We start from the raw sequence: 115343 nt of genomic DNA, 5'->3' as shown, positions 1-115343 counted from the left end.
CCGATACAGGCGCCCTTGGCGTTGAGCCCCGAGCGGGTGGAGCGGACCGCGATCTTGGTGCGATGACCGGCCTCACGGGCGATCGCCGCGATCTCCACACTGCCGTCCGCGATCTCCGGGACCTCCAGCGCGAAGAGCTTCTTCACCAGGTTCGGATGGGTCCGCGAGAGGGTGACGGACGGACCGCGCACTCCCTTGGCCACCCGCACCACATAGGTGCGCAGCCGCAGCCCGTGGGTGTACTCCTCGCCGGGGACCTGCTCCTGCACCGGCAGGATGGCCTCCAACTTGTCGTCCAGCTTCACCAGGACGTTCTTCGGGTCCTTGCCCTGCTGGACCATGCCGGCGACGATGTCGCCCTCGCGGCGGGCGTACTCGCCGAAGGTGACGTCATTCTCGGCGTCCCGCAGCCGCTGCTGGATGACCTGCCGGGCCGTGGTCGCGGCGATCCGGCCAAAGTCCGACGGAGTGTCGTCGAACTCCTTGGGCTCCTGGCCCTCCTCCAGATCGGCCGCGTCCTCCTTGGCCCACACCGTCACATGACCGGTCTCCCGGCTCAGCACTACCCGAGCGTGACGGCGGCTGCCCTCGGTGCGGTGGTACGCGATGAGGAGGGCCGACTCGATCGCCTCGACCAGGAGGTCGAAGGGAATCTCCTTCTCCTGCGCCAGGCCCTTCAGGAGCTTTACGTCGATGTCCACGGCTACGCCTCCTCTTCCTGCTTCTTGTCCTTGCGGTTGAACTCGAGCTCGACGCGCGCCTTGGCGATCTCGTCGAAGGCGATGCGGCGGGCGGTGGGCTTGCGCCCCTTCACACCCGGTACTTCGAGGTCGAGCCCCTCGTCGTCCACGGTGAGGATCCGAGCCACCAGCTCACCGCTGTCGTGCAGTTGGAACCTGGCCAGCCGGCCGACGGCGCGCACGTAGTGGCGGTGCTCGGTCAGCGGGCGGTCCGCGCCGGGCGAGCTGACTTCGAGGACGTACTCCTCCTCGCCCATGGCGTCGCTCTCGTCGAGCTTCTCGGAGATGGCACGGCTCAACTCGGCACAGGCATCCAGAGTGGCCCCGTCATCAGAGTCCACGATGATCCGCAGTACCCGGCGACGCCCCGCGCGGGACAACTCGATCTCTTCCAGATCCAGGTCCGCGGCGCTGACGAGCGGCTCCAGCAGCCCGCGCAGCCTGTCGCTCTGGGTGGTGCTCATCCGGGTGACTCCTCGGCCGCGTGTGCTGTTGTGGGTGCGTGGCAAGTCTGCGTGTCAGATCAAAGGGTATCCGGTCCGGAAGGGTGTTGCTGTCCACGTACGGGGGACCCACAGGTACGCTCGCCTGCGGCGATGATCACCGAGAAGTAGGGAGACACGCGTGGGGCGCACGGGGACGACACGCAGACGTGCCCTCGTCGTGACGGCGGCGGCCACCGCGGGCTCGCTTGCGGGCTGCTCCGATGGCGGTTCCGAACCGGATACACGCGCCCGTGCGGAGCGCGCTGCGCAGCGTCGAGCCGAGGCCGACGCGACCTTGCGGAAACGGTTGGCCGCTGCCAGCGGAGCGCTGCGGGACCAGTACGACGCCACCGTGACGCGCCATCCGCAGTTGGCCGGGCGGTTGACGGCGCTGCGCGGGTCGGTGTCAGAGCACGTCACGGCGTTCGGCGGCACCGGTCGTACCGCGCCCCCGCCGACGGTGCCCGATGACCCGGCCGGTGCCCTGCGGGCCCTGGCGACGGCCGAACGGCACATCGCCGACGCCCACACCGCCGCGCTGGTGGACGCGGAGCCGGAACTGGCCAGATTGCTGGCGTCCGTCGCCGCGGCCGGTGCCGCGCACACCTATCTGCTGACTGCCCCGGCACCGAGCGGGGTGGTCACATGAGCACCCAGGCCCTGCTGACCGCGGTCCAGGCCGCGCTGGCCGCGGAACACGCTGCGGTCTACGGCTACGGAGTCGTCGGCGCCCGGATCGACGACGCCCGCAGGGCCGAGGCCGTCCAGGCCCACGACGCCCACCGTGCCCGGCGCGACTCACTGGGACGCACCGTGCGCGACCTGGGCGGCACCCCCGCCGCTGCGGCGCCCGGCTACGCCCTGCCCTTCCCGGTCCCTGACCCGGCCGCTGCCCTACGGCTCGCCAGCCATCTGGAGGACCGGGTCGCCGGTGTGTACTCCGATCTCGTACGGGCGGCGAACGGCCAGCTCAGACGGGAGGCGGCGGTATCGCTGCGGGAGGCGGCAGTCCGGTCGGTGCGGTGGCGGGGCAGCGGCGTAGCCTTTCCTGGGCTCGCCGAGCGTGCGGCCCGTCCGTGACGAACCGTCCCCGTCGGTCCCCGACGGCGGTGGAGCTACGGGAGGCAGCGGTGGGCGTGGACCGAACAGATGGATGTCGGCGCCGATGACCGTGTCGACATCGTTGGAGAGGGAAACACTCGCACATGGGTTTTGAAGCGCCCCGACGTCTGGTGCGGGCGCTCGGTGAGGGTGATGCCTGGCTCGCCCGGCTGCCGTCGATCGCCGAGGAAGCAGTGGATCGGCTGGAACTGGCGGTCGAGCGGACGGTGGTCCCGGGCGGCAGGAGCAGTTGCGTCCTGCTCGTCAGACGCTCGGACGGCACCTCAGCGGCGCTGAAGCTGGCGCCGCCGTCCGCGGCACCCGAGGCGGAGCGCGCGGCCCTCGCACACTGGGCCGGCTGGGGTGCGGCCCATCTGCTGCCCGCGGCCCCCGCGGAGGGCGCCTTCCTGCTGGAGCGGTTGCACCCGGAGGTGTCCCTGCGCTCGCTCCCCGACGGAAAGGCACTGCTGGAGGCGGCGGGGATCGTACGTCGGCTCTGGGTGGAGCCGGCCGCGGACCATGGCTTCGAGACGGTCGCCGAACGCACCGCCCGCCAGGCGAAGTCACTGCGTGACTCGGCGGAGCTGGCCGGGGAGCCCCTGGTGACGGCCGCCTTGGCGGCGCGGGACGAACTGGCTGCGAGTTCCCCGGAGTCCCTGCTGCTGCACGGCAGCTTCCGCCAGGGCAAGGTCCTGGCCGGGGACCGTACGCCCTGGGTTGCGGTGGGCCCCGACCCCGTGGTCGGGGAGCGCGCCTACGATCTGGGCCGGCTCGCCTGGGACCGGGTGGAGGACCTGGTGGCCGCGGCGGCGGGGGCTTCGGCGACCCGGCGTCGTATCAACAAGCTCGCGGATTCGCTGGAGGTGGATGCGGAGCGGCTGCGCGGGTGGGCGCTGTTCCGTGCGGTGGAGTCGGCCCGGCGGGTGTCCGTCCCGGAGGCGGAGCTCCGGTGGGAGTTCGCCTCCTGGTTGTGAGCACGGGCGGGGGCGTCGACGGCTGAGGAGCGGTGGACACGGCTGTGCCCCCCTCGGCCAGCGGGCCGAGGGGGGCACAGCCCGATATTCAGGCGCGCAGTCGGGCGACGGCCTCCGCGAGGGGCAGCTCCTCGCGCTCACCGGTACGGCGGTCCTTCAGTTCCAGGACCCCTTCGGCAGCGCGACGACCCGCGACCAGGATCTTGGGCACGCCGATCAGTTCGGCATCGGTGAACTTCACGCCGGGCGACACCCCCGGGCGCTCGTCCACCAGGACCCGCAGCCCCGCCGCGGCGAGCGCATCGGCCGCCTGGAGTGCCAGTTCGATCTGGAGCGCCTTGCCGGCCGCGACCACGTGGACGTCGGCGGGTGCGATCTCCGCGGGCCAGCACAGGCCCTTCTCGTCGGCGCTCTGCTCGGCAAGCGCCGCCACGGCACGGGAGACACCGACGCCGTACGAGCCCATGGTGACCCGAGTGGGCTTGCCGTTCTGCCCGAGGACGTCGAGCTGGAAGGCGTCGGCGTACTTGCGGCCCAGCTGGAAGATGTGGCCGATCTCGATGGCGCGGTCCAGCTTGAGGCCAGTGCCGCACTTCGGGCAGGGGTCGCCATCCTGGACGGTGACGACATCCACGTACTCGTCGACCTCGAAGTCACGGCCTGCGACGACGTGGCGCACATGGGCGCCGTCCTTGTTGGCTCCGGTGATCCAGGCCGTGCCCGCCGCGATGCGCGGGTCGGCGAGGTAGCGGACCTTCTCAAGGCCCTGCGGGCCGACGTAGCCGCGCACCAGGTCGGGGCGGTCGGCGAAGTCCTCGGCGGTGACCAGTTCGACCTCGGCGGGAGCCAGGTGGTCGGAGAGCTTGCCCAGGTCCACCTCGCGGTCACCGGGCACTCCGACGGCGACGATCTCGCCGTCCACCTTCACCAGGAGGTTCTTCAGCGTGGCGGCGGCCGGCACACCGAGGTGCGCGGCGAGCGACTCGATGGTCGGGGTGTCGGGGGTGTCCAGCTCCTCCATAGCGGGGTGCTGCTGGGGCGCCGGAGCCTCGACGGTGTAGGTCACGGCTTCCGTGTTCGCCGCGTAGTCACAGCCGGTGCAGTGGACGAAGGTGTCCTCGCCGGCCGCTGCGGGGGCCAGGAACTCCTCGGACGCGGAGCCGCCCATCGCGCCGGAGATGGCCGAGACGATGCGGTAGGTGAGCCCGAGCCGGTCGAAGATCCTGATGTACGTCTCGCGGTGGGCGCCGTACGAGTCGACGAGCCCCTCGTCGGTGGTGTCGAAGGAGTACGAGTCCTTCATCAGGAACTCGCGGCTGCGCAGGATGCCCGAGCGGGGGCGGGCCTCGTCCCGGTACTTGGACTGGATCTGGTAGAGCGTGACCGGCAGGTCCTTGTAGGACGTGCACTGGTCCTTGACGAGCAGGGTGAAGATCTCTTCGTGCGTGGGTCCGAGCAGGTAGTCGGCGCCCTTGCGGTCCTTGAGCCGGAACAGTTCGGGCCCGTACTCCTCCCAGCGCCCGGTCGCCTCGTAGGGCTCCTTGGGAAGCACGGCGGGGAGCAGGACCTCCTGGGCGCCCATGGCGTCCATCTCCTCGCGGACCACGCGGGTGACGTTCTCCAGGACCTTCTTGCCGAGCGGCAACCAGGACCAGATGCCCGCGGCGTTGCGGCGGACGTAGCCGGCGCGGACGAGCAGCTTGTGACTGAGCGTCTCGGCGTCTGCCGGGTCATCGCGCAGTGTCTTGACCATCAGACGGGACATGCGCTGGACCTGGGCTGCCATGAGGAATTCTCCTGCGTCAAGAAAGAGTGATGTGCAGGAGGTTAGCCGGGCCGCCGGTGAGGGTGGAAATCAGTTCCCCCTCAGCAGGGGCAGCGGGGCGCCCATCACGGCGTACGGACTGGGTGCGCTCGGGAAGTGGACCTGGAGCGCGAGGTCCTGGTAACCGAGGCTGCGGTAGAGCCCCCGGGCGGGCGATTCGATGTCCAGGGCGGACAGGATGGAGCGCGGCTGATCCACTCCGTCGGTGATGGAGGTGATCAGGGAGCGCCCGATGCCACGGCCCTGGAAGTCGGGGTGGACGTGGAGTTCGGTGATGACGAAGGAGTCGTCGAGCCAGTGATCGATGCCGGCGCTGCGGAGGTAGGGCTCCACGATGGTGGACCACCAGTGCCGGCGGTCGTTGGGCATGCCGTAGACGAAGCCGACGAGTCGGCCGGTGCCGGTCTGGGCGCCCAGGGCCCAGGCTCCCGGCTGGAGCATGTGGCGGTAGACGATGTGGCGGCGTACCGCGATCTCCTCGTCGCTGAGCCCGAAGGCAAGTGCCTGAACCGTCAGGGCTTCATCGATGCGCGAGGCAAGATCGAACGGCCCGATCAGGACATCGGAGAGTGCTGCCATGCGCGAACCCTACTGGTCGTGCCCACTAGTCAGAACGGCGCACTGCAACGTTGATGCGCGTGCACAGGATCCCGTCACGACTCGGCGACGTGTCCGACAACGCCCAGATCGGACACGGCCTAGAACAGGACGCTCATGAAGGCGCCGGTCTCCTCAAAGCCGACCCGACGGTACGCGGCCCGCGCAGCGGTGTTGTAGTCGTTGACGTACAGACTGACCACGGGGGCGATGTCGGCAAGGGCGTAGCGCAGTACGGCGGCCATGCCCGTCTCGGAGAGTCCTCGGCCGCGGTGTTCGGGGTCGACCCAGACGCCTTGGACCTGGCACACCTGGGAGGTGGCGGCGCCGATCTCGGCCTTGAAGACGACCCGGCCGTCGTCGATGCGGGCGAACGAGCGACCGGCGCCGACGAGCTCGGCCACCCGTGCCTGGTAGAGGAGACCGCCGTCGCCCGCCATCGGGGAGACTCCGACCTCCTCGGTGAACATGGCCACGCAGGCGGGCATGATCACTTCCATCTCGTCCTTGCGGATGCGGCGGACATAGGGGTCGGGCGCGATGTCGGCCGGCACGTGATCGGTGACCATGAGCGGCTGGTGGGGTCGTACGTCGCGGGCGGGGCCCCAGTTGGGTTCGAGCAGTCGCCACAGGAGCGCCGTGGGCTCGGCGGGGCCCACGATCGATGAGCAGCGGCGGCCGGCCCTGCGGGCCCGGTCCGCGAAGGCGCGGACGGCTTCGGGGGTGGCACAGATGGGGACGAGGTTGGCGCCGGAGTAGCACAGCGAGCGCAGTCGTCCGTCGGTGTACCAACCCCACATTTCGCCGCCCAGCCGCCATGGGTCGAGCCCGGCGACCTGGACCCGCGAGGTGACGAAGGCATTCGTCACGGGTTCGCTCTCCAGGACGGCGAGCGCCGCTTCGAGGTCGCTGGGTTCGAGGACCCGGGTGGTGGTCTGCGTCAACACGAGGGGGCCTCACCAAACGGTCTGCTGGTCTCCGCACTGTACCTGCCGGGTGGGCCGGGTGCCGAGCGGTGGGCGGCCCCGCATTCCGTCGCCGGACGGGTGCGGGGCCAGTACTGCCTGGTGCGGGGGGTAGTCGGTGCTTTCGGGCGGCCGGGTGGCTTTGCGGACTTGTGATCGGTCCGCGCTCACGTCTCCTGCCGGAGCGGGAGCGGTCCGGTCTGCTGGTCCCGGTCGGCTAGACGACAACGAGCCGGGCCGTGAACGTGCGGCGACCGGAGGGTCACCGGGAGATCTGACGGACGTCAGCCCGCGACGGAGACGGTCGGCTCGCCCGAGGGGATGCCGTTCTTCTCCATCTCCTCGGCGATCTTCATGGCCTCGTCAATGAGGGTCTCGACGATCTTCGACTCGGGGACGGTCTTGATGACCTCGCCCTTGACGAAGATCTGGCCCTTGCCGTTGCCCGACGCGACACCGAGGTCGGCCTCACGGGCTTCGCCGGGGCCGTTCACCACACAGCCCATAACCGCGACCCGCAGGGGCACCTCCATGCCCTCCAGACCGGCGGTGACCTCCTCGGCGAGCTTGTAGACGTCGACCTGGGCCCGACCGCACGAGGGGCAGGAGACGATCTCCAGCCGGCGCTGGCGGAGGTTGAGCGACTCCAGGATCTGGATGCCGACCTTGATCTCCTCCGCGGGCGGGGCGGAGAGGGAGACCCGGATGGTGTCGCCGATGCCCTCGCTCAGCAGTGCGCCGAAGGCGACGGCCGATTTGATGGTGCCCTGGAACGCAGGACCGGCTTCGGTGACGCCGAGGTGCAGCGGGTAGTCGCACTGGGCGGCCAGTTGGCGGTAGGCGTTGACCATCACGACGGGGTCGTTGTGCTTGACCGAGATCTTGATGTCGCGGAAGCCGTGCTCCTCGAAGAGGGACGCTTCCCACAGAGCGGACTCGACGAGCGCCTCGGGGGTGGCCTTGCCGTACTTCTTCAGCAGGCGCGCATCCAGCGAACCGGCGTTGACGCCGATGCGGATGGGGGTGTTCGAGGCGAGCGCCGCCGCGGCGATCTCCTTCACCTTGTCGTCGAACTGCTTGATGTTGCCCGGGTTGACCCGGACCGCGGCGCAGCCGGCGTCGATCGCGGCGAAGACGTACTTGGGCTGGAAGTGGATGTCCGCAATGACCGGGATCTGCGACTTGCGCGCGATGATGGACAGGGCGTCGGCGTCGTCCTGAGTGGGGCAGGCCACCCGGACGATCTGGCAGCCGGAGGCCGTCAACTCGGCGATCTGCTGGAGGGTCGCACCGATGTCGGAGGTGCGCGTCGTGGTCATCGACTGCACCGAGATCGGGGCGTCACCGCCCACCGCGACGGATCCGACCTGGATCTTCCGACTGACCCGTCGGTCGGCGAGCTTGATCGGAACGGTGGGAATACCGAGAGAAATCGCGGTCATCTGCTGTGCAACCCCAAGGTGTGGATCGAGGTCCCGAGAACGGCGGGCTCCAGGGCTCCGAGGTTACGGCACCACGGTTACGACAAGCACATCGCGCGAGGAAAACACCCCACATAGTGGGACGGCCGGGTGCAAAGTACACCCGGCCGTCCCACACTCAAGTGGTCAACTGATCTTCACCGGGTTGACGATGTCGGCGACGAGGACCAGCAGTGTGAAGCAGATGAAGACGCCCGCGACCACATAGGCCACCGGCATCAACTTGGCGACGTCGAACGGACCGGGGTCGGGGCGGCGGAAGACCTTCGCCACGTTGCGGCGTACGGACTCCCACAGGGCGCCCGCGATGTGCCCGCCGTCGAGCGGCAGCAGCGGCAGCATGTTGAACAGGAACAGCGACAGGTTGAAGCCGGCGAGGAGCATCATGAAGGTCGCGATGATGTTCTCGGTGGGAACGTCGAGGTTCATCACCTCGCCGCTGATGCGGGCAGCGCCGACGACACCGACCGGGGAGTCGTCCTTGCGCTCGCCGTCGCTGAAGGCCGCGTCCCACAGGTCGGGGACCTTGGCCGGCAGGGCGATGATCGATTCCACGCCGTTGGCCATCATGTCGCCCATGCGGTCGACGGACTGGGTGAAGTTCAGCGGCAGGATCTCGGTCTGTGCGGCGAAGCCGAGGTAGCCGGCCGGGACGAAGGCGTCGGGGACGACCTCCCCGTCCGAGTCCTTCTTGGCCACCATGTTCCTGATGAGGTTGGCCTCAAGGACCTGCTCGGTGCCGTCGCGCTCGACGGTGATGCTGGCGGGGCCGATCGTCTGGCGAATGCGGTCGGAGAGCTCGGGCCAGCCGGAGACCTTCTCCCCGTTGAAGGCGACGATCTTGTCGCCCGCACGGAGGCCGGCCTGCTTCGCGGGGGAGACCGGGTCGCCCGCCGCACAGGTGTTGCGGTCCTCGCTCTGCTTGATGACGCAGTTCTGGACTCCGGCGACCTGGGTGGTCTGGGTGGCGAAGCCGAAGGTCATCGCCACCCCGAGGAAGATCGCGACGGCGAGGATCAGGTTCATGAACGGCCCGGCGAACATCACGATGACGCGCTTCCACGGCTTGCGCGTGTAGAAGAGGCGCTTTTCGTCACCGGGCTGGAGCTCTTCGTAAGCAGCGGTCCTGGCGTCCTCGATCATGCCGCGCCAAGGGGAGGTGGAGCGGGCCTCGATCCGGCCGTCCTCCCCCGGCGGGAACATCCCGATCATGCGGATATAGCCGCCCATGGGGATGGCCTTGATGCCGTACTCAGTTTCGCCCCGGTGCCGGGAGAAGAGGGTGGGACCGAAGCCCACCATGTACTGCGGCACCCGGATGCCGAACAGCTTGGCCGTCGAGAGGTGGCCCAGCTCATGCCAGGCGATGGAGAACAACAGACCCACGGCGAACAGCGCAATGCCGAGAATGGTCAACAACATCGTCATGCGCGAGCCTCCGCTGTGGCCTTGACCGCGAGCTCCCGGGCCCTGGCTCGGGCCCAGCTCTCCGCTTGCAGGACGTCGGACACCGTCAGTGAAGTTCCCCGGGCGGGCACTCCGTGTTCGGTGACGACGTCAGTGACCGTATCCATGATGGCGTTGAAAGGCAGCCGACCGGCGAGGAACGCTTCGACGCACTCCTCGTTGGCCGCATTGAACACCGCCGGGGCGGTACCGCCCAGCTCGCCCACCTGGCGGGCGAGACCCACCGCGGGGAACGCGTCGGTGTCCAGGGGGAAGAACTCCCAGCTCGACGCCTTGGTCCAGTCGAAGGATGGGGCCGCGTCGGGCACCCGCTCGGGCCAGCCGATACCGAGGGCGATCGGGCCGCGCATATCGGGCGGTGTGGCCTGCGCCAGGGTTGACCCGTCAGTGAACTCCACCATGGAGTGCACATAGGACTGGGGGTGGACGACGACCTCGATGCGCTCGAAGGGGATGTCATAGAGCAGGTGCGCCTCGATGACCTCCAGGCCCTTGTTGACGAGGGTGGCGCTGTTGATGGTGATCACCGGGCCCATCGCCCAGGTGGGGTGCGCCAGCGCCTCGGCGCGGGTCACCTCGGCGAGCTCGGCCCGGGTACGGCCCCGGAACGGCCCGCCGGACGCGGTGACGACCAGTTTGCGGACTTCGGAGCGCTTGCCGGCGGCCAGGGCTTGGAAGAGCGCGGCATGCTCGGAGTCCACCGGGATGATCTGGCCGGGGCGGGCCAACTCCTTCACCAGGGGCCCGCCGACGATGAGCGACTCCTTGTTGGCGAGCGCGAGGGTGCGGCCCGCCTTGAGCGCAGCCAGGGTGGGTGCGAGACCGATGGAGCCGGTGATGCCGTTGAGCACGGTGTGGCATTCGGATGCGGCGAGTTCGGTGGCCGCGTCCGGGCCGGCCAGGATCTCGGGCTGCGGCGCGGTGCCGTAGCGGGCGGACAGCTCCGCGCGCAGGGCGGGCACGGCGTCCTCCCTGGCTACGGCGACGACGCGAACTCCCAACCGGTGGGCCTGCTCGGCCAGGAGGGCGACCCGGCCGCCCGCGGCGGAGAGCGCCGTGACCCGGAAGCGGTCCGGGTTGCGCAGGACGAGGTCGATGGCCTGGGTTCCGATCGATCCGGTACAGCCAAGGACCACGACATCTCTGCGCCCGGTGGCCGAGTCGAAGACGGTGTGCGGGTCGGCAAGGGGGGATGGGCTGTCGCTCATCCCCCCATTGTGTCCGCAATCGACGGCCCGGTTGACAGTGGTGTCCGAGAGCGTCAACGGATGGGGCGGTGGACGTTCTCCCGTTCGGATGGGCCGGGAGTGGCGTCCGCGATCCAGGGGCCGTCGCCACTGGGGTCGACGATCCCCTCTTCCAGCCACTCGTACCGTCCCGCGAGGACCCCGTCCACCACTCGACGGTCGATGTCGTCGGTGTTGGACCACAGCCGGGTGAAGAGTTCCTCGATCCGCAGCCGGGACTGGCGGCAGAAGGCGTCGGCCAGTTGGTACGCCTCGCGGCCGTGGTCACCGGAGACGCGCAGCATCTCCGCCCGTACGCAGGTGGCGGAGATCGCGAAGAGTTCCGCGCCGATGTCGACGATCCGGCCGAGGAAGCCCTGTTTGGTCTCCATCCGCCCCTGCCAGCGGGACATGGCGAGGAAGGTGGAGCGGGCGAGCTTGCGGGCACTGCGCTCGGCATAGCGCAGGTGTACGGCGAGGTCGGGGTGGCCCGCCGGGTGGAACTCACCGTAGGAGCGAGGGCTGTGCCCCGGTCCTGTGACGAGTTTGGGGAGCCAGCGGGCGTAGAACGCGGTGGCCTGTGCACCGGCTCTGGCCTTGTCGCCGAGCGACTTGTCCGGGTCGATGAGATCGCCCGCCACCTTGAGGTGGGCGTCGACCGCCTCACGGGCGATCAAGAGGTGCATGATCTCGGTGGAGCCTTCGAAGATCCGGTTGATCCGCAGATCGCGCAGCATCTGTTCGGCCGGCACCGCCCGCTCGCCGCGCGCCGCGAGCGAGTCCGCGGTCTCGAAGCCCCGGCCGCCGCGGATCTGGACCAGTTCGTCGGCGATCAGACAGCCCATCTCGGAGCCGAAGAGCTTGGCGAGCGCGGCCTCGATGCGGATGTCGTTCCGGTCCTCGTCGGCCAGTTGGGAGGCGAGGTCGACGACCGCTTCGAGGGCGAACGTGGTGGCGGCGATAAACGAGATCTTCGCTCCCACCGCCTCGTGCCGCGCCACGGGCTTGCCCCACTGCTCACGTGCGGCCGACCACTCGCGGGCGATCTTGAGGCACCACTTCCCGGCGCCCGCGCACATCGCGGGCAGGGAGAGCCGACCGGTGTTGAGCGTGGTCAGCGCGATCTTGAGGCCGGCGCCCTCGGGCCCGATGCGGTTGGCGGCGGGCACACGGACCTGGTGGAAGCGGGTGACGCCGTTCTCCAGACCGCGCAGGCCCATGAAGGCGTTGCGGTTCTCCACGGTGATGCCCGCACTGTCCGCCTCGACCACGAAGGCGGTGATGCCGCCGGGGTGGCCCTCCGACTTCGGCACCCGCGCCATCACCACCAGGAGGTCGGCGACGACACCGTTGGTGGTCCAGAGCTTGACGCCGTCGAGGACGTACTCGTCGCCGTCGGGGACCGCGGTCGTCGCCAGGCGCGCCGGGTCGGAGCCGACGTCGGGTTCGGTCAGCAGGAACGCCGAGATGTCGGTACGGGCGAGCCTCGGCAGGAAGGTGTCCTTCTGCTCCTCGGTGCCGAACGTCTTGAGCGGCTGCGGCACACCGATCGACTGGTGTGCGGAGAGCAGGGCGCCGATGGCGGGGCTCGCGGAGCCGACCAGGGCGAGGGCCCGGTTGTAGTAGAGCTGGGTGAGGCCCAGGCCGCCGTACTTGGTGTCGATCTTCATCCCCAGCGCACCGAGTTCCCGCAGACCGTTGATGACATCGTCGGGGATGCGGGCCTCGCGCTCGATCAGCGCACCGTCGATCCGGGTCTCGCAGAAGGTGCGCAGCCGGGCGAGGAACTCCTCGCCACGCCGGCTGGCCTCCCCCGAGGGCAAGGGATGGGGGTGGATCAGATCGAGCCGCAACCGGCCCAGAAACAGCTCCTTGGCAAAGCTGGGCTTGCGCCAGTCCTTTTCGCGTGCGGCCTCGGCGACCTGCCGGGCCTCACGCTCGGTGACCTTGGGGGTGCGGTCCTTCTCCAGTGGTGCGGTCATGAGGTCCACCTCGCCGCGAGTCGGGTTGGGGCGCCGGTCGGGGCGGGGCGCTCTACCAACCGGTACTACTCGTCCGTAATACCCGATTACTGTGCCGGTCACCATCCCCGTGCCGCACCCGGGGGAACGTCCGTTACGGAGGGTGACAACGGCAGCTTCGGAGACGTTCTCCATGGCTGACGTCGGCGTCCCCCGGCCCGGTTCGGGGTGTGCGGCCCGCGAAGGTCCGCACACCCCGAACCGGGGGCCGCTTCCTCGGTCCATCCCCCGGCTGAAGCGGCGAGGGACTTAGCGGAAGGCCGGGAAGGCGAAGCGCTGACCGACCGCGTGCCCCTGACCGTGCGCATCGGTCCCGGTCACCGAGTAGACGACCGTACGGGTGAGACCACGGGTGGCGGCGATCACCGTGTTGTAGCCGGGGCGGGCACCGGTCTTGCCCCAGACCTCCACCCCGTCGACCATGAACCGCTCAAGCCCGGCGCTCTTGTTGGCGCCGGCGATGTCCCGGGGAACGGTGAACATCTCCTTGAGCTGCTGTTGCGGCACGACCTTGCCCCGGAACAGCGCGGTCAGCAATCGCTCCAGATCGTCCAGGGTCGAGATCATGTCCCCCGCCGCCCAGCGGTCCGCCACATTCCACTCGGTGACGTCCACCCGCTGTCCGTCGACCAGTTGATAGCCCCTGTTGTGCGGCCCGTTGATACGGGAGTCGGTACCGGGAAAGGACGAGTTCCGCATGCCGGCAGGCCGAAAGACATGGCGAGCGGCACCCTCCTCGAACGACCGTCCGGTCACCTTCTCCACCAGCATGGCGAGGATGGTGTAGTTGATGTTCAGATAGTGCTGTTGGGTTCCGGGTGCGAACTCAGGGCCTCTGGCGATCCCCGCGGCCACCACCACTTCCGGCTCCACGATGTCGAGCCGGCGCGCGTACTGCTCCTCCCAGGACACATCGGCGACGGCTGCGGGCTGGATCCCGCTGGTGTGGTTGAGCAACTGCCGTACGGTGACGGGCTGGAACTCGGGCGTCAGCAGCCCCGGTAGATAGCGCTGTACGGGCCGGTCGAGGTTGATTTTGCCGTCGGCGACGAGCCTCAGCACCAGGGCCGCGGTCACCACCTTCGTCGTCGATCCGGCACGGAACCGGCCGTGGGTGAGGGCAGGGCTGTTGTGGCGCACCTCCCGCACTCCGGCGCTGCCCTCCCATCGACCGTCCCGCCCACCGGCGCGTACCACCGCACTGGTCGCCTCACCGTCCGGAAGTCCCCGCAGCGCGGCTTGGAGCGCCTGCGCCTGCGGATGTTCGGCCGCCCGGGCCTGCGAGACACCGGGCACCTGAGTGGTGGCCGGGCTCGCGAAGGCGGCCCCGGCCGTGACCCCTAGGGCAACGACGGTCGAAACGGCGGCGAGCAGGGCACGCCGATGCAACGGAGTGGGTTTCACAGAAAGGGCCCTTCCAGGAGAGGGATGGGGGATGCCTCCCATCCTGAAGACGGCCGTGTGACCCCGGATCCTCATCACGGAGGACACCGCCCCCGGCGTCGACTCGGGGTCAACCCCGTTGTTCCCAGGGTGAATCGGGCGCCGACACCGACACACCCGAACCCCATCACGGCCAGGCTCCTCGTCGCCGGTGGGGAGACCGCGAGGAACCACGCCCCGGTCAGCACGGCGTGATGGCGGCTGCTGTCGAGGACCGCGCCGGGCAAGGAGACCTGCACGGTCGTCGAGTGCCGCTGCCCTCTCCCCCTCCGGCTCACGCACCTGACAGCCGACCGCTGCCCGTGCCCACCGCACCCGGTCGACTCCATCTCACCAGTGCGCCATGGCCCCTACAGGGACCGTGCTGTCCGTGCGGCGCAGAACTCGGCAGCGGGGCGCCACAGCACCCGTACGCACAGTTCGAACGTACGGGGGCCACAGAACCGCGCGGGCCCACTGCGCCAGCGGAGCCAGGGGAATTGGTCATTGGCCGGTCAGGCTGTAGGCGAGAACAGCCATCCAGCCGGCGACCACGGCCACATAGAGGACTTGGCGTACGACTTCGGTCACCTCAGCGAGCCCGTCCCGCGCCTGTTCGAACCATCGGCTGCCTCAACCCGGGTGTGGGGCGCATGGACCCGTAGGGGAATGGCCACGGGCCACACCGCGAGGACATACCTGCCTGACCAGTCGGTCACGGCGAGTGTGAACGGCAGCCCGGCCCGCAGTCGCTCAAAGGCGGCTCGGCGTCCTTGCTCATCTCTGACCCATGTGCGCAAGGCAGTGGGTGCGTCTGTGAGATCGAAGGAGAGATGAGGGTCGGGCGTGACGCACAGCAGCGCGGCCGACCACGGCACATCGGGATCAGGATCCAACCCGTTCGCGATACGGACCGCCTGCACACAGAGCCATCGGATGGCTCGGGGAGCATAGGGGGTCGCGAAATTTCCGAGCACGATCCTGCGGGGCTCGAAAACACCCGGTGAATCGGATTCGGCAATGGCCTCGGCCCAGTAGCCGCATCGCCCGAGGCCGGGAGCCCGATCCCGATCCCGATCCCGACAAGATCGCGCAAGAGCAGCAGCTCCGGATAAGGTCACTGACCGCCTCCGCCAGCGAAGGCGCACCACCAGGTCGTACGCAGGCCATCCTCTGCGACCCCCCAGGCATCGGCATGGGCGTCCACCAGCATCAACCCCCGGCCACCCTCCTCAAGGAGATCCACCGCAATCGGAGGCATCGGCACGCGCTGGGGGCCGCTACTGCTCACCTCGATACAGAGCTGCGTCGTGGTGGACCACATCTGGACCCCGACGTTGCCGTCGCCGTGGACGAACCCGTTGGTGATCAGCTCGGAAAGGCACAGGCCGACTGCGTCCGCACAGGCACCGAATCCCCAAAGGTTCGCGTGGGCCCGCCCGACCCGACGGACCTCCCCTGGCCTCCGTCTGTCCTCGGGAGTCAGGGGACTGCCCGGTCCATTGGTGCGCCGCAGGTTCAAGCCGAGGCGAGGCACACCTTCGGGTGGACCAAGGTCGATGCAGCCCGCTGGCGTGGGTTGACTGCTGGTTGGGGGTGACATGGGGTATCTCCATCGGTCCGGGAACAGTCACCGTCAAGGAGTCGGGACGACGGCCTGCCCGTCCGTGGAGGGGACTGCCCACCGAAGGAGTCCCACGGGACTCTCTACCCGACGTCGTCCAGTGAACTAGTGGGCCCGGAACGGGAACCAGAGGGCTCAAGAGGGGAATCGGTTCAACGAGTTCACCCGTGTTCGACTCCGCGAGCGCTGGTCTAGCGTTGGGGTCTATGACCAGGTCGCCCAACAGCCGCCTCCGCGCCATCATTCATGAGTCAGGTCTGCGATACGAAGATTTGGCCCGCCTCGTGAGATCCGTGGCCGCCACATCCGGGACCACGATCCGCACTGGCAAATCTAACGTTTCCTGCTGGTTGGGTGGCACTCCGCCGAACCCCCAGACCGCCCGCTATCTCTGCGAAGCACTGTCCCGAACACTCAGTCGCCCAATCTCACTGGGCGACATCGGACTCTCAGCAATGCCCGGCGATACCGATACGGCCGATGTCGGGCTTACCGTTGAAGGCGATCCAGTGGAAACGCTGGGGCAATTGGGGAGCGCCGATATCGAACGCCGAACCTTCCTCACCGGGTCCGCCTACTCCGTCGCAGCCGCCGCCCTGCCTCTCGGCACCGCCGGTGAAGCCCATGCCCGTACCCGACGAGCATTGAACGGTGGCGTCGCCGGTGCCGGTGAAGTCCGTGCCGTCCGCGACATGGTGGCGATGTTCACGGCCATCGATGAACGTCATGGCGGCCAACACGGGCGCAGCGCCGTCGTGCAATACCTCCGGACCGACGTCCTCGGGCTGTGCCAAGCTCAATTCCGCACCGTCGAGCAACGCAACGACATGCTGACCTCCGCCGCGTCACTCGCCTACCTCTCTGGCTGGAAGGCGTACGACGCGGGGGAAATGGGGCTTGCACAGCGCTACTACTTGCAGGCGTACGCGCTCACAAAGGACGCCGGGAACATCGCGCACGAGGCGTTCACACTCCGCATCCTCGCCTATCACGGCCTGGACAACGGGCGGCACGAACACGTCCTCGGGCTGGCCGACGCCGCACTTGAACGCGCTCGGGGCAGGGTCGACCGGGTGACGGAGTCGCTGTTCGTGATCTGCCGGGCCCGAGCCCTGGCCAGCCTGGGCCAGGCCAGCCAATCCCTGACCGAGGCAGACCGCGCCCGCACCCTGGCGGGGTCCACGGGCACCGAGGGCATGACCGGCTGGGCCTCCATGTGGGGGGCGGCGTCTGCGAACGTCGCCAGTCAAACCGCGAAGATCCTGGACAGCATCGGCGACTTCCGTGGTGCGGAGCGCCATCACGCCGGCGCTCGCCGCCGATACAGCGGTACGGAACACCAGAGGATCGCTGCACTCTCCGCAGCAGCCGAGGGACACTCCCAGTACCAGCAAGGCCAGATCGAAAAGGCTTGCGCCACCTGGAGCCAGGCCCTGGACACCATGACCGGCATCCGCTCCACGCGAACGCTCAAAGCCGTGCACGCCATGCGATCGGCGGTCGCTCAGGTCAGGGACCGCACCGTACGCCCGGCACTCGACCTGGATGAACGCGCCTGCACCTGGCTTCGCGAAGCATCCTGACCAGCCCGCCGCCGAAGGGACAGTCCGCTGCTCGGAGCGAGAGGGACGCCGACCGTGACCGTCGATTTTCGCCAGGCCAACTCCGAGCATCTCCCCGCCATCCGCCAGTCGATGTCGTGGTGCGCAGGCCCTGGCGGGGGCAGGGTGTGTCCTGGCAACTCCATGAGGCTGGGCTGTCGATCCGGAGCGATGAGCGGGGCACCCTGCTGGTTGACCCGGCTGCGGGCGATGGAGCGGCGCAAGCTGCCTACGAAGCCTGGGGATACCGGAAGATCGGCGAACAACAGCCGTTCCCCGATTCACCTATTCAGGCGGTGGAAAGTCCACGGGTACTTGGGCGGCGGGTGCCCGGTGCCGATCACGCTCTGACTCGCGTCGGCGGAAACACCGACAGGGACAGCAGACCACCGGGGGGTCAACGCGGAGGAACCATTCGGACCACCGTGACTTGCAGAACGCTCTGTGCCACGTAGTACCGGATGAAGACCCCCGCGACGGTGGCCTCCCTCCGGTCCCTCTCGCGGCTTACCGGCCGCGATCCGTGGCCGTAGGGGTCTCGGCCCAACGTGCGCTCTATGGCCGCCCGAAACGCTGCTGCCGAGGGGGAGGACATCTGCTTCAGTGTTGCTTCTGCCACCGGCGCATACGCGATCTCATAGCGGCTCACGCAGCCCCACGCCCTTCGGCCTCCAGGCGTGCGAAGACCTCCTCGTCCTCGGAACCCGAGGCGACATTGAGAATCCAGTGCCGCAGCACATCGGCGACGCTCTCCACTGTTGCACCGCCCAGTGCCTCTTCGAAGCGCCGCCGCTGGTCCTCCGACAATGCGCCGCGGATGCCCTCGACTGTGGCCGGCACCTCCACTCGTTCTTCGTTGCGGATGGTCCATCTCGACGTGCTGTGCTCAGACATGGCGGGAACGGGTCCTCTCCTTTGACAAGTCCCCACAGGCTATTGCTGGGAGAAGGGCCTCAACGGAGGCTTCGCAGCACCAAGAACGGCGTGTTGGAGTACCAGTCCAGTCCGGGCGCACCTCGTGCGCCGGGATGTGGAGCCCCACCCCACGATCCGGCTGATTCCCGAGCCGGGGTATCGCCCTTCGGTCGGCCCATTCGCGTGGTTCGTGCTTATCGGCGCGCCCTGCGCTCCGCCACCGTGAATCGCATGGACCCGGCACAGTTCGATGGAGATGTCCGCTGAGGACCCGTGGACACCCTTTCCATCGCTGACGCATCCCGACAGCTCGACGCGATCACTCGTTATGTGAGCCAGGCCGGGGACGACCTGCTCAGCGGGAAAGGACGGCCTGGCATTGCTCCACAGTGAGCTCCATCGCCTGCGCGGCAACAACGCCACGGTGACCGCCGAGGAATTGCGGGACCAGCTGAACGGGAAAATGACCTAAGCCAGGTCTTTTCGGAAGGGGCGGCCAAGAACGCTCTGACCCAATACGCGCGTCGACCCAGCCGGCGTCGACCAAGTACTCGACAGCGTCAGCCTGCTGCCTGCCAACCTCCAACCCGCTGGTGCGCGAGACTACGGCGATAGCAGTACCGGATGCATGTCAGCCGCTATCGAGTCAGGTACACGATCAAACAGAACAAGCCGGTCGTGATCGCGATCGACCTCGTCGGTCGCATCCCGTAGCCGGACGCCGCCGACGCCGTGGCTGGATCAAGGCTCCTGTCCCAGAAGCAACCTAGGAACAAAAAACGGCTGGAGCCCCCGCACAGTGGGCTCCAGCCGTCGTTTGTTACGCGCGGAAAACTACAGCGTGAGGCCCGTCAGGACCAGTACGCGTTCGTAGGTGTAGTCATCCATCGCATAGGCGACGCCCTCGCGGCCGACGCCGGACTGCTTGGCTCCGCCGTACGGCATCTGGTCGGCGCGGTAGGAGGGGACGTCGCCGATGATCACGCCGCCGACCTCCAGCGCGCGGTGTGCGCGGAAGGCGGTCTGGACGTCGTGGGTGAAGACGCCCGCCTGGAGGCCGTACGGGGAGTCGTTGACGGCGGCGAACGCCTCGCCCTCGCCGTCGACCTTGCTGACGGTCAGTACCGGGCCGAAGACTTCCTCGCAGGCGATGGTGACGTGCGAGGGGACATCGGCCAGGACGGTCGGGGCGTAGGTGGCACCGTCGCGCTTGCCGCCCGCGAGGAGCTTGGCGCCGGCCTGGACCGCCTCGTCCACCCAGGACTCCACGCGCTTGGCCGCGTCCTCGCTGACCAGGGGGCCGACGTCCGTGGCGTCGTCGGCCGGGTCACCGGTGACCTGGGCCTCGACCGCGGCGACGAGCTTGGGCAGCAGCCGGTCGTAGACGGAGGCGTCGGCGATCACGCGCTGCACGGAGATGCAGGACTGGCCGCCCTGGTAGTTGGAGAAGGTGGCCATGCGGGTGGCGGCCCAGTCGAGGTCCTGCTCGGACGTCCAGTCGTCGAGTACGACCGCGGCGCCATTGCCGCCGAGTTCCAGCGTGCAGTGCTTGCGCGGTACGGAGTCCATGATCGCGTAGCCGACGGGGCCGGAGCCGGTGAAGGAGATCACGGGCAGTCGCTCGTCCTGGACCAGGGCGGGCATCCGGTCGTTGGGGACCGGCAGCACCGACCAGGAGCCGACCGGCAGTTCGGTCTCGGCGAGCAGTTCGCCGAGGACCAGCGAGGAGATCGGGGTGGCCGGGGCGGGCTTGAGGATGATGGGGGCGCCGACCGCGATGGCGGGGGCCACCTTGTGGGCGCTGAGGTTCAACGGGAAGTTGAAGGGCGCGATGCCGAGGACGACGCCCTTGGGGATGCGTCGGGTCAGGGCGAGACGGCCCGTGCCACCGGCGTCGGTATCGAGGCGCTGGGCCTGGCCGCCGTTGAAGCGGCGGGCTTCCTCGGCGGCGAGGCGGAAGACGGACACGGCACGGCCGACTTCACCGCGGGCCCACTTGATGGGCTTGCCGTTCTCGGCGGAGATCAGCTGGGCGATCTCCTCGGTGCGCTCGGCGAGACGCTTGGCGACGTGGTCGAGGGCGGCGGCGCGCACATGGGCCGGTGTGGCGGCGAACTCGTCACGTACCGCGTGAGCGGCGGCGACGGCTTCTTCAACCTGGGCCTCGGTGGGCACGGAGACCCGGCCGACGAGACGTCCGTCCCACGAGTTGGTGACGTCGAAGGAGGTCTCGCCGGTGGCCTCGCGGCCGGCGAGCCAGAAGGCGTGGGTGGAGGTCATGTCCCGGCCCTTCCGAGGTGAGGTGAGTGTGACTGTCGGGCGGTGCCCGCCCCACGGTAGGGCCGGAGGGCGGATTGTTGGTTTGTACGGGGTGGAGTGATCAACGGCGCCTTTCCTGCCGCTTTGGTGCATCGGCCAGGTCCGGGGGCGTTCGCAGGCGTGGGGCGCCCGGCACGGTCGGCTCAGCGGCGGCGCTCCGTGGTCACGATCAGACAGACGCCTGCGACGACGATGGCCCCGCCCACCGCGATCGACCAGGTCAGCTCCTCCTGGAGGAAGACGGCCCCCAGCAGCACGGCCACCACGGGATTGACGTATGCGTAGGTGGCCACCAGCGACAGGGGTGCGCTGTGCAGCAGCCAGGCGTAGGCAGTGAAGGCGACCAGCGAGCCGAAGACGACCAGATAGCCCAGGGCGATCCACGAGCTGGTAGAGACATCGTCGAAGGCGAAGCCCCGGTGCTCACCACGGCCGAAGCCGACCAGGGCACAGCCGATGCCGCCCGCGATCATCTCGTACGCGCTCGCCGCGAACGGGTTCGCCGGCATGGGGATGCGTGCCGAGGCGAAGGAGCCCACGGACCAGCTGATCGTGGCGCCCAGGACCGCGACGACGCCCCAGAGTCGGATGTCTCCGCTGAGCCCGGGCATGGTCAACACCACCAGGCCCACCAGTCCGAACAGGACCCCGCCGTAGGCGCCGAGGCCCGGGCGTTCGCCGGAGCAGCGGCGCAGCACGACCACCCAGGCCGGTACGACGGCGACCAGCAGGGCGGCCAGTCCCGAGGGGATGGCGGTCTCGGCCAGGACCACGAGGCCGTTGCCGCCGAGGAGCAGCATCAGCCCGAGGAGGGTGACGGAGCCGAGTTGGGCGCGGGTGAGCCTGAGCGCGGCGGGGCCCTGTCGCCAGGCCACCAGGGCGGCGAGGATCAGTCCGGCGAGGACGAAGCGTCCGCCGGCCGAGAGGAAGGCCGGCATGGTCTCGACGACCACGGCGATGCCGAGGTAGGTGGAGCCCCAGACGACGTAGACGATGGCGAGCGCGGCCCAGACCGCGCCGGATATGCGTCGTCGTCCGGGTGGCGGCGGTTCGGTCACCGGTGGGGCGGGGGCTTCGACAGGTCCGATCGGCGCCGCAGGCAGGAACGATTCGGCGGGCGGGGCGGACCGTATGGACTCTGCGGGTCCGTCCGAAGGCGTGCCGGCGGTAGGGAGGTCTCTCATCAATCCTTCTGGGGTCCCCGGACGGCGGTCCGGGCCACTCCCCTCCGCTGCGTCGACGCGACTTTAGGGAGTGCCGCCCCCGGCTGCCAATACTTTTGTCCGACTTCGGGCAGGAGGGCGGAAGGATCTTCTGCGGTGTCTACTCGCCGGTGGGGCCTGCGGTGGTCTTGAGCGCGAGCCAGAGCTCCATCCGGACGTCCGGGTCGTCCAGCGAACGGCCCAGGATCTCTTCGACCCGGCGCATCCGGTACCGCAGGGTGTGGCGGTGGACACCGAGGTCGGCTGCCGCCGCGTCCCACTGTCCGTGGCGTGAGAGCCAGGCCCGCAGCGAGGCCACGAGGTCGCCGCGGCCGGTGGCGTCGTGTGCGTACAGGGGGCGCAGCGTGCCGTCGGCGAAGGCGCGTACGGCGTCGTCGGCCAGCAGCGGGACGATGGAGCCCGCCGCCAGGTCCTCGTGTTCGACGAGCGCCCGGCCGCGTCTGCGGGCGACGGAGAGGGCTTGCTCCGACTGTTTGTACGCTCCGGCGGCGGCGATGGGACCGGTGGGCGCCGAGAGACCGATGACGACTCCGGCGTCGTCCGCGTCCTGGGCGGAGTACCGAGCGGTGCAGTCGGCGACGACCGCTCCCCCGTCGGCGGCGAGCACCACGAGGCGGCTGTCGCTGTCGGGCACGGTGATGAGCGTCTCGCCCGCGCGGGAGGCCACCGCGTCCAGTGCCTCGGCGAGCACAGGCAGCGGCGGCGGCTCGGCATCGTCGCCCGGGGACGAGGGTTCGGCGAGCAGCAGCCGGAAGGGGGCGTCCAGCAGGGTGCCGTAGAGGTCCGATGCGACCGCGCGTGCGTGGTCGGGTTCGCCGGAGAGCAGCATGCGCAGGACGGCGGCTCCCAGGCGTTGTTCCGCGTGCTGGAGCGAGCGGGAGCGTTCGGTGGAGAGGGTGAGGAGCGCGATGGCGGAGTGGACCGCATAGCGTTCGGCGGTGCCGAGGGCGGCTGCGGTGCCGACGGCGAGGGCTCCGCGGACCCGACGGCCGGTGCCCAGGGATTGGAGTTCGACCCGGTCGTCGCCGGTGTCGGCGGCGATGGTGCTGGCCGGTGCGGAGCGGTCGCGCAGCCGCTCCAGGTCGGCGGTGAGCCGGCCGGCCCTGCGCGCCGCCCACTCGGGGGAGGCGGCGACCACGGCGCCCGAGGCGTCGTAGAGGGCGGCCCAGCCGTTCACATGGGCGGCGAGACGGGCCACGACCGCGTTCGGTCCGTCGGCGAGCGCGGCCCGGGTCAGCTCCCGCTGGACCTCGAACCCGGCGGTCACCGCCCGGTACTGGTCGGCCGCGATGGCGGCCGAGACGGCTTTGCTGATCGCGAGGAACGGGGTGCGGCGCGGTACGGCCAGCAAGGGGAAGCCCTCGTCCCTGGCCGCGTCGAGGAGGGCGTCGGGGATGTCGTCGTAGAACACGCCGATGGCGAAGCCGAGGCCGACGACGCCCGCTGCGTCCAGCCTGCGCACATAGCGGCGCATGGTGTCGGGGTCCTGGGCGTCCAGGGTCATGGCGGTGACGAGGAGGAGTTCGCCGCCGTCGAGATAGGGGACCGGATCGGCCAGTTCGCTCACGTGCGCCCACCGCACGGGGGTGTCGAGCCGCTCCTCGCCGGCGCGCACGGTGAGTTTGAGCGCCGAGTGTTGGACGAGGGAGGCGAGCGTGGGCGGCATGGCACCTTCAGAACTGGTTCGTCAGGACTGTTCACGGGCCGGCGGGGACATCAGGGGATTTCGCCGCGCCGTATGAACTGATTACCTCGATTCTGCCAGCTCGTAGTAGTTCAGGGCGGTCAGGGGGACCAGGACGGGAAAGGTCCGCTATGTACGGAGATCCACCAGCAGGGGCGGGGTGTGCTCGCCGTTGACGTTCGCCAAGGAGAGCACCGCGTGTCCCGCGGGCACCGCGTGGGCGAGGTCGGACGCCGACCAGCGGGCCCGTTCCACCTCTCGTACGGTGATCGCCTCGGCCGTGGTCGCCTTGCCGGTGACCAGTCGGCGCATGGCGTGCATGGCCTTGGTGAGGGGCTCGTCCGAGATGATCTGGCGGTTGGTGACATCGCGGGTCTGCACCCATTCGGTGCCCCAGGTCTCCGCGAACCGACCGCCGTCCCACGGGGCGAGTCCCGCGAAGGCCATCCGACAGCCCACCGCGCCCAGCAGGGGCCCGCGCAGCGGATCGGGCACGTCCTCCAGGGTGCGCAGGGTCAGGACCACCCCGGCATTGGCGGAGCGCAGCCGCTGGATGGCCCGCACCGAGTCGGCGGTCACCGTGTAGGTCGCGTCGTCGAGGACGAGCGCGGCGAAGAGCGAGCGGTCCGAACGGCTGAGCGCTGCTTCGGTGAACTGGGCGAGGAGCAGCCGCGCGATGATCCTGGACGCCTCGGCGTGGCCGCGTTCCGGCAGGTCGACGCGGACCCGCAACGGATGCTCGATGGCCTGCAAGGAGAACTGCCGGCCGCCTCCGTCGGTGCGGAAGGAGGCGGCGAACGCGGGTCGGTCCAGGAAGGCGATCCGTTCGGCGAGGAGCACTCCGATGTCATCGCCGCCGCGGGCGGACTGGCGCTCGCGGGCGTCCAGCTCGCGCAGTTGCGCCGCCGCCGCGGTGCCGCCCTGGGCCTGGAGCGCCTGACGCAGGGCGTCGAGCGCGGCGGGGGCGCCGCTGAGGAGTTCCCGCAGTTCGGGAACGGCCGGGAAGTGGCCGTGGACCAACTGGTAGGGGCCGATCAGCTGGGCCAGTGCGGTGGCGGCGCGGCGGCCGTCGGTGCCGGGCAGGGTCGCGGCGAGGTCGCCGACCAGGGCTTCGGCGAGCATCCGGGCGGCTTCGTCGGGATCGCTGGAGCCTCCGTAGAGGTCCAGGTCGTGCCGGGAGTCGCTGCGCCCGACGGCGATGACCAGGTCGAAGGCGTCATCAGGGGCGAGCTGGGCGCCCTGGGCGGTGACGGCGACCACGGCGGCGCGGTTCGCGAGGGCCAGCAGTCCGAGGGATTCGACGACCGGGCGGATGAGCCGCACGCTCTTGCCGCAGCCGGACGGGCCGACGGCGAGGAGTGAGGTGCCGAGCAGCGACGGATCGAGTGCTACGCCGGTGGTGCGTCGCGCGTAGGGGTTGCGGCGGTCGTCGGCTGCGGTGCCGATCCGCACCTGTGCGGTGACGAGGTCATGGGTGGCGGTGCGTACGGGCAGGTCCCGCAGCCCGGAGGGATGGGCGCAGGACGCAGCACCCTGTCGTCGCACGGTGTCGGTGAAGGCGGGGAGCAGTTCGGGGCGGGCCTGGACGCCCTGCCACGCGCGGCGGATACGGGCGTAGTCCACATCACCGAGCACACCGGCCCGGCCGGCCTCGGTGAGGGTCTCCGCGGCGTCGATGAGCCCGGCGGTGCGCAGTTCGGGCCACTGGGTGGGGTCGGGTCCGACCGGTGGGGATGTCGTACGAGGCTTGTCGGCGCGGCGGGTGTAGCGGCGCCATATCTCCGGCACATGGCCGAGGCGGGCGAAGAACACCAGCAGCCCGCCGCCGACGAGCGTGTAGTACGTGTAGCTGGCGGTGGCCCACAGGGGTGGGTCGGCACGCCAGGAGTCGGGGGTGAGGACGAGCAGGGGCCAGATCCAGTACCGGCCGAGGTAGCCGTTCCACAGCAGGGACCAGAGCAGCCAGCCGGTGAGCAGGGCGATGAGTGCGCCGGCGAACAGTCGCCGCGCGGGCACTTCGTCCGGCTCCTCGTCGGGGCGGGCGCGGTGACCGAGTCGCCAGACGCCGGGGTCGGCCTCGGGGCGGGGGGTGCGCAGCCACTCGGTGACGGCCTGGCGTCTGCCGGGCGCATGGCTGGGGACGGCGGGGATGCCCGGGGTGGGTGGGAAGCTCGGTGGCCCACCGGGTCGGGGTACGGAAGGCGGGTGCGGCGGCGGCCCGGAAACCGGCGCAGGACCGCGCTCCGTGCCGCGCGCATCGAATGTGCCTTCGGAATCCATGAACTGCTGCCCCCTGACCAGCCAGGCCCGCTCTGTGCACGGTCAATCTAGTGCCCAGGCGCGGGGAGTTCACCGATTCACCCCGGCCGAGGGCGATCGGGCCGGTTGCCGGCGCGGTTCGTGCGGGTGCCGGTGGTGGGGCCGGTCGTGGGGTCCGGCTCCGCCCGGGTGGGTCGCCCCGGCCGGAAGCCTGCCGACCGGACGGCCCAGGCCGCTGGCGTACCGCAGGGAACCCGTCCGTCGGCGCCCGGGCCGGTGACGTACGAACGCCGCACCGTTCACGTCGGGGACCCGGACCGTGCGGTATGTCCGGTGCGGACAAGGACTCGGCCCCAACACTCCCGAACGGCACATGCCCCCTGCCCCGGCCCACCCCTAGCCTGCGGGGAAGAACTGAAGCGTCCACAGCACCCCCAGGAGCCCCTATGACCGCGATCCCGCAGGAGCGCCGCATCGTCACCGCCATTCCCGGACCCAAGTCGGTGGAGCTCCAGGCCCGCCGTACCGCAGTGGTCGCCGGTGGCGTGGGCTCGGTGCTGCCCGTCTTCACCGCTCGTGCGGGAGGCGGCATCATCGAGGACGTCGACGGCAACCGTCTGATCGACTTCGGTTCCGGCATCGCCGTCACGAGCGTCGGCGCCAGCGCCGAGGCCGTCGTACGCCGTGCATCGGCCCAGCTCGCGGACTTCACCCACACCTGTTTCATGGTCACCCCGTACGAGGGCTATGTGGCCGTGGCCGAGGCGCTGGCCGAGCTCACCCCCGGTGACCACGCCAAGAAGTCCGCGCTGTTCAACTCCGGCGCCGAAGCCGTCGAGAACGCGGTCAAGATCGCCCGCAGCTACACCAAGCGCCAGGCCGTCGTCGTCTTCGACCACGGCTACCACGGCCGCACCAATCTGACGATGGCGCTGACCGCGAAGAACATGCCGTACAAGCAGGGCTTCGGGCCGTTCGCCCCCGAGGTCTACCGGGTGCCGGTCGCGTACGGCTACCGCTGGCCCACCGGTGCCGAGAACGCAGGCGCGGAGGCGTCCGCGCAGGCCATCGACCAGATCAGCAAGCAGATCGGCGCGGAGAACGTCGCGGCGATCATCATCGAGCCCGTGCTGGGCGAGGGCGGGTTCATCGAGCCGGCCAAGGGCTTCCTGCCGGCGATCGCCGAGTTCGCCAAGGAGAACGGGATCGTCTTCGTCGCCGATGAGATCCAGTCGGGCTTCTGCCGCACCGGCCAGTGGTTCGCGTGTGAGGACGAGGGCATCGTCCCGGACCTGATCACCACCGCCAAGGGCATCGCGGGCGGTCTGCCGCTGGCCGCTGTGACCGGCCGCGCCGAGATCATGGACGCGGCCCACGCCGGTGGCCTCGGCGGCACCTACGGTGGCAACCCGGTGGCCTGTGCCGGTGCGCTCGGGTCGATCGAGACCATGAAGGAGCTGGACCTCAACGGCAAGGCTCGGCGCATCGAGGAGGTCATGAAGGGCCGTCTCGCCGCGATGCAGGAGAAGTTCGACATCATCGGCGAGATCCGTGGCCGTGGCGCGATGATCGCGATCGAGCTGGTCCAGGACCGGGAGACCAAGGAGCCGCACGCGGCGGCTGCCACCGCACTCTCCAAGGCGTGCCACGCCGAGGGTCTGCTGGTGCTGACCTGCGGTACGTACGGCAATGTGCTGCGCTTCCTGCCGCCGCTGGTGATCGGCGAGGACCTGTTGAACGAGGGCCTGGACATCATCGAGCAGGCTTTCACCCGTATCTGAGGAGTCTGTTTTCTGGGCTCTGAGGGGATCTCACAGCCCTGATCGGCGCCGACCGGTGCTGGTCAGCCCCAACGGGTGCACGGACGGGCTCGCCCGGCGGTGACCGCCGGTAACAACCCCGGGCTGACCAGGCGGAACGGTCGGACCCTGTGAAGAAGATGTGGGGGCCCGATGGCGGCATGGAGATGTGGCTGTCGGTCCCCCCTGTCACTGCCGTACGGTTTCTGCAGATGAGAGAAACACCCCGCCCGCAGGGGACTGCGGGCGAGTCCGACGCGGAGCCTCCCCAGCACCGCACGGGCCGTGCCTTCGCGCACACCACCGGAGCCTCAAGCTCCGGAACTCCTCACCGATCGGATGTCCGCTCGCCCCAAACCCCCCGGGGCGCGCGGCGGTCCGATCAGACCGGCTGCCTCGGAACTACCCCCCCTGTTCCGAGGCGGCCGGCTTTTCTGTTGCTGGCGCTCACCCTGCTGACGTTCGCGGTGGTGACCTGGCAGGTGGCGGTCGACGGCCCCCTGCGCGCCCTGGACGAGCGCATCTCGTCACGGATCGTGGGCCACGGTCCGCCCGCTTTCACCGAACTCCTCGCCGACCTCGGCAATCTCGCGGTGGCGCTGCCCGTGCTGGGTGCCTCACTGGCGTACGCGTTTTGGCGCGAGCGCCTGCGGCGGTGGCGGGAGACGGTCGGCGTCGTCCTCGCCATGGCGGCGGTTCCCGCCTTCGTCGTACCGCTGAAGGCGCTCCTGGACCGCCCCGGACCGCTGACCGACGCCACCGGCTACTACCCCTCGGGACATGCGGCGACCGCCCTGGTCGCGTACGGCGGCGGAGCCCTTCTTCTGTCCCCCCTCCTACGCCGACCATGGGCGATGCCCGTCGCCCTGGTGCTGACCCTGGCGACGGGCATCGGTCTGGTGCTAAGGGGCTATCACTGGCCGCTGGACGTGATCGGCAGTTGGGCCCTGTGCGGCGCGCTGCTGGTGGTGGTCACCATGTGTAGGCGTCGAAGTTCCGGCTGAACTGCCACTGGTTGTAGCGGTCCCAGTTGATCGACCAGGTCATCAGCCCGCGCAGGGCGGGCCAGGTGCCATGGGTCTGGTAGGAACCGCAGTTGGTCTTCTTGGTGAGGCAGTCGAGCGTCTTGTTCACATCGGCGGGCGCCGTGTGGCCGTTGCCCGCCTGGGTGGACGCCGGCATGCCGATGGCGATCTGGTCGGCCCGCAGCGGCGGGAAGATCCGCGACTGGTTGCCGGCCACCGGGAAGCCGGTGAGCATCATGTCGGCCATGGCGATGTGGAAGTCGGCGTTGCCCATGGTGTGGTACTGGTTGTCGAGGCCCATGATCGGACCCGAGTTGTAGTGCTGGACGTGCAGCAGGGTGAGGTCGTCGCGCAGCGCGTGGATCACCGGGAGGTACGAGCCCGCCCGCGGGTCCTGGCCGCCCCAGGGGCCCGAGCCGTAGAACTGGTAGCCCAACTGGACGAAGAAGGTCTCCGGAGCCATCGTCAGGATGAACTTGGCACCGTACTTCGCCTTCAGCGTCTTGACTGCCTGGATCAGATTGGTGACCACCGGAGTGGTCGGGGAGCGGAAGTCCGTGTCGCCGGTGTTCAGCGACAGGGAGTGCCCTTCGAAGTCGATGTCGAGCCCGTCGAGGCCGTACTCGTCGATGATCTTCGATACGGAGGTGACGAACGCGTCCCGCGCCCCGGTGGAGGAGAGTTGGACCTGACCGTTCTGGCCGCCGATGGAGATCAGCACCTTCTTGCCCGCCGCCTGCTTGGCCTGGATCGCGGCCTTGAACTCGGCGACCGACTCCACGTTCGGGCACTCGGTCACCGGGCAGAGACTGAACCGGATGTCACCCGAGGTCACCGAGGTCGGTTCGCCGAAGGCCAGGTTGATGACGTCCCAGGAGTCGGGCACGTCCGCCATCCGCGTGTAGCCGGAGCCGTTGGCGAAGCTGGAGTGCAGATAGCCCACCAGCGCGTGGGGGGGTAGTGCGGTGCCGGGAGTACCGCCGCTGGTGGTCTCGGCGGTCACCGCCGCCGACTTGGCCGACTCGCCGGCGCCGTTGGTGGCCGAGACCTGGAAGCTGTACGAGGTGGCGGCCGTCAGGCCGGTCACCACGGTGGAGGTGCCGGTCACCGGGATGACACGGGTGCCCTGGTAGACCTTGTAGCCGGTGGCCCCGGGCACGGCGCTCCAGTTCAACGGGACCGAGGTGGAGCCGGGTGAGCCCGCGGTGAGCCCCGTCGGGGTCGCCGGGATCTCGATCGGTGCGCCACCGGGCCCGAAGAGCGAGAGGTCATCGGCGTGGTAGGCGGCCGTGCCGTACCAGCCGTGGGTGTAGAGGGTGACCGAGGTGGTCGAGGCGCCGGTGCGGAAGGTCGTGGACAGCTTCTGCCAACTGCTGGCCGAAGGGGTCCAGTTGTAGGCGTCCGTGGTGCCGGTGCCCGATACGCCCAGATAGACGTAGCCGCCCTGCACCCACCCACTCACGGTGTAGGCGGAGTTCGGTTTGACGGTGACCGTCTGGGTGCACTTCGCGTTGTCGCCGCCCGAGGGGGTGGCCTTCAGGGCTGAGGTGCCACCGTGGACCGGGGTGGTCACGGCCGCGCCGCTGCCCGCGGAACAACTCCACCCGGTGAGCCCCGCCTCGAAGCCGCCGTTGACGGCGAGTTCCTGGTCGGCCGCTTGCGCGGTGGTCGCGGTGGCGACGAGTCCACCGACAGCGAGCACGGCCGCGGTCAGAGCGGCCGTGAGTCTGGTGCGCTTCACAACTACCTCCGGTACATGGGGGGTTGGGAGGTCAAGTCGCCGTCAATTTGGTCCAGACCAATAAGGTTGTCAAGAGTTCTCACAGACACCGGGACCCTCACTCACCCTCATGACGGGCCAGCACGGCCGCCGCCTCATGCATGGCCAACTCCAACAGCAGGGGGTCGTTGAGGTGCCCCGAACCGTCCGGAGCGATCAGCCACCGTGTGCCCCCGGTGCTCGCCCGGCCGGGGTAGGGCACCACGATCCACGTGCCCTGACCTGCACTGCGAATGCCCGTACCCAGCCAGCGACCGGCCGTGCCAGCGGGGACGAAGAAGCCCATCCGGGCATCGCCGAAGTCAGCCAGCACCGGTCCGGGCCGACTGACCAACCGCTGGAGGACGTCCAAGGTGGGATAGCCGAGTTCGGCCGGCAGGATCAATACGTCCCACCGGTGTCCCGCCGGCAGGAGCGTGATCCCGAGCGGGTTGCGCTCCCACTCCCATCGGCAGGCATCCGGATTCGGCGCCACCGACGCCAGCCACTCCACCGCTGTCTTGACCCCCGAGGCAGTCATCGCCCGGCCTCCAACTTTCGTTCCGTGTGTGGTGAACATCGACCTGCACACGGGGAGAGCGGGGTGGGCGCCGGGTATGACGCGACTTTGGCTACTCATTAGTAGTGAACTGCGTCACGCCAAGATCACGGTTGTGCGCCCCTGGCGCCCGGGTTCGGACCGGGGGTGGTACGGGCCGGAGCAATACGGGCCGGAGCAATACGGGCCGGAGCAATACGGCCCGGAGCAATACGGGTCGGTACGAGCCAGGGGTACGGGCCCTGCGGGAGGCACCGCACACAAGACCGCGGCCCCGGTGCCCGGACAGCGCGATCCGGGAATCAGGGCCGCGGCCCGTTCAATGAGCTGAGCCGGTCTTCACCAGTACTCAGCCGGTACTCAGCTGTCGAAGCCCAGCCCCAGTCGGTCCATCGTCTTCAGCCAGACGTTCCGACGGCCCCCGTTGGCGTCCGCCTGCGCCAGCGACCACTTGGTGATCCCGATGCCCGCCCAGGCCACCGGCTCGGGCGGGAAGGGCAGCGGCTTGCTGCGGACCATCTCCAACTCGGTGCGCTCGGTGCGCTCCCCCGCGAGCAGGTCGAGCATCACATCGCCGCCGAACCGGGTCGCCCCCACGCCCAGGCCCGTGTAGCCCGCCGCATAGGCGACCCGGCCGCCGTGCGCCGTACCGAAGAACGCCGAGAAGCGCGAGCAGGTGTCGATGGCACCGCCCCAGGCATGGCTGAAGCGCAGCCCCGCCAGCTGGGGGAAGTAGCGGAAGAAGTGCTCGGCGAGCTTGAGATAGGTCTCCGGACGATGGTCCAGCTCTGCGCTGACCTTGCCGCCGAACGGGTAGATCGCGTCATAGCCGCCCCACAGGATGCGGTGGTCGGCCGTGATCCGGAAGTAGTGGAACTGGTTGGCAACGTCGCCGAGCCCCTGCCGACCGCCCCAGCCGATCTCCGCGAGCTGGGCCGGACTGAGCGGCTCGGTCATCAGCGCGTAGTCGTAGACCGGAACGGTGTACGGCCGCACCCGCTTGACCAGGGAGGGGAACACATTGGTGCCCAGCGCGACCCGGCTCGCGAAGACCCGTCCGTAGGGGGTGCGCACGGCCATGCCCGCCCCGGCCGTGGCGAGGTCGAGGCCGGGGGTGTTCTCGTAGATCCGCACGCCGAGTTCCCGGCAGGCGCGCTTGAGGCCCCAGGCGAGCCGGGCGGGGTGCAGCATGGCCGTCCCCCGTTTGTCCCACAGCCCGCCGAGGAAGATCGGCGAGTTCACCTCGGCACGCACGGCGTCCTGGTCGAGGAGGGTGAGCCCCTCAATGCCGAGCCGCTGGGTCTCCTCGTACATCTCGGCCAACTCGGCCACCTGGTAGGGCTCGGTGGCGACGTCGAGACTGCCGGTGCGCTCGAAGTCGCAGTCGATCGAGTAGCGGGCGACCGTCTCCTCGATGCCGTCGAGGTTTCGGGCGCCGAGTTCCTCCAGTCGATCGATCTCCCCGGGCCAGCGCGCCAGCCCGTTGCTCAGGCCGTGGGTCAGCGATGCGGCGCAGAAGCCGCCGTTGCGGCCCGAGGCGGCCCAGCCCACCTCGCGGCCTTCGATCAGGACGACCTCGGTGGCCGGGTCGCGCTCCTTGGCGAGCAGTGCGGTCCACAGTCCGCTGTAGCCACCGCCGACGACCAGGAGATCGCAACGGTCGTCGCCGGTGAGCGCGGGCAGCGCCGCCGGCTTGTCCGGGTCGTCCAGCCAGTACGGCACGGGCTGGGCGTCGGACAGGGATGAGGCAAAGGTCATGGCAGCTGGGGCCATGGTTTCCACTCCTTCGAGGACCCGCGGGTGCGGGCCTTACTTGGATCGTGCGCTGTGCTTCCGCCGGCTGCTGATCAGCTGGGCGGCGACCACGATCAGTACGGCGATGACGAACATGGCCGTACCGATGACATTGATCTGAACGGGTGTGCCGCGCTGTGCCGAGCCCCATACGAACATGGGGAAGGTGACCGTGCTACCCGAGTTGAAATTGGTGATGATGAAATCGTCGAAGGACAGCGCGAACGCGAGCATCGCGCCCGCGGCGATTCCCGGTGCGGCAATGGGGAGAGTGACCCGCAAAAAGGTCTGCACCGGTCCCGCATAGAGATCCCGCGCGGCCTCTTCGAGCCGTGGGTCCATGGAAAGGACCCGCGCTTTGACGGCGACCACCACGAAGCTGAGGCAGAACATGGTGTGCGCTATGAGGATGGTCCAGAAACCCAGCTGGGCGCCGAGGTTCAGGAACAGCGTGAGCAGTGAGGCGGCCATCACGACTTCGGGCATCGCCATCGGCAGGAAGATGAGCGAATTGATCGTGCCGCGGGCTTTGAAGCGATATCGGACCAGGGCGAAGGCGATCATCGCACCGAGTACGGTCGCCCCGATCGTGGCGAAGAACGCGATCTGGAGCGAGAGCACCAGCGAGCCGCACATATCGGCGACACCGCAGGGGTCCTGCCATGCCTCCGTGGAGAATTCGCGCCAGGAGTAATTGAACTTTCCGGCCGGATTGTTGAAGGAGAACACCATGACGACGATGTTCGGCAGGATCAGATACGCGAGCGTCAGCAGACCCGCGATCACGATGATATTGCGCCGTAGCCAACGCATCAGACCAGGTCCTCCGTTCCAGCCCGGCGAATGTAGATCGTGACCACGATCAGGACGACCGCCATGAGGATGAATGAGAGCGCCGCCGCGGTCGGATAGTCGAGCACCCGTAGGAACTGCGACTGGATGACGTTGCCGACCATCTTGGTGTCGGTGGAGCCGAGCAGTTCGGCATTGATGTAGTCACCGCTGGCCGGGATGAAGGTCAGCATGGTCCCGGAGACCACACCCGGCATGGACAGCGGGAAGGTCACCTTGCGGAAGGCGGTCGACGGCTTCGCGTAGAGGTCTCCCGCTGCCTCGTGGAGCCTGGTGTCGATCCGTTCCAGGGAGGTGTAGAGCGGAAGGATCATGAACGGGAGGAAGTTGTACGTCAGACCGGTGACGACGGCGAGCGGAGTGGCGAGCACCCGGCTGCCGTCGGTCATCCCCAGCCAGTTGGTGACATCCAGGAAGCCGATGGTGTTGAGCGTCTCCACCACCGGGCCGCTGTCGGCGAGGATCGTCTTCCAGGCCAGGGTGCGGATCAGGAAGCTGGTGAAGAACGGCGCGATAACCAGGACCAGCAGCAGATTGCGCCAGCGGCCGGCCTTGAACGCGATCAGATACGCCAGCGGATAGCCGAGCAGCAGACACAGAATCGTGGCGGTGCCCGCGTAGAGCACCGAGCGCACGAAGTGCGGCCAGTACTCGGTGAGGGCGTCCCAGTAGGTCGGGAAGTGCCAGGTGACCTTGAAGCCCTCTTCCAGGGACCCGGTCTGGACCGAGGTCGACGCCTGGTAGACCAGGGGCAGCGCGAAGAAAACGAGCAGCCAGAGGATGCCGGGGAGCAGCAGCCAGTACGGCACCAGCTTGCGGCGCAGCGACGGCTTGTGGACCACTCCCGCTTCGGCCGCGGCGGCGGTGGCGGTTGCGGTCATGAGGTCTCCCCCACCGTCTCCACGCCCGCGTCGATGTCCTGGGCCGCGTCGAGCCCGAAGGTGTGGTCCGGGTTCCAGTGCAGGACCACCTGGGCGCCGGGCACCAGCCGGGGGTCCCGCTCGATGTTCTGGATGTACACCTCCAGCTCCGGGCAGACGGGGCTGTCGATGATGAACTGGGTGGAGACGCCGATGAAGCTGGAGTCGGCGATGGTGCCGGTGAGCCGGTTGCGGCCGGGGCCGATCCCGTCCGCTTCATCGGCGTGGGTCAGGGAGATCTTCTCGGGCCGGATGCCGACCAGGATCTTGCCGCCGGTGCTGGGCGTGGTGGCGCAGCGGTCGACGGGGAGCTTCAGGGTGGCGTCCGCGGCACTGACGGCCACCTCGCCGCCACCCGACGAGACCACCGTGGCCTCGATCAGGTTGGAGGTGCCGAGGAAGTTGGCGACGAAGGTGGTGTGCGGGTTCTCGTAGAGCTCCGCGGGGGCGCCGAGCTGCTCCACCCGTCCGCCGTTCATCACCGCGACGGTGTCGGCCATGGTCATGGCCTCTTCCTGGTCGTGGGTGACATGGACGAAGGTGATGCCGACCTCGGTCTGGATGCGCTTGAGTTCCAGCTGCATCTGGCGTCGAAGCTTGAGGTCGAGCGCGCCGAGCGGCTCGTCGAGCAGCAGGACCTGCGGGTGGTTGATCAGGGCCCGGGCCACGGCGACGCGCTGCTGCTGGCCGCCGGAGAGCTGGTGCGGCTTGCGCTGGGCGAAATCACCGAGCTGTACGAGGTCCAGCATCTCGCCGACCTGCTTCTTCACTGACTTGATACCGCGCCTGCGCAGGCCGAAGGCGACGTTCTCCGCGATCGACAGGTGAGGGAAGAGCGCATAGCTCTGGAACACCGTGTTCACGGGGCGTTTGTAGGGGGGCAGCCCGGTGACGTCGCGGTCGCCGAGGAACACGCTTCCGGTGCTGGGGTCCTCCAGGCCGGCGATCATCCGCAGGGTGGTGGTCTTTCCACAGCCGGAGGCGCCGAGCAGCGCGAAGAACGAGCCCTGGGGAACGGTCAGATCGAGGGGATGGACGGCTTGGAAGGAGCCGTAGTTCTTGCTGATCCCGGAGAGGCGGACATCTCCGCCCGCAGTTGTGTCAGTCATGGGTCGCGTTCCCAGGGGTTGCGGTCAGACGAGGACGGGGGCGCTGGGTGGTTCGGCGCATGGGCGGGGCGGGCTCAGGCACCGATGAGCTTGGCGAACTTCTCTTCGTACGCCTTCTCCTCCGCTGCGCTCAGCGAGCGGAAGGCGTGGGACTTGGCGGCCATCGCCCGGTCCGGAATGATCAGGGTGTTGCTGGCCAGAGCGGGATCGATCTTCGCCAGCTCGGGGGCCACACCCTCGACGGGGCACACATAATTGATGTACGCGGCGAGCTGGGCGGCCACCGGCGGCTCGTAGTAGTAGTCGATGAGCCGCGTGGCGTTCTTCTGGTGCCGGGCACCGGCCGGGACCAGCAGGTTGTCGCTGGAGGTGATGTATCCGGCGGCCGGGATCGCGTATTTGATGTCCGGATTGCCCGCTTGGAGTTGGATGACGTCCCCGGCCCAGGCGAGACAGGCGGCCAGGTCGCCCTTGTCCAGGTCGGAGGTGTAGTCGTTGCCCGTGAAGCGGCGGATCTGCTTCTTGTCGACGCCCTTCTGCAGCCGGCCGATCGCGGCGTCGAAGTCGGCGTCGGTGAACTTCCCGGGGTCTTTGCCAAGGTCGAGGAGGGCCATTCCGACGGTGTCGCGCATCTCGGTGAGGAAGCCGACGCGACCCTTCAGGGTGGGGTCGTCGAGGAGTTGGGCGACCGAGTCGACCTTCTTGCCACCGGTGGCCTTCGAGTTGTAGGCGATGACGGTGGAGATACCGGTCCAGGGGTACGAGTAGGCCCGGCCGGGGTCCCAGTCGGGACTGCGGAACTGCGCGGAGAGATTGGCGTACGCGTTCGGCAGCAGCGAGGCGTCCAGCTTCTGCGCCCAGCCGAGGCGGATCATCCGACCCGCGAGCCAGTCGGTGACGCTGATCAGATCGCGGCCCGTGGGCTGGCCGGCGGCGAGTTGCGGCTGGATCTTGCCGAAGAACTCGACGTTGTCGTTGATGTCCTCGGTGTACTTGACCTTGATACCGGTCCGCTTGGTGAACTCGACCAGCGTGGGACGGCTCTTCTCGTCCTCGCTGACGTCCATGTACTCGGTCCAGTTGGAGAAGCTGAGTGTCTTCTCCTTGTCCGAGTGGTCATCGGACGACTGCGCCCCGCCCTCCCGTTTGGCGGGTGGGATGCCACAGCCGCTCAGGGCGGCCATCGCACCCACGCCGAGCGCTCCGACACCGCCCGCGCGCAGCACCGAACGGCGGGTGAGGGCGCCCCGGCCGCTGGTGAGGGTGCGCCGCATCGCAGCGAGTTGGGCCCCGGAGAGGTCCTTGGGACCTTCGGACTCGTATCGGTCCATAAAGCTGTGCCCTTTCGGGATGGGGGCCGCCCCCGCGCACGGGGGCGGCGATCGGCTATCTGTCCCCGAAGATCGTGCGGTGCCAGTCCTTCGCGGCCACCGCGGTGTTGTCGTACATGACGTGCTTGACCTGCGTGTATTCCTCGAAGGAGTACGTGGACATGTCCTTGCCGTATCCCGATGCCTTGTATCCGCCGTGCGGCATCTCGCTGATGATCGGGATGTGGTCGTTCACCCAGACGCAGCCGGCCTTGATCTCACGGGTGGCGCGGCCGGCCCGATAGACGTCGCGTGTCCAGGCGGAGGCGGCGAGTCCGTACGGGGTGTCATTGGCGAGTGCGATGCCCTCGTCGTCGGAGTCGAACGGCAGGATGACCAGGACCGGGCCGAAGATCTCGGACTGGACGATCTCGCTGTCCTGGGCGGCGCCCGCGATCAGGGTCGGCAGGTAGAAGGCGCCCTCGGGGCGGTCCTTGGGAACGGCGCCGCCGGTGACGACCCTGGCGTAGGCGCGGGCCCGCTCCACGAAGCCGGCGACACGGTCGCGGTGGGCGTGCGAGACCAGGGGGCCGAGGTCGGTGGCCGGGTCGAAGGGGTCGCCCACCCGCACGCTCGCCATCACATCGGCGATGCCGGCGGTGAGCTGGTCGTAGAGGGGGCGCTGCACATAGACGCGCGTAGCAGCGGTGCAGTCCTGACCGGAGTTGATCAGCGATCCGGCGACAGCGCCCTGGATCGCGGCCTCGGGGTCGGCGTCGTCGAAGACGACGAAGGGGGCCTTGCCGCCGAGTTCGAGGTGCAGTCGCTTGACGGTGGACGTGGCGATCTCGGCGACGCGCTTGCCCACGGCGGTGGAGCCGGTGAAGGAGGTCATGGCCACGTCCGGGTGGCCCACCAGGTGCTCTCCGGCGCCGAGGCCGGCGCCGGAGACGATGTTGATGACACCGTCGGGGATACCGGCCTCGGTCGCGGCCTGGGCGAACATCAGCGAGGTCAGCGGGGTGATCTCAGCCGGCTTGAGGACGATGGTGTTGCCCGCGGCGATGGCCGGAAGGATCTTCCAGGCGGCCATCTGGAGTGGATAGTTCCAGGGGGCGATGGAGCCGATGACACCGATCGCCTCGCGGCGTACGTACGAGGTGTGGTCACCGCTGTACTCGCCGGCCGACTGGCCCTGGAGGTGGCGGGCCGCTCCTGCGAAGAAGGCGGTGTTGTCCACCGTGCCGGGAACGTCGAACTCGGTGCTGAGCTTGATGGGCTTGCCGCACTGGAGGGACTCGGCCCGGGCGAAGTCGTCGGCCTGGGCTGCGAGCACCGAGGCGAAGCTGTGCAGGGCGTCGGAGCGCTCACCGGGGGTGGCGCCCGCCCACTGGGGGAACGCCTCGCGGGCGGCGGCGACGGCAGCGTCCACATCGGCGGTTCCCGCCAGCTCGTAGCCGAGGACGGTCTCACCGGTGGCCGGGTCGACGATGTCCTGCGTACGCCCTGAGGTGCCGGGCCGTAGCTCTCCGGCGATGTACTGCGCGCCGCCGGCGAAACGGTCCTGCATCTGGTCGCGGTTGCCCATGACGTCTCCGTAGTCCCAGTTCGATGCACATCGCCCTGGATGTTGACTGATTGGTGCCCGGACCATGCCGGGCGGTGCCTTGGTCGTGCCGGAAGGATGGTGGGAGGCCGCAGGGCCACGGACAGCGAGATTCCGGCGCTCGACGTCGTTGTCCCAGCGTGAATGGAGTGCCGATCCTGACAGAGCACCCTTAAGCCAACAAGTGATTCCGTTGTTGCCTTTTGGTTACGCGACGGAATCGGTCGACCATCTGTCGCGTCTACGGGCAATTCCCCGTACGGAATGTCAGTGGTGGATGCAAGACTCGCGTGCATGGCGATGGATGAGCTGATGCAGCAGGTCAGCAGTGGTGAGCGCATCAAGTATCTGCACTTTTGGGGGCACCGAGCGCGTCCGGACGGAAAGATCGGCGCGGGCTGTCTCAGCCAGTGGTGGCCCTCACCATTCACGGTGGACAAAGTGCACTATGCGACGGCCGAGCACTGGATGATGGCGGAGAAGGCCAGGCTGTTCGATGACCCGGAGGCCGAGCGGCGGGCCCTCGAAGCCAACAGTCCGGCGGAGGCCAAGAAGGCCGGCCGGCTGGTGCGCGGCTTCGACGAGAGTGTGTGGAAGCGTGAGCGCTTCGACATCGTGCGCCGTGGCAGCGTCCACAAGTTCGGCCGGCTCCCGGAGCTCAGGGCCTTTCTCCTGGGCACCGGAGACCGGGTACTGGTGGAGGCGAGCCCACAGGACCGGATCTGGGGGATCGGAATGACGGCCGATGACGAGCGGGCGGCGGACCCGACCCGCTGGCGGGGGCTGAACCTCTTGGGATTCGCGCTGATGGAGGCCCGGGAGGAGCTGCGGGGCTCGCAGGGGGCGATAGACCCGCCCGGATAGGCACGCGTATGACCGGGGATGAGCGGGCTCCTGCCCTGCGCGCCACCTGGCATAGGTCAGAGGGAGCCGCTCCGGGCGCCGGCCCTGGTGCTCCTATCGCCTTCCGGGCAAGAGCGCCCGGCCCAGGCACCTTCGCCGAGTCCCACTGACGCGCGCTGAAATTCATGGGGGACGGGAAGCGCCGGGATGTAGAAGCACCCCGGCGCGGTCCGTACGAGCGTCCTCGTTCGAAGTCACTCCCCAAGCGCTGTCCCGCCGAGTATTGGCGGGACCGCCCTTAGATCTGCTCGCTGGCGATCCCCCACACGATCAACGCCACGTAGAGCCCGCCGAGCACAATGCCGATCACGCCCAGGATGATCCCGGACAGCGCCATCCCGCCGTTGTTCGCCTCGCCCTGCCGCACGCGCTTGCGGCCGATGGTGCCGAAGACGATGGCCATGATGCCCAGGACGATCGAGACCACGCCGTAGAGACAGAAGAGCAACGTGGCCACGATGCCGAGCACCATCGCGGTGGTGCCCAGCCCGTTCTGCTGTGGGAGCAGCGGCTGGTGGCCCGGCTGACCGTAGCCCGGGTAGCCCGGGAAGGGCGCATACCCCGCAGGCCCCTGCTGCGGCGCACCGGGAGCAGCCGGATATCCGTATGGGCCCGCCGGGGCTGCGGCCGGACCGCCGGGCGCCACCGGAGGCGGCGGCACCGAACCGGTGGACGGCGGGGGCACGGCACCGGGCATGGCGGCGATGGTGGGCTGGTCGTGGACGTGCGGTGAAGGATAGGGAGGCGTGGGCTGCCCTGATCCCCCGTACGGCGCGGCCGGAGCCGGTGGTGCCCACGGGTCGTGCGGTTCCTGTCCGCCCATCGGTTGGGACGGGTGATCAGTCATGGTTCTCCCCCCGATTGTCCTGCGGTCATGCTAAAGCCTCGACCGTACGGACGAACCGGCCGCCTACGATGATCCGTGCCCACTACGCCCGATCGCCCCGGAGGACCTCGATGACCGATCTGCACACCTTCATCGCGGGGCTGCCCAAGGCGGAACTGCATGTGCACCACGTCGGATCGGCGTCCCCCAGGATCGTCGCCGAACTCGCCGCCCAGCACCCGGACTCCAAGGTGCCGACGGACCCCGAGGCGCTGGCGGACTACTTCACCTTCACGGACTTCGCCCACTTCATCGACGTCTATCTGTCGGTGGTCGATCTGATCCGCACCCCCGAGGACGTCCGGCTGCTCACCTTCGAGGTGGCCCGTGACATGGCGCGCCAGAACATCCGCTACGCGGAGCTGACGATCACCCCCTTCAGTTCGACCCGTCGCGGCATCGACGAGCGGGCCTTCATGGACGCGATCGAGGACGCCCGCAAGGCGGCGGAGCGGGAGTTGGGCGTGGTGCTGCGGTGGTGCTTCGACATTCCCGGAGAAGCCGGGTTGGAAGCGGCCGACGAGACCACCCGGCTCGCGGTGGACCTGCGCCCCGAAGGGCTGGTCTCCTTCGGGCTGGGCGGCCCGGAGATCGGTGTGTCCCGGGCCCAGTTCACCTCGCACTTCGACCGGGCGATCGCGGCCGGTCTGCGATCGGTGCCGCACGCCGGTGAGACCACGGGACCGCAGACGATCTGGGACTCGATCCGTCATCTGGGGGCTGAGCGCATCGGGCACGGCACCAGCGCCGTCCAGGACCCGGCGCTGCTCGCCCATCTCGCCGAGCACCGCATTCCGCTGGAGGTGTGCCCCACCTCGAACATCGCCACGCGAGCGGTCCTCGACCTCGAACAGCACCCGATCAGGCAGATGGTCGAGGCCGGAGTGCTGGTCACCGTCAACAGCGACGACCCGCCGATGTTCGGTACCGACCTCAACACCGAGTACGCGGTCGCGGCGCGACTCCTGGACCTCGATGAGCACGGGGTGGCGGAACTCGCGAAGAACGCCGTGGAGGCTTCGTTCCTCGACCCCGCCGGCAAGTCCAGGATCAGCGGCGAGATCGACGCCTACACCACGGCCTGGCTGGTGCCCTGAGCAAGCCGACACTGCCGGGTGGGGCGGTTGCGCAGCATCCGGTCCACCCGGCAGCGGACGCCGTGAAGTGCGGTGACAATGGGGCCATGCCTACCGTCACCGCCGTGGGACACCGCGGCGATCCCTACCTCGCCCGTGAGAACACCCTCCCCTCGCTCCGCTCAGCCGTGGCCAGGGGAGCCGATGCGGTGGAGATCGATGTGCGGGTGACCCGGGACCACGTACCCGTCCTGCTGCACGACGCCACGCTGAAGCGCCTGTGGAACCACGACCGACGGCTCAAGGACCTCACGTACACCGAGGTGGCCCGGCTGACCGGGCAGGGCGTGCCCACCTTGGACGAGGCCCTGCGCACACTGTCGGACCATCGCGTGATGATCGATCTGCCGGGTGCCACACCGGAGTCGGTACGCACGGTCGTGGGCGCGGTCGGCGAAGGGGGAGCCGGGGACCGGGTGTACTACTGCGCGGGACCGGCCACCATGCTCGCGGTGCGCACGGCCGATCCGTCCGCGGAGATCGCCCTGACCTGGACCTCGCTGGCGCCGCCGCGCCCGGTCCTCCTGGCCGCCGTACGCCCCCGCACGCTCAACTACCGCTTTGGCCTGGTCAGCCGGGGGCTCGTGGATCGTGTCCACCGTGACGGCCTGTTGGTCTCCGCCTGGACCGCCGACACCCGTCACACCATGCGTCGACTGCTGGCAGCGGGCATCGACTCCATCACCAGCAACCGCATCGGCACCCTGCGTTCGGTGCTGTCCTCGGCCGCAACTCCGGAAGGCGTACCGAACTCCCCGCCGGCCACGACGACTTGATCATTTCGGGCATGATGGACCACCCGCCCCCCTCCGGCCGAGGAGCCGCCGATGAATGACCGAATCCGTACCGATGTCGCCCATAACGCCCGAGTTTGGAATCACTGGCTCGGCGGCAAGGACAACTACCCGGTCGATCGCGCCGTGGGTGACCACATCACCGCCCTCTATCCGAGCATCGGGGAAGTGGCCCGCGCGGACCGGTCGTTCCTACGGCGTGCGGTGACCCATCTGACCGCCGACCTCGGCGTACGGCAGTTCCTCGACATCGGGACGGGGCTGCCCACCGCGGAGAACACCCACGAGGTCGCCCAGCGCATCGCCCCCGACTCCCGGATCGTGTACGTCGACAACGACCCGATCGTGCTGGCCCACGCCCGGGCGCTGCTCACCAGTTCCCCGGAGGGCGCGACCTCGTACGTCGACGCGGACGCCCACGATCCGCAGGCGATCGTCCGTGCCGTCCGTACCGTGGATGGAGCACTGGATCTGACACGTCCGGTGGCCGTGATAATGCTGGGCATCCTGAACTTCGTGCTCGACACCGACCAGGCCCGTTCGATCGCCCGTTCCCTGATGTCCGCGATGCCTTCCGGCAGCCATCTGGTGGTCACCCATCCGACGCTGGAACTCGGCGGTGAGGGCAACACCGACGCGATGGCGTTCTGGAACGAGAACGCCACCCCGCCCATCACCGCTCGTACGGGGGCGGAGATCACCTCGTTCTTCGACGGCCTGGAGATCCTGGAGCCGGGCGTGGTGTGCTGTGCGCACTGGCGGGTGGAGGACGGCGTGGAGCTGCCTCCACGGGTGGCGCAGTACGGCGCGGTGGGCCGCAAGCCCTAGGCGTACGGGACATCACGGGGTCTCCCGGGCCCGGCGATGGAACCCGACTCGTCGACCGATGCGGCCCGGACGGAAGGCGGGGCAGGGGCGAAACTGAACCGCGGACGCCCCGGTGGCCCTTCGGTCATCCTGGGCACGACCCACGATCCAGCCCCCGGTCCGGCCAGGCCACGGTCCGGTCATAGACCCGCGATCGTGTTCCAGCGCTGTGCGAGCCGGACCCGTTCCGCGGAGGTGATGTCCCGGGCGATGGCGAGTCGGCGGCGCATCTCGTCGTCGGGGAAGATCAGTGGGTCTTCGGCGAGGGCCGCGGTCTCCTCGTCCTTGGCGGAGGCCAGGACGTCACGGGCCGCGGGCACCGGGCAGACGTAGTTGACCCAGCTCGCGAGTTCGGCGGCGACCTCCGGCTGGTAGTAGTGGTCGATCAGCGCCTCGGCGTTGCGCTTGTGATGGGCGAGGTTGGGGATCATCAGGCTCTCGGCCCAGAGTTCGCCGCCCTCCTCGGGCACGACGAAGGCGATGTCGGGGTTGTCCGCCTGAAGTTGGATGACGTCCCCCGAGTACGCCTGGCACGCCAGCACGTCCCCGCTGTCGAGGTCCTTGATGTAGTCGTTGCCGGTGAAGCGTCGGATGTGGCGGCGCTTCACCATGCGTTCCACCCGGTCGCACATGTCGTGGAAGTCGTCCTCGGTCCAGCGGGTGACGTCCACGCCCTCGCCCTGCATCAGGAGGGCGAAGGACTCGTCGAGCCCGGAGAGCAGGGTGACCCGCCCCCGCAGGTCGTCCGCCCACAGATCCGCGGTGCTCCGCAGTTCCCGGCCGAGCTTCTTGCGGTTGTAGGCGATGCCCGTGATCCCGGACTGCCAGGGGACGCTGTGCAGCCGGCCCTCGTCGAAAGCGGGCGAGCGCAGTTGGGGGTCCAGATACCGGGTGACGTTCGGCTGCCGGGCCCGGTCCATCTCCTGCACCCAGCCGAGCCGGACGAATCGGGCGGCCATCCAGTCGCTGATCACGATGAGGTCCCGGCCGGTCTCCTGGTGGTTCATCAGGGCCGGACTGACCTTGCCGAAGAACTCGTCGTTGTCGTTGATCTCCTCTGTGTAGCGGACCTTGATTCCGGTGCGCTCGGTGAAGGCGGCCAGCGTGGGCCGACGGGACTCGTTCTTCTCGTCGGTGTCGATGTACAGCGGCCAGTTCGCGAAGTGGACGCTGCGATCCTGCGCCGACCGGTCCCGGCCTGCGCGATCGCCGGGCTGCACATAGGCGGCCGGCACCCCGCAGCCGGTGAGGGCAGCACCGCCGGCGAGGGCGGCGCCCGCACCGAGCGCGCGCAGCAGGGACCGCCGTGACATGGGATTCATCCGTAGCGCTGACACCTGCGCAGGATGTCCGGTGTGACCGGCTGTGGACAATGGACGGTCCGTCGACCCCTGACGGCGGGGCGGGACACCTTGTCGATCATTCGACGGGGTGCAGCGGGGGTAGGGAACCACCCCGCGTCCTCCCGCGTCCGACCCGGACATGCCCGTGTCGACGGGGTGCAGCGGGGGTAGGGGACCACCCCGCGTCCTCCCGCGTCCGACCCGCTGTCGCCCCGGACATGCCCGTGCCCCGCACCGGAGGGACCGGGCGGGGCACGAAGCTGGGGTCAGCCGTCGAGGGACGTCATCACGTGCTTGATCCGCGTGTAGTCCTCGAAGCCGTAGGCGGACAGGTCCTTGCCGTACCCGGACTTCTTGTAGCCGCCGTGCGGCATCTCGGCCACGAGCGGGATGTGGGTGTTGATCCAGACGCAACCGAAGTCGAGCGCCTTCGACATCCGCATGGCACGCGCGTGGTCCTTGGTCCACACGGAGGACGCCAACGCGTACTCGACGTCGTTGGCCCACCCGAGCGCCTGCGCCTCGTCGGTGAAGGACTGGACGGTGATGACCGGACCGAAGACCTCGTTCTGGATGATCTCGTCGTCCTGCTTGAGGCCGGAGACCACGGTGGGGGCGTAGAAGTACCCCTTGTCCCCTACGCGCTTGCCGCCCGCCTCCACCTTGGCGTGCGCCGGCAGCCGGTCGATGAACCCGGAGACCTGGGCGAGCTGGTTGGCGTTGTTCAGGGGGCCGTAGAGCACGTCCTCGTCGGGCGCACCCGTCTTGGTCTCGGACGCGGTCTTGGCGAGGGCGGCCACGAACTCGTCGTGGATGGACTCGTGGACGAGGACGCGGGTCGCAGCCGTACAGTCCTGGCCGGCGTTGAAGTATCCGGCGACCGCGATGTCCTCGACGGCCTTGGCGATGTCGGTGTCCTCGAAGACCACGACGGGGGCCTTGCCGCCCAGCTCCAGGTGAACGCGCTTGACGTCCTTGGCTGCGGACTCGGCCACCTGCATGCCCGCACGTACCGAACCGGTGATGGAGGCCATCGCCGGGGTGGGGTGCTCGACCATTGCGCGGCCGGTGTCACGGTCGCCGCAGATGACGTTGAAGACGCCCTTGGGGACGATGGCACCGATGATCTCGGCCAGCAGCACCGTGGACGCGGGGGTGGTGTCCGACGGCTTGAGGACGACGGTGTTGCCCGCGGCGAGCGCCGGGGCGAACTTCCAGACGGCCATCATCATCGGGTAGTTCCAGGGGGCGACCTGCGCGCAGACGCCGACCGGCTCCCGGCGGATGATGGAGGTGAAACCCTCCATGTACTCACCGGCGGAGCGGCCTTCCAGCATTCGCGCGGCACCGGCGAAGAAGCGGATCTGGTCCACCATGGGCGGGATCTCTTCGGTGCGGACGAGTTCCAGCGGCTTGCCGGTGTTCTCGGACTCGATGGCGATCAGGTCCTCGGCCCGCTCCTCCACCGCGTCCGCGATCTTGAGCAGTACGCGCTGCCGCTCGGCCGGGGTCGCATCGCGCCAGGCGGGGAAGGCTGCCTCCGCGGCGTCCATGGCGGCATCGACGTCAGCCTGCCCGGAGAGCGGGGAGGCAGCGTAGACATCTCCGGTGGCGGGGTTGATGACATCAATCGTCCGGCCGTCGGCGGCGTCCCGGAACTCCCCGTTGATGTAGTTGCGCAGACGTCGCAGCTCGGTGGTCATTGTTGCCACCCCTCCTGTCAGATCTCCGATGGGTGAGTCGCGGCCAGCCTAAGCGCACCAGCGACGTTTTCAATAGCCCCAGCACCCCCAATCTACGGATTCAGTGAGATCGGCAGCACATATCAACGAATTTCATCGGTCGGGGCTTGCGAGAGCGACGACTCCCGGTGCATGGTGAGCTGGTGGCCAGTCGAAGCGCAGACTCCAGGAGCGGCAGCGGATCGTCCCCGACGATCGATGCCGTCTCCCTCGCGATCATCGAGCAGCTCCAAGAGGACGGGCGTCGACCGTACGCCGCGATCGGCAAGGCCGTGGGCCTTTCCGAAGCGGCCGTGCGACAGCGCGTCCAGAAGCTCCTCGATCAGGGCGTGATGCAGATCGTCGCCGTGACGGACCCGCTCACCGTGGGCTTCCGTCGTCAGGCGATGATCGGCATCCGGGTCGAGGGCGACCTCGACCCGGTGGCAGAAGCGCTGACCGGCATGGACGAATGCGAGTACGTGGTGATGACCGCGGGCTCCTTCGATCTGATGGTGGAGGTCGTCTGCGAGGACGACGACCACTTGCTCGAAGTGATCAACAAGCGGATTCGTGCCCTCCCCGGTGTGCGGTCCACCGAGAGCTTCGTCTACCTCAAGCTCAAGAAGCAGACCTACACGTGGGGAACCCGATAGCCGTGAGCAACCGCAGCGACCTCTCCAAGACCGCCTACGACCACCTGTGGATGCACTTCACCCGCATGTCGTCGTACGAGCACAACCCCGTCCCCACCATCGTTCGCGGTGAGGGCACCTACATCTACGACGACCAGGGCAAGCGCTATATCGACGGGCTCGCCGGACTCTTCGTCGTCAACGCCGGACACGGCCGCATAGAGCTGGCCGAGACCGCGTACAAGCAGGCCCAGGAACTGGCCTTCTTCCCGGTGTGGTCCTACGCCCACCCGAAGGCCATCGAGCTAGCCGAGCGCCTCGCCCACGAGGCCCCGGGCGACCTCAACAAGGTCTTCTTCACCACCGGTGGCGGCGAAGCGGTCGAGACCGCGTGGAAGCTCGCCAAGCAGTACTGGAAGCTGCGCGGTCACCACACCAAGTACAAGGTCATCTCGCGTGCGGTCGCCTACCACGGCACCCCGCAGGGCGCCCTGTCCATCACCGGTCTGCCCGCGCTGAAGGCCCCCTTCGAGCCGCTGGTGCCCGGCGCGCACAAGGTGCCCAACACCAACATCTACCGTGCCTCGATCTACGGCGACGACCCCGAGGCGTTCGGCCGCTGGGCCGCCGACCAGATCGAGCAGGAGATCCTCTTCGAGGGCGCCGACACCGTGGCCGCGGTGTTCCTGGAGCCCGTACAGAACGCGGGCGGTTGCTTCCCGCCCCCGCCCGGCTACTTCCAGCGGGTGCGCGAGATCTGCGACCAGTACGACGTGCTGCTCGTATCGGACGAGGTCATCTGCGCCTTCGGCCGGCTCGGCACCACCTTCGCCTGTGACAAGTTCGGCTACATCCCGGACATGATCACCTGTGCCAAGGGCATGACCTCGGGCTACTCCCCGATCGGTGCCTGCATCATCTCGGACAAGCTCGCCGAGCCGTTCTACAAGGGCGACAACACCTTCCTGCACGGCTACACCTTCGGCGGCCACCCGGTCTCCGCGGCCGTCGGCATCGCCAACCTCGACATCTTCGAGCGCGAGGGCCTCAACCAGCACGTCCTCGACAACGAGGGCAACTTCAAGGCCACGCTGGAGAAGCTCTACGACCTGCCGATCGTCGGTGACGTACGCGGAAACGGCTTCTTCTACGGCATCGAACTGGTGAAGGACAAGGCCACCAAGGAGACCTTCACCGACGAGGAGACCGAGCGCGTCCTGTACGGCTTCCTCTCGAAGGCGCTGTACGACAACGGCCTGTACTGCCGGGCCGACGACCGCGGCGACCCGGTCATCCAGCTCGCGCCGCCGCTGATCGCGGACCAGACGACGTTCGACGAGATCGAGCAGGTGCTGCGGACCGTCCTCACCGAGGCGTGGACCAAGCTCTGATCACGACCGCCACGGTCTGATCTCGGCCCCGCAACACGGCCCGGGTACGCCCATCCGAGTGGATGGCGCGCACCCGGGCCGTGTGCTTCCCGGCAGCCCGCATCCGGCTGCCTAGCGTGCGAGTGACCGATCGGCCTGGCTTCGTTCCGTCGTACGAGGGACGACGAATCTGATCAGAACCGAGGTGTACGCCATGGTGGCCCCGCCGGACAACGATGTGATCTGGGCACGCGCCCTCCACCACGCCCACAACGGATCACCCGCGCTCGCCGGTGTCTCGCTCGGGGTGCGCAAGGGAGAGGTCCTCGCCGTATGCGGGCCCCGCGGCAGCGGAAAGACCACACTGCTGCGCTGCCTGTCCGGGCAGACCCTCGCGGACGAGGGGGAGGTCTGGTTCGACGGCTCCCCCGTCCACACCCTGCCCCCGCTCCAGCGCGAACGGCTGCGCCGCGACCACTTCGCCTGGATCGGCCCCGAGCCCGGTCTCGTCCCGGAACTCACCGCCTGGGAGAACACGGCGCTCCCCCTGCTGCTGCGCGGCACCTCACGCCGCAGCGCCAAGGCGACCGCTCTGGAGTGGCTCGAACGCCTCGACATCGGACATCTCGCCCGACACCGCCCCCACGCGCTCAACCAGGCACAACGGCAACGCACCACGGCCGCCCGCGCGCTGGCGGCCACCCCGGGCGTCCTCTTCGCCGACGAACCCACCGCGTCCCTGCACCGCTCGGACCACGCCCACCTCCTGCGGACGGTGCTGGCAGCCGCCCGCTCCCACCGTGTCACCGTGGTGCTCGCCACCCACGACCCCGAGGTGGCGGCGCTCGCCGACCGGACCGCCGTCCTCGTCGACGGCCGTCGGGTGACCTCGCTGACCGACACCGCACCGGAAGGTCGGGCCGAGTGCTCGCTCTCCGTCTAGCCCGCGGCGCCCACCCCCTGGTACTCCTGCGGCGACTGCTGGTGGCCGCGGCGTCCGCGGGAGTCGGCTTTCTGCTCTTGTGCGCGCTGACCCATGCGCTGGCTCACCCCGGGGACTCGGCGGCTTCCCTGCTGCGCCTGTCCTGGTGCGCGATCCCGCTCGCCGCCACCGTCCAGTTCGCGGTGGCGGTGGCCCGTACCGACCCCGGTACCCGACCGCGCACCGGCCTGTCCGCCATCGGTCTGGGACCGGGGCGGATGGCGCTGCTCTCCGCGTCGTCCACCGCCGTTGCGGGGACCCTCGGCAGCGCGCTCGCCCTCCTGCTCTTCCTCCATCTACGGGGTGATCTCACCGGTCTGCCCTTCGATGGTGCCGCAGCCGAATTGCTCGCCGCCGAGCAGCCGTTGCCCTTCGCGGCCACCCTGACCCTCCTGACGCTCGCCCCGCTGGGCGCCACGGCCGCGGCGGCCCTCGCCCTGCGTCCGCGGGAGGGCGACCCTGCTCCCGATGCCCGCCCGGCGCCTCCCGCCGCGCCGGGCGGACTGCCCTGGGGGTGCACCTTGACGGCGGTGGGCCTCGCGGTCGGCACGTACGCGGCCCACACGGACGGCGGCGCATCGGTCCAGCTGCCCGGGGAGCTCGACAGCAACCCGGTGGGGGTCCTCGTCGGCTGGGCGCTGACCGCCGTGGGCCTGGCGATCGCCGGCCCGGCGCTGACCCACTTCTGCGGACGACTGCTGCAAACCTTCCGACCGGGTGCGGTACGGCTGCTCGCGGGCCGGGTCCTGATGGCCGAGTCACATCGGATCGGACGCCCCCTGGGAGTGGTGTGTGCCGTGGCTTCGGCGATGATCGCGGCCTGGACGCTCGCGGGTGAGGGGCCACGGCCCTTCGGTCCCCTGACCGGCCTCGGGGCCGCACTGGTGATCGCCTGTACATCGGCGACACTGCTGATCACCGCCGTCGACGTGCGTCGCACCCGTACCGAGACCATGGGCGAACTGCGGGGGTTGGGGGCTCCGGCAGGCTCCCTGCGCATGGCCGCCGCACTGCGGGGGGCGGCCCTCCTGCTGGTCTTCGCTCCCCTGACGTGGGCGGTGGCGACGCTCGCCGCGGCCCCGCTGACCGGCTGACCGGCTGTTCTTGCAGTTCTCGCTGTTCTTGCAGTTCTTGCAGGGGTGCGCCGGGCCGGGTGGTGGTTGCCGGTCGGCCTCGGCGCGGAGCGGCTCCGGGAGTCCAAGGCTGCCCCGGGGCCAGGTGCCAGGGCTCGGCATTACCTCAGAGGTCATCGACCTTTCGCGACGGCCGCAGCAGGATTTCTGTCGTAGCCGCCCCCGTGGAAGGACCCAACCCGCCATGACCACCGCAGCAGCCACCGCACACATCGCGACCCGACCCTCCGGTGCCGACGAAGCCACCGGGGCCGTCGTGTCGGCGTTCCTGACCCGCCTCCAGGAAGGGTCGCCGGAGCGGATCGCCGAACTGTTCGCTCCGGACGTCGACTGGCTGATCGCAGAGAACCCGGCGGTGCCCTGGATCCGACCGCGACGAACGCGCGCCGATGTCGCCGCTCACTTCCGGGAGTTGGCCGAGGGCCAGCAGCCCGAGCCTGCGGGCACCTCCATCGGCGCGATCACCGTCACGGGCGACCGAGCGCTGATCAGCGGACGGCTCGCGGGAACCGTCCGGGCTACGGGGAAGACGTTCCGTTCACCGTTCACGCTGGGGCTGACCGTTCGCAATGGACTGATCGTCGGCTATCGCGTGGTGGAGGACGCCCTCGCCATCGCGGAAGCCTGCACTCCGTCCCCGGACACACGGCCCGCACCACCAACCCCCGCCGCCTGACCAGCTGTCCGACCCGCCGTCCGACAACCAGAGGTCCGACCTGCCATTTGGCAACCAGATGTCTGACCTGCCCTGTGACGATCCCTCACCGTCCGACATATCCGAAGCGGCAGCGGAGCCTGCTGACAGCCCTCACCCCAGCACCACCACCTCGTCGACCTCGAAGGTGACCCCCACCTCGGCCCCTTCATCCGGTACGTCCCGCAACAGCACCTCCGCCTCCAACGGCGGGCCTTCCAGGGGGCGCAGTCGTACCGCCACCCGGCTGCCACGGAACGTGCGGCCCTCCACCAGACAGCGCAGACCGTCCTCGGGCGGCCCCAGCCGCACCCCCGCGGGCCGCACCAGAAGTCGTTGCTCACCCTGTGCGGACCCGTCAGGGACGGGGACCTTCCCCCAGGCCGTACGGGCCGCTGTGCCGCTGACCGTGGCGGAGACGACGTTGTCGAAGCCGAGGAACCGGGCCACGAACTCATCGGCGGGGCGCTGCCAGACCTCCAGCGGCGCGCCCGTCTGGGCGATGCGTCCCTCGTGCATGACCACCACCCGGTCGGCGAGTGCGAACGCCTCGCCCTGGTCATGGGTGACGGCGAGCACGGTGGTGCCCAGTCGACCGAAGAGCTCACGCAGTTCGATGACGAGCCGCTCCCGCAGCCCCCGGTCCAACTGTCCAAGGGGTTCGTCGAGCATCAACAGCCGCGGCTCGGGGGCCAGCGCCCTGGCCAGGGCGACCCGCTGCTGCTCACCCCCCGACAAGGAGGAGACGGCCCGCTTCTGGGCGTCCGGCAGACCCACCAGCTCCAGCAACTCGGCGATGCGCCGCTGCTGTTCGGCCTTTGCCGTGCCGTGCATCCGCAGTCCGAAGGCGAGGTTGCCTGCGACATCGCGTTGGGGGAAGAGCTGGTGGTCCTGGAACATCATTCCCACGCCCCGGCGGTGTACGGGGACGCCGCTCTGGTCGACTCCCGACAGCAGCACCCGCCCCGCATCGGCGCGCTGGAGTCCGGCGACCACCCTCAGCAGGGTCGACTTTCCACTGCCGCTGGGTCCGAGGACGCAGACGATCTCATGCTCGACGACGTCCAGACGCACCGCGTCCAGCACGGCCCGCGGGCCGAAGCGGACGGTCACCTCGTCGAGGCGCAGCAGCGGTTCGGGCAGGGCCATCAGAACTCTCCGGAGGTGTTGCGGACCCTGGTCCGCTCCAGCAGTAGCAGTGCGGTGGCGCACACGGCCATCAGGATCGTGCTCAGTGCCATGGCCTGGCCGTAGTTCAGCTCACCGGGCCGTCCGATCAGCCGCGCCACCGCGACGGGCAGCGTGGGGTGGTCCGGTCGGGCGATGAAGACGGTGGCGCCGAACTCGCCCAGGGAGACGGCGAAGGCGAATCCGGCGGCGATCAGCACCGCCCGCCGCACCATCGGCAGATCGACCTCCCGCCACACCCGTAGCGGGGAGGCGCCCAGCACCGCAGCCGCCTCGCGCAGCCGTCCGTCGACGGCCCGCAGGACCGGCAGCATGGTCCGTACGACAAAGGGGACCCCGACCAGCGCCTGCGCCAACGGCACCAGGATCCAGGAGGCCCGCAGATCCAGCGGGGGCTCGTCCAAGGTGATCAGGAAGCCGAACCCGACGGTCACCGCGGAGACCCCGAGCGGCAGCATCAACAGCGCGTCGAAGCCGCGGACCAGCCGACCCGCCCGCCGTGTGAGTGCGGCAGCGGCCAGCCCTCCGACCAGTACGGCGATGGCGGTTGCCGCCAGTGCGTACTGGAGCGAGTTCCAGACCGCCTCGATCGGCGGGACGAGGAACGCGGACCCGCTGTCGTCGAGGTCGCCGAGCGCCCGGTAGTAGTCGAGTCCATAGCCACCGGGGGTATCGAGAGAACGTTCCACCAGTACGGCGAGCGGGGCGAGAAGCAACAGGACGATGGTGGTGAGCACCACGCCGAGCAGGGTCCACTGTCCCGGGCCGCGCGGTGGCCGCGCGGTGCGGGCCGGATCCACCAACCGCAAGGTGCTCTCCCTGCGGCGCAGGGTCCAGGCGTGCACGGCGAGGACGGCCCCGACCGCCACGAACTGCACCATCGTGAGCACGGCTGCCGTCCTCAGGTCCAGCAGCTGGGCGGTCTGTCGATAGATCTCCACTTCCAAGGTGGCGTACGAGGGTCCGCCGAGGATCTGTACGACGCCGAAGGAGGTGAAGGTGAAGAGGAAGACCATCAGGGCAGCGGCTGCCAGGGCGGGGGTCAGGGCGGGCAGGGTCACCTGCCGCCAGGCTGCGATGCGACCGGCGCCCAGCACTCGGGCGGCCTCCTCCTGCCGCGGGTCGAGCTGGGCCCAGAGCCCACCGACGGTCCTGACGACGACGGCGTAGTTGAAGAAGACATGGGCGAGCAGGATGGCCCAGACCGTGGCATCCAGCCGGATGCCCCACAGCTCGTCGAGCGGTCCGCCCCGGCCCACCAGGGCGAGGAAGGCGGTGCCCACGACGACCGTCGGCAGCACGAACGGAATGGTCACGGCCGCTCTCAGCAGTCGTTTGCCGGGGAAGTCGAGTCGGGCGAAGACATAGGCCCCGGGCAGGGCGACGAGCAGCGTGAGCGCGGTGGAGGCAAGCGCCTGCCAGGTGGTGAACCAGAGCACTCGTTGAAGGTCGTCACGACCTATGACCTCACCGATCCGGGCGAACTGCCACATTCCGCCGTCCCTCAACCCCCGGCCGACGATGGCGGCGACCGGGTAGGCGAAGAAGACGGCGAGGAAGGTGACGGGCAGGGCCATCAGACCGAGCCGCGCCGCGGTTGCCCGCAGCTCGGCCCGACGGCCTGTCCGTGCTACTTCACGACGAGCGAGGACCACGTCTGGACCCACTGCTCCCGGTTCTTGGCGATGGTGTCGGGTGCGACGGTGCCCGGCTTGTCGACGGTCACCCCGAACTTGGTGAACAGTTCCGGCAGCTTGGTGTCCTTGACGACCGGGTTGACGAACATGTTCAGCGGCATGTCCTCCTGGAACGTCTTGGAGACCATGAAGTCCAGCAGCGCCCTGCCGCCGGCCTCGTTCTTGGCGCCGTCCAGCAGGCCGGCGAACTCGATCTGACGGAAGCACGTGCCGGTGGCGACGCCGGTCGGGGCCGTGGTGGGCTGGGGCTTGGAGTAGAGGACCTCCACCGGCGGGCTGGATGCGTAGGAGACGACGAGCGGGCGATCCGCCTTCGCCTTCTTGCCACCTGCCGAGCCGGAGAACTCCTCGTTGTACGCCTGGTCCCAACCGTCGACGACCTTGACCCCGTTGGCCTTGAGCTTCTTCCAGTAACCGGTCCACTGGTCCTCGCCGTACTGGGCGACCGTTCCGAGGAGGAAGCCGAGGCCGGGCGACGAGGTGGCCGCGTTCTCGACGACCAGCAGGTTCTTGTACTCGGGCTTGATCAGATCGTCGAAGGTGGCCGGAGGCGCGAGCTTCTTGTCGGCGAAGAACTTCTTGTCGTAGTTGACGCAGATGTCTCCGGTGTCGACCGGGGTGACACGGTGCTCGCCCTTGTCGAGTTGGACCTCGTCGCTCACCTGGTCCAGGCCCTTGGCCTCGTATCCGGTGAACAGTCCCTTGTCGAGGGCCCGGGAGAGCAGCGTGTTGTCGACGCCGAAGAAGACGTCGCCCTGGGGGGAGCCCTTGGTGAGGATCTCCTTGTTGAGTGCGGTGCCGGCGTCCCCGCTCTTGAGAATCTTCACCTTGTATCCGGACTGCTTGGTGAAGTCGGCCAGAACGGAGTCGGACACGGCGAAGGAGTCATGCGTGACCAGGGTGACTGTCTTGGACGAGCTGCCCGACCCGCCGTCCTTGGCGTCCCCGTCGCTCCCACAGGCGGCGAGCGTGGTGACACCCAGCGCCGCGGCCAGCGCGGTGACGGTGACCTTCTTGATGGTGCTCACTGACAATTCCTCCTGGGGGTGGCCAGGAAGAGACGCGGCCCCGCCCGGTCCTCGCGCACGAGGATTCCGGGCAGGGCGCAACAGCTTGAGTGGTGTCCGAACTCCCTACCCAGAATGACCTGGGCGAGGTTCAGAGGGTCTGCGGTCTTCTCAAACCGCACTCTCAGCGCTGTGGCGCTCCCCTGTCGGATATATGCAGATGTACGAGGCACACCCTACAAGGTCCACACCCCTCGGCGGCAGGGGTCCCACGGCCGAGGAAGGATGCCGACGGACGGAGCCGGTGAAAGGAGCCGACGAAGGGAGCGACCTCCCGCAGGGTTGTTCAGCGCTCGGAGGCGGCGAGCTGGCCGCACGCGCCGTCGATCTCCTGCCCCCGGGTGTCACGCACGGTCACGGGGACTCCGTGTGCGGCGATCGCATTGACGAAGGCCCTCTCGTCCTCGGGCCGCGACGCGGTCCACTTGGAGCCGGGGGTCGGATTCAGCGGGATGAGATTGACGTGGACCCGCTTGTTCTTCAGCAGCCGCCCCAGGAGGTCACCGCGCCACGCCTGATCGTTAATGTCACGGATCAGCGCGTACTCAATGGACACCCGGCGGCCGGACTTCTCGGCGTACTCCCACGCTGCGTCGAGGACCTCGCGGACGTTCCAGCGGGTGTTGACGGGGACGAGGGTGTCGCGCAGTTCGTCATCGGGTGCGTGCAGTGATACCGCGAGGCGGCATTTGAAGCCCTCGTCGGCGAAGCGCAGCATGGCAGGCACCAGGCCGACGGTCGACACGGTGATCCCGCGCTGGGAGATGCCCAGCCCGTCGGGCTCCGGGTCGGTGAGACGGCGGATGGCACCGACGACCCGCTTGTAGTTGGCGAGCGGCTCGCCCATCCCCATGAACACGATGTTGGACAGCCGTGCGGGACCACCGGGGACTTCCCCGTCCCGCAGGGCGCGCATGCCGTCGACGATCTGATGGACGATCTCGGCGGTGGACAGATTGCGGTCCAGACCGGCCTGCCCGGTGGCACAGAACGGACAGTTCATCCCGCAGCCGGCCTGTGACGAGATGCACATGGTCACCCGGTCCGGGTAGCGCATCAGGACGGACTCCACCAAGGTCCCGTCGTGCAGCCGCCACAGGGTCTTGCGGGTGGTGTCCTCGTCGCAGGAGATGTGCCGCACCACGGACATCAGATCGGGCAACAGCTCGGCGGCGAGCTTCTCCCGCGCGGCGGCGGGGATGTCGGTCCACTGGGCCGGGTCGTGCGTATACCGGGCGAAGTAGTGCTGCGAGAGCTGCTTGGCACGGAACGGCTTCTCACCGATGGCCGCGACGGCTTCCTTCCGCTCGGCGGGCGAGAGGTCGGCGAGGTGCCGCGGGGGCTTCTTGGCTCCGCGAGGTGCGACGAAAGTGAGCTCTCCCGGGGCGGGGGCCATGAGCGGTAACTCCTCAGTGAGACGAGACCGGGCAGCCTCCGCTGGGGGCGGAGCCGACGACGGTGTGGTGCCGGTGGGCCGTGGGGCCACGGCAGGGCGCCCCGGGGCTGCGGGGCCGAAAGGGCGTGCCGCTACTTGAGCGACACGCCCTTCCAGGGTAACGGGTACACCGACGACCGCTTCGCCGTCAGGAATCGGACCTCTCCATCCCCCGTTCTTGCCGCTCCCGATCGAGGAACGGTCCGGAGGGTGGAGGCGTACGTGTACCGAATACAGGCTGGCCACGGACCTACGGCCACTGTCAGCAGCTGCGGTCAGCGACAGCGGATATGACCGCCATCACCGCGAACCACCCGCTGACCCCACCAGCCCCGTGAAACACAGTGGCCACGAGCCGAGGCCGTCGGCGTTGCCGTACGACCCGTCCCGTGGCCTGGGGCGCTCACCGAACCCCAAAAAAACTCAGCCGCAGCTCAGCCCGAGCCGACGAACAGGACCAGCAGCAGCCACACCACCGGAGCCGTCGGCAACAAGGAATCGAGCCGGTCCATGATCCCGCCGTGCCCCGGCAGGAGCGTGCCCATGTCCTTGATGCCGAGGTCCCTCTTGATCATTGACTCACCGAGATCGCCGAGGGTGGCACTGACCGCAACCGCGAGCCCCAGCAGCAGCCCCTGCCACCAGGCACCGCCGTCGACCAGGAACTGCATGCACAGCGCACCGGCCACCATCGCGAAGCCGACCGCACCCAACAGGCCCTCGCGGGTCTTGCCGGGACTGATGCGCGGTGCGAGCTTGTTCTTGCCGAACCGCCAGCCCACGGCGTACGCCCCGGTGTCGCTGACGATGGTGAGCACCAGAAAGGTCAGCACCCGCTTGGCACCGTCGTCGGCAGTGAGCATCAGGGCGACGAACGTCGCCAGGAAGGGAACGTAGAAGGCGGCGAACACACCCGCCGTCACGTCCTTGAGGTAGCCATCGGGCGGCTCGGTCATCCGCCAGACGAGGACGGCGAGCGCCGTGAGCGCCATGGCGACCCAGGCACCCTCCGCGCCGCGCACATAGCCGGCCACGACCATCGCCGCCCCGCCGATCGCGAGCGGCACGAGCGGCGCCTTGATCTGCTTGCGCTCGTCCAGGCGGGTGGTCAGCTCCCAGAGCCCGACCACCACGGCGACCACGACCACCCCGACGAACACTGCCTTGACGACGAAGAGCGAAGCCACGATCACACCGCCGAGCGCAAGCCCGACCCCTATGGCCGCCCGTAGGTCACGGCCGGCCCGCTTCTTCTCCCGAGCGGCCTGACGACCCGCCCGCTGTGCGCGCGGTCCCTCGGGCACCGACTCGGACGGCGGAATGGGCATGGGCTCCTGCGGCTTCTCCTCGCGGAACAGAGGGCCACTCAGCCGAGCGGCCCTCTGGTCGCGCTCATCGCGGGATGCGTGATCGTCGGATTCGTCGGGGTTTTCGGCGTCTCTACCTGCATCGGGAAAGTCCGGCACGATGGGCATGGGCCGAGTCTGCTGTGCGTCACGCTCATCGTATGTAGGACCCGCCGAGGCAGGACCCTGGTCGGACGGCGGCCACTGCCCGACGTAACTGGCCCCCGCCGGGGCCCCCCAGGAAGAGTCATTCATCAGACTTCGAGCAGCTCGGCTTCCTTGTGCTTCAGCAGCTCGTCCACCTGGGCCACGTGCTTGGCGGTGGTGTCGTCGAGCTCCTTCTCCCCGCGGCGCCCCTCGTCCTCGCCGACCTCGCCGTCCTTGACGAGCTTGTCGATGGCTTCCTTGGCCTTGCGGCGCACGGAGCGGATCGAGATCTTCGAGTCCTCGGCCTTGCTCTTGGCAACCTTGATGTAGTCGCGGCGGCGCTCCTCGGTCAGCTCCGGGAACACCACACGGATGATGTTGCCGTCGTTGCTCGGGTTGACCCCGAGGTCCGAGTCACGGATCGCCTGCTCGATGTTGCGCAGCGCGCTCTTGTCGAACGGGGTCACCACCGCCATGCGCGGCTCCGGCACCGAGAACGAGGCCAGTTGGTTGATCGGGGTCAGTGCACCGTAGTAGTCGGCCACGATCTTGTTGAACATCGCCGGGTGCGCCCGGCCAGTACGGATCGCCGCGAAGTCCTCCTTGGCGACCACGACGGCCTTCTCCATCTTCTCCTCGGCTTCGAGGAGGGTCTCTTCGATCACCACGTGCTCCTGCGTGTCTTGAGTAGGCCCGGCGTACGGAATTTCGGGCGGGCGGAACCTGTCTCGCGTCTATCCCCTGCACGGTGTCCGACCGGCAGGGCTTTGTCTATCCCCGGACGGCCACGGCCGGTCGTCCCCGGACACCCCCGGATCAGGCTCGGGTGCCCCGATCGCTCACCAGGGTGCCGATCTTCTCACCCCGGACGGCTCGCGCGATATTGCCCTCGGTGCGCAGTTCGAAGACCAGGATGGGGAGGGAGTTGTCGCGGCAGAGCGTGATGGCGGTGGCGTCGGCGACCTTGAGGTCCCGGGTGATCACCTCGCCGTACTCCAGCGCGTCGTACTTCACCGCGTCGGGATTGGCCTTGGGGTCGGAGTCATAGACCCCGTCGACACCGTTCTTCCCCATCAGCAGGGCTTCGGCGTCGATCTCCAGAGCACGCTGGGCTGCGGTGGTGTCCGTGGAGAAGTACGGCATTCCCATGCCGGCGCCGAAGATCACGACGCGGCCCTTCTCCAAGTGGCGCACGGCCCGCAGCGGGATGTACGGCTCTGCGACCTGACCCATGGTGATCGCGGTCTGGACCCGGGAGTCGATGCCCTCCTTCTCCAGGAAGTCCTGGAGTGCGAGGCAGTTCATCACGGTGCCGAGCATGCCCATGTAGTCGGAACGGGCTCGGTCCATACCGCGCACCTGGAGTTCGGCGCCGCGGAAGAAGTTACCGCCACCGATCACGATGGCGATCTGGGCACCGTCACGGACGACCGCGGCGATCTCGCGGGCGATGGCGTGGACGACGTCGGGGTCGACACCGAGCCCCCCGCCGCCCGAGAACGCTTCACCGGAGAGCTTCAGCATGAAGCGTCCGGCCTTGTTCACTTCGTGATTCCCGTCGTGATCGCTGTTGTCGCCGGGAGCCTGGTTGGCGTCCGCGCCCTTGTTCATGGAGATCTCCTCGTGCACATACGAAGAAGGCCATTGCCGCCTGGGTGCTGGTGTCCCTGTCGGCAATGGCCTCCTCGTCAGATCTGCGGTCGTCCGGCGCCTCGGCGCAGCACTGCCGCATGACAATCGCGGCCGATGACTGCGTAAGAAACCCTAGCGGGCTCCCGGACCGATCGCGTACTCGCCGTCTGCTCAGGCGCCGACGCGAATGCGGACGAAGCGCGTCAGCGTGACGCCGGCCTCGTCCAGGATCTTCTGGACGGACTTCTTGTTGTCCTTGGCGAACGCCTGCTCAAGAAGGGTGACCTCCTTGAAGAAGCCGTTGACCCGACCCTCGACGATCTTCGGAAGGGCGGCCTCGGGCTTGCCCTCCTCACGCGAGGTGGCCTCGGCAACGCGACGCTCGTTCTCCACGACGTCGGCCGGGACCTCGTCGCGGCTGAGGTACTTGGGCGAGAAGGCGGCGATGTGCTGCGCGACGTCCTTGGCGACGACGGCGGCCTCGTCACCGGCCTTGTCCAGCTCGACCAGCACGCCGACCTGCGGCGGAAGGTCGGGCATGGTGCGGTGCATGTAGACGCCCACGTACGCGCCGGTGAACTGCGCGAAACGGTCGAGGACGATCTTCTCGCCGAGGTTGGCGTTGGCCTCGTCGACGTACGCCTGAACGGTCTTGCCGGCCTCGATCTCGGAGGCGAGCAGGGCGTCGAGGTCAGCCGGGGAGCTCGCGGCGACGTGCGCGGCAAGCGTGTTGGCGACGGTCTGGAACTTGTCACTCTTGGCGACGAAGTCCGTCTCGCACTTCAGCTCAAGCAGCACGCCGGAGGTCTGGTCCTCGGAGATGAGGGAGACGACGGCGCCGTTCTCAGCGCTGCGGCTCTCGCGCTTGGCGACGCCCTTCTGCCCCTTGACGCGGAGCAGCTCGACGGCCTTGTCGACACTGCCCTCGGCCTCGTCCAGCGCCTTCTTGCAGTCCATCATGCCGGCGCCGGTCAGCTCACGGAGCTTCTTGATGTCAGCGGCGGTGTAGTTCGCCATGTCCTTGAGTCTCTTCTCGAAAGTCAAAAGTCGAAGATCTGCCGAAGATCTCACGACGATCCGTCGAAGATCTACGGGTGTACGGCGGGGGCCGGTGCACCTGGCACCGTCCCCCGCCGTCTCACCTACCGAAGCTGTACGGCGATCAGGCCTGCTGCTCGGCGTCCGCGGCCGGAGCCTCGGCGACCGGAGCGTCAGCCTCGGCCTCAGCGGCCGGGGCCTCGTCCGCAGCAGCCGGGGCCTCAGCCTCAGCGGCCGGGGCGTCGTCCGCAGCGGTCTCGGCGGCGGCCTCAGCCGGCTTCTCGGCGTCGTCGGACTTCTTGTCGCCCTCAAGCAGGTCGCGCTCCCACTCGGCGAGCGGCTCGCCGACGGCCTTGTCGCCCGGCTTGGAGTCACCGGTCGCGACACCGGAACGGGCGATGAGGCCCTCGGCGACGGCGTCGGCGATCACGCGGGTGAGCAGGGTGACGGAGCGGATCGCGTCGTCGTTGCCCGGGATCTTGTAGTCGACCTCGTCGGGGTCGCAGTTGGTGTCGAGGATCGCAACGACCGGGATGTGGAGCTTGCGCGCCTCACCGACGGCGATGTGCTCCTTCTTGGTGTCGACGATCCAGACGGCGCTGGGCACCTTCTGCATCTCGCGGATGCCGCCCAGGGTCTTCTCCAGCTTGGCCTTCTCGCGGGAGAGGACCAGCAGCTCCTTCTTGGTAAGGCCGGACGCGGCCACATCGTCGAAGTCGATCTGCTCAAGCTCCTTGAGGCGCTGGAGCCGCTTGTAGACCGTGGAGAAGTTGGTCAGCATGCCACCGAGCCAACGCTGGTTGACGTACGGCATGCCCACGCGGGTCGCCTGCTCGGCGATCGCCTCCTGGGCCTGCTTCTTGGTGCCGACGAACATGATGGAGCCGCCGTGGGCGACGGTCTCCTTGACGAACTCGTAGGCGCGGTCGATGTACGACAGCGACTGGAGCAGGTCGATGATGTAGATGCCGTTGCGCTCGGTGAAGATGAAGCGCTTCATCTTCGGGTTCCAGCGACGGGTCTGGTGACCGAAGTGGACGCCGCTTTCCAGCAGCTCCCGCATCGTGACGACGGCCATGGCCGTATCTCCTTGATTCTCGGTTGTGTCCTGACGCCCCGACGCGCCGTGCCACAGGGACCGAGGAGCGCGGCCACCGAAACCTTGAGAGGTGAATGGTGGCGGGGCGTGCGAAGTCGACCCGGTGACCCGGGTCGCCGATAGAAGTGTACGGGACCCGCACGGTGCCGGGTGACGTCGATATCCACAACCGACGGGTACTCCACAAATGCCGCCCATGATCCACTTGATGGGGGCTTCGTGCGAGACGGTCTGGCCATGAACCGGCGCCTGTTCGTCCTGCTGCTCGTGACCGTCTCGACCGTAGTGCTGCTGGTCGACCCGTGGTCGTCCTCGCAGGTCGGAGCCGTCGACATCGCCCGCACAGCCTCCGTGACGGGCGCAGAACAGGTCGGTGAACAGGGCGGCGAACAAAAGAGACGGCTGGATGGCGAGCAGGGCGGTCAGCAGGGTGTCACCGGGGTGCGCCCAGGCGGCGCCTCAACCGCCCGGAGCTGGCCGGTGGGTCCGCCGCGACCCCTGGTGGTGCGGGGCTGGGAGCCGCCTGCCTCTCCGTACGGGCCGGGCCACCGGGGCGTGGATCTGTCGGCAGCGCCAGGAACGGTGGTGCGGGCGGCAGCGGCCGGTCGGATCGTGTTCGCCGGCCGGGTGGCGGGCCGGGGAGTGCTGTCGATCAGCCTGACGGAGGCGGAGTCGACAGGCACTCCCCTGCGCACCACGTATGAGCCGGTCGACGCGTTGTTGCCGGTGGGCGCTGAGGTGTCGGCCGGTCAACCGGTGGGCCGGGTGGCCAGCGGGGGATCCCACTGTCGGACGGGTTGTCTGCACTGGGGCCTGCGGCGCGGGCCCCAGTATCTGGACCCTCTGAGCCTGCTGCCGCCGCAACTGCTGGGGCACGCAGGCCCTCGGCTGCTCCCCGTCATTGGCACGCCACCGCTCGGCGGGGAAGTCCCCCTCCCCGCGCAATTCACCCGTCCACGGCGCGACTCTTCCCTCCTGTCACCCGGAGCGCTGGTGCTCAGTGGCGCCGTCCTGGCCCTGTACGGGGTCCTGCGCCGCCTCTCTCGGCACCGCCCGACAAAGGGGCGACGGCATCGCGACCGGGGCGCCAGGGAGCGGAGTGGCCACAGGTCGCGCTTTCGACCCAGAGGGTCCTGGAGCCCCAGCCATCACGGCGGACCCGCAGTAGCGGAAATCAGCTACGGGTGCCCCGGCACGGGCGACATCTGCTCACGAACAAGCCGGGCACGGAGCGACACGGCGAGCAGCGCCCTGGCACGGCTCAGCTCTGGACGATGGCAGGTCGACTTGAGCCGGAACGGCACAGGTCAGGTCAGGTCAGGTCAGGTCAGAGAACAATCAGGTCTGGACGCCGCGGAGAGCCATGGAGACGGCGGCATTCGCAATGACGTCCGGTTCTTCGGCAGCACCCAACTCGATGCGCCGCACCGCCGCGTCGACCACTCCTTGCAGCAGCATCGCCGCAAGGCGGGGCTGACGGTGCCCGAGTTCACCGAGCGCCTCGCCGATCATCGTGATCAAGCCTCCGTGCGCGGCACGGATCTTCTCCCGGGCGCCGGCATCCAGCTCGCTGGCGGAAATGGCGACGACCGCGCGGTGTCGCCGGTCGCCCACGAGGGTGAGCTGCTGGCGCACATACGCCTCGATCTTCCCTTCGGCCGTGTCCGCACGGGCCATTGCGCCCTCGACCTCGGCGGCCCAGACGGGGAAGTCGACGGCGCACAGTTCCTCGACGACCGCGGCTCGGGAGCGGAAGTACTCGTACACCGAGGAGCGGGCGAGGCCCGTGCGCTCGGCGAGGGCGGGGAAGGTCAGTGCCTCCGTACCGCCTTCGGACAGGAGGGAACGCGCGGCGTCGAGCAGAGCGTCGCGCTGCATGGTCCGGTGCTCGGCCACGGAGGCCGCTCGAATCCTGGGCACGTCTCCACTTTACGGATATCGCGCAAGAGGCAGGCACGATTCAGCGTTCAACGGCCCACGTCGGCGAGCTTGGCCCGCAGCTGAAGGACCGATTTGGTGTGGATCTGACTGACCCTGCTCTCGGTCACACCGAGGACGTTCCCGATCTCGGCGAGGGTGAGGCCCTCGTAGTAGTAGAGGGTCACCACGGTCTTCTCCCGCTCGGGGAGCGTGTTGATCGCACGGGCGAGCAGCCGGCGCAGTTCACGGTCTTCGGCGACCTCGACGGGATTGTCGGCCGCCGTGTCCTCCAGGGTGTCCATCAGACTGAGCCGGTCGCCACCCTCGCCGCCGACATGCAGAAGCTCTTCGAGTGCGACGACGTTCGCCAAAGACAATTGGCTGAAAACGGCATGCAGTTCCTCAACTGCGATACCCATCTCCGAAGCCACCTCAAGCTCCGAAGGGGTCCGTCTGAGCTGGGCTTCCAAGGTGGCGTAGGCGCGTTCCACAGCTCGCGCCTTCTGTCGGACCGACCGCGGGATCCAATCCAGAGCACGAAGCTCGTCGATCATCGCCCCTCGGATGCGGGTGATGGCGTAGGTCTCGAACTTGATGGACCGCTCGATGTCGAACTTCTCGATCGCGTCGATCAGCCCGAAGACCCCGGACGAGACGAAATCCGCCTGCTCCACATTGGACGGCAGCCCGACACTGACCCGGCCCGCGACGTATTTCACCAGTGGCGAGTAGTGCAGGATCAACTGCTCACGCAGCCGCTCGTCCCCGGTGGACTTGTACGACCGCCACAGCTCCTCCAAGGAGGAGGGAGCGGGGGGCCGGACGGCGCCACGGGCAGCGCGGGGTACTGCCGCGCGGTCAGACCCGGAGGTGTGCTGTGGCATGGCGTTGCCTTGAGCCGTTCTGCTGTGAGGGGAGTCGGTGAGGGATCGACGAGCGTCTGGGCCAGGAGGGTGAGCGTAGCGTGACTGAACGGTCGCGGTGGGCGAAGGTCTGGTGAACGACCCGCTACGGGGTATCCACCGTCGACCACACCTCGAACCGGCACCGAGACATCACACACCGGCCCTCAGACGCCACCCACGGGCCCGCAAAAGGTCCTCGACATCACCTTTTCACCCGAATGACCCAGGTCAAGAACCGCCTCGCCGCGCGTTCGACCCGCGGATCGCTTGATCCGTCAACTGCCAGTAGTCGCCATGGCGTTCGACGAAGCCCAGGGCATGCAGCCCGTAGAGCTTGCCGAGCGTCTCTTCCGGCACGGTCCCCGCGATCCGGGCGAGTCGCGCACAGTCAACCGCCCCTCGCGCCGGAACCGCTTCGAGCACCCGGGTGCTCACCTCATCCAGTAGATCCCGCGGAAGCACGGGACCGCGTCGAGCGGGTGCGAGCTCGCCCATCTCCCCCACCAGTTCGACGATTTCATCGACGTCGGTAACCAGCACGCCCTCACCCCGCAGGAGTTCATGGACTCCCGCGGAGAGGCCGCTGGTGGCCGGGCCGGGAATCCCCATCGTGTGGCGCCCCAATCGCTGAGCACAGCGGGCAGTGACCAGGGAGCCGCTGCGGTACTGGGCCTCGACCACCACCGTGCCCCGAGTGAGCGCCGCGATGACGCGGTTGCGCAAGATGAAACGACTGGGCGTGGGGTGATCGCCAGGCGGTAACTCGCCTACGAGCAGGCCCTGTTCGGCGATCCGCCCGATCAACTCGGCATGACCCCGCGGATAGACCGTGTCCACCCCGCAGGCAAGCACGGCCACGGTGGCGCCGTCCGCGCCCAGTGCCCCTCGGTGTGCTGCGCCGTCCACCCCGAACGCGGCCCCCGAGACCACGACCCAGCCGCGCTCGGCGAGCCCGGAGCCGAGCACCGCCGCCATGTGTGCGCCATAGGGGGTGCAGGCTCTGGCCCCGACGATCGCCACCGACCGTAGCGCCCAGGCCCTCAGGTCGGGGCGCCCCCGGACCCAGAGTCCCAGGGGTCTGGCATCCCCGAGATCATCAAGCTGTGTCGGCCACTCCTGGTCACCGGGGCAGATGAAACGACCGTTTGCTTCACCGATGGCGGCCAGGTCACGGCTCGTGGCGGCCTCCCGTGCCCTCGCGCGGAACGCTGCCAAACGGCGCGGTGTGGCTCCCGTCAATTCCACTGCGCCGGACTCGGGTCCGGCGAGTCTCGCCAGGACCTCGGGGGCTCCGAACTCCCGGAGCCATCGACCGCCCCGCTCATCTCCGGGCTCGATCACACGAGTGAGGGCCGCTCGTGCCACCCGATCGGGGTCGTCCGCATCCGACATCGTCCTGCTCTCCCTTCGTTCACACGTGTTCGCGGCAGAGGAGGCATTCACCTTCCTCGGCCCTCCTCCGTTGCGGACCACACCCACGGTTCGGGCCTCCCACCCGCCTCGCTGTGGTTCGGCCCGCGCCCCGCCTTCTCCGGCATCCATCCGCCAGCCTCACTCGCATCCCGCATCCCGCATCCCGCATCCCGCATCCCGCATCCCGCATCAAGGCTGGTCGCCCCCCTGCCCGCTCCTGACGTCATCCGCTCTCGCCCCGGTGCTCCTCTCAGGTCCTGCCCCCTCCTGGCAGGTCCGGCCTGGGCTGGGCCTTCCGGCGGCCCGGCCACCCCTGGGCCTGAGCTCTGCCGACCGGCCCGCTCATCCGCAATCCATCCCGCTGGTCGCAGAGCCCGAGTTCGCGCGCCGCAACAGCCACGGCAGCTTCGGTGTCTGCCCCGTCGCACGCCCAGAACACTGGATCGCGGCGTACGGCCAGCCGCATGCTCGCCCGCTCAGAGGCCGGCTTCACCGACTCCTGGTGCCGACCCGTTGTGGCGTTCCTCGGGCCACTCCGGTGCGCAGGGCCAGCGCAAGATCGACATCAGTCTTCTCCGGCCGATCCCGATCTGCCAGATCCGCCAGCGTCCAGGCCACCCGCAGCACCCGGTCAAGCCCGCGTGCCGTGAGCAGACCGCGCTCCATATCCCGTTCGGCCGCGGCAAGTGCCCCTGGACCGGCCCGCCACCGCGTCCGCAATTCATGGCCGGGCACTTCGCTGTTCACCCTCCAAGGGGTACCGGTCAACCGCGATCGGGCCCGTCCCCTTGCTGCCAGGACCCTGGCGGCGACCGCCGCGGTGGTCTCGCCGCCTCCTCCTGGCCCCAGAAGATCGCTTCGGCTGACGGGGCCGACTCCGACCCGGAGGTCGATGCGGTCGAGCAGGGGCCCTGACAGCCGAGCCTGATAGCGCCGAACCACCGAAGGGGGGCACTCGCACCCCGCCCCGTTGACCGCGTGCCGCCCGCAGGGACAGGGGTTCGCAGCGAGGACGAGCAGAAAGCGCGCAGGAAGCCTCACCACCCCTCCGCTCCGCGCCACCACCACATGGCCCGATTCCAGCGGCTGCCGCAGTGCGTCCAACGACTTGGCGGAGAACTCCGGCGCCTCGTCCAAGAAGAGGACCCCGCGGTGGGCCAAGGAGACCGCACCCGGCCTCGGAAGACCGTTCCCCCCGCCGACCAGAGAGGGCATGGTCGCCGAATGATGTGGCGCACAGTAGGGAGCGGTGCGCACCAGAGGTTGATCGGGCGGCAAGATGCCCGCCACCGAGTGGACCGCCGTGACCTCCAACGCCTCCTCCTGGGTCAGGGGTGGCAGCACTCCGGGCAAACGCTCGGCGAGCATCGTCTTCCCGGCGCCCGGTGGTCCATGGAGCATCAGATGGTGCCCACCCGCCGCGGCGACCTCAAGCGCCGTGCGCGCCATATGCTGCCCCGCGACGTCAGCGAGGTCGGCGCAACCGCTGGGTGATGCGCCGAGCCCGGTACCCAGGCCGGCCCCGGGGACCATCAGCCCGGCCAGTGAACTGTCCGGGCTGCCTTCGGGCGCAGGGACTTCGTCCGGGACCGGTTCGTCGTTGAGCACGGCGATCAACTGGCGCAGGCTCCGCACGCCCAGTACGGAGACGCCCGGCACCAGCGCGGCTTCGCCGGCGGTCTGTTCCGGGACGACGACCTGCCGGTATCCCGCCGCCGCGGCTGCGAGCACCGCGGGCAGCACCCCGCGCACCGGCCGGACCCTGCCGTCGAGACCGAGCTCACCGATCAGCACCAGATCGGTCATGGCACCGGGGTCGATGCGTCCCGACGCCCCGAGCACGGCGGTGGCGATCGCCAGATCGAATCCGCTCCCTCCCTTGGGGACGGATGCCGGGCTCAGACCCACCGTCAGCTTCATCTGCGGCCACTCGGCCCCCGAGTTGACCATGGCCGCCCGCACCCGGTCGCGGCTCTCCACCAGGCTTTTGTCAGGCAGCCCCACCAGCGCGAAGGCCGGCACCCCCCGTTCCAAGTCCGCCTGGACCTCCACCAAGACGCCCTCGACGCCCACGAGCGCCACGGAGCAGGCCCGTGCGAAGGACATCAGGCCACCCCTCGGACGTGTTCGACCAGGGGTGCTCCCCTTCGGGGCACGAGCACCGCCACCACATCGATCCGCACGCCGCCGGGCGGGGCTCCCCCCTGCTGCTGGAGCCAACACTCGGCAAGGTGTTTCAACCGATCGGACTTCGTGGGAGTGATCGCGGCCAGTGGTTGCCCGAAAGGCCCGGGCCTGCGGGTCTTCACCTCACAGATGACCAGGGCATCACCGTCGTGGGCCACGATGTCGATCTCGCCGACCCGTCCATAGCGCCAGTTCCTCGCCAGCACCGTCATTCCGGCTTCGGTCAGCAGCCGCGCTGCCAACTCCTCGCCGTACCGTCCCAGTGCCCCCGTACCGTTCATAGTCGGCACCACCTCCGGCACCGACTCTGACGGGTCACTCCCCTAGGTGTGGATCTTGGTGGACAACCGACCCATTGTGGATAACTCAGCCACCCGGAAGTTCGAGGTCGCTCTTGTTCAGCTCCTCGATGTTCACGTCCTTGAACGTGAGGACGCGAACCTGCTTCACGAATCTCGCAGGGCGGTACATGTCCCAGACCCAGGCGTCCGCCATCGACACCTCGAAGAACACCTCACCCTGAACCGAGTGCACCTGCATCTCGTAGTCATTGGTGAGATAGAAACGACGCTCGGTCTCGATCACGTATTTGAACAATCCGACGACGTCTCGATACTCCCGGTAGAGCTTCAGCTCCATCTCGGTCTCGTACTTTTCGAGGTCCTCGGCGCTCATGGCATGTTCCCCTTCAGCCTTACGTCCCCCTATTGTGCGCCAGCCCCACGGGCCCCTAGACGATTTCGGGGGCCAGGACGACCGGCATGCTCGGAGGACCCTCGGCGAGCAGCGTGCGCAGCAACTCGGCGAGCTTGGTCGGGTACACCGTCTCACGCGCCGAGGACAGTTCGGCGGAGGTCCACCACCTCAGACCCGTGACGCTGCGCTGCTCCAGTGCGGTGAGTGCGCGCGGGCCCGCCACGGTCTGGGTGGTGCGTGCCAAGAAGTACCACTCGTCCTGGTCCCACCGCCTGCCGTCGAAGAGGAAGGAGCAGTACCGCTGCCAGAGCAACGGCCCCCACTGCACATCCGTGATCCCCGTTTCCTCGGCCAGTTCGCGCAGTGCGGCCTCCTCACGGGTCTCATCGCCTTCCAGTCCGCCCCCGGGGGTGAACCACCAGGAGTCGGTGGGATCGTCCGGCTCACAGCCGTGCATCAGCAAGATGCGGTCCTGGGGGTCGAGGAGGACCACACGAGCCACCTTCCTCAGGCGTTCGCCCGTGGCCGGAGATCCATCCGCTGCTGTCAGTGCGTCGTCCGATCGGCCCGAAGCAGCCTCGGAGCTCTTGCGATCATCGCCCGCCGGGGTGCCCCGGCTGGTGTCGCCGGTCCTCTCGCCATCCGCCTGTGGCTCCTGCCCCGCTCCGGAGAGAACTGCGCCATCCGAAGGCGGCTGGCGGCGTTGCCGCTCTACGTACTCCGCGTATTCCGGGTATTCCGGGTATTCCGGGTAGTCCTGCGTCTCGTCATCCGGCATCCGCGGGCACCTTCCCCCGTCGTCGTGCAAGGAGTCCTCGCGCCAACGGTCCCCAGGCCGCCCCACCGAAGATCAGCACCGCCCCGACCAGCACCGACCCCACGATCAGCTTCACCGGCCCGGGTCGTGACACCCCGCCCGGCAGCTGGGCGAAGCTCTGCGGTCGCTCCAGCACTCCCCCGCCCAGGGGCCAGGCAACCGCGTCCAGCCGTGCCTCCACTGCGGAACGGGCGACCGACCCCTGTCCGGGGTCCTCAAGGTGGGTACGGGAGTCCAGGGAACCGATCCGCTCGTCGCCCAGCAGAAAGAGCTGCCCCGCGGGCACCTTGGCGGTGAAGTTGCCGGGCGACGCGGGGACTGCGTCAGGCAGATACGGTTCCTCGATCGGAACGCCGTTGACGGTGAGCTTCCGGCCATCACTGCAGCAGGCCACCTCGTCACCGCCGACGGCGACCACCCTCTTGACCATGGGCAGATCGCCCCAGCCGGCGTCCCGGAAGACGACGATGTCACCGCGCCGCACCTCGTCGCCGTCGATCCGTTGTGCGAGCACCCGGTCTCCGATCTCGACCGTGGGCGCCATGGAGTCCGTCGGCACGGTGTACGGCCGGTAGACGACCGCGCCCCAGGCGAAGCCCCCGAGGAAGAGCACACAGCCGACGGCCACGGCCACGCTCGACAACACATTGCCGAGCCGGCCGCGGCCGTCATCCGTCCGTATCGTTCCCATGCCCCTCCCTCACCCCCGACCGACCACCGAACGGCGGGGAGACGGGCTTCCCGCGGCGGTCACTGGCCGATCCGCGAACTGGGACGGAACCCTATCGGGGGGTGGACCCGGCGGTCAGCCGCTTCCTGCGCCACAGCACGATCGGCACGGCGCCGAGGGCCCCCATCGCCAGTGGCGCGGACGACACCGCGACGGACGCTGCGGCGTTCAGACCGGACTGGTCGAAGGTGGACGGTACGGGGAGCGTCGCCCAGCGGTTGACCGGCCATGCCACGACCACGGCCCGACCGACGACCTTGTCGACGGGGACGAAGCCCTCGTTGACGTCCTCCATGTGGTACCGGGAGTCCTTGGAGTTCTGACGGTGGTCGCCCATCACCCAGATCCGGTCCTTCGGCACCTTGAACGGACCGAATGGCTGGTCGTCACAGGCGGTGTTGCCTGGGTAGATGTACGGCTCGTCGAGCACCTTGCCGTTGACCTTGACCGGTCCGCCCTTGCGACACTCGATCGTGTCGCCCTCGATGGCGATGGTCCGCTTGATCAGGTCCTTCTCCTCCGCCGACGGCATCAGGCCGATGAAGCTGAGGAACTTCTGCAACACGTTCGGCTCGGGCGTGGGCTCGCCGTCCAGCCAGTTGCCGGGGTCGTGGAAGACCACGACCTCGCCGCGCTCGGGCTCGGAGCCGAACCACGGGGTGAGCTTGTCCACCAGCACCCGGTCACCGCGCTGGAGGGTGTTCTGCATCGAGTCCGAAGGAATCGAGAACGCCTGCACCAGGAAGGTCTTGATCAGCAGCGCGAGAATCAGCGCGATGCCGACCAGGAGGGGCAGTTCCTTCCAGAAGGAGCGCTGCTTCTTCCTTCCATGGTCGTCACCCCCGACATCACCGGGGGGATCGTCGAACGAGCCGGACGAACCGTCCTTCGAGGGCTCCCCGTCCAGATCGCCCGACGCCGGCGGGGATGGCTCGGCGGGCCTCCCCGGCCTGTCATCCGGCTGCTCGTGTCCGGACCGTGCGCCGACCGCCACGTCCCCCACATCCACTCCTCACTCCGTTGCCGACCGCCTACCCCGAAGAAGGAGCAGACCTACTACTCCCATAACGAGCGGAAGTTCCGCAGGGCGCGGGAGCGGGACCATTCCCTTGTGATCCTGGGACGACACACTATTCGACTCACGCAGCGCCGCCGTCGCCCCACCCGTCGCGTTGGGGACGGACGCGTAGGTCTCGGGCTCTTCCAGCCTGCGCCAGTGCTTGACCGGCCAGGCGATCACCACGGCGCGGCCGACCACCTCCTTCTCGGAGACCGTGCCGCTGTACTCCCGATCGATGTGGGCGCGCGAGTCGGCCGAATTTGATCGGTGGTCGCCCATGACGAAGAGGCGTCCCGGCGGCACCTTGACCTCGAAGGTCAGCGCCGACGGCACATTGCCCGGATTGAGGTACGGCTCCACGAGTGGTACGCCGTTGACGGTGACGCGGCCCTTCTCGTCACAACACAGCACGGTGTCGCCGCCGATGCCGACGACCCGCTTGATCAGGTCCTGCTCCTCGTCCGATGGCAGCAGGCCGATGAAGGTGAGCCCCTGTTTGATCTGCTTGACCCCGATCGGGTCGTTCTTCTTGCTGGTGGTGTCCTGCTCCCGGAGCCAACCGCCCGGGTCCTTGAAGACGACCACGTCACCGCGTCGGGGCTTGGATCCGAACCAAGGGGTGAGCTTGTCCACCAGCACCCGGTCCTGGATCTTGATCGTCTGTTCCATTGAACCGGAGGGGATCACGAACGCCTGCACCAGGAAGGTCTTAAGGACCAGGGCGATCACCAGGGCCACCACGATGAGCAGCGGGATTTCCTGGAGGGCGGAGCGCCGTCGTTTGCGGCGCACCTTCTTGGCCAGTTTGCGTCGCTCCGCGCGGCCCGGCAGCTGCCTGTTCCCGTCCTCGGGCGATCGAGTCCCGGTGGGGAGCCGGGTATCGGTCCTGGATGCAGCGTGCCGTCCTCGGTTACCCATCTATGCCGCCGGGCCGGCCCGAACCGGCGGGCGCAGCCGCTCGGTCGCTCGTGGGCCCGTGGGATGAGGGGGAGTCCGGAACGCGACCGAAGGCCGAGGTCTGCTCCACGGACGTCCAGTGCCCGACGGGCCAGATGATCCAGTCGGCCCGCCCGACGACCTTGTCCACCGGGACCATGCCTCCACCGGGGCTACCGAGGTGATCACGGGAGTCGCTGGAGTCGCTCCGGTGATCTCCCATGACCCAGAGGGTCCCCTCCGGGACGACGATGTCGAACGCGACCTCGGAGGCCGTATCGCCGGGATGCAGATAGTCCTCATCAACCGCCGTGCCGTTCACCTGGACCCTGCCCCCTTTGTCACAGCAGACCACCCGGTCACCACCGACACCGACCACGCGCTTCACATAGTCCGTGTCGGTCGGGTCGGCGAGGCCGATCGCCGTGAGCACACCCCGTGCCGCGGCGCTGACCGGATTCTCTTCCAAGTCTTCCCGAACAAACGAGCCCCTACCGTCGAAGACGATCACATCTCCGCGCTGGGGTTCCGCCCCGAAACGGTACGCCAACTTGTTGGCGAGGACCCGGTCACCAGGGTGAAGGGTCGGTGTCATGGACCCGCTGGGAATCTGGAAGGGCTGGGCCACGAAGTGGCTGAAAAGCAACACCACACTGATGAGAGCCACGGTCAGCAGGGCGGCTCGGCGCCAGGAGAACGCGACGAACCGCTCCCAAGAAGACGGTTCCGCACCGGCTCCAACACCAACAACGCCATCGCCATCGCCATCGGGATCAGAATCGGCGGCTGCCTGCGGTGTTCCCTCGGCGCCCACCGGGTGCGACGACTCCTCCAACGACTCGCCCGTATCGGGGCCGTGGGAGGGGTCGTGCTCGGTGTGCTTCGCTTCGGTGTCCATCGAGGGCGAAGCCTATCCGGCCCCGCTGTGGAGACGGATGGCGAGCAACCCAGGGGGGGCCGTCGCCCCGGGAACGCAAAAACCGGGCCACCGCGATGCGGTGACCCGGCTACCGTCGGCGCCGGAAAGGCGCGACGGCTCAGTTGTCGCGCTTCTCCTTGATCTTCGCGGCCTTGCCGCGCAGCTCACGGAGGTAGTACAGCTTGGCGCGGCGGACGTCACCGCGCGTGACCAGCTCGATCTTCTCGAAGATCGGGCTGTGCACCGGGAAGGTGCGCTCAACGCCGACGGAGAAGGAGACCTTGCGAACAGTGAAGGTCTCGCTGACGCCAGCGCCCTGGCGACGAATGACGACACCCTTGAACTGCTGGATACGGGAGCGGTTGCCCTCGATGACGCGAACGTGAACGTTCACGGTGTCACCGGGACGGAATGCCGGGACGTCAGTCCGCAGCGAGGCGGAGTTGACGACGTCGAGCACGTGCGACATGTTCGTCTGCTTTCTTCGCGATGCCACAGGTCATCAGCGGGAGAGAGGATGAGATTCTGAGGGCCGCTGCGTCGAAGCGGGCGTCGTGTCCCCCTGTGGCAGGGGCGCGCGCCGGACGTACGGCAGCTGCCTATTCTTCCACGGCTCCCGGCCTGCGCCAAAATCCACCGTCGGCCACCGGGGCCCAGCCCAGGATGGAGAGGATCTCCCGGTCCTTCTTGTCGAAGTCGGCCGGGTCACAGCGTTCGAGCAGATCGGGCCGGTTGAGGGCGGTGCGGCGCAATGCCTCGTCCCGCCGCCAGCGGGCGATCTTCCCATGGTGCCCACTGACCAGTACGTCCGGAATGGCACGGTCCCGCCAGGTCGGCGGCTTGGTGTAGACGGGCCCTTCCAACAGGTTGGCCATGGCGCCGGGCGCGAAGGAGTCATCGCGGTGGGACTCGGCATTGCCGAGGACGCCCGGCAGCAGCCGGGCCACCGCCTCGGTCATCACGAGTACGGCCGCTTCTCCCCCCGCGAGGACGTAGTCGCCGATGGAGACCTCATACACGGGCATCCGGGTGGCGTACTCGTCGATGACCCTGCGGTCGATTCCCTCGTAGCGGGCTGGGGTGAAGATCAGCCAAGGGCGGGTGGAGAGTTCGACGGCGACTTCCTGGGTGAACGGCCGCCCGCTGGGGGTGGGAACCACCAGGACGGGGCCCTGCGCCCCGGATTCGTAGCCGCCGGCCAGTACGTCGTCCAGGGCCTGGCCCCAGGGTTCGGTCTTCATCACCATGCCCGGGCCACCGCCGTAGGGGGTGTCGTCGACGGTGTTGTGCCGGTCGAAGGTCCACCGGCGCAGATCGTGCACCCGGACGTCGAGCTGTCCGCGGGCACGGGCCTTGCCGACGAGGGAGACGTTCAGGGGTTCCAGGTACTCGGGGAAGATCGTGACGACGTCGAGCCGCATCAGACATCGCCCTCGGGGGCGCGGCCGGTGTCGGAAGAGTGGGATTCCTCGGCCTCATCGCCCGGGTGCCGCGGCGACGAGTCGGCGTCACGGGCGGAGGCGATCTCGGCGCGGTCGTCGATCAACCCGGGCGGCGGGTCGATCACGGCGCGCTGCTCTTCCAGGTCGATCTCGACGACGATCTCCTCCACGAAGGGGATCATCGTCTCGCTGCCGTCCTCGCGCTCCACGATCAGCAGATCTTGGGAGGCCAGATGGCTGATCTCCGTGATCCGGCCGACCTCGGCGCCGTCGACGGTGACCACATCGAGGTCGATGAGCTGGTGGTCGTAGTACTCGTCCGGGTCGTCGGGCTGCTCCTCGGGGTCCACCTCGGCGATCAGCAGGGTGTTCCGGAGGGCTTCGGCGCCGGTGCGGTCCCGTACGCCTGCGAACCGCAGCAGCAGCCGGCCGCTGTGCACCCGGCCGGTTTCGATCGTCAGCGGTCCGATGCCGGCCGGGTCGGTGGCCAGTACCGCCCCGGGGGCGAGCCGCTGTTCCGGCTCGTCCGTGCGCACATCGACGGTGACCTCGCCCTTGATGCCATGGGCGCGGCCGATCCGGGCGACTACCAACTGCACTTCGCACTCTCTCCTGTCACGGGCCCTGAGAACCTCAACGGACATCGACGCATGAGCCGCCGCTGCCACCGGACGCCGGTTTGACCGGGGTCCGGACGGTGTGACGACCGCGCAGATCCGGACGACCACGGTGGTCGGTACGACTACGGGCCGGGAACGGCCAGGAGGCCATCCCCGGCCCGAGCCGGTGTTTCACTGGATCAGCGGACCTGGTCCACATCGACGAGGTCGACACGGATGCCACGGCCGCCGATGGCGCCCACGACGGTACGGAGGGCACGGGCGGTACGGCCGTTGCGACCGATCACCTTTCCGAGATCATCGGGATGAACCCGGACCTCAAGCACCCGTCCGCGGCGCAGATTGCGCGAGGCGACCTGCACATCGTCGGGGTTGTCGACGATGCCCTTCACGAGGTGCTCAAGAGCCTCCTCGAGCATGCTCAGGCCTCAGTCGACTCAGCGGCGGACGCAGAGGTGTCTGCCGCCTCGTCCGCCTTCTTGTCGCTCTTCTTCGCCTTCGGCGTGATGGCCTCGCCCTTGGGCTCGCCGGCCTCAAGGGCCTTGGCGAACTCGTCGAACGCGGCACGCTTGTTCGCCTTGGGCTCGGCCACCAGCAGCGGCGCCGGGGCCGGGAGGCCCTTGTGCGCCTGCCAGTCACCGGTGAGCTTCAGGATCGCGAGGACGGGCTCGGTCGGCTGCGCGCCGACGGAGAGCCAGTACTGCGCGCGCTCTGCGTTGACCTCGATACGGGAGGGGTTCTGCACCGGGTGGTACAGGCCGATCTCCTCGATGGCCCGACCGTCACGGCGGGTACGGGAGTCGGCGACGACGATGCGGTAGTGAGGCGAACGGATCTTGCCCAGACGCTTCAGCTTGATCTTGACTGCCACGGAAGTGGTGTCTCCTGGTCTTGACGTGGTTGGGCACAACAAGATGCCACGTGGGGTTGCGGCACTCGGGTGCCCGGTGGACGCGTCAGCCGGAGGAGAGAGGGGTCCTGGTCGGCCGTCGAGTACAGCTATTCATTGTGCCACACGTCGCATATGCGCTTCCCCCGGGCCTGCACCGCCCCCGTCGGGCGGCCGGACCGAGGTCAGCTCGCCGCGGCGACCGGCTCGGGGATACGGAAGGGCTTGCCGCAACCTCCGCACACGATGGGTGCCTGGGCGAGGACCGACGGCACCACGCGGACATTGCGACCGCAGTCGCAGACCGCCTTGACCCGCACACCGCCACCGGACGACCCGTGCCGGGCCGCGGGGCCGCGGAACGAGCGCTTGGTGTCGGAGGCTGTGGCAACCGTGTGCGCCTTCAGGGCGCGCTGTAGTCGCTCCATCGTGGGGCGGTAGCGGCGCTTGGCCTCGGGGTTGAGCACAACCAGCGAGAAGCCACTGCTGGGATGCGGCTCATCGGCGTGGTCGAGGCCCATCTCCTCGGCGATCGCGAGGAAGCGACGGTTGTGATAGCGGCCGGCGCGTGAGGTGTCACGGACGCCTCGCGCAGCGGCAATGCCGTGGACTGCTTCATGAAGCAGTCGCTCGAAGGAGAGTTCAGCGCCGCAAGCGGACGAGGACTCTCCGATCAGGGACTCTGGCGCGGCAAGATCTGGCAGCTCAGGGTGGTGCCGCTGAATATCGGCCCATGCCTGTGCCAGCTCTGCGGCGAGAACAGGTGGTGTCGTGCTCACGTCGTGATAACGAGCCTGACGGCCCCCGGGTTCCATTACGGGGCATCTCAAATATTTTGCACGTACCAGTCAGTTGGAGATGATGCGTCCTGACGGGGCGGGTGCGCAGAATCTACGGAGAAGCGGCACAGCTCGCCCCAAGGTGGCATGTAGCGCCTCCGTCGATGTGCCGGCCCTGGCATACGAATTTTGGGCATTCGCCGGGATGCACAGGAACATCTTCCGCGCACGGGCATCCCGGTGGGGTGGTTTTCAACCGGCCCGAAAGACAACGGTGACCACCGCCGGGCTCTGTGAGCGGTGTGCCCGGCAGTTCCCCGCCGTGCCCCCAGGCCGAAGCTCCCGCCGAAGCCCCGAGGAGCCGCACCGTCCCCATGAGGTCGGGAACCAGCCGGGCACACGGTCGATCAGTACGCCCGGCCCACGACGGCGAGGGTGCCGGGGGCATCGTCCTCGGCAGGCACCGAGCCATCCTCCGTGATCAGACAGCGCACCGACACACCCCGCTCGGCGAGGGCAGCCTCGCCGTCCCGCCCCAGTACCGACCAGGGAATCCGCGCCCAACCGCCGGCCAGGGCCGCCTGCGCCGCATCCTCGATCGCGGTGACGTCACTGGTACGGGACTCCCTCCGCTCCCGCGACTGCCGCAGCAGTACGCCCTGGTCCTCATCGAGCAGTGCGGGAACGCGCGCCGTCAGGGTGTCGATGTGCACCGGCTCCTTACCGCCGGAAATGCGGCGAACGAGCATCGCGGTCCCGGCTGCCAGGTCGCGCGGCCCCACTTCGACCCGTACGGGTACGCCCTTCAGTTCCCAGTCCACCGCACGCCGGCCGAAGGGGGTGTCGATCCGGTCGTCGACCTGGACGCGCACACCGGCCGCCCGGAGTCGATCACCGATCTCGTGGACCGCCGCGACGGACTCATCGCCCTTGATGGCCATGACGACGACCTGCACGGCCGCGAGCCGGGGCGGTACGCGCAATCCGTCGTCGTCGCCGTGGGACATGATCAATCCGCCGATCATCCGGGTGGAAGCGCCCCACGAGGTCTGCCAGACGAACTCCTGCTGGCCCTCCTTCGAGAGGTACCGGGTGTGGAAGGCGCGGGCGAAGTTGGTGCCGAGTTCATGGCTCGTGCCCATCTGGAGCGCCTTGCCGTCGCCCATCATCCCTTCGAGGGTGAGGGTGTTGATGGCTCCGGCGAACCGCTCCCTGGGGGTCTTGCGACCGAGGAGCACATCGATGCCGAGGACGTTCACCATGAAGTCCGCGTACACGTCGCGGTGGATATGGGCGGCGTAGTCGCGCGCCTCCTCCTGCGTGGCGTGCGCAGTGTGGCCCTCCTGCCAGAGGAACTCGGTCGTACGGAGGAAGACACGCGGACGCATCTCCCAGCGGACGACATTGGCCCACTGGTTGATCAGCAGCGGCAGGTCCCGGTAGCTCTGCACCCACTTGGCGAAGTAGTCGTTGATGATCGTCTCGGAGGTGGGGCGGACCACGACGGGTTCATCGAGTTCCTTGCCGCCCCCGTGGGTGACGACCGCCAGTTCGGGTGCGAAGCCCTCGACGTGCTCGGCTTCCCGGGTCAGATAGGACTGCGGGATGAAGAGGGGGAAGTAGGCGTTCTGGGCGCCGGCGGCCTTGATCCGGGCGTCCAGTTCCTGCTGCATCCGCTCCCACAGGGCATACCCGTACGGCCGGATGACCATGGTGCCGCGCACCGGCCCGTTGTCCGCCAATTCGGCCTTGGTGATGAGGTCTTGGTACCAGCGGGGAAAGTCGTCCGACTGCGGGGTGAGTACGGGTGCCTTGGCCATGGCGCTCATCGTACGGCGACGCGGGCCGCTCATCGGTGGGGCTCAACGGTGGACGCCGCGACTGGCTCCACCAGCGTGGAACAGGGGGCGCACAGACGACTGCGGCACCCGCTCGCAGGGAGTCGGGTGCCGCAGTCGTCAGCCGTCGACCGGTGCGTCGAACCGGGTCAGCCCATGAACTTCTTGAACTCGTCCGGCAGTTCGAAGTTCTTGTCCTCCTCGGCCGGAAGGCCGAAGGCGCCGCCCTGTGCGGCCTGCTCCCGCTTCTCGGCTGCGGCCTCTTCGTCGGCCTTGCGCTTCATCGGGTTGCCGCTGCGGCGCTTGCCCTTGGCCTGCTTCTGCTGCTTGCGCTGACGCCCCGCACCGCCGCCCATGCCGGGGATGCCCGGCATCCCGGGCATCCCGCCGCCCTGGGCCATCCTCGACATCATCTTGCGGGCCTCGAAGAACCGCTCGACGAGGGACTTCACCGCGCTGACCTCGACACCCGAACCCTTGGCGATCCGGGCCCGGCGCGAGCCGTTGATGATGGTCGGGTCGTGGCGCTCGCCCGGGGTCATCGACTTGATGATGGCGGCCGTACGGTCGACATCGCGCTCGTCGATGTTGTTGATCTGGTCCTTCATCTGAGCCATGCCGGGCAGCATCCCGAGCAGCTTGCTGATGCTGCCCATCTTCCTGACCTGCTCCATCTGCGCCAGGAAGTCGTCGAGCGTGAAGTCCTTGCCCTTGCTGCTCGCCAGTTTGGAGGCCATCTTGGCGGCCTCTTCCTGGCTGAAGGTCTTCTCGGCCTGCTCGATCAGGCTCAGTACGTCACCCATGCCGAGGATGCGGGACGCCATCCGGTCGGGGTGGAACGCGTCGAATTCGTCCAGCTTCTCGCCATTGGAGGCGAACATGATCTGGCGACCGGTGACGTGCGCGATGGAGAGCGCCGCACCACCGCGGGCGTCGCCGTCGAGCTTGGAGAGGACGACGCCGTCGAAGCCGACGCCGTCGCGGAACGCCTCGGCGGTGTTGACCGCGTCCTGGCCGATCATCGCGTCGACGACGAAGAGGATCTCGTCGGGGCTGACGGCGTCGCGGATGTCCGCGGCCTGCTGCATCAGCTCCTGGTCGATGCCGAGCCGGCCGGCGGTGTCGACGACGACCACGTCGTACTGCTTGGCCCGGGCGTGCTCCAGGGAGTCCTTGGCGACCTGGACCGGGTCGCCGACACCGTTGCCCGGCTCGGGCGCGTACACGGCGACACCGGCGCGCTCGGCGACGACCGAGAGCTGGTTGACGGCGTTCGGACGCTGGAGGTCACAGGCGACCAGCAGCGGGGAGTGGCCCTGCTCCTTGAGCCAGCGGCCGAGCTTGCCGGCGAGGGTGGTCTTACCCGCACCCTGGAGACCGGCGAGCATGATGACCGTCGGCGCGGTCTTGGCGAAGCGCAGCCGACGGGTCTCGCCACCCAGGATGGAGACCAGTTCCTGGTTGACGATCTTGATGAACTGCTGGCTCGGGTTGAGCGCCTTGGAGACGTCGGCGCCCCGGGCTCGCTCTTTGACGCTCGCGATGAAGGCCCGTACGACGGGGAGGGCGACATCCGCTTCGAGCAGGGCGATACGGATTTCCCGGGCCGCGCCGTCGATGTCCGCCTCGCTGAGGCGACCCTTGCCCCTCAGGGTTTTGAAGGTATTCGCCAAGCGGTCGGAAAGAGTGTCGAACACGGCGCTCGTCGGTCCTCAGAGTCGGGGGCAGTGGGAATCGCCCTCCAGACTATCCGGCCCGGCCGGATGTGCGCCCGCGCCGTCGCCAGCGCCGGCTCGCACCGCTGTCCGGAGGGGCCCGGGCACCCCGGTCCGGGCTCGGGGGCTGGCCGGTCTCAGCCGAGTTGTCGCTCGATGGAGCGCGCGAGTTCGGCGGCTGCGGACGCCGCCAGCGGGCGGCCGGTCAGATCGGTGACGTAGAAGGCGTCCACGGCGTTCGCGCCCAGGGTGGACACATGGGCACTGCGTACCCGTACGCCTCCCTCGCCCCCTTCGTCGAACGCGAGTCCGATGCGATGGAGCAGCCCGGGGGCGTCCTGGGCCCGGACCTCGATCACCGTGGCGTGGTGGGACGCGGCGGGGACGACCCTCACCCGCGGGGGCGGCGCCCCCGCTCCTCGTCTGCTCGGATAGGCGGCCTCGCGTTCGGCCAGCCTGGCAGCGATGTCGAGCTGCCTCTGAAGGACCCGTACGAGATCGCTGCGCAGCCTGGCCGCTTGGGGCAGCGAGCCGTACGCCGCCGCGACCCGCCAGGCCAGGACGAGCGCGCTCTGGTCGCCTCCACCGGGCAGCGGCCCCACCGTCCTCAGTTCTGCGGATCGGACCGTGAGCCGGTGCAGGGCCAGCAGCCCGGCGACCGCTGGCAGGATTCCCGGCCGGTCGGGCAGCGCGATCGACAACTGCGCGCCGACGGGTTCCGGTTCGTTTTCGGGCGAGGTCACCGAGCCGGCTTCGGCCTGGGCCGTCAGGGAGAGGACGGGGCCACCGGTGCGCAGTGCCTCGACGGCGAGGCGTTCATGGTCGGCCGTGAGTGCGGTGGGTGCCGGGCGCTCGCCCCCGCCCGTGCCGACGAGCGCCTCCGCCACCCGGGCGGCGAGGTCGGCGACCAGGAGGCCGCGCCAGCCGGACCAGGCCGCGGGTCCGGTGGCCAGCGCATCGGCCTCGGTGAGGGCGTGGAGCAGTTCCAGGACGGTGGTGGAGCCGACGGCCCCGGCCACCGAGCGCACGGTCGCCGGGTCCGCCAGATCGCGTCGTGTGGCGGTCTGTACGAGCAGGAGATGGTGTCGGACGAGCGTGGCGACGATCTCGGCGTCTGCCCGGTCGAAACCGATCCGGAGGGCCATGTCCCGGGCGATGGTGGCGCCGACCGTCGAGTGATCGCCCGGCCAGCCCTTGCCGATGTCATGGAGGAGCGCGGCGATCAACAGGAGATCGGGGCGGCCGACGCTGCGGGCGAGCGCCGAGGCCCTTACGGCGGTCTCCACGAGATGGCGGTCGACGGTCCATGTGTGGACGGCGTTGCGCTGGGGGCGGCAGCGGACGCGTTCCCAGTCGGGCAGGAGCCGGGTGATCAGGCCCTCGGCGTCCAGCGCCTCCCAGACCGGTACGGCGGACTCCCCCGCGCCCAGCAGGGTGATGAACTCCTCCCGCGCCTGGGCGGGCCAGGGCAGCGGGAGCGGCGGGCACTCGGCGGCGAGGCGGCGGGCCGCGTGCGGGGAGAGCGGCAGACCGGCCTGGGCGGCGGCGGCTGCGGCACGCAGGGGCAGTACGGGGTCACGATCGGGCCGGACGGTTCGCGCGAGGACGGCTTCCCCGTCCTGTTCGACGACCCCTTCGGCCAGCGAGGTCCGCTCCGGTTCGGTGCGTCGTCGGGGCCGCAGCCGGGGGCGGGTGCTCCTGGCCCCCAGTACCCGGTGCACCTCGCGCCAGGTGACGTCACTGGCGTACGACATGGTCTGGGCGGCTTCGTACACCTGGCGCAGCAGCGTGTCCGCGTCCAGGAGGCCGAGTGCGGCGGCGACCTGGTCCTGTTCCTGGAGCGCGAGCCGGTCGGTGGCGCGTCCGGTGGTCAGATGGAGGGCGTCGCGGGTGTCGAGGAGGGTGCGGCGGGCCCGGTCGAGGCCCTGCCGACGGGGTGCGTCGGCGATCCAGGAGGCGGCGACGGCGCGCAGGGCGGTGGAGTCGCGCAGCCCGCCGCGGGCCTCCTTGAGGTCGGGTTCGAGGAGGTAGCGCAGTTCGCCCTGGCGCTCGGCACGTTCACGGCCGAGTTCATGGAGCGCCGGCAGCCGGCTCGGAGCCCGGTTGCGCCAGTCGGCGAGGACGGCTGTGCGCAGGGCGGCGACCAGTCCGAGTTCTCCCGCGACCGCCCGGGCGTCCAGGAGGCCAAGTTGGACCTTGAGGTCGTCGGCCGCCGTCTTGAGCGCCTGGCCGGGGGTGCGGACGGAGTGGTCGAGGGCGAGCCCGAGGTCCCAGACGGGGTACCAGAGGCGGTCCGCGAGGGCGGCGAGTGCGCCGCGGTCCGCGCTGCCGTCGTGGAGGAGCAGCAGGTCGAGGTCGCTGCGGGGGGAGAGTTCGCCGCGGCCGTAGCCACCGGTGGCCACGAGTGCGGCGGTGTGGATACCGGTGGCGCGGCAGGCGGAGCGGAAGAGCGCGGCGAGCCACTGGTCGGTGAGTGCGGCGAGGGCGGCGCGGCGCGCCGGCCCGGTCTGCTCCCCGTCGTTGAGGAGGTGCAGCCGGGCCGCCGCGTAGCCACGGGGTCCCGAGTCTTCCGCTTCGGTGCTCACTACCGTGCTCGACACCCGTTCGGCCTTTCTCGCTGTTCTGACTCAGGGCTGTCCCGTTGATCCGCGGTGGATCACGGGGCAGTCCTTAGAGTGCGTCCGGGCCGCGTTCGCCGGTGCGCACCCTGACCGCGGTCTCGACCGGGACGCTCCACACCTTTCCGTCGCCGATCTTGTTGGTGCGGGCCGCCTTGACGATGACGTCGATGAGCTGTTCGGCGTCGTCGTCCTCGGCCAAGACCTCGATACGGATCTTGGGCACCAGGTCGACGGTGTACTCGGCCCCCCGGTAGACCTCGGTGTGTCCCCGCTGGCGGCCGTATCCACTGGCTTCGGTGACGGTGAGCCCCTGGACCCCGAAGGCGGAGAGCGCCTCCTTGATCTCGTCGAGCCGGTGTGGCTTCACGACCGCCGTGATGAGCTTCATGCGTCCACCTTCTTGTTCTGGGTCGCGGTGATGACCTCGGTGGGCACGGCCAGGGGCTTGCGGGAAGCCGTGCCGCCACCGGCGCCGCTGAAGTCGTACGCGGATTCGGCGTGCTCGACCTGGTCGATTCCGGAGATCTCGGTGTCCTCGTCGACCCGCATGCCCATCGTCCGGTCGAGGAGGAAGGCGAGCAGGGCGGAGACGACCAGAGAGTAGGCCAGTACGGAGAAGACGCCGATGGCCTGCTTGCCCAATTGCTCCAGTCCGCCGCCGTAGAAGAGGCCCTTGACGTCGGACTGGACGCCTCCGGTGGCGAAGAAGCCCACGAGGAGGGAGCCGACGACACCGCCGACGAGGTGGACGCCGATGACGTCGAGCGAGTCGTCGTAGCCGAGCTTGAACTTGAGTCCGACGGCCATGGCGCACAGGACTCCCGCGATGGCACCGATGGCGATGGCGCCCAGCGGGGAGCACGAGCCGCCGGCGGGGGTGATCGCGACGAGTCCGGCGACCGCTCCGGAGGCCGCGCCGAGCGTGGTGCAGGCGCCGTGCCGGATCTTCTCGTACGCCAACCAGGCGAGCATGGCGGCGGCCGTGGCGACCTGGGTGTTGACGAACATCACCGCGCCGACGCCGTCGTCGTTGCCCAGCCACGAGCCGGCGTTGAAGCCGAACCAGCCGAACCACAGGAGGGCCGCGCCCAGCATCACGAGGGGCAGGCTGTGCGGACGCATCGGGTCCTTCTTGAAGCCGATGCGCTTTCCGATGACGAGGATCACGCCGAGGGCCGCGGCTCCGGCGTTGATGTGGACGGCAGTACCGCCCGCGAAGTCGATGACCCCCATCTCGAAGAGCCAGCCGCCGGAGCCCCACACCCAGTGGGCGACGGGGAAGTAGACGACGGTGGCCCACAGGGCGATAAACAGGGCCCAGGCGCTGAACTTGACCCGGTCCGCGAGCGCACCGCTGATCAGGGCGGGGGTGATGACGGCGAACATGAGCTGGAAGACGGCAAAGACGTAGACGGGGATCGTGTAGCCGTCCCAGAGCTCGGTGAGGCCGATGCCGCTGAGCCCGACGTACTCGGACGACCATCCGATCAACGAGCCGGTATCGGCGCCGAAGGCGAGGCTAAAGCCGTAGAGCACCCACAGGATGGTGACGATGCCGAGGCTGATGAAGCTCATCATCAGCATGTTGAGGGTGGATTTGACGCGGACCATGCCTCCGTAGAAGAAGGCGAGGCCGGGGGTCATCAGCATGACCAGGGCGGAGCAGATCAGCAGGAAGCCGGTGTTGGCGGCTGAGAGTGCCGGTGTTTCTGCGGCAAGCGTCGAGATGCCAGGGGGCATCGGCGTCTCCTCGTCGTCGTGCGGCCTCGTGCGGCGTGCGGGCAGCGCCGGAACGGTTCGGCGGCGGGCCGGTGGTTATGCGCCAGACAGTGGTCGGGTGCGGTTTCCACCGATGCCACCCGATGTTTCGCCGCGGTGACGATGAGATGGGGTGTGTTACGCCACGGTGAACGCCCCTGTCGTGCCCGGGACGAGGAACCGGTCGCGACGCCGCCCGATCGACCAGGCACGGGGGAGCCGAGTCGGAGTTGTCGGGGCGGCCGTCGCGACCGGGGTGTGAGGGCGCGCGGGAGGGTCGGAACCCGGGGCGCGGGTCAGACCGCCTCCGCCGTCTCGGGGAGCTGCGCGGTGAGGAGATCGGTGAAGTGGACCACCTCGGCGACATGGCCGAAGTCCCGGGCCGCGGTGTCGACGGTCTTGCGCAGTCGGGTGTTGACCCGCTCCGAGCGGACCCGCTTGGCGACGGTGAGCGCCTGGGAGGCGAGGCCGGTGGCCTGCTCCGGCTCCCGCTTCAGCAGATGGACGGTGGCCATGCCGATCAGATTGAGGGCGTAGGAGCGCTGGTGGACGGTGTCGTCACGGAAGAGTTCCACGGCGCGGGCCATGATCGGTTCGGCGAGTGAGGCATAGGTGGGGCTGCGCCCTGCCACGTATGCCAGATCGCGGTAGGAATGGGCGTTCTCGCCGTTGAGTTCGGCTTCGGAGAAGAACTGGATCCAGTCGGGTTCCGGTTCATGGTCGAACTCGATGTCGGCGAAGGTGTCCTCGGCCATGCGGACGGCCCGCTTGCACTTGCTGGGCTGGCCCATGTTGGCGTAGGCGCGGGCCTCCATGGCGTACAGCATCGACTGGGTCCGGGGGGTGGCGCAGTCCCGGCTGCCGTACTGGGCGAGGTGAATCAGCTCCAGGGCGTCGTCGGGACGCCCGAGGTGGATCATCTGCCGGCTCATCGAGGACAGGATGTAGGAGCCGAGGGGCTTGTCGCCCGCTTCCTTCGCCGCGTGCAGGGCGAGAACGAAGTACTTCTGTGCGGTGGGCTGGAGACCGACGTCGTAGCTCATCCAGCCGGCGAGCTCGGCCAGTTCGGCGGCGCAGGTGAACAGCCGTCGCGCGGTGGCTTCGGGGTGCGACTCCTGGAGCAGGTCGGTGACCTCGTGGAGTTGGCCGACGACTGCCTTGCGCCGCAGCCCACCGCCGCACTGGGCGTCCCACTGACGGAACATTGCCGTGGTGGCCTCAAGTAAATCGAGCTCGGGGCCGGAGAGGCGAGAGGTCTTGGCGCCGGTGGTGGCCGCGGGCGGCTTGGGCGGCTCGGAGCCGGGGGCCGGAACGAGCCAGCGCTGCATCGGTTCCACGAGGGAGGGGCCGGCGGCCAGTGCGAGGGAGCTGCCGAGGAAGCCGCGGCGGGCGAGCATCAGATCGCTGCGGGAGAACTCGCTGAGGAGGGCGACCGTCTGCGGCCCCGCCCACGGCAGGTCGACCCCGGAGACGGAGGGGGACTGGTGGGCCGAGCGCAGCCCGAGGTCCTCGATCCCGACAACGCTGCCAAAGCGCTCCGAGAAGAGCTCGGAGAGGATGCGCGGGATGGGCTCGCGGGGCTGTTCTCCGTCGAGCCAGCGCCTGACGCGCGAGGTGTCGGTGCTGATGTGCAGTGCGCCGAGCTGACGGGCGCGTCGGTTCACCTGACGCGCCAGCTCCCCCTTGGACCAACCGCTGCGCACGAACCATGAGCTCAGCCGCTCGTTCGGGCGCTTGCCGGAACTTGCCCCGGCGCCGCTGCCGTCCACTGGAACGCCCCCATCCGTCATGCCCCGAAGCTCCAACCCCTACCAGAATGCCGTGGGTTGGGGCGGTTTGCATGGAGGAGGCACCCGCCGAACAAGGAAACGAATCCCCCGGGACGGGTCGCGACATGCCCATGGGTCCGCACAACTCCAGGGTCAGCACACTCAAAGTAATCCTACGATCACCCCTCACGCGAGCGCGATTCCACAAACGCCACCATTCGCCACCCCTTTGAATGAACTGCCGCCCCGTTGGGCGCGATTCACTTGACAGACAAGGACCAGGAGGCGGCGGAGCGGTGTCCGGGCAGGCGTGCAGCACCATGCGCACTCCCCCTCGCGCCACCACAAGCCACCCGAACATCACTGATGGCGACGCTGTGTTACGGGGAGACTTCGGGTCGTAACCACCGGCGAGCACGACCCGTTGGAGGGGGCATGGGCTTCACGATCGGCAGTAGCCGCGGGATCCGAGACATCCGGTCCGGCTCACGACGCCGTGGCCGCACCGCAGAGTGCACCGTGGTGGCTGAGTACACAGGGCTGTGGGGCTGGACCGTGGTCCCCGGGGCCCGGGCGACCGACGGCGTCTGCTCCTGCGGCGCCTCGGACTGCATCGCTCCGGGGGCGCACCCGCTCCCCCACGCCGCGGAGATCCCCGCGGGCGCGACGCTCGACGAGGTGTCCCGGGCCTGGTCCAAGGTGCCCGGCGCCACCCTGCTCCTCCCCGTCGGTCGGACCTTCGACATCCTCGATGTCGCCGCTTCCGCGGGCCGCCGAGCGCTGGTGCGACTCGAACGCATGGGGCTGCCGCTCGGTCCGGTCTCGATGACCCCCGACGGACGGTGCCAGTTCTTCGTGGCGCCGGGCGCTGCGGGCGACCTCCCCGAACTGCTGTACCGGATGGGCTGGGACGATGCAGATCTGGATCTGCACTGTCTGGGGCCGGGCGACCACATCACCGCTCCCCCATCCGATCGCGGCGGCCTCGGGCAGGTGAGCTGGCTTCGGCCACCGACCCTCGACATGGCGTACCAGAGCGACGACACGGACGGCGAGGAGGGCACGGGCGCCCTCTCGACCTCCACGGCACCCCCCGAGGCACGACTGCTCCTGGGCACCCTGGCGTACATCTGCCATCGCTCGACGATCTAGGCGCGTTGTCCCGGGCACCGGCGAGCCCGCCGCCGTGGATCCCATCGGGGTCACCGGGCACAGCTCATGTGTGGCGGGGTCCTGCGCCCGATCGTCCATCGGGGGCGTGTTCCGTACCGGCCGAGACACAGGAGTGCCCGGTCGCATGCGCTGAGCATGCGCCGGGCACTCTCCCGTCGTTCGCGACGAGCCCGCGGGCCACTTGGCCCGGCCGGCCGCTCAAAGCGGCGAGGCCGGATCAGTCGCCGATCAACGCGTCGACGAACGCCTCCGGCTCGAAGGGGGCGAGGTCGTCCGCTCCCTCGCCGAGACCGACCAGCTTGACCGGTACGCCCAGCTCCCGCTGGACCGCCACGACGATGCCGCCCTTGGCGGTGCCGTCCAGCTTGGTCAGCACGATGCCGGTGATGTCGACGACCTCCGCGAAGACCCGCGCCTGCACCAGGCCGTTCTGCCCGGTGGTGGCATCGAGCACCAGCAGTACCTCGTCCAGCGGGCCGTGCTTCTCGACGACGCGCTTGACCTTGCCCAGCTCGTCCATCAGGCCGGTCTTGGTGTGGAGGCGGCCCGCCGTGTCGATCAGCACCACATCGGCGCCCTCGGCGATGCCCTCCTTGACCGCGTCGAAGGCGATCGACGCCGGGTCGCCGCCCTCGGGACCGCGGACGGTCCGCGCTCCGACGCGATCGCCCCAGGTCTGGAGCTGGTCGGCCGCCGCGGCGCGGAAGGTGTCCGCCGCCCCGAGGACGACCGAACGGCCGTCCGCGACGAGCACGCGAGCGAGCTTTCCGGTGGTGGTGGTCTTTCCGGTGCCGTTGACCCCGACGACCATGACGACACCGGGCGTGTCCAGACCGCTCTCGGTCTTGACCTGACGGTCGAAGTCGGTGCCGACGAGGGTGAGCAGCTCCTCCCGCAGCAGGGCGCGCAGCTGCTCGGGGGTACGGGTGCCCAGCACCCTCACCCGCTCGCGCAGCCGTCCCACCAGCTCCTGCGTCGGTGCGACACCGACGTCGGCGATCAGGAGGGTCTCCTCGATCTCCTCCCAGGTGTCCTCGTCGAGGTGCTCGCGGGACAACAGGGTGAGCAGGCCCTTGCCCAGGGAGTTCTGCGAGCGGGCCAGTCGGGAACGCAGTCGGATCAGTCGGCCGGCGGTGGGGGCCGGGACCTCGATCTCGGGGGCCGCGACCACCGGGTCCTCGACAGCGACCGGGGAGGCGGTGGCCTCGTCGGCTGCCGGGAGGTCGACCTCTTCGATCGTGCGGCGCGGTTCTTCCCGCGGTGTCTCCGCCTCGTCGCCGACGTGCGGCTCGGCGGGCGGAGCGGTGATGGTCGGCGCGGACGGCGGGGCCGATGGCGGCAGCTGCTTCTTCTTGCGGCTGCCGATCACGAGCCCGCTGATCGCACCGACGGCGACCAGGGCGATGACTACAGCAAGGATGACGATTTCCATAACGTCCCCAGTATCGGTCACGCCCCATGGAAGGCCGTCGCCCACGCCGCCACAGCGCGCCTTGGCCCGTGTCGGGGCTGTCCCCCCGGCGGTCCCGGCACCGGAACCGCACCGGCACCGGCAGGTCGCGAAAAACCCGGATGACTGTCCGCCCGGCGCGGGCTAGCGTCCGTCCATGACCGACTTGGAGTATCGGACCATCCCGGAGGCGCACCTCGATCGCGCCCTGGATCTCCACTACCTCGTGTTCCTGGGGAAGAACTGCGAGGACGAGGTGCGCAAGCTGCACCGGGAGATCCTGGAGCGCTGCGACCGCATCGGGGCGTACGAGGGGGGTGAGCTCGTCGGCCTGCTCGCCGCCCACCGGCTGAACCTCTCGGTGCCGGGCTCTGAGCTGCCCTGCGCGGGGGTGACCTTCGTCTCGGTGGCGCCGACGCACCGCCGTCGTGGTGTGCTCAGCGGCATGCTCGCCGAGCTATGGCGCCGCTGTGCCGCCGACGGCCAACCGCTGGCTGCCCTGTGGGTGTCGGAGACGGGCATTTACGGCCGCTTCGGATTTGAGCCGGCGACCCGTTCGTACACCGTGGAGATCGATGCGGACACTCCCCTGGAGCTGCGGATCACTGCCGACGGCAGGCCCCTGCGGTTGGTTTCCCCACAGGACGCGCCGAGCGTGATCGGCGCTCGGCACTCCGCGGCCCGCACCGAGCGGGCGGGCCGGGTGGCCAGGGACGACTTCTGGTGGCGTACCCACATCCTGCCCGAGGAAGATGAAGAGAACGACGACTTCAGTCCGCCCCGTGTGGTCACCATCGGGGACCCTGGACAGCCGCCCGCGGGTTACGTCATCTACCGCACCCTCACCGATGACGAGGGCCGGGGCACCGTACATCTGCGGGAGCTAGAGGCCGATTCGCCGGCCGTCGCCGCCGCGCTCTGGCAGTACGTCGCCTCGATCGACCTGGCGGACAAGGTCCGTGCATGGGGGCGTCCGCTGGACGATCCACTGCTGCGTTTCGCCGCCGACCGCGACCGGGCGCGGGTGACCCAGGAGTTTCCGGCGCTGTGGCTGAGGCTCGTGGACGTGGCGGCGGCCCTCCAGGGACGGACCTGGTCCGCTCCGGTGGATCTGGTGCTGGAAGTGACGGACGACGGGTTGCCGGACAACGCGGGGCGATACCGGGTCACGGTCGGGGCCGGGGGTCGGGCGGAGGTCTCCCCCACCGATGCCCCCGCGGACCTCACGTTCGACGTACGGGAACTGGCCGCGTGCTATCTGGGCGACCAGAGCGCGGGCGAACTGGTCCGGGCGGGTCTGGTGCGCGAACACACCGTGGGCGCGGCGCGCGCCTGGGACGCGGCGGCCCGTACGGAACTGCTCCCCCACACCACGGACGAGTTCTGACACCCCGCCGGTGATTCTCGGGGTGCGGGGTGCCCGCTCCAGCTACGGCTGGCAGCGGGCACCCCGCATTCCCTGAGCAACTCAGTGGGAAGCCGCGGGAAGGAGCCTCAGCCCATCTCCTCCAACGCCTTGCCCTTGGTCTCCTTGACGAACAGCAGCACGAAGGGGATCGAGAGGACGGCGAAGGACGCGTAGATGACGTACGTGGCGGAGAGGTTCCAGTCCGACAGGCTCGGGAAGCTCGCGGTGATCGCCCAGTTGGCGATCCACTGGGCGGAAGCGGCGACGCCGAGGGCGGCGGCGCGAATGCGGTTGGGGAACATCTCGCCCAGGAAGACCCAGACCACCACGCCCCAGGAGAGCGCGAAGAAGAGGACGAAGACATGGGCGGCGACGAGCGCGACCGTGCCCTCGGTAGAGGGGAGCTTGCCGTCCACGAGGTCCGCTGAGAACGCCCAGGCTTCGAAGGCGAGGGCGACCGCCATGCCGGCGGAACCGATGAGGGCCAGTGGCCTGCGCCCGATCCGGTCCACGAACAGCATCGCGATCACAGTGCCGATGATGTTCACGATCGACGTGGTGAACGAGTAGAAGAAGGAACTCGTCGGGTCGATGCCGACGGACTGCCAGAGCGTGGACGAGTAGTAGAACGCGACGTTGATGCCAACGAGTTGTTGGAAGACGGACAGTCCGATGCCGACCCAGACGATCGGCAGGAAACCGAAACGGGAGCCGAGCAGGTCCTTGAAGGTGGACTTGTGTTCGCGCTTCATCGCCAGGTCGATCTCGGTGACCCGGGCATCGAGGTCGATGTGCTCGCCCTCGACTTCGGCCAGCACGCGCTTGGCCCGGTCGACCTTCCCCACGGAGATCAGATAGCGCGGGGACTCGGGGATCGCGAAGGACAACAGCCCGTACAGCACGGCCGGGACGACCATCACACCGAGCATCCACTGCCAGGCTTCGAGACCGCCGATCTCACCGCGCTGGTCACCGTCGGCGATCTGGAGGATGCCGAAGTTGACCAACTGCGAGACCGCGATGCCGATGACGATGGCGGCCTGCTGGAAGGAGGCGAGCCGACCGCGGTAGGCGGGGGGCGAGACCTCCGCGATGTACGCCGGGCCGATGACCGATGCCATGCCGATCGCGAATCCACCGATGATGCGCCACATCGCCAGGTCCCAGAGGGCGAAGGGCAGGGCCGAGCCGATGGCACTGACGGTGAACAGGACGGCCGCGATCCGCATGCACAGGATGCGGCCGATGCGGTCGGCGATCCGGCCGGCGGTGGCGGCACCGATCGCACAGCCGATCAGGGCGATGGCGATGACCTGGGCCAACGCGCCCGAACCGATCTCGTAGCGATCGCGGATCGCTTCGACGGCGCCATTGATGACCGAGCTGTCGTAGCCGAAGAGGAATCCGCCCATGGCGGCTGAGGCCGTGATGAAGATGACGTGGCCGAGGTGCTCGGGGTGCGCGTCACGGGCCCCCGAAGGCGGTGGCTGTGCGGTGCTGGTCACATGTACTCCTGGGGCGTGGGGCTCCTGGCGGTCCACGTGTTCCCCGAAAAGACGGGGATGCACGGGGGCCAGGTGACCGCGGGCCGTCCAACAAGCGGGGGCGAGCCCTTCCAGTGGGGCACGGCGGCCCCTGAGCCACCACCGGGCATGGGCCGAACGCCTGACACGGGCCGCGCCCACCGAGGGCTCCGCTCAGCGCTGACCGTATGCCGTACGCCTTATGCCTGACGGCAGGTCATCGCCGAGCGGCGTCGATCAGCGCAGCCGCTGGCTGATGACCTTGGAGACGCCGTCGCCCTGCATGGAGACCCCGTACAACGCGTCCGCGACCTCCATCGTCCGCTTCTGGTGAGTGATCACGATGAGCTGCGAGGACTCCTGGAGCTCCTGCATGATCCGGATCAGTCGCTGGAGGTTGGTGTCGTCGAGTGCGGCCTCGACCTCGTCCATGACGTAGAAGGGGCTCGGCCGGGCCTTGAAGATGGACACCAGCATCGCCACCGCGGTCAGTGAGCGCTCCCCGCCGGAGAGCAGGGAAAGCCGCTTGACCTTCTTGCCCGGTGGCCTGGCTTCCACATCCACCCCGGAGGTGAGCATGTTGTCGGGGTCGGTGAGGATCAACCGCCCCTCACCGCCGGGGAACAGCCGTGAGAACACACCTTCGAACTCCCGGGCAGTGTCCCTGAACGCCTCGCTGAAGACCTGTTCGACGCGCTCGTCGACCTCCTTCACCACCTGGAGGAGGTCGGTGCGGGTCTTCTTGAGGTCTTCGAGCTGCTCGGAGAGGAACTGGTGGCGCTCCTCCAGCGCGGAGAACTCCTCCAGGGCGAGCGGGTTCACCTTGCCGAGCTGTTGATAGGCCCGCTCCGCCGACTTCAGGCGCTTCTCCTGTTCCCCCCGGACGAAGGGCCTCGCCTGGTGGCGCGGGTGCTCGGGGTCATCAGGCAGTTCCTCCCCGTCGGCGGGCAGGGAAGGCGGTACGGGCTGGTCCGGGCCGTACTCGGCGATCAGCCCTGCCGGCTCCACCCCCAGCTCCTCCAGCGCCCGGGTCTCCAACTGCTCGATCCGCAGCCGCTTCTCGGCTCCGAGTACCTCGCCGCGGTGGACGGAGTCGGTGAGCTTGTCGAGTTCGCCCTTGAGTTCACGCCCCCGGGTGCGGGCGGCGGTCAACTCGCGCTCGCGCTCCGCCTTCGCCCCCTCGGCGGCGACCCGCTCCCTCTCCACCCGCACCAAAGAGACCTCGGCGTGGGCGAGCACCTGGCGGGCACCTGCCGCAACGGCCGCGGCCACGGAAGCCTCGTGGCGCATCCGATTGCGCCGCTGCTCGGCCCTGGCCCTCGCCTCACGCTCCACACGGGCCCCCCGGTCGAGTGCATCGGCCCGCCCGGCGAGCCCCTTGACCCGTTCCTCGTGGGTACGCAGTTGGAGACGGGCTTCCATCTCGGTCTGGCGCGCGTTGGCACCGTCCGCGGCGAGCCGGTCGCGTCGATGGGTGTCGGGCTCGGAGTCGTCCTGGCCGAAGGGCGCGCTCTCCTGCGCCACGAGCAGGCGTTCGGAGAGTTCTGCGGCTTCGGTCCGTGACCGCTCCAACGCCTCCTCGGCCCTGGCCACGGCGGCGACGGTCCGTTCCGCCTCGCCCGCGGCGGCACGCGCCTGGCCGGCGAGGGTCCCCAGCCGGCCCGAGACCGCGGACTTCTCGCGTTCGGCGGCCCGTCGGCGCTCGCCCAGTTCGTCCACCAGCGACGCGCACGCGCCACGACGTTCCACGGCCCGCTGCTGCGCCGTGACCAGCCCGGCGCAGCGCAGCTCCAGTTCGCGCAGCTCAGCATCCGCTTCGTCGACGGACGCCTGCACCTCCAGCAGGCTCGGCGCCCCGGCGGACCCGCCCTGGGCGAAGTGCGCACCGAACACATCGCCTTCAGCGGTCACGGCGGTGAGCTGGGGGCGGGCCCGGATCAGATCCTCGGCCTCTGCCAGGGACTCGACGACGACGGTGTCGCGCAGCAGTCGACGGACCGCTGGCATCAGCTCTTCTGGGCCGCGTACGAGATCCACGGCCCGGACGGGTGCCCTTCCGTCGCCTTCGTCCCCGTGCGATCCCCCGGACCGTACGGGTCCACCGCTGCGGTCCGCACCGGTCGGCTCATGGCCGTACGGGGTGGGGATTCCTCGGTCCCGGCCGGCGTCGGGCTCGGGGGCGCCGCCGAGGACGATGGCCGCCCGTCCGGCATCCGTCTTGCGCAGCAGGCGCAGGGCCTCGGCGGCGGTGGTCGGGTTGGTGACGGCCACGGCGTCCGCGGCGGCGCCGAGGGCAGCCGCCACCGCCACCTCATGGCCCGGGGAGACGGTGAGCAGTTCGGAAGCAGGGCCGAGCAATCCGCTCAGCTGGCCCTTCGCCGCCAGGAGGGCGCCGGTGCCGTCCTTGCGCCGCAGTCCGAGGGCGAGTGCCTCACGACGTGCGGTGACGGCCGCGCGTTCCCGTTCGGCGGCGGTGAGTTCGTCCCGGGCCGTACTCAGTGCGGCATCCGCAGCGGCGAGTTCCGCGCGGGCGGTGTCATGGCGCTGGGAGAGTTCGTCGTCACCCGCTGCCAGGTCGTCAACTTCCGACCTGAGGCTCTCGTACTCCTCCTGGGCGACGATCGCCCGCTCCTGGGCCTCGTCCCGGGCCGTGGTCAGCCGGTCGATCTCCGACTGGGCAGCCGATGCCCTGCTGCGGGCTGCGTTCACCTGGCCGTGCAGTCGCGCCAGGCCCTCGCGGTGGTCGGCGATGGCCCGGGCGGCGTCCTTGAGACGGCGCTCTTCAGCGACCAGTTCGCGCTCCAGTTCGGCGCGGTGGGAGACGGTGTCCTCAAGCGCGTGCTCCGCCGCTTCCAGGGCGGCGGACAGTTCTGCTTCCTGTTCGCGAATCCTTGCCGCTTCGCGTTCCATGTCCTCCGGGTCCCGGCCGCGCCGTTCGTCCACCGGTGGGGCACTCGCGCTGGTGACCCGAGCATCGGCGAGGGAGACCGTGCCGCGCACCCGCTCGGCGAGCTGCGAGAGCTCGTACCAGCCCTGCTGCGCCCGCTGGAGCCTCGGGGCGAGCCGCCTCACCTCGTTCTCCAGGTCCGCCTCACGGGCGAGTGCGGCCTTGAGTTCGGCCTCCGCCCCGTCCTTGCGTTCCTTGAGCGCTGCCTCGTCCGCGATCTCTGAGCTCAGCGCGTCCCGCAGCGCCACGAGATCGTCCGCGAGCAGCCGCAGCCGGGCATCGCGCAGATCGGCTTGGATCACCGCGGCCCGCCGGGCGACCGCCGCTTGGCGGCCCAAGGGCTTGAGCTGACGGCGCAGTTCATCGGTGAGGTCCTGCACCCGGGCGAGGTTCGCCCGCATGGCATCGAGTTTCCTCAGCGCCTTTTCCTTGCGCTTGCGGTGTTTGAGCACTCCTGCCGCTTCCTCGATAAAGGCCCGGCGCCCCATCGGGTCGGCATGCAGTACGGAGTCGAGTTGACCTTGCCCGACGATCACGTGCATCTCCCGACCAATACCGGAATCGGAGAGCAGTTCCTGAATGTCGAGAAGACGGCAGGTATCCCCATTGATCTGATACTCGCTGCCACCGTGGCGGAACATAATCCGCGTAAGGGTGACTTCGGCATAGTCAATGGGCAATGCGCGGTCGGAATTGTCGATCGTGAGGGACACCTCGGCCCGACCGAGCGGCGGCCGGCCCGTGGTGCCGGCGAAGATGACGTCCTCCATCTTCCCGCCACGCAGTGATTTCGCTCCCTGCTCACCCATCACCCAGGAAAGCGCGTCGACCACATTGGACTTGCCAGAACCGTTCGGGCCCACGACACAGGTGATGCCTGGCTCGAACCGCAGAGTGGTCGCGGACGCGAAGGATTTGAAACCGCGCAGGGTCATGGCCTTGAGGTGCACACATCCGGACTCTACCTTTCGATTCGTCCGGAGCGTCGGGAAGATACCCCCTCGGGCCTGTCATCGCCCGCTCGGTTCGGTTTCACCGAGGAAGGTGAGGGGCAGATCTGACGTGAGAGGGAAGGCTCAAAGGCTTGGGGACGGCTTGGGGGAAAGAAAGAAGGGACGCCGAGGGCGTCCCTTGCACATCTTGCGCGATGATTCTCCAGCGAACGCCCGCTCAGGTGAGCGCGGGCTCCGCCCGGGGTACGTCGATGTCGATGCCGTCAAGCAGCGACTCTCCGGGGTGCTGAGCGACGGCAGCGCTGAGTGCGTCGTTCTCGGTCTGAATCCTTACCAGCTCGGATTCAAGATCTTGAACGCGCTGCTGAAGCCGTCGCATCTCGGCGAGGAGTCGCGGGTCGGAACCGCCGACGTAACCGAGAAGCGCCTTTGCCATGATGGATGGTCCTCCACAATGAGTGACCGACCGATGCGGTGTGGGTCGTGAGGGATTCGCACCCGCGGTGCTCGACAGTGCTCTGTAGTACCGATCTCGCTGCGTTTCTTACTGCCAAACAGCTAAGGTGCGCGGGGATTCCAGAGTCTCACCAAAAAGTTTGACGGTCAACACGATCACAGCCCGCGGACCGGGCAGACCCGGGGACTGGCGGCACGGCGACGGCCGGCGCACTGTCCGCTCCGGGGCCCTGGGGGCGTGGAGATCTTCCTTACCCGGGCAGCCTGGCACGAGCACCCCCATAAGGCAACCACCAGCCTGTTTTCTCCTTTGGCCGCCCCCCGCCCCCTCGCTGGAGTCCATCGCGAGAGCCCGGGAATGGCACCGGTTCAGCGGATCGCGAAGCCGTCATAGCCACCGCGGGGCGTGTCCCAGATCTCAGTGACTCCGTCCACACGTCCGGGTGTGTCGTCGGACAGGAGCCAGTCCAGGAGACGGTGGCAATTCTCACGCGGCCCCTCAGCGACGATCTGCACCCTGCCGTCGTCGAGATTGAGGGCGAAACCACTGAGCCCACCGATTTCCAGAGCATTTGCCCTGGTGAACCAGCGAAACCCTACTCCCTGTACTCGACCGCGTACCCAAGCGGTGAGCCGTGCCGCATCATTCATGACTGCACGGTAATCGCTGAATTGCTTGCGAAGCACTTCTCATCGACCTCTCATGGCGTACAGTCCGGTCGCAATGACGGTCACCCGTTCGGGGGAGCGTCTCCACTGTCCACCGGTATCTAGACCGGTATTGGGCAGGGTCTCCCCACCATCGAACACGTCGTTCAACGAGGAAGGCATCGCAGAATGGGACGCCATCGACGCTCCGCCGCGCGTACGGGTACGAGGCCCGTGCGCACTGGGCTGCTCGGCGCCTCCGCTGCCATGGCGGTGGGTGCCGCGGCCGTGGCATCCGGCCTGCTGCCGGGCGGCGACGTCTTCACCGTGGGCGATCGTGACTCCGGCGGTCAGGTGCGTGCCGACGCCTCGGCGGAATGGCAGACGCAGGGCGACTCGGGAGCCGGGGCCACCCCGACGGAGAGCGCGTCACAATCGCCGTCCGCCACCCCGCGGACGCCGTCGACGACCCCCTCGGCCACACCCCCGCGGAAACCTTCGACCAAGCCGACCGAGCAGACCAAGGCTCCGGAGCGCACGAAGGAGAAGGAGCGGCCCGCAACACCCACCCGGCCGAAGCAGCGGGAGTCCGACCGCTCGGCGACCCGTCCGGCGCCGGTGCCGACACCGAGCAGTCCTTCCCCATCCGCGGAGGCCGCGGTCGAGTCCGAGGTGCTTGCACTGGTGAACGAGGAGCGGGCCAAGGTCGGCTGCCAACCGCTGCGCTCCGATCCTGCGCTGGCGAAGCTCGCGGGGGACTTCAGCACGGACATGGCCACGCGCGGCTTCTTCGACCACACCGACCCGGACGGCGATTCCCCTTGGGACCGCGCCGAGCAGGCGGGCGTCCCGAAGTTGGGCGGCGAGAACATCGCCCGCGGGCAGGCCGACGCCGGTGCGGTGATGAACTCCTGGATGAACAGCGACGGCCACCGGGCGAACATCCTGAACTGCGACTACACCCGACTGGGTGTCGGCGTCCACATGGGCGACGGCGGCCCGTGGTGGACCCAGAACTTCGGCTTCTGAGCCCGAACCCTCCCGTACCCCGCGTCCCCTCACCCAGGGACCGCTTTCGTCCCTGAGCCCTTCACACCTCGTGAGGGGCTTTCGGCGCGCTGTGCCGCCTTCCGACCGCGCCCCGCTGGAGGTTCGTTCTCCGCGCAGAGCCGAGGTGAGTGGACGGGCGCGGTTCACACCGCCGGGCGGACGGGCCTCGGCGGGCGCTGGCAGCGGGGGCAGAAGTAGCTGGAGCGATTCATCCACGGCCGACGACGCATCGCGGTCCCACAGCGCCGGCAGGGCAGATCCTCCCGGCCATACGCATCGAGGGACCGGTCGAAGTAGCCGGATTCGCCGTTCACATTGACGTAGAGGCTGTCGAAGCTCGTGCCCCCGACCGCCAGGGCCGCGTTCATCACGTCCCGGACATGGCCGAGCAACTCGGTCGAGCGGGCCCTGCTGATGCCGGCGGTCGGCCGCTCGTAGTGCAACCGTGCCCGCCACAGCGCCTCATCGGCGTAGATGTTGCCGACTCCGCTGATCAAGGACTGGTCGAGAAGGGCCCGTTTCACGGTGGTGCGGCGCAGCTTGAGTGCGGCGAGGAAGGCATCGTCGTCGAACGCCGGATCGAGGGGGTCACGGGCGATGTGTGCGATGACATCGGGCAGGCCGTCGGGGGTGTTGTCGTGGAGGGAGAGTCCACCGAAGGTGCGCTGGTCGACGAAGCGGAGTTCCGTGCCGAGGGTGTCCGCGAAGCGGATCCGTATCCTCAGGTGCTTTTCGTCCGCCGCGTCCTCGGGCTGGACCAGCAGCTGCCCGCTCATGCCGAGATGACCGAGCACGGAGGAATCGGTGTCGGCCAGGGGCAGCCAGAGGTATTTGCCGCGTCGCCGCGCGATCCCCACACTGTGTCCCTTGAGCTGCGACGCAAAGTCTTCGGCACCCGCGAGATGGCGCCGCACCGCCCGTGGGTGGAGAACTCGCACCTCGGCGATCGTGCGTCCGCTGACCCAGCGCTGTAGTCCGCGGCGTACGACTTCTACCTCGGGCAGCTCGGGCACGGGGCTCCTTCGGGACATGCTCACGACCACGGGGGACGCTCACTGCTGATGTGCGCAGCGTACCGCTCAATGCCAGGTGAAAGACGCCGAGACCCCTCGCTCCCTAAGGCGCGAGGGGTCTCGAACGACCGTGGTGTGACGGGTCAGGCCGTCGCCCGGTCGGTGTCCGTGGAGGACGCGGGATCAGCCGGTCCCGTGGGCTCGGCGGACGAGTCGTCCGCTTCACCGGTGTCGGCCTGAGGGCCTTCACCTCCCACGGGTGGCGTGCTTCCGGCCTTCTGATCGGCGAGGCGCTGATCAGCTGCGGCGCGGATCTCCCGCCAAGCGGATTCAGCAGCCTGCTGCTCCGCCTCCTTCTTGCTGCGGCCGGTGCCGGTGCCGTACGAGACACCACCGACGCGGGCAGCAGCAGTGAAGGTCTTCTCGTGGTCCGGCCCCGTCTCAGAGACGAGGTACTCCGGCACCCCGAGCCCCTCGGCCGCAGTGAGCTCCTGGAGACTGGTCTTCCAGTCCAGGCCGGCACCGAGGTTCGAGGACTCTTCGATCAGCGGGTCGAAGAGTCGGTGCACCAGCTCCGACGCGGCTTCGAGCCCCTGGTCGAGATAGACCGCACCGATCACCGCTTCTAGGGTGTCGGCAAGGATGGACGCCTTGTCCCGGCCACCTGTGCCCTCTTCGCCCCGGCCGAGCCGGATGAACGCCCCGAGGTCAAGACCGCGGCCGACGCCTGCCAGCGCACGCGAGTTGACCACCGCGGCCCGCAGCTTCGCCAGCTGGCCTTCCGGCAGGTCGGGGTGGATGCGATAGAGGGTGTCGGTGACCACCAGGCCCAGCACCGAGTCGCCGAGGAACTCCAGCCGCTCATTGGTGGGCAGGCCGCCGTTCTCGTAGGCGTACGAGCGGTGGGTCAGTGCACGCACTAGAAGGGCGGACTCCAGCCGATAGCCGAGCCGCCCTTCCAGAAGCGTGTGGGACGAGGCTGTGTTGATGGTGTCTGCCTGCTTCTTGGCATTGGACAGCTCAGACATCGGGCCTCTCACCAGCCGCTCAGACCGCGAGGACCTGGCGCTTGTTGTAGGTGCCACAGCTGGGGCACGCGATGTGCTGCAGCTTCGGCTCCTGGCAACGCTCACACGAAACCAGGACGGGGACCGCAGCCTTCCACTGCGACCGGCGGTGGCGCGTGTTGCTGCGCGACATCTTCCGCTTCGGAACAGCCACGGCTACTTCTCCTGCTTCTCGTCGACGCCCGCATCGGCGCCGCCCATGTTGTCCTTCTCGCCGTCCGTGATGGTTTCGGCGAGTCCTTGCAGTGCCGCCCAACGAATGTCGACGGCGTCGTGATGGTGCTCCGGGTCGTCGTCAAGCCTGATCCCGCACTCAACGCACAGACCGGCACAATCATCCCGACACACCGGCTGCATGGGCAGTGCGAGCACTACCGCGTCACGCAGCACGGGCTCAAGGTCGAACAGTCCGTCCTTGAGGTAGAGGACGTCCTCGCCCTCGGCGTCGTCGCCCGGTTCCACGGCACGGCCATGGCTCCGGTCGTCGGCGTCGGGGTACGTGAACATCTCCTGGAAGTCCGCCACGACATCGAGGCGCAGCGGCTCCAGACACCTTACGCACTCCCCCTGGGCGGATGCACGGGCGGTGCCTGTGACGAGCACACCATCCATGACCGACTCAAGGCGGAGGTCAAGCTCTACGGACGCGCCTTCCGGCACTCCGACGACTCCCTCCACGCCGAGGTCCTTCGGCGCGGGGATCGAGCGGGACAGCCGCTGGAGCGCGCCGGGACGCCGGCCCAGCTCGTGCGTATCGAACACGAGGGGGTTGCGGTGGTCGAGGCGGGCGTTCAGGGCTTTTCCTGCTTTCAGCTGTGAGGGAGGGACTGGTCCGAATTCTTCGGGGAGCCTCGATTCGAGTCGAAGGACCCGAGTCGAAGACATCTGGGAAGAAGCGGGCAGCCGAGATCGCCAAACCTGTGCGACCGAAGAGCCAGGATACTTCACCGACCGCGCTGAACCCAATCCGGTCCCGTGGAGGGAGCGGATTCAGCGACCTTCGTCGTACGGGCGGAGCTGGTCGAGGTCGATCATGCCGGTGTCGAAGAGGCTGGTCTCGTCCAGGGCGCCGGCCTGCGGGCGAGCCTGCCGGGCCTGGTGTGCGCCGGGCTCGGCGGACGGATAGGGATCGCGCGGGATCTGCGGCTGGTACCCGGCGAGGGGGTCGGCGGCCTGGTCGCCGTACGCCCGCTGGTGCGGGGTCCGACCGGCGGCGGGGTCCACCTGGTTGGGGGTCGACGCGCCCGTTTCGGTGGGGTGGGCGCCAGGCGCCCACCCCGGGGACTGCTGCGGCCAGGGTTCGTGGGCGGCGGGCGCCGCGGGCTCGTACGGCGCACCGGGCTCGTCCCACGGGCGGGCCGGGGACGGTTGGGCGCCCGCGCCGGGGACGGCGAAAGCAGTGTCGGGTTCGTAGCGGGGTCGCTCGGGTGCGCTCGGGATCGGCGGGAGCGGCGGGTTCAACGCGGGGGCAGGGGCGGGGCGGGGGTGACGGGCCCTGCTGGACAGCCCGGTCTCGTTCTCGGCCAGCTCTGCGAGACCGGCGAGGTAGTCGGCGTCGCTGGTGTCGCCGTTGTGCTGGGTGACGGCGGCGGCGTCCTGGGCGGCCATGTGGTCGCCCAGCGAACCGTCCACGGCCGGACCGTGGATCTTGCTCCGGCCCCGGCCCACGGCTTCAAGGGTCTTGGTGAGAACGGTTTCGAAGGCCCTGAGCTTGGCGTCCACATAGGCGTCGGCCTGCTGGACGAGAGCGGCCGGGCCCACGGCGCGGCCGGGCGCATCGGAGGGGCGCTGGGGATCGGAGTGGGCGTCCACGGCGTACACCATGTCCGCTGCGTTCATGGTGTCCGTACCGGCCGCGGCCTCCCTGCCCTGGTGACCCGCGGGGTCAGGGGCATCGGCACCGGGGCGCCAGCCGAGCAGCTTCTCCCGGCCGCGGTCGACCGACCCAATGGTCTTGCTCAGCACCACCTCGAAGTTGGCGAGCTTGGAGTCGACGTACTCGTCGGCTTCCGCCCGGATCTCGTCGGCCTCCTCTCGGGCCTGGGCGAGGATGCGCTCGGCTTCGTCCTTGGACTGGCGGGCCACCAGGGTGTCCGAGATCAGCGAACCGCGTTCGGCATGGGCGCTCTCGATGATCCGCTCGGCCTCGCGGCGGGCCTGGGCAACCAGCTGCTCGCGGTCCCCGATCAGCTCGCGGGCCTGGGCGAGGGAGCCGGGCAGGGCCTGGCGCACCTCTTCGAGCCGGCTGAGCAGGTCGGCGCGGTTGACCACGCAGGACGCCGACATGGGCAGCGATCGCGCGCTCCCGATCGCCTCGACGATGTCATCGAGCTTCTTCTGCACGTCCACCGTGGTTCGCCACTCTCTGCACTGGTACGCCTGAGCTGCGTCCGGCTCACACGAGACGGACGGGAAGACTGTACGGCGACACGGACACCACAGACAGCGACGGACGACGGTCGACGGACTGCTCAGTGGACAGGTGCGGGGCTCCCCTCCGGGTGCAGTGAGTCACTTTCCTTCGCGGCGCTCGGCAAGACGCCTGCTCAGAGCCTCGTGCACGACCGGAGGCAGGAGATGGGAGACATCGCCGCCCCAGGCGGCGACCTCCTTGACCAGACTGGAGGAGAGGAAGCTGTAGGTGGGGTTGGTGGGGACGAAGAGGGTCTCAACACCAGAGAGGCCATTGTTCATCTGGGCCATCTGTAGTTCGTAGTCGAAGTCGCTGACCGCCCGCAGCCCCTTGACGATCGCGGGGATGTCCCGCTCCTTGCAGAAGTCGACCAACAGGCCGTGGTGGGACTCAACAGATACGTTTCCGTACTCGTTCGTCACCTCGCGGATCAGATCCATCCGCTCGTCGACGGTGAAGAGTCCCTGCTTGGACTGGTTGATCATCACGGCGACATGTACGACGTCGTACAGCCTGGTGGCACGGGCGATGATGTCGAGGTGTCCGTTGGTGATGGGGTCGAATGACCCCGGACAGACTGCGCGGCGCACTGGAAGTCCCTCGCTCTCCGGTCCGGTCATGGGGCGTTTTCGCAGGTGGAAGCCTCTGTGCTGACAGAGGCGGCGTGACCGTACCAAAGGGTTCCCTCGCCGTAGCGACGGGCCCTCAGTGGTGCGAAGCCAGTCGGCCAACTGAAGGGCCCACCTCTGGTGCTGCGTTCCACGGTGACCAGCGCATCGTCAGTGAGCCACCCCTGAGTGCGGAGTGTGATCAGGATCTCCCGAAGATCATCGTCACTGACGGCGTACGGCGGGTCGAGAAAGACCAGGTCGTAGGGCACTTCGGGGGTCGGTCCCGTCACGATCTGCTCGGCCCGGCCGGTGCGGACCTCGGCGCCCGGCAGTGCCAGTGCCTTGACGTTCTCCCGGACCGTGCGGGCGGCCCGGGCGTCGGCCTCCACCAGGAGCGCATGGGACGCCCCCCGGGACAGCGCCTCCAGGCCGACCGCGCCGGAGCCCGCGTAGAGGTCGGCGACCCGCACCCCGTCGAACGAACCGAGAAAGGACTCCCAACTGGAGAACAGTCCCTCGCGAGCGCGGTCGGACGTCGGGCGGGTGCCGGTGCCGGGCGGGACGGCGAGGCGGCGTCCGCCGGCCGTGCCGGCGATCACGCGGGTCATCTCGGTCCTTACACAGGGGTCGTCGTCGATGGGCCGTGCACGACACCCGTCGCGGAACGATCGCCCCAGGACGTCGGCCCGGCCCTTTCGGGCCAGTCTCTCAGCCCTTGTCGAGGTACCGCTCGCGCTCCTTGTCCAAAAGGGCGTCCAGGGCGGTGCGCAGCCCGGGCAGTGAGGTGAGCTCGGGGTCGGCCCGGACCACGGAGACGGCCTCTTCCCGTGCCGCGGCGATGATCTCCTCGTCGTCGATGACCGTCAGCATCCGCAGCGAGGATCGGACCCCGGACTGCGCCTGGCCCAGCACATCGCCCTCCCTGCGCTGTTCCAGGTCGATGCGGGAGAGCTCGAAGCCGTCCAACGTGGCGGCGACCGCTGCGAGCCTGGCCCGGGCCGGAGCCGCCTCCGGCATCTCGGTGACCAGCAGACAGAGCCCGGGGGCTGAGCCCCGACCGACCCGGCCCCGGAGCTGGTGGAGCTGGGAGACGCCGAACCGGTCGGCGTCCATGATCACCATGGCGGTGGCATTGGGCACGTTCACCCCCACCTCGATGACCGTCGTGGCCACCAGGACGTCCACCGCTCCGGCGGCGAAGCGGCGCATCACCTCGTCCTTGTCGTCCGGTGGCATCCGCCCGTGCAGCACCTCGATGCGCAGCCCTTCCAGCGGCCCGCGGCGCAACTGCTCGGCGATGTCGAGGACGGCCAGGGGCGGGCGCTTCTCCGCCTCGTCCTCGGCGGACTTCTTGCCGGCCTTGCCCGCCTTGTCGTCCTCCTCGTCGCCGATGCGCGGGCAGACCACGTACGCCTGGTGCCCCTTCTCCACCTCCTCGCGCACCCGCTCCCACGCCCGGGCCAGGAAGTGCGGCTTGTCCTGGGCCGGTACGACATGGCTGGCGATGGGCGAACGGCCGGCGGGCAACTGGTCCAGGACCGAGGTCTCCAGATCGCCGAAGACGGTCATGGCGACCGTACGGGGAATGGGCGTGGCCGTCATGACCAGCAGATGCGGGATGCGCTTCTCTCCCTGGGAGTTCCCCTTGGCGCGCAGGGCGTCCCGCTGCTCCACCCCGAAGCGGTGCTGTTCGTCCACGACGACCAGTCCCAGCTCCGCGAAGTGCACCTTGTCCTCGATCAGGGCATGGGTGCCGATGACCAGGCCGGCATCCCCGCTGACCAGGTCGAGCAGTGCCCCGCGGCGGGCGGCGGCCCCCATGGAACCCGTCAGCAGCACCACCTTGGTGGCGTGCTCCGCCCCACCGAGCATCCCGCCCTCGGCGAGGTCGCCCATCATCTCCACGATCGATCGATGGTGCTGTTGGGCGAGGACTTCGGTCGGGGCGAGCATCGCCGCCTGGCCTCCTGCGTCCACCACGGTCAGCATGGCCCGCAGCGCCACCAGGGTCTTCCCGGAACCGACCTCGCCCTGGAGCAGTCGGTGCATCGGGTGCTCGGTGGCCAGGTCGTCGAAGATCTCCTGGGTGACCTTGCGCTGGCCGTCGGTGAGGGTGAAGGGCAGCCGGGCGTCGAACGCGTCCAGCAGACCGCCGGGGGTGGGTCTGCGCGCCACCGCCGGCAATTGGGTGTCCGCGAACCGGCGCCTGGCCAGGGCCACTTGGAGGACGAACGCCTCGTCCCACTTCAGCCGCTGCTTGGCGGACTCGATGTCCGCCTTGGTCTGCGGTCGATGGATCTTCAGCAATGCCTCGGGCAACGGGACGAATCCCCGTCCATCCCGCAGGGCCGGCGGCAGCGGGTCGACCGCGTCCTGAGCGCGCGGCAAGACGGCGTCGACCGCCTTGGCGATCTTCCAGGACTCCATCCCCTTGCAGGCGGGATAGATCGGAATGAGCGCACCCGCCCAGGAGTCGACGTCCGCGCTCTCGGCAGCGCCCACCGCATCGGCATCGGGGTCGCCGCCCAGCTTGGCGTAGCTGGGATGGGCCAGTTGCAGCTTGCGGTTGAAGACGGAGACGCGACCGGCGAACATCGCCCGGCTCCCGGGCAGCAGTTCCTTCTGCGGGCGGTGGACACCACGGCCGAAGAACACCAACTGGAGCCGGCCGCTGCCGTCCGTGATGGTGATCTCCAGGCGCTTTCCCCGACCGCCGTTGAACGTGTGCACACGGGCGTCCGCGACCTGCGCCACCACCGTGACGTCCTCGTCGAGCGGGAGCTCCGCGAGCCGGGTCAGCTGCCCACGCTCCTCGTACCTGCGGGGATAGTGATGCAGCAGGTCCCCGACCGTATGCAGGTCGAGATGATCGGCCAGCACCTTGGCGGTGGCGGGTCCGAGCGACTTCTTCAGCGGTTCTTGGAGTGGTTCATCGAGCACGGGCACGCGTTCCATTGCACACCACGCCACCGACAACCGCCCGCACCTGTGGATCAGTCCTGGTCGTGAGTGTGGGACGGACCCTAGGATGGCGCGACACCCTGCCTCCTCCCACTCGCGGTCACCACCCCACGGGATCGCCCGACCCGCGCCGGCCCCCGGGTAAGAAGAGTCCCCCCACCGGCGCAGCGACGATGACTTCTGACACCACCGCACATGCGTCCGCGACCACTCCGCACACCTTCCAGGTCGATCTGCGCGGCCTGGTGGATCTGCTCTCCCACCACCTCTATTCGAGCCCCAAGGTCTATCTGCGCGAGCTGCTCCAGAACGCCGTGGACGCGATCACGGCCCGTCAGTCCGAGTACCCCGGCACGCCCGGGCGGGTGCGGCTGTCCGTCGATGCCGGACGGCTGCGGGTCGAGGACTCCGGCATCGGTCTGACGGAAGCCGATCTGCACAGCCTCCTCGCCACCATCGGCCGGAGTTCCAAACGGCCGGGGGCGGAGGGCATCGCCTCGGCACGGACGGAGTTCCTCGGTCAGTTCGGCATCGGTCTGCTCGCCTGCTTCGTGGTGGCGAGTGAGATCCGGGTCGTCAGCAGATCGGCGCGCACCGCGGACGCACCGCCCGTGGAGTGGTCCGCGCGGGACGACGGCTCCTACACGGTGCGTACCCTGCCGGCCGACGCACGGCCGCAGCCGGGGACGACGGTGGAGTTGATCGCCCGGCCTGGCAGCGCCGACTGGCTCGCCGAGGAGCGCGTGTACGCCCTCGCCCGGGACTTCGGACGCCTCCTGCCGTACGACATCAAGGTCGGCGACCGGGCCGTCACGGAGCTGCCGGCGCCCTGGGAGCGCGCCCACCCCAGTCCGTCCGCCCGCCGGGTGGCGCTGGCGGCGCACTGCAACGAACTGTTCGGCTTCAGCCCGCTCGACTCGATCGACCTGTCAGTGCCCGTCGCCGGGGTGCGGGGCGTGGCCTATGTGCTGCCGTCGTCGGTCTCCCCCGCCCAGCGGTCGGGCCACCGGGTCCACCTCAAGGGGATGTTGCTGACCGAGAGGGCCGATGAACTCCTGCCGGAGTGGGCCTTCTTCGTACGGTGCGTGATCGACACCGACTCGTTGCGGCCCACCGCGTCCCGCGAGTCGCTGTACGAGGACGAGACGCTCGCCATCGTGCGCGAGGCCCTCGGCGAACGGATCAGGGAGTGGCTGACCGGCCTCGCTGCCGGCGACCCCGAACGGCTGGCGCAGTTCCTGACCGTGCACCACCTCGGGGTGAAGTCCCTGGCACGGCACGACACCGAGATGCTGCGGACGATGTTGCCGTGGTTGCCGTTCGAGACCACGGACGGCTCCGTGTCGCTGGAGGAGTTCGCGCAACGGCACCCGGTGGTGCACTACACGCAGAGCGTGGAGGAGTTCCGTCAGGTCGCCCCGATCGCCGCGGCCCAAGGCATCGGCGTGGTCAACGGCGGCTACACCTACGACGCCGAACTCGTCGGCAAACTGCCCGCCGTCCGGCCCGGGACGACCGTCAGTGAGCTCGACGCCGACACCGTGACCGCGCACCTGGACTCGGTGGACCCCGCGGACGAACTGGCGCTGGCGGCCTTCCTGGCCGCCGCGCGCTCCCGGCTCGACCCGTTGGGCTGCGATGTCGCCCTGCGCGCCTTCCATCCGCTGACCGTGCCTGCGCTGCATCTCGACGATCGCGCCGCACGCCATGAACGGGCGCGCGCCGAGGCCGAGGAGGAGGCGGGCGAACTGTGGGCGGGCATCCTGGGATCGCTGCGCGGCAGCGCCCCCCGCGCCCGGCTGGTGCTCAACCACCTCAATCCGCTGGTCCGCCGGATCAGCACCCTCCCGGATGCGGAACTGGCCGCTACGGCGACGGAGGCACTGTACGGACAGGCCCTGCTGATGGCCCAGCGCCCCTTGCGGCCCGCAGATTCCGCGCTGCTCAACCGGGCATTCATCGGCCTCTTGGAGTGGGCCACGCACGACCGGGAGAACGGCCGATGACCACCGATGTGCCGTCCTTGCGCCAGGCCCTGCAGAGCAACCACGAGGAGCCGGAGGGGCCGGCGCGCAACGCCCGCGCGGAGCGAATATTCGCCGACATCGAGCGGTCGGGCGACACCGACCTCCTGATCGACGGCCTCCACCATCTGATGGTGGTCTACAACTACAGCTCCGAGACGGACAAGATGTTCGTCCCCTTCGCGCGGCTGCTGCGATTGTGGGAGGAACACCCCGGGGACTTCGACGCCCAACAAACCCACAGTCTGTTCTGGATGTTCAAGTGGGTCTCCAGCGGAATGATCGACCAACCGCACATCCCCCTCGCCTCCATCGAGAAGTGGCAGGCCGAGATGGAGCGGCGGTACCGGCTCGCGGGCCACTCGGAGCGGGCGGTACGGCAGGGGGAGCTGCGGATCGCCCGTCATCTGGGCGACCGGGAGCGGGCGACGGGTGCGTACGCGGCCTGGTTGGCGGCCGACCGGGACGACAAGAGCGACTGCCACGCCTGCGAACTGCATAATCAGGGCGCCTGGCTCGCCCAACTCGGTGAGGACAAGGCCGCCCTGGAGAGGTGGCGACCGGTGCTTGAGGGCGAGTTCACCTGTGCCCACGAGCCCCACGCCATCCTCGCCCAGTCCCTACTGCCCCTGCTGCGGCTCGGACGCGCGGACGAGGCCAGGGCCCACCATCTGCGCGGCTACCGACTGGTCCGTCCGATGGAGTCCATGCGCAGCGCAGTGGCCGAGCACGTGGAGTTCTGCGCGCTCACCGGGAACGAGGCGCGCGGGTTGGAGATCCTGGCCGAGCGGCCGGCGTACTTCACCCAGACCGGGGAGCCGGTCAGTCTGCTGGGCCAGCTTGCGGTGACGGCCCTCCTCTGTGATCGGCTGGTCGTGCTCGGCCATGGTGGGCAGCGCGTTCCGGGGCCGGGTGAACGGGCCTGGACCGCCGACGAACTCGGCCGGCACGCCCGCGGCGAAGCCCTGGAGCTCGCCGCCCGCTTCGACGAACGCAACGCCAACACCCATGTCAGCGACCTGGTGCGCCGGCGGATGGACCGGGCCCCGCTGGTGGAGCGGCTGCCGCTCGGGCTGCGGACCGGTCGTCCGGTGTCGGTGCGGCCGACCGGCCCGATTGCCGCTGCCCCTGCCGGTCCGGGAACGCCCGCATCGGCCGCGTCCCTGCTGGCCCGGGCCCGAGAGCTGTCCGCGGCACAGCGGCCGGACGCCCCACAGGCGTGGCGGGCCGCGGCAGCAGCGGCCGAGCAGGACGGCGGCACCCTGGACGCACTGGCGCAGGCCGAACTCCATGACGTCCTGGGTACGGAAGTGGGCCGGTCGATCGCCCGGTCGGTGGAGCACCTCCGGTTGGCGGCCCGACAGTACGAGGCGTCGGGTGAGGCCGGTCGGGCGCTGGCGGCGCAGGCGCGAGCGGCACACGTCGGTTGTCTCGACCATCCCTCCCACGAGCAGATCGAGGCCGCGCTGACGACCGTGGACGGCGCGTTCGACGAGGTCCGCGCGCTGCTCGCCAGCGGTGCGACGGACGCTCACCAGGCGAGTCGGGTCCTGCTGTGCCGCTCGCGCATCCTGAGCGTCCGGCTGGGCACGGCCCAAGGCACCGTGGCGGCGAGCGCCGCCGTCAGCGTCTGGGAGGAGGCGGTGGGCGAACTGCTCGCCTTCACCCGGGAGCACCGGGGCGATCCCGGTGTGGACGTCATCGTCGCCGAGGCACTCGGTCACCTCGGTGAGATCGCCGGCATCCGACGGGACCCGGCGAGGGCGGCGGAGCTCTACGCGGAATCTGCGGCCGGGTACGAGCGGGCCGGGCGCCCCTGGTACGCGGTGGACGTGTACGCGCAGCTCGCCCGGGCGAGCCGGGCGTCGGGCGATCTGGAGGGTGCGCAGCAGGCCGCCCGCACCGCTCTGGAGCGCGGTCGGGATGATGCTCCGCCGGCGGGGCGTGCCCGGTTGCACCTCCAGTTGGTGGAGCACCTCGCGGACACCGAGTCCCCGGACCGGGCGGCGTGGGAGGAGGCGGCCGAGCACGCGCTGGAAGGAGCGCACTGGGCCGACGAGGCGGGCGAGTCCGGGGGGCTGGGCGCCTACGCCCGGCACCGACTCGGTGGGCTCCTGCTGCGGCTGGGGCGGGCGGAGGAGGCCGCCGTCATCCTGGAGGCCGTGCTGCCGGAGCTGTCCGCAGACGACCACGGTGACGGGATGGTCGTACAGACCCTGTGGTGGCTGGGCGAGTGCCTGATGGCGCTCAACGAGCCACGGTCGGCGGCTGAGCACTGGTTGAAGGCGGCGGACATCGCCCGTACGTGGCCGGAGCAGCGCGACCACGCCATGCTCGCCAATCTGGCCGGGGAGGCCCTCTACCGTGCCGGTCTGAACGCCGAGGCCGAGTTGGCGTACCGGCGGGCGGGCGAGTTGTGGCGTGAACTCGGTGATGTCCGTGCGCTGGCCCGCAGTCTTCGGGTACGGGCGTGGATAGCGGTCCGCGAGGGCCAGGCCGGGCCGGCAGCCGCGCGGGACCTGATGGTCTCGGCCGCCTCCGGATGTGAGGAGGCCCTGCCCGGGCTCGGTGGCGAGGACCGCGATCGGATGCGCGTCGAACTGGCGGAGACCTATCGGCAGCTGGGGGAACTGCTGGTCAATTCGGTCGAGGGAGAACCGGGCGACAAGGACGCGGCCAAGGCGGCGGCTGCGCGGGCCGCGTACGAGGAGGCCCTGTCGCATGCGAAGCGCGCCGTCGAGGTGTTCGGGGCGGTGGGCGATGCGTGCTCCGAGGACCGGGCCAAGGCGGAGTTGCTGGCCGGCTGGTTGGAAGCCGACCTCGGCGATCCGGTAGGGGCTCGTGCTAGGGCACAGGGGGTGTTGGACGCGTTCTCGACGGAGGGGCTGAGGGGAGAGGCACAGGCGCTGCTGCGCTATGTGATGCGGTAGGACGCATCTGACCGGACGTGTCCGACACAGGCCGTCGTCCGCCCGTTCTCAGGTCCGGGCACCCGGTGAACGACGTCCTATCTGGGTGTGCGCTCCTGTTGCCTGAACGGTTCCTCTCTGCCGCTTCCGGTCGGGAAGCGGGCGCGGCTACTCAATTCCGATGCGGCTACTCCACTCCGATGAGGAGGGGCGTCGATCCCCTTCCCCCCTCGTACACGACCGTGTCCACCGCCAGATAGGCGTCTCGGACATGGCGCTCCAGGTGGGCTCCCACCTCGGTGGCGTCGGGGACGTCCTGGCCCAGGATCAGGGTCACCAGTTCGCCTCCCGCGGCCAACATCCGATCCAGCACCGCCGTCGCGGTGGCGGTCACGTCCGTACCGATGACCGCAACGTCCCCGTCTATCAGGCCCAGCACATCACCGGCCTGGCAGACCCCGGCCGACGTCCACGACTGCCGTTCCGCGACCGCAAGTTCGGCGTAGCGCGTCGCTCCGGCGGCGGCCGTCATGGCCACCACGTCCTCGTCGAACCGTCGGTCCGGTTCATGGACCGCGAGGGCGGCGATGCCCTGGACCGCGGCGCGGGTGGGGATCAGCGCCACCCTGATCCCTTCACCGCGGACCTGTTCCACCGCTGCCGCCGCGGTGTGCCTCAGTTCGGCCGAGTTGGGCAGGAGGACCACTTCGCGGGCGTGGGCGCGGCGGATCGCATCGACGAGTTCGCCGCTCGCCGGGGGCTCGCCGGGGCGAGCCAGCACCGTCGTGGCACCGGCGGCGCCGCACAGGTCCGCAAGACCCTCGCCGGGGAGGACGACGACGACGGCCCGTTGGGTCCGCTCGGGCGGCTGCGTCGCGCCTTCGCCGCTGTCGATCGCCGGATCGAAGTGGGTGATACGAATCCGGTACGGCCGGCCCGCTTCCACTCCGGCTTCCACGGCCGCCCCCGCGTCGTCGACATGGACGTGGACGTTCCACAGGCCGTCACCACCGACGACGACGAGGGACTCACCGAGAGCGTCCAGCCGCCCGCGCAGTTTCGCCACCGCCGTGTCATCGGCTTCCAGGAGGTAGATCACCTCGAAGGCGGGCCCGGCGTCCGCGCACGACGCCCCCGCCGTGATCGGGGGGCCGGCCGGGCGGACGGAGGCCAGTGGTGCGGGCGCCTCCCCGGAGACGGCCTTAACGAGCGCGCCCAGGACGGTGAGCAGTCCACGTCCGCCGGCGTCCACGACTCCGGCCCGGCCGAGGACGGCGAGTTGCCCGGGGGTGGCCGCCAGTGCCGTCTTCGCGCCCTCGTACGCGGCTCGGGCCACCGTTGCGGCATCCGCGTCGGGCGGTGTCTGCCGGGCTGCGTCGGCGGCTGCCGCGGCCACGGTAAGGATGGTCCCCTCCACCGGGTGGGCCACGGCTTCACGGGCGAGCACCGCTGCCCTTCGCAGTCCGCCGGTGAGGTCGTCGGCCGCGGCGATGCGCTCGGCGAGGCCGCGGAGCAGTTGCGCCAGGATCGTGCCGGAGTTGCCGCGGGCACCGATCAGCGCACCGTGCGCCATCGAGCGGACCACGTCGGCCACCGCGGGCCCGCCCGAACCGACACCGACCGCCTGGGTCTCATGGGCGACGAAGACCGCCTCGACCGCTTGGATCGCGGATTCCACGGTGAGGTACAGATTGGTGCCGGTGTCGCCGTCCGCGATGGGATAGACGTTGATCGCGTCGATCTCCTCGCGCTCCTGGCCGAGCGCCTCCAGCGCCAGTGCGCACCAGATCCGCACCGCTGCGGCGTCGAGGTTCTGCGGCACCTGGTGATCCTCCTTGAACCGCCGGAGCGGCCGTGGGCAGCGGGTCGCATCGCAGGGTAGACCCCGTGCGGAGGCGGAGGGCTGGGTGGGGGCGGCAAAACCCATGGTAGTTTCGTACTGCGGACGCAGTCGTTGTATGCTGCTCCGGTTGCCCGATGAAAATCGGGCGGTTCCCCGGCAAAGCCACCAATCAGCTCACTGATTTCCGGCACGCCGGAATTCACTGTAAGTGCACCTGAAGTCTTTGGAGTGACCCGTGGCTGCCAACTGCGACGTCTGCGGCAAGGGGCCGGGCTTCGGCAACAGCATTTCCCACTCGCACCGCCGTACGTCCCGTCGCTGGAACCCGAACATCCAGCGCGTGCGTGCCGTGGTCGGTAGGACGCCGAAGCGGCTCAACGTCTGCACCTCGTGCATCAAGGCCGGCAAGGTCTCGCGCTAATCGCGACGGTGACGTCGTAGCGCAGCCCCTGCGGTTGCCTTGAAAGCCGGTCCACCTTTTTGGTGGGCCGGCTTTTCGCTGTCCTGGCGCGCTTGATGAACGTGCCGCGCTTAATGACGTGGTGGGTTTGATGGCGTGGTGAGTTCGTGAGGGCTTCGGGCCACGCCTTCGCGGTGCGTCAGCGTAGGCGCCAGCCGTGGTCGACCGGGCCGATCCCCCGCCCGAGGGAGAACCCGGCGGCTATGGCTCCGGTCACGTACTCCTTGGCCGCCGCCACCGCCTCGGGCACCGAAAGACCGTGCGCCAGCCCCGCGGCGACCGCGGAGGCGAGGGTGCAGCCGGTGCCGTGCGTGTGGCGGTTGTCATGCCGGGGCGCGCGGAACCAGTGGCTGGCCGTGCCGTCGGTGAGGAGGTCCACCGCGTCGCCCGCCAGATGACCGCCCTTGATCAGCGCCCAGCGTGGCCCCAAGGCGAGTATCGCGTCGGCGGCTCGTCGTAGCCCCTGTTCGTCGGTGACCTCGACGCCGGTCAGTTGGGCCACCTCGTCCAGATTGGGGGTGGCGACCGTCGCGATCGGCAGCAGTGCGTGCCGTACGGAGTCCAGCGCCGACGCGGCCAGCAGGGAGTCACCGTGCTTGGACACCCCCACCGGGTCGACCACCACCGGCGCGGATGCGTCCGCGAGGAGTTCGGCGACGGTCTCCACCAGTGGGGCGGACGCGAGCATGCCGGTCTTGATCGCCTGGAAGCCGATGTCATCGGCGACACTGCGGTACTGGGCCCGCACCGCCTCGGGCGGCAGTTCCCAGTAGCCCTGCACGCCCAACGAATTCTGGGCGGTCACGGCCGCGACGACACTCATCCCGTGGGTGCCAAGGGCGAGCATCGTCTTGAGATCGGCCTGGATGCCGGCCCCGCCGCCCGAGTCCGAACCGGCGACGGTGAGTACGCGGGGCAGGTTCATCGCCCGCCCCCGGTGCCGAAGTGGTCCCACCCGCCGGTGCTGTGCCAGGGGGCCCCGTCCACGGTGACCTGGGGTTGCACCGATGCGCCGAGCACTTCGCCGATCACCTTCCAACGGGCGGGGAGCTTGACGTCCGGGGGGAAGGTGGCCAGGATCGCGTGGTCCTCTCCCCCGGTCAGCACCCATTGGATCGGGTCGACACCCACCGCCTGCCCGATGTCGTTCATCTGGCTGGGGATGTCGATGGCTCCCGAGCGCAGATCGATCCGGACCTTGCTGGCCTCGGCGATGTGCCCGAGGTCGGCGACCAGGCCGTCGCTGATGTCGCACATCGCGGTGGCGCCGAGACCGGCGGCGGCGGGGCCCGCGTGGTACGGCGGCTCGGGGCGACGGTGCGCTTCGACGAAGGCACGCGGTGAGCGGAACCCGCGAGAGAGCACGGCATGCCCCGCGGCCGACCAGCCGAGCCAGCCGGTGTACGCGACCACATCGCCCGGTCGCGCTCCGGAGCGGGTGACGGGTTCAAGGTTGCGCAGGTCTCCCAGTGCGGTGATGGCCAGGGTGATCACCTCGCCCCGGACCACGTCCCCGCCGACCACGGCGGCTCCGGCGACCTGGCACTCGTCGCGGATGCCGTCCATCAACTCCGTCGCCCAGGTGACGGGAAGCTCCGCCGGCACCACCATCCCGAGCAGCAAAGACGTCGGCACCGCGCCCATG

At 69.1% G+C, this 115343-nt stretch carries 97 protein-coding genes and 2 pseudogenes (2 of these 99 only partly in view); 22 read left to right on the top strand and 77 right to left on the bottom strand.

Annotated elements, in window-relative coordinates:
• Both nusA and rimP read right to left on the bottom strand, forming a co-directional pair.
• Positions 1-701 carry the 5' portion of a transcription termination factor NusA gene (nusA, locus tag OID54_RS27765; RefSeq protein ID WP_329023848.1) on the bottom strand. 334 nt of this gene lie to the left of the window's left edge, so 701 of the gene's 1035 nt are visible here — the first part of the coding sequence; its start codon is at positions 699-701; its stop codon lies off the left edge, out of view.
• Between the two features lie 2 nt (positions 702-703).
• Positions 704-1204, bottom strand: a complete 501-nt coding sequence (gene rimP, locus OID54_RS27760) for a ribosome maturation factor RimP (protein WP_329023846.1) — start codon at positions 1202-1204, stop codon at positions 704-706.
• Positions 1205-1364: 160 nt separating this feature from the next.
• Here rimP and OID54_RS27755 point away from each other — a divergent pair, with 160 nt between their 5' ends.
• The 3 genes from OID54_RS27755 (at position 1365) to OID54_RS27745 (ending at position 3300) form a co-directional block, all read left to right on the top strand.
• Complete coding sequence (locus OID54_RS27755; RefSeq protein WP_329023844.1) at positions 1365-1874, top strand: hypothetical protein; 510 nt, start codon at positions 1365-1367, stop codon at positions 1872-1874.
• Positions 1871-2305 carry a ferritin-like domain-containing protein gene (locus OID54_RS27750; protein WP_329023842.1) on the top strand — a complete coding sequence of 145 codons (435 nt, stop codon included), beginning with the start codon at positions 1871-1873 and terminating at the stop codon, positions 2303-2305. The genes OID54_RS27755 and OID54_RS27750 overlap by 4 nt, the downstream gene beginning before the upstream one ends.
• Positions 2306-2430: 125 nt before the next feature.
• Complete coding sequence (locus OID54_RS27745; RefSeq protein ID WP_329023840.1) at positions 2431-3300, top strand: aminoglycoside phosphotransferase family protein; 870 nt, start codon at positions 2431-2433, stop codon at positions 3298-3300.
• A gap of 88 nt (positions 3301-3388) precedes the next feature.
• Here OID54_RS27745 and OID54_RS27740 read toward each other — a convergent pair whose 3' ends face one another.
• From OID54_RS27740 to OID54_RS27695, 10 genes are all read right to left on the bottom strand, one after another.
• Positions 3389-5086, bottom strand: a complete 1698-nt coding sequence (locus OID54_RS27740; RefSeq protein ID WP_329023839.1) for a proline--tRNA ligase — start codon at positions 5084-5086, stop codon at positions 3389-3391.
• A 69-nt stretch (positions 5087-5155) separates the two neighbouring features.
• Complete coding sequence (locus OID54_RS27735) at positions 5156-5704, bottom strand: GNAT family N-acetyltransferase (RefSeq protein ID WP_329023837.1); 549 nt, start codon at positions 5702-5704, stop codon at positions 5156-5158.
• 119 nt (positions 5705-5823) lie between these two features.
• Positions 5824-6666: a GNAT family N-acetyltransferase gene (locus OID54_RS27730; protein ID WP_329027823.1), complete on the bottom strand. Its 843-nt coding sequence runs from the start codon at positions 6664-6666 to the stop codon at positions 5824-5826.
• Between the two features lie 305 nt (positions 6667-6971).
• Positions 6972-8129 carry a flavodoxin-dependent (E)-4-hydroxy-3-methylbut-2-enyl-diphosphate synthase gene (gene ispG, locus OID54_RS27725; RefSeq protein WP_329023836.1) on the bottom strand — a complete coding sequence of 386 codons (1158 nt, stop codon included), beginning with the start codon at positions 8127-8129 and terminating at the stop codon, positions 6972-6974.
• Positions 8130-8294: 165 nt separating this feature from the next.
• Positions 8295-9596 (bottom strand): M50 family metallopeptidase, encoded by a 1302-nt coding sequence (locus OID54_RS27720; protein ID WP_329023834.1) that lies wholly within the window; start codon positions 9594-9596, stop codon positions 8295-8297.
• Positions 9593-10843 carry a 1-deoxy-D-xylulose-5-phosphate reductoisomerase gene (dxr, locus tag OID54_RS27715; protein ID WP_329023832.1) on the bottom strand — a complete coding sequence of 417 codons (1251 nt, stop codon included), beginning with the start codon at positions 10841-10843 and terminating at the stop codon, positions 9593-9595. The genes OID54_RS27720 and dxr overlap by 4 nt, the downstream gene beginning before the upstream one ends.
• A 53-nt stretch (positions 10844-10896) precedes the next feature.
• Complete coding sequence (locus OID54_RS27710; RefSeq protein ID WP_329023829.1) at positions 10897-12843, bottom strand: acyl-CoA dehydrogenase family protein; 1947 nt, start codon at positions 12841-12843, stop codon at positions 10897-10899.
• Between the two features lie 288 nt (positions 12844-13131).
• Positions 13132-14286: a serine hydrolase domain-containing protein gene (locus OID54_RS27705; protein ID WP_329023827.1), complete on the bottom strand. Its 1155-nt coding sequence runs from the start codon at positions 14284-14286 to the stop codon at positions 13132-13134.
• 1135 nt (positions 14287-15421) lie between these two features.
• Positions 15422-15826 (bottom strand): ATP-binding protein, encoded by a 405-nt coding sequence (locus tag OID54_RS27700; protein WP_329023825.1) that lies wholly within the window; start codon positions 15824-15826, stop codon positions 15422-15424.
• A gap of 551 nt (positions 15827-16377) precedes the next feature.
• The gene (locus tag OID54_RS27695; protein ID WP_329023824.1) at positions 16378-16722 is read right to left on the bottom strand and encodes a hypothetical protein; all 345 of its coding nucleotides are present in this window, start codon (positions 16720-16722) and stop codon (positions 16378-16380) included.
• Between the two features lie 33 nt (positions 16723-16755).
• Here OID54_RS27695 and OID54_RS27690 point away from each other — a divergent pair, with 33 nt between their 5' ends.
• Complete coding sequence (locus tag OID54_RS27690) at positions 16756-17511, top strand: hypothetical protein (protein ID WP_329023822.1); 756 nt, start codon at positions 16756-16758, stop codon at positions 17509-17511.
• Positions 17512-17926: 415 nt separating this feature from the next.
• Here the strand turns inward: OID54_RS27690 and OID54_RS27685 are convergent, their stop codons facing one another.
• The 6 genes from OID54_RS27685 to OID54_RS27660 form a co-directional block, all read right to left on the bottom strand.
• Positions 17927-18124, bottom strand: a complete 198-nt coding sequence (locus OID54_RS27685; protein WP_329027822.1) for a hypothetical protein — start codon at positions 18122-18124, stop codon at positions 17927-17929.
• 50 nt (positions 18125-18174) lie between these two features.
• A complete protein-coding gene (locus OID54_RS27680; RefSeq protein WP_329023820.1) occupies positions 18175-18423 on the bottom strand; it encodes a hypothetical protein in 249 nt (82 codons plus the stop codon).
• 855 nt (positions 18424-19278) lie between these two features.
• Positions 19279-20724: an aldehyde dehydrogenase family protein gene (locus tag OID54_RS27675; protein ID WP_329023819.1), complete on the bottom strand. Its 1446-nt coding sequence runs from the start codon at positions 20722-20724 to the stop codon at positions 19279-19281.
• A gap of 182 nt (positions 20725-20906) precedes the next feature.
• Positions 20907-21947, bottom strand: a complete 1041-nt coding sequence (locus OID54_RS27670) for an EamA family transporter (protein ID WP_329023817.1) — start codon at positions 21945-21947, stop codon at positions 20907-20909.
• A 139-nt stretch (positions 21948-22086) separates the two neighbouring features.
• Positions 22087-23652, bottom strand: a complete 1566-nt coding sequence (locus OID54_RS27665; RefSeq protein ID WP_329023814.1) for a PucR family transcriptional regulator — start codon at positions 23650-23652, stop codon at positions 22087-22089.
• Positions 23653-23799: 147 nt separating this feature from the next.
• Positions 23800-25950, bottom strand: a complete 2151-nt coding sequence (locus OID54_RS27660; protein ID WP_329023812.1) for an ATP-binding protein — start codon at positions 25948-25950, stop codon at positions 23800-23802.
• A 425-nt stretch (positions 25951-26375) separates the two neighbouring features.
• Between OID54_RS27660 and gabT the strand changes: the two genes are divergently transcribed.
• Positions 26376-27710: a 4-aminobutyrate--2-oxoglutarate transaminase gene (gene gabT, locus OID54_RS27655; protein ID WP_329023810.1), complete on the top strand. Its 1335-nt coding sequence runs from the start codon at positions 26376-26378 to the stop codon at positions 27708-27710.
• A 455-nt stretch (positions 27711-28165) separates the two neighbouring features.
• Complete coding sequence (locus OID54_RS27650; protein ID WP_329023808.1) at positions 28166-28732, top strand: phosphatase PAP2 family protein; 567 nt, start codon at positions 28166-28168, stop codon at positions 28730-28732.
• Here OID54_RS27650 and OID54_RS27645 read toward each other — a convergent pair.
• The 8 genes from OID54_RS27645 to OID54_RS27610 all read right to left on the bottom strand — a co-directional run bounded on the left by OID54_RS27645 (position 28701) and on the right by OID54_RS27610 (position 38644).
• Positions 28701-30494, bottom strand: a complete 1794-nt coding sequence (locus OID54_RS27645; protein ID WP_329023807.1) for a chitinase — start codon at positions 30492-30494, stop codon at positions 28701-28703. The two genes, OID54_RS27650 and OID54_RS27645, sit on opposite strands and share 32 nt — an antisense overlap.
• 97 nt (positions 30495-30591) lie before the next feature.
• Positions 30592-31053, bottom strand: coding sequence for a hypothetical protein (locus tag OID54_RS27640; RefSeq protein ID WP_329023805.1), 462 nt, complete (start codon positions 31051-31053; stop codon positions 30592-30594).
• A gap of 378 nt (positions 31054-31431) precedes the next feature.
• Positions 31432-32844 carry an NAD(P)/FAD-dependent oxidoreductase gene (locus tag OID54_RS27635; RefSeq protein WP_329023803.1) on the bottom strand — a complete coding sequence of 471 codons (1413 nt, stop codon included), beginning with the start codon at positions 32842-32844 and terminating at the stop codon, positions 31432-31434.
• A 36-nt stretch (positions 32845-32880) separates the two neighbouring features.
• Positions 32881-33678, bottom strand: coding sequence for an ABC transporter permease (locus OID54_RS27630; protein ID WP_329023800.1), 798 nt, complete (start codon positions 33676-33678; stop codon positions 32881-32883).
• Positions 33678-34598, bottom strand: a complete 921-nt coding sequence (locus OID54_RS27625; protein WP_329023799.1) for an ABC transporter permease — start codon at positions 34596-34598, stop codon at positions 33678-33680. Before OID54_RS27625 ends, OID54_RS27630 begins: the two co-directional genes overlap by 1 nt.
• Complete coding sequence (locus tag OID54_RS27620; RefSeq protein ID WP_329023797.1) at positions 34595-35746, bottom strand: ABC transporter ATP-binding protein; 1152 nt, start codon at positions 35744-35746, stop codon at positions 34595-34597. The genes OID54_RS27625 and OID54_RS27620 overlap by 4 nt, the downstream gene beginning before the upstream one ends.
• Positions 35747-35820: 74 nt before the next feature.
• On the bottom strand, positions 35821-37077 hold the full coding sequence (locus tag OID54_RS27615; protein WP_329023795.1) for a polyamine ABC transporter substrate-binding protein: 1257 nt from the start codon (positions 37075-37077) through the stop codon (positions 35821-35823).
• A 55-nt stretch (positions 37078-37132) separates the two neighbouring features.
• Positions 37133-38644: a gamma-aminobutyraldehyde dehydrogenase gene (locus tag OID54_RS27610; protein WP_329023793.1), complete on the bottom strand. Its 1512-nt coding sequence runs from the start codon at positions 38642-38644 to the stop codon at positions 37133-37135.
• A gap of 312 nt (positions 38645-38956) precedes the next feature.
• Here OID54_RS27610 and OID54_RS27605 point away from each other — a divergent pair, with 312 nt between their 5' ends.
• Positions 38957-39526, top strand: coding sequence for an NADAR family protein (locus OID54_RS27605; RefSeq protein ID WP_443055683.1), 570 nt, complete (start codon positions 38957-38959; stop codon positions 39524-39526).
• Positions 39527-39803: 277 nt separating this feature from the next.
• Here the strand turns inward: OID54_RS27605 and OID54_RS27600 are convergent, their stop codons facing one another.
• On the bottom strand, positions 39804-40412 hold the full coding sequence (locus OID54_RS27600) for a DUF4190 domain-containing protein (protein ID WP_329023789.1): 609 nt from the start codon (positions 40410-40412) through the stop codon (positions 39804-39806).
• Positions 40413-40522: 110 nt separating this feature from the next.
• Between OID54_RS27600 and OID54_RS27595 the strand changes: the two genes are divergently transcribed.
• From OID54_RS27595 to OID54_RS27585, 3 genes are all read left to right on the top strand, one after another.
• Entirely contained in the window at positions 40523-41548 is a 1026-nt protein-coding gene (locus OID54_RS27595; protein ID WP_329023787.1) for an adenosine deaminase, read from the top strand.
• Positions 41549-41634: 86 nt separating this feature from the next.
• Positions 41635-42363, top strand: coding sequence for a glycerophosphodiester phosphodiesterase (locus OID54_RS27590; RefSeq protein ID WP_329023785.1), 729 nt, complete (start codon positions 41635-41637; stop codon positions 42361-42363).
• 51 nt (positions 42364-42414) lie between these two features.
• A complete protein-coding gene (locus OID54_RS27585; RefSeq protein WP_329023783.1) occupies positions 42415-43209 on the top strand; it encodes an SAM-dependent methyltransferase in 795 nt (264 codons plus the stop codon).
• A 179-nt stretch (positions 43210-43388) separates the two neighbouring features.
• On the opposite strand, the gene OID54_RS27580 is transcribed toward OID54_RS27585, so the two are convergent.
• Both OID54_RS27580 and OID54_RS27575 read right to left on the bottom strand, forming a co-directional pair.
• A complete protein-coding gene (locus OID54_RS27580) occupies positions 43389-44561 on the bottom strand; it encodes an ABC transporter substrate-binding protein (RefSeq protein WP_329023782.1) in 1173 nt (390 codons plus the stop codon).
• Between the two features lie 296 nt (positions 44562-44857).
• Positions 44858-46294, bottom strand: coding sequence for a gamma-aminobutyraldehyde dehydrogenase (locus tag OID54_RS27575; RefSeq protein ID WP_329023781.1), 1437 nt, complete (start codon positions 46292-46294; stop codon positions 44858-44860).
• A 182-nt stretch (positions 46295-46476) separates the two neighbouring features.
• Between OID54_RS27575 and OID54_RS27570 the strand changes: the two genes are divergently transcribed.
• The 5 genes from OID54_RS27570 to OID54_RS27550 all read left to right on the top strand — a co-directional run bounded on the left by OID54_RS27570 (position 46477) and on the right by OID54_RS27550 (position 51108).
• Entirely contained in the window at positions 46477-46968 is a 492-nt protein-coding gene (locus tag OID54_RS27570; protein ID WP_329023779.1) for an Lrp/AsnC family transcriptional regulator, read from the top strand.
• Positions 46953-48338 carry an aspartate aminotransferase family protein gene (locus tag OID54_RS27565; protein WP_329023777.1) on the top strand — a complete coding sequence of 462 codons (1386 nt, stop codon included), beginning with the start codon at positions 46953-46955 and terminating at the stop codon, positions 48336-48338. The genes OID54_RS27570 and OID54_RS27565 overlap by 16 nt, the downstream gene beginning before the upstream one ends.
• A 193-nt stretch (positions 48339-48531) precedes the next feature.
• The gene (locus OID54_RS27560; protein ID WP_329023776.1) at positions 48532-49260 is read left to right on the top strand and encodes an ABC transporter ATP-binding protein; all 729 of its coding nucleotides are present in this window, start codon (positions 48532-48534) and stop codon (positions 49258-49260) included.
• Positions 49242-50393, top strand: a complete 1152-nt coding sequence (locus OID54_RS27555; RefSeq protein ID WP_329023774.1) for a hypothetical protein — start codon at positions 49242-49244, stop codon at positions 50391-50393. Before OID54_RS27560 ends, OID54_RS27555 begins: the two co-directional genes overlap by 19 nt.
• A 223-nt stretch (positions 50394-50616) precedes the next feature.
• The gene (locus tag OID54_RS27550) at positions 50617-51108 is read left to right on the top strand and encodes a nuclear transport factor 2 family protein (RefSeq protein WP_329023771.1); all 492 of its coding nucleotides are present in this window, start codon (positions 50617-50619) and stop codon (positions 51106-51108) included.
• A gap of 132 nt (positions 51109-51240) precedes the next feature.
• Here OID54_RS27550 and OID54_RS27545 read toward each other — a convergent pair whose 3' ends face one another.
• The 9 genes from OID54_RS27545 to rpsB form a co-directional block, all read right to left on the bottom strand.
• Positions 51241-52275, bottom strand: coding sequence for an ABC transporter ATP-binding protein (locus OID54_RS27545; protein ID WP_329023769.1), 1035 nt, complete (start codon positions 52273-52275; stop codon positions 51241-51243).
• Positions 52275-53969 carry an ABC transporter permease gene (locus OID54_RS27540; protein ID WP_443055797.1) on the bottom strand — a complete coding sequence of 565 codons (1695 nt, stop codon included), beginning with the start codon at positions 53967-53969 and terminating at the stop codon, positions 52275-52277. Before OID54_RS27540 ends, OID54_RS27545 begins: the two co-directional genes overlap by 1 nt.
• Complete coding sequence (locus OID54_RS27535) at positions 53945-55039, bottom strand: thiamine ABC transporter substrate-binding protein (RefSeq protein ID WP_329023767.1); 1095 nt, start codon at positions 55037-55039, stop codon at positions 53945-53947. The genes OID54_RS27540 and OID54_RS27535 overlap by 25 nt, the downstream gene beginning before the upstream one ends.
• Positions 55040-55364: 325 nt before the next feature.
• A complete protein-coding gene (gene rlmN / locus OID54_RS27530) occupies positions 55365-56474 on the bottom strand; it encodes a 23S rRNA (adenine(2503)-C(2))-methyltransferase RlmN (RefSeq protein WP_329023766.1) in 1110 nt (369 codons plus the stop codon).
• Positions 56475-56947: 473 nt separating this feature from the next.
• Entirely contained in the window at positions 56948-58114 is a 1167-nt protein-coding gene (locus OID54_RS27525) for a phosphatidate cytidylyltransferase (protein WP_329023764.1), read from the bottom strand.
• Positions 58114-58671, bottom strand: coding sequence for a ribosome recycling factor (gene frr, locus OID54_RS27520; protein WP_329023762.1), 558 nt, complete (start codon positions 58669-58671; stop codon positions 58114-58116). The genes OID54_RS27525 and frr overlap by 1 nt, the downstream gene beginning before the upstream one ends.
• A gap of 151 nt (positions 58672-58822) precedes the next feature.
• The gene (pyrH, locus tag OID54_RS27515; protein ID WP_329023761.1) at positions 58823-59617 is read right to left on the bottom strand and encodes a UMP kinase; all 795 of its coding nucleotides are present in this window, start codon (positions 59615-59617) and stop codon (positions 58823-58825) included.
• 192 nt (positions 59618-59809) lie between these two features.
• The gene (gene tsf, locus OID54_RS27510; RefSeq protein WP_329023759.1) at positions 59810-60655 is read right to left on the bottom strand and encodes a translation elongation factor Ts; all 846 of its coding nucleotides are present in this window, start codon (positions 60653-60655) and stop codon (positions 59810-59812) included.
• Between the two features lie 145 nt (positions 60656-60800).
• Positions 60801-61754 (bottom strand): 30S ribosomal protein S2, encoded by a 954-nt coding sequence (gene rpsB / locus OID54_RS27505; protein ID WP_329023757.1) that lies wholly within the window; start codon positions 61752-61754, stop codon positions 60801-60803.
• Positions 61755-62012: 258 nt separating this feature from the next.
• Between rpsB and OID54_RS39265 the strand changes: the two are divergent.
• Positions 62013-62558: pseudogene (locus tag OID54_RS39265) on the top strand (peptidoglycan DD-metalloendopeptidase family protein); the annotation flags it as partial.
• Positions 62559-63113: 555 nt separating this feature from the next.
• Here OID54_RS39265 and OID54_RS27495 read toward each other — a convergent pair.
• The 23 genes and pseudogenes from OID54_RS27495 to nsdA form a co-directional block, all read right to left on the bottom strand.
• Positions 63114-63671 (bottom strand): TetR/AcrR family transcriptional regulator, encoded by a 558-nt coding sequence (locus OID54_RS27495; protein WP_329027819.1) that lies wholly within the window; start codon positions 63669-63671, stop codon positions 63114-63116.
• 71 nt (positions 63672-63742) lie between these two features.
• Entirely contained in the window at positions 63743-64579 is an 837-nt protein-coding gene (whiG, locus tag OID54_RS27490; protein WP_329023755.1) for an RNA polymerase sigma factor WhiG, read from the bottom strand.
• Positions 64580-64828: 249 nt separating this feature from the next.
• Complete coding sequence (gene dprA / locus OID54_RS27485; protein ID WP_329023753.1) at positions 64829-65992, bottom strand: DNA-processing protein DprA; 1164 nt, start codon at positions 65990-65992, stop codon at positions 64829-64831.
• Between the two features lie 510 nt (positions 65993-66502).
• On the bottom strand, positions 66503-68119 hold the full coding sequence (locus tag OID54_RS27480) for a YifB family Mg chelatase-like AAA ATPase (RefSeq protein ID WP_329023751.1): 1617 nt from the start codon (positions 68117-68119) through the stop codon (positions 66503-66505).
• Entirely contained in the window at positions 68119-68481 is a 363-nt protein-coding gene (locus tag OID54_RS27475; RefSeq protein WP_329023749.1) for a YraN family protein, read from the bottom strand. Before OID54_RS27475 ends, OID54_RS27480 begins: the two co-directional genes overlap by 1 nt.
• Before the next feature lie 85 nt (positions 68482-68566).
• Entirely contained in the window at positions 68567-68875 is a 309-nt protein-coding gene (locus OID54_RS27470; protein ID WP_003965949.1) for a DUF2469 domain-containing protein, read from the bottom strand.
• A gap of 55 nt (positions 68876-68930) precedes the next feature.
• On the bottom strand, positions 68931-69446 hold the full coding sequence (locus OID54_RS27465; RefSeq protein ID WP_329027818.1) for an NUDIX hydrolase: 516 nt from the start codon (positions 69444-69446) through the stop codon (positions 68931-68933).
• A 217-nt stretch (positions 69447-69663) separates the two neighbouring features.
• Complete coding sequence (lepB, locus tag OID54_RS27460) at positions 69664-70404, bottom strand: signal peptidase I (protein ID WP_329023748.1); 741 nt, start codon at positions 70402-70404, stop codon at positions 69664-69666.
• A 91-nt stretch (positions 70405-70495) separates the two neighbouring features.
• The gene (gene lepB / locus OID54_RS27455; protein WP_329027817.1) at positions 70496-71437 is read right to left on the bottom strand and encodes a signal peptidase I; all 942 of its coding nucleotides are present in this window, start codon (positions 71435-71437) and stop codon (positions 70496-70498) included.
• Positions 71397-72421 (bottom strand): annotated as a pseudogene (gene lepB / locus OID54_RS27450) (signal peptidase I). Before lepB (OID54_RS27450) ends, lepB (OID54_RS27455) begins: the two are co-directional and overlap by 41 nt.
• The gene (gene lepB, locus OID54_RS27445) at positions 72414-73337 is read right to left on the bottom strand and encodes a signal peptidase I (RefSeq protein WP_329023745.1); all 924 of its coding nucleotides are present in this window, start codon (positions 73335-73337) and stop codon (positions 72414-72416) included. Before lepB (OID54_RS27445) ends, lepB (OID54_RS27450) begins: the two are co-directional and overlap by 8 nt.
• A 139-nt stretch (positions 73338-73476) precedes the next feature.
• Entirely contained in the window at positions 73477-73827 is a 351-nt protein-coding gene (gene rplS, locus OID54_RS27440) for a 50S ribosomal protein L19 (RefSeq protein ID WP_329023743.1), read from the bottom strand.
• A gap of 130 nt (positions 73828-73957) precedes the next feature.
• Positions 73958-74779 (bottom strand): tRNA (guanosine(37)-N1)-methyltransferase TrmD, encoded by an 822-nt coding sequence (trmD, locus tag OID54_RS27435; RefSeq protein WP_329023741.1) that lies wholly within the window; start codon positions 74777-74779, stop codon positions 73958-73960.
• Positions 74779-75399 carry a ribosome maturation factor RimM gene (gene rimM / locus OID54_RS27430; protein WP_329023739.1) on the bottom strand — a complete coding sequence of 207 codons (621 nt, stop codon included), beginning with the start codon at positions 75397-75399 and terminating at the stop codon, positions 74779-74781. The genes trmD and rimM overlap by 1 nt, the downstream gene beginning before the upstream one ends.
• Before the next feature lie 200 nt (positions 75400-75599).
• Positions 75600-75839 carry an RNA-binding protein gene (locus OID54_RS27425; RefSeq protein WP_005311361.1) on the bottom strand — a complete coding sequence of 80 codons (240 nt, stop codon included), beginning with the start codon at positions 75837-75839 and terminating at the stop codon, positions 75600-75602.
• Between the two features lie 2 nt (positions 75840-75841).
• A complete protein-coding gene (rpsP, locus tag OID54_RS27420) occupies positions 75842-76291 on the bottom strand; it encodes a 30S ribosomal protein S16 (RefSeq protein ID WP_329023738.1) in 450 nt (149 codons plus the stop codon).
• A gap of 203 nt (positions 76292-76494) precedes the next feature.
• Positions 76495-77088: a hypothetical protein gene (locus OID54_RS27415; RefSeq protein ID WP_329023736.1), complete on the bottom strand. Its 594-nt coding sequence runs from the start codon at positions 77086-77088 to the stop codon at positions 76495-76497.
• A 407-nt stretch (positions 77089-77495) separates the two neighbouring features.
• A complete protein-coding gene (proS, locus tag OID54_RS27410; protein WP_329023734.1) occupies positions 77496-78908 on the bottom strand; it encodes a proline--tRNA ligase in 1413 nt (470 codons plus the stop codon).
• A gap of 167 nt (positions 78909-79075) precedes the next feature.
• Positions 79076-80623: a signal recognition particle protein gene (gene ffh, locus OID54_RS27405; protein ID WP_329023733.1), complete on the bottom strand. Its 1548-nt coding sequence runs from the start codon at positions 80621-80623 to the stop codon at positions 79076-79078.
• Positions 80624-80778: 155 nt separating this feature from the next.
• Positions 80779-83241: a [protein-PII] uridylyltransferase gene (locus OID54_RS27400; RefSeq protein ID WP_329023731.1), complete on the bottom strand. Its 2463-nt coding sequence runs from the start codon at positions 83239-83241 to the stop codon at positions 80779-80781.
• 70 nt (positions 83242-83311) lie between these two features.
• Complete coding sequence (locus OID54_RS27395) at positions 83312-83650, bottom strand: P-II family nitrogen regulator (RefSeq protein ID WP_329023729.1); 339 nt, start codon at positions 83648-83650, stop codon at positions 83312-83314.
• Positions 83647-85002 (bottom strand): ammonium transporter, encoded by a 1356-nt coding sequence (locus OID54_RS27390; RefSeq protein ID WP_329023727.1) that lies wholly within the window; start codon positions 85000-85002, stop codon positions 83647-83649. The genes OID54_RS27395 and OID54_RS27390 overlap by 4 nt, the downstream gene beginning before the upstream one ends.
• A gap of 314 nt (positions 85003-85316) precedes the next feature.
• A complete protein-coding gene (nsdA, locus tag OID54_RS27385; RefSeq protein WP_329027816.1) occupies positions 85317-86789 on the bottom strand; it encodes a transcriptional repressor NsdA in 1473 nt (490 codons plus the stop codon).
• Between the two features lie 435 nt (positions 86790-87224).
• Here nsdA and OID54_RS27380 point away from each other — a divergent pair, with 435 nt between their 5' ends.
• Positions 87225-87941, top strand: coding sequence for a bifunctional DNA primase/polymerase (locus OID54_RS27380; RefSeq protein WP_329023726.1), 717 nt, complete (start codon positions 87225-87227; stop codon positions 87939-87941).
• 238 nt (positions 87942-88179) lie between these two features.
• Here the strand turns inward: OID54_RS27380 and ftsY are convergent, their stop codons facing one another.
• Complete coding sequence (ftsY, locus tag OID54_RS27375) at positions 88180-89394, bottom strand: signal recognition particle-docking protein FtsY (RefSeq protein ID WP_329023724.1); 1215 nt, start codon at positions 89392-89394, stop codon at positions 88180-88182.
• A 175-nt stretch (positions 89395-89569) separates the two neighbouring features.
• Between ftsY and OID54_RS27370 the strand changes: the two genes are divergently transcribed.
• Complete coding sequence (locus tag OID54_RS27370) at positions 89570-90799, top strand: GNAT family N-acetyltransferase (RefSeq protein WP_329023722.1); 1230 nt, start codon at positions 89570-89572, stop codon at positions 90797-90799.
• Positions 90800-90906: 107 nt separating this feature from the next.
• Here the strand turns inward: OID54_RS27370 and OID54_RS27365 are convergent, their stop codons facing one another.
• From OID54_RS27365 to OID54_RS27350, 4 genes are all read right to left on the bottom strand, one after another.
• Complete coding sequence (locus OID54_RS27365; RefSeq protein WP_329023720.1) at positions 90907-92325, bottom strand: sugar porter family MFS transporter; 1419 nt, start codon at positions 92323-92325, stop codon at positions 90907-90909.
• Between the two features lie 255 nt (positions 92326-92580).
• Positions 92581-96240 carry an AAA family ATPase gene (locus tag OID54_RS27360; protein ID WP_329023718.1) on the bottom strand — a complete coding sequence of 1220 codons (3660 nt, stop codon included), beginning with the start codon at positions 96238-96240 and terminating at the stop codon, positions 92581-92583.
• Between the two features lie 220 nt (positions 96241-96460).
• Positions 96461-96679: a hypothetical protein gene (locus OID54_RS27355; RefSeq protein ID WP_329023716.1), complete on the bottom strand. Its 219-nt coding sequence runs from the start codon at positions 96677-96679 to the stop codon at positions 96461-96463.
• Positions 96680-97068: 389 nt separating this feature from the next.
• Positions 97069-97350 carry an acylphosphatase gene (locus OID54_RS27350; RefSeq protein WP_329023715.1) on the bottom strand — a complete coding sequence of 94 codons (282 nt, stop codon included), beginning with the start codon at positions 97348-97350 and terminating at the stop codon, positions 97069-97071.
• A gap of 186 nt (positions 97351-97536) precedes the next feature.
• On the opposite strand from OID54_RS27350, the gene OID54_RS27345 reads away from it, so the two are divergent.
• Positions 97537-98376 carry a CAP domain-containing protein gene (locus OID54_RS27345; RefSeq protein ID WP_329023713.1) on the top strand — a complete coding sequence of 280 codons (840 nt, stop codon included), beginning with the start codon at positions 97537-97539 and terminating at the stop codon, positions 98374-98376.
• Positions 98377-98540: 164 nt separating this feature from the next.
• Here the strand turns inward: OID54_RS27345 and mutM are convergent, their stop codons facing one another.
• The 8 genes from mutM to recG form a co-directional block, all read right to left on the bottom strand.
• On the bottom strand, positions 98541-99410 hold the full coding sequence (gene mutM, locus OID54_RS27340) for a bifunctional DNA-formamidopyrimidine glycosylase/DNA-(apurinic or apyrimidinic site) lyase (protein ID WP_329023711.1): 870 nt from the start codon (positions 99408-99410) through the stop codon (positions 98541-98543).
• A gap of 143 nt (positions 99411-99553) precedes the next feature.
• Positions 99554-100438: a ribonuclease III gene (gene rnc, locus OID54_RS27335; protein ID WP_329023709.1), complete on the bottom strand. Its 885-nt coding sequence runs from the start codon at positions 100436-100438 to the stop codon at positions 99554-99556.
• 19 nt (positions 100439-100457) lie between these two features.
• Positions 100458-100631 carry a 50S ribosomal protein L32 gene (gene rpmF, locus OID54_RS27330; RefSeq protein ID WP_250923301.1) on the bottom strand — a complete coding sequence of 58 codons (174 nt, stop codon included), beginning with the start codon at positions 100629-100631 and terminating at the stop codon, positions 100458-100460.
• Positions 100632-100633: 2 nt separating this feature from the next.
• Positions 100634-101239, bottom strand: a complete 606-nt coding sequence (locus OID54_RS27325; RefSeq protein WP_329023707.1) for a YceD family protein — start codon at positions 101237-101239, stop codon at positions 100634-100636.
• Between the two features lie 228 nt (positions 101240-101467).
• Positions 101468-102826, bottom strand: a complete 1359-nt coding sequence (locus OID54_RS27320) for a cell division initiation protein (RefSeq protein ID WP_329023705.1) — start codon at positions 102824-102826, stop codon at positions 101468-101470.
• A 162-nt stretch (positions 102827-102988) separates the two neighbouring features.
• Complete coding sequence (gene coaD, locus OID54_RS27315) at positions 102989-103480, bottom strand: pantetheine-phosphate adenylyltransferase (protein ID WP_329023703.1); 492 nt, start codon at positions 103478-103480, stop codon at positions 102989-102991.
• Positions 103481-103506: 26 nt separating this feature from the next.
• On the bottom strand, positions 103507-104109 hold the full coding sequence (rsmD, locus tag OID54_RS27310; protein ID WP_329023701.1) for a 16S rRNA (guanine(966)-N(2))-methyltransferase RsmD: 603 nt from the start codon (positions 104107-104109) through the stop codon (positions 103507-103509).
• A 100-nt stretch (positions 104110-104209) separates the two neighbouring features.
• Positions 104210-106456 carry an ATP-dependent DNA helicase RecG gene (gene recG, locus OID54_RS27305; RefSeq protein WP_329023699.1) on the bottom strand — a complete coding sequence of 749 codons (2247 nt, stop codon included), beginning with the start codon at positions 106454-106456 and terminating at the stop codon, positions 104210-104212.
• Positions 106457-106635: 179 nt separating this feature from the next.
• Here recG and OID54_RS27300 point away from each other — a divergent pair, with 179 nt between their 5' ends.
• Together OID54_RS27300 and OID54_RS27295 are read left to right on the top strand one after the other, a co-directional pair.
• On the top strand, positions 106636-108468 hold the full coding sequence (locus OID54_RS27300; protein ID WP_329023697.1) for an HSP90 family protein: 1833 nt from the start codon (positions 106636-106638) through the stop codon (positions 108466-108468).
• The gene (locus OID54_RS27295; RefSeq protein ID WP_329023696.1) at positions 108465-111416 is read left to right on the top strand and encodes a tetratricopeptide repeat protein; all 2952 of its coding nucleotides are present in this window, start codon (positions 108465-108467) and stop codon (positions 111414-111416) included. Before OID54_RS27300 ends, OID54_RS27295 begins: the two co-directional genes overlap by 4 nt.
• 166 nt (positions 111417-111582) lie before the next feature.
• On the opposite strand, the gene OID54_RS27290 is transcribed toward OID54_RS27295, so the two are convergent.
• Positions 111583-113217 carry a DAK2 domain-containing protein gene (locus OID54_RS27290; RefSeq protein ID WP_329023694.1) on the bottom strand — a complete coding sequence of 545 codons (1635 nt, stop codon included), beginning with the start codon at positions 113215-113217 and terminating at the stop codon, positions 111583-111585.
• A gap of 256 nt (positions 113218-113473) precedes the next feature.
• Between OID54_RS27290 and rpmB the strand changes: the two genes are divergently transcribed.
• The gene (gene rpmB, locus OID54_RS27285) at positions 113474-113659 is read left to right on the top strand and encodes a 50S ribosomal protein L28 (protein ID WP_078877327.1); all 186 of its coding nucleotides are present in this window, start codon (positions 113474-113476) and stop codon (positions 113657-113659) included.
• 178 nt (positions 113660-113837) lie between these two features.
• Here rpmB and thiD read toward each other — a convergent pair whose 3' ends face one another.
• Together thiD and OID54_RS27275 are read right to left on the bottom strand one after the other, a co-directional pair.
• Positions 113838-114623: a bifunctional hydroxymethylpyrimidine kinase/phosphomethylpyrimidine kinase gene (gene thiD / locus OID54_RS27280; RefSeq protein ID WP_329023692.1), complete on the bottom strand. Its 786-nt coding sequence runs from the start codon at positions 114621-114623 to the stop codon at positions 113838-113840.
• Positions 114620-115343, bottom strand: partial view of a thiamine-phosphate kinase gene (locus tag OID54_RS27275; RefSeq protein WP_329023690.1) — the 3' portion only. Its footprint extends 245 nt past the window's final position; only the last 724 of its 969 coding nucleotides appear in the window; its start codon lies off the right edge, out of view; the stop codon is at positions 114620-114622. The genes thiD and OID54_RS27275 overlap by 4 nt, the downstream gene beginning before the upstream one ends.

It is taken from the genome of Streptomyces sp. NBC_00690, assembly GCF_036226685.1.
Taxonomy (GTDB): domain Bacteria; phylum Actinomycetota; class Actinomycetes; order Streptomycetales; family Streptomycetaceae; genus Streptomyces.
The sequence above is the reverse complement of the archived record's forward strand: the minus strand, read 5'-3'. Positions and strand labels throughout refer to the sequence as shown.

Coding starts and splice junctions, on each gene's coding strand:
- dprA (WP_329023753.1), bottom strand. CDS start 65,992: ATGTCGGATGCGGACGACCCCGATCGGGTGGCACGAGCGGCCCTCACT.
- OID54_RS27635 (WP_329023803.1), bottom strand. CDS start 32,844: ATGGCCCCAGCTGCCATGACCTTTGCCTCATCCCTGTCCGACGCCCAG.
- OID54_RS27475 (WP_329023749.1), bottom strand. CDS start 68,481: ATGAACGGTACGGGGGCACTGGGACGGTACGGCGAGGAGTTGGCAGCG.
- OID54_RS27670 (WP_329023817.1), bottom strand. CDS start 21,947: ATGAGAGACCTCCCTACCGCCGGCACGCCTTCGGACGGACCCGCAGAG.
- whiG (WP_329023755.1), bottom strand. CDS start 64,579: ATGCCACAGCACACCTCCGGGTCTGACCGCGCGGCAGTACCCCGCGCT.
- OID54_RS27595 (WP_329023787.1), top strand. CDS start 40,523: ATGACCGATCTGCACACCTTCATCGCGGGGCTGCCCAAGGCGGAACTG.
- OID54_RS27615 (WP_329023795.1), bottom strand. CDS start 37,077: ATGGACCGATACGAGTCCGAAGGTCCCAAGGACCTCTCCGGGGCCCAA.
- OID54_RS27720 (WP_329023834.1), bottom strand. CDS start 9,596: ATGACGATGTTGTTGACCATTCTCGGCATTGCGCTGTTCGCCGTGGGT.
- rnc (WP_329023709.1), bottom strand. CDS start 100,438: ATGTCTGAGCTGTCCAATGCCAAGAAGCAGGCAGACACCATCAACACA.
- proS (WP_329023734.1), bottom strand. CDS start 78,908: ATGGCCAAGGCACCCGTACTCACCCCGCAGTCGGACGACTTTCCCCGC.
- OID54_RS27660 (WP_329023812.1), bottom strand. CDS start 25,950: ATGGATTCCGAAGGCACATTCGATGCGCGCGGCACGGAGCGCGGTCCT.
- OID54_RS27585 (WP_329023783.1), top strand. CDS start 42,415: ATGAATGACCGAATCCGTACCGATGTCGCCCATAACGCCCGAGTTTGG.
- rlmN (WP_329023766.1), bottom strand. CDS start 56,474: ATGGCCCCCGCCCCGGGAGAGCTCACTTTCGTCGCACCTCGCGGAGCC.
- OID54_RS27345 (WP_329023713.1), top strand. CDS start 97,537: ATGGGACGCCATCGACGCTCCGCCGCGCGTACGGGTACGAGGCCCGTG.
- OID54_RS27300 (WP_329023697.1), top strand. CDS start 106,636: ATGACTTCTGACACCACCGCACATGCGTCCGCGACCACTCCGCACACC.
- OID54_RS27355 (WP_329023716.1), bottom strand. CDS start 96,679: ATGGCAAAGGCGCTTCTCGGTTACGTCGGCGGTTCCGACCCGCGACTC.
- OID54_RS27295 (WP_329023696.1), top strand. CDS start 108,465: ATGACCACCGATGTGCCGTCCTTGCGCCAGGCCCTGCAGAGCAACCAC.
- gabT (WP_329023810.1), top strand. CDS start 26,376: ATGACCGCGATCCCGCAGGAGCGCCGCATCGTCACCGCCATTCCCGGA.
- rplS (WP_329023743.1), bottom strand. CDS start 73,827: ATGTCGCACGTGCTCGACGTCGTCAACTCCGCCTCGCTGCGGACTGAC.
- OID54_RS27625 (WP_329023799.1), bottom strand. CDS start 34,598: ATGACCGCAACCGCCACCGCCGCCGCGGCCGAAGCGGGAGTGGTCCAC.
- dxr (WP_329023832.1), bottom strand. CDS start 10,843: ATGAGCGACAGCCCATCCCCCCTTGCCGACCCGCACACCGTCTTCGAC.
- OID54_RS27590 (WP_329023785.1), top strand. CDS start 41,635: ATGCCTACCGTCACCGCCGTGGGACACCGCGGCGATCCCTACCTCGCC.
- OID54_RS27370 (WP_329023722.1), top strand. CDS start 89,570: ATGACCGACTTGGAGTATCGGACCATCCCGGAGGCGCACCTCGATCGC.
- lepB (WP_329023748.1), bottom strand. CDS start 70,404: ATGGGAACGATACGGACGGATGACGGCCGCGGCCGGCTCGGCAATGTG.
- OID54_RS27390 (WP_329023727.1), bottom strand. CDS start 85,002: ATGCCCCCTGGCATCTCGACGCTTGCCGCAGAAACACCGGCACTCTCA.
- OID54_RS27580 (WP_329023782.1), bottom strand. CDS start 44,561: ATGTCACGGCGGTCCCTGCTGCGCGCGCTCGGTGCGGGCGCCGCCCTC.
- OID54_RS27630 (WP_329023800.1), bottom strand. CDS start 33,678: ATGCGTTGGCTACGGCGCAATATCATCGTGATCGCGGGTCTGCTGACG.
- OID54_RS27425 (WP_005311361.1), bottom strand. CDS start 75,839: ATGCTCGAGGAGGCTCTTGAGCACCTCGTGAAGGGCATCGTCGACAAC.
- OID54_RS27710 (WP_329023829.1), bottom strand. CDS start 12,843: ATGACCGCACCACTGGAGAAGGACCGCACCCCCAAGGTCACCGAGCGT.
- lepB (WP_329023745.1), bottom strand. CDS start 73,337: ATGGACACCGAAGCGAAGCACACCGAGCACGACCCCTCCCACGGCCCC.
- OID54_RS27350 (WP_329023715.1), bottom strand. CDS start 97,350: ATGAATGATGCGGCACGGCTCACCGCTTGGGTACGCGGTCGAGTACAG.
- OID54_RS27480 (WP_329023751.1), bottom strand. CDS start 68,119: ATGTCCTTCGCACGGGCCTGCTCCGTGGCGCTCGTGGGCGTCGAGGGC.
- ispG (WP_329023836.1), bottom strand. CDS start 8,129: ATGACCGCGATTTCTCTCGGTATTCCCACCGTTCCGATCAAGCTCGCC.
- OID54_RS27605 (WP_443055683.1), top strand. CDS start 38,957: ATGGCGATGGATGAGCTGATGCAGCAGGTCAGCAGTGGTGAGCGCATC.
- OID54_RS27620 (WP_329023797.1), bottom strand. CDS start 35,746: ATGACTGACACAACTGCGGGCGGAGATGTCCGCCTCTCCGGGATCAGC.
- pyrH (WP_329023761.1), bottom strand. CDS start 59,617: ATGAACAAGGGCGCGGACGCCAACCAGGCTCCCGGCGACAACAGCGAT.
- OID54_RS27545 (WP_329023769.1), bottom strand. CDS start 52,275: ATGGCCCTGCCCGAACCGCTGCTGCGCCTCGACGAGGTGACCGTCCGC.
- thiD (WP_329023692.1), bottom strand. CDS start 114,623: ATGAACCTGCCCCGCGTACTCACCGTCGCCGGTTCGGACTCGGGCGGC.
- OID54_RS27610 (WP_329023793.1), bottom strand. CDS start 38,644: ATGGGCAACCGCGACCAGATGCAGGACCGTTTCGCCGGCGGCGCGCAG.
- rimP (WP_329023846.1), bottom strand. CDS start 1,204: ATGAGCACCACCCAGAGCGACAGGCTGCGCGGGCTGCTGGAGCCGCTC.
- ftsY (WP_329023724.1), bottom strand. CDS start 89,394: ATGGAAATCGTCATCCTTGCTGTAGTCATCGCCCTGGTCGCCGTCGGT.
- OID54_RS27750 (WP_329023842.1), top strand. CDS start 1,871: ATGAGCACCCAGGCCCTGCTGACCGCGGTCCAGGCCGCGCTGGCCGCG.
- OID54_RS27685 (WP_329027822.1), bottom strand. CDS start 18,124: ATGTCCTCCCCCTCGGCAGCAGCGTTTCGGGCGGCCATAGAGCGCACG.
- rpsB (WP_329023757.1), bottom strand. CDS start 61,754: ATGGCCGTCGTCACGATGCGGGAGCTGCTGGAAAGCGGCGTCCACTTC.
- OID54_RS27680 (WP_329023820.1), bottom strand. CDS start 18,423: ATGTCTGAGCACAGCACGTCGAGATGGACCATCCGCAACGAAGAACGA.
- OID54_RS27740 (WP_329023839.1), bottom strand. CDS start 5,086: ATGGCAGCCCAGGTCCAGCGCATGTCCCGTCTGATGGTCAAGACACTG.
- OID54_RS27735 (WP_329023837.1), bottom strand. CDS start 5,704: ATGGCAGCACTCTCCGATGTCCTGATCGGGCCGTTCGATCTTGCCTCG.
- OID54_RS27600 (WP_329023789.1), bottom strand. CDS start 40,412: ATGACTGATCACCCGTCCCAACCGATGGGCGGACAGGAACCGCACGAC.
- OID54_RS27665 (WP_329023814.1), bottom strand. CDS start 23,652: ATGCCGCCCACGCTCGCCTCCCTCGTCCAACACTCGGCGCTCAAACTC.
- OID54_RS27575 (WP_329023781.1), bottom strand. CDS start 46,294: ATGACCACCGAGCTGCGACGTCTGCGCAACTACATCAACGGGGAGTTC.
- OID54_RS27640 (WP_329023805.1), bottom strand. CDS start 31,053: ATGACTGCCTCGGGGGTCAAGACAGCGGTGGAGTGGCTGGCGTCGGTG.
- rsmD (WP_329023701.1), bottom strand. CDS start 104,109: ATGACCCGCGTGATCGCCGGCACGGCCGGCGGACGCCGCCTCGCCGTC.
- OID54_RS27470 (WP_003965949.1), bottom strand. CDS start 68,875: ATGAGCGCCGAGGACCTCGAAAAGTACGAGACCGAGATGGAGCTGAAG.
- tsf (WP_329023759.1), bottom strand. CDS start 60,655: ATGGCGAACTACACCGCCGCTGACATCAAGAAGCTCCGTGAGCTGACC.
- OID54_RS27380 (WP_329023726.1), top strand. CDS start 87,225: ATGGGCTTCACGATCGGCAGTAGCCGCGGGATCCGAGACATCCGGTCC.
- OID54_RS27745 (WP_329023840.1), top strand. CDS start 2,431: ATGGGTTTTGAAGCGCCCCGACGTCTGGTGCGGGCGCTCGGTGAGGGT.
- trmD (WP_329023741.1), bottom strand. CDS start 74,779: ATGCGGCTCGACGTCGTCACGATCTTCCCCGAGTACCTGGAACCCCTG.
- OID54_RS27525 (WP_329023764.1), bottom strand. CDS start 58,114: ATGAATGACTCTTCCTGGGGGGCCCCGGCGGGGGCCAGTTACGTCGGG.
- OID54_RS27690 (WP_329023822.1), top strand. CDS start 16,756: ATGCTGACCTCCGCCGCGTCACTCGCCTACCTCTCTGGCTGGAAGGCG.
- OID54_RS27395 (WP_329023729.1), bottom strand. CDS start 83,650: ATGAAGCTCATCACGGCGGTCGTGAAGCCACACCGGCTCGACGAGATC.
- OID54_RS27560 (WP_329023776.1), top strand. CDS start 48,532: ATGGTGGCCCCGCCGGACAACGATGTGATCTGGGCACGCGCCCTCCAC.
- OID54_RS27675 (WP_329023819.1), bottom strand. CDS start 20,724: ATGACCTCCACCCACGCCTTCTGGCTCGCCGGCCGCGAGGCCACCGGC.
- OID54_RS27550 (WP_329023771.1), top strand. CDS start 50,617: ATGACCACCGCAGCAGCCACCGCACACATCGCGACCCGACCCTCCGGT.
- recG (WP_329023699.1), bottom strand. CDS start 106,456: ATGGAACGCGTGCCCGTGCTCGATGAACCACTCCAAGAACCGCTGAAG.